Source organism: Embleya sp. NPDC055664 (assembly GCF_053618075.1).
The window spans coordinates 57,672-173,014 of the sequence record NZ_JBSHGZ010000015.1; the positions used below are offsets into that span (position 1 = coordinate 57,672).

Annotated in this window: 94 protein-coding genes and 1 pseudogene (2 of these 95 cut by a window edge); 46 read left to right on the plus strand and 49 right to left on the minus strand. The window is 72.1% G+C overall.

All coding sequences use genetic code 11. The features are described 5' to 3' along the window. Together ACWGR4_RS24055 and ACWGR4_RS24060 are read left to right on the plus strand one after the other, a co-directional pair. On the plus strand, window positions 1–400 hold the final stretch of the coding sequence (locus ACWGR4_RS24055; RefSeq protein WP_452129054.1) for a helix-turn-helix domain-containing protein. Its footprint begins 422 nt before the window's first position; only the last 400 of its 822 coding nucleotides appear in the window; its start codon lies off the left edge, out of view; the stop codon is at window positions 398–400. After that, on the plus strand, window positions 397–594 hold the full coding sequence (locus tag ACWGR4_RS24060) for a DUF397 domain-containing protein (RefSeq protein ID WP_452129055.1): 198 nt from the start codon (window positions 397–399) through the stop codon (window positions 592–594). Before ACWGR4_RS24055 ends, ACWGR4_RS24060 begins: the two co-directional genes overlap by 4 nt. A gap of 75 nt (window positions 595–669) precedes the next feature. Here ACWGR4_RS24060 and ACWGR4_RS24065 read toward each other — a convergent pair whose 3' ends face one another. Further along, entirely contained in the window at window positions 670–999 is a 330-nt protein-coding gene (locus ACWGR4_RS24065; protein ID WP_452129056.1) for a putative quinol monooxygenase, read from the minus strand. Between the two features lie 58 nt (window positions 1,000–1,057). Here ACWGR4_RS24065 and ACWGR4_RS24070 point away from each other — a divergent pair, with 58 nt between their 5' ends. Beyond that, window positions 1,058–1,417, plus strand: coding sequence for a MerR family transcriptional regulator (locus ACWGR4_RS24070; RefSeq protein WP_452129057.1), 360 nt, complete (start codon window positions 1,058–1,060; stop codon window positions 1,415–1,417). 140 nt (window positions 1,418–1,557) lie between these two features. On the opposite strand, the gene ACWGR4_RS24075 is transcribed toward ACWGR4_RS24070, so the two are convergent. The 5 genes and pseudogenes from ACWGR4_RS24075 to ACWGR4_RS24095 all read right to left on the minus strand — a co-directional run bounded on the left by ACWGR4_RS24075 (window position 1,558) and on the right by ACWGR4_RS24095 (window position 6,553). Then, a complete protein-coding gene (locus tag ACWGR4_RS24075; RefSeq protein WP_452129058.1) occupies window positions 1,558–2,112 on the minus strand; it encodes a GNAT family N-acetyltransferase in 555 nt (184 codons plus the stop codon). A gap of 114 nt (window positions 2,113–2,226) precedes the next feature. Continuing rightward, window positions 2,227–2,848, minus strand: a pseudogene (locus ACWGR4_RS24080) (SDR family oxidoreductase). A 95-nt stretch (window positions 2,849–2,943) separates the two neighbouring features. Next, a complete protein-coding gene (locus ACWGR4_RS24085) occupies window positions 2,944–3,942 on the minus strand; it encodes a TolB family protein (RefSeq protein ID WP_452129059.1) in 999 nt (332 codons plus the stop codon). Then, window positions 3,939–5,258, minus strand: coding sequence for an MFS transporter (locus tag ACWGR4_RS24090; RefSeq protein WP_452129060.1), 1,320 nt, complete (start codon window positions 5,256–5,258; stop codon window positions 3,939–3,941). The genes ACWGR4_RS24085 and ACWGR4_RS24090 overlap by 4 nt, the downstream gene beginning before the upstream one ends. Window positions 5,259–5,395: 137 nt before the next feature. After that, window positions 5,396–6,553, minus strand: coding sequence for an alkaline phosphatase family protein (locus ACWGR4_RS24095; RefSeq protein ID WP_452129061.1), 1,158 nt, complete (start codon window positions 6,551–6,553; stop codon window positions 5,396–5,398). A gap of 391 nt (window positions 6,554–6,944) precedes the next feature. On the opposite strand from ACWGR4_RS24095, the gene ACWGR4_RS24100 reads away from it, so the two are divergent. Both ACWGR4_RS24100 and ACWGR4_RS24105 read left to right on the plus strand, forming a co-directional pair. Continuing rightward, a complete protein-coding gene (locus tag ACWGR4_RS24100) occupies window positions 6,945–8,156 on the plus strand; it encodes a putative Ig domain-containing protein (RefSeq protein ID WP_452129062.1) in 1,212 nt (403 codons plus the stop codon). A 326-nt stretch (window positions 8,157–8,482) separates the two neighbouring features. Beyond that, window positions 8,483–9,367 carry a LysR family transcriptional regulator gene (locus ACWGR4_RS24105; protein WP_379995717.1) on the plus strand — a complete coding sequence of 295 codons (885 nt, stop codon included), beginning with the start codon at window positions 8,483–8,485 and terminating at the stop codon, window positions 9,365–9,367. An 18-nt stretch (window positions 9,368–9,385) separates the two neighbouring features. On the opposite strand, the gene ACWGR4_RS24110 is transcribed toward ACWGR4_RS24105, so the two are convergent. Genes ACWGR4_RS24110 through ACWGR4_RS24140 form a run of 7 tightly spaced genes read right to left on the minus strand, consistent with a single transcriptional unit; the run spans window position 9,386 to window position 25,972 of the window. Further along, entirely contained in the window at window positions 9,386–10,285 is a 900-nt protein-coding gene (locus ACWGR4_RS24110) for a hypothetical protein (RefSeq protein ID WP_452131757.1), read from the minus strand. Then, window positions 10,282–12,177: a class I SAM-dependent methyltransferase gene (locus ACWGR4_RS24115; RefSeq protein WP_452131758.1), complete on the minus strand. Its 1,896-nt coding sequence runs from the start codon at window positions 12,175–12,177 to the stop codon at window positions 10,282–10,284. Before ACWGR4_RS24115 ends, ACWGR4_RS24110 begins: the two co-directional genes overlap by 4 nt. After that, window positions 12,171–13,334, minus strand: coding sequence for a glycosyltransferase (locus tag ACWGR4_RS24120; RefSeq protein WP_452131759.1), 1,164 nt, complete (start codon window positions 13,332–13,334; stop codon window positions 12,171–12,173). The genes ACWGR4_RS24115 and ACWGR4_RS24120 overlap by 7 nt, the downstream gene beginning before the upstream one ends. After that, window positions 13,331–14,176, minus strand: a complete 846-nt coding sequence (locus ACWGR4_RS24125; protein ID WP_452131760.1) for an alpha/beta fold hydrolase — start codon at window positions 14,174–14,176, stop codon at window positions 13,331–13,333. Before ACWGR4_RS24125 ends, ACWGR4_RS24120 begins: the two co-directional genes overlap by 4 nt. Further along, window positions 14,173–14,487, minus strand: a complete 315-nt coding sequence (locus ACWGR4_RS24130) for an acyl carrier protein (protein WP_452131761.1) — start codon at window positions 14,485–14,487, stop codon at window positions 14,173–14,175. The genes ACWGR4_RS24125 and ACWGR4_RS24130 overlap by 4 nt, the downstream gene beginning before the upstream one ends. Next, window positions 14,484–19,004 (minus strand): beta-ketoacyl synthase N-terminal-like domain-containing protein, encoded by a 4,521-nt coding sequence (locus tag ACWGR4_RS24135; RefSeq protein WP_452131762.1) that lies wholly within the window; start codon window positions 19,002–19,004, stop codon window positions 14,484–14,486. The genes ACWGR4_RS24130 and ACWGR4_RS24135 overlap by 4 nt, the downstream gene beginning before the upstream one ends. Beyond that, window positions 19,001–25,972: an SDR family NAD(P)-dependent oxidoreductase gene (locus ACWGR4_RS24140; RefSeq protein WP_452131763.1), complete on the minus strand. Its 6,972-nt coding sequence runs from the start codon at window positions 25,970–25,972 to the stop codon at window positions 19,001–19,003. Before ACWGR4_RS24140 ends, ACWGR4_RS24135 begins: the two co-directional genes overlap by 4 nt. 519 nt (window positions 25,973–26,491) lie before the next feature. Here ACWGR4_RS24140 and ACWGR4_RS24145 point away from each other — a divergent pair. Beyond that, a complete protein-coding gene (locus tag ACWGR4_RS24145) occupies window positions 26,492–27,451 on the plus strand; it encodes a LysR family transcriptional regulator (RefSeq protein ID WP_452131764.1) in 960 nt (319 codons plus the stop codon). On the opposite strand, the gene ACWGR4_RS24150 is transcribed toward ACWGR4_RS24145, so the two are convergent. Then, window positions 27,402–29,189 (minus strand): glycoside hydrolase family 35 protein, encoded by a 1,788-nt coding sequence (locus ACWGR4_RS24150; protein ID WP_452131765.1) that lies wholly within the window; start codon window positions 29,187–29,189, stop codon window positions 27,402–27,404. The two genes, ACWGR4_RS24145 and ACWGR4_RS24150, sit on opposite strands and share 50 nt — an antisense overlap. Before the next feature lie 332 nt (window positions 29,190–29,521). Between ACWGR4_RS24150 and ACWGR4_RS24155 the strand changes: the two genes are divergently transcribed. The 4 genes from ACWGR4_RS24155 (at window position 29,522) to ACWGR4_RS24170 (ending at window position 33,683) form a co-directional block, all read left to right on the plus strand. Further along, window positions 29,522–30,886: an ABC transporter substrate-binding protein gene (locus ACWGR4_RS24155; protein ID WP_452131766.1), complete on the plus strand. Its 1,365-nt coding sequence runs from the start codon at window positions 29,522–29,524 to the stop codon at window positions 30,884–30,886. 154 nt (window positions 30,887–31,040) lie between these two features. Further along, window positions 31,041–31,907, plus strand: a complete 867-nt coding sequence (locus ACWGR4_RS24160; protein WP_379997270.1) for a carbohydrate ABC transporter permease — start codon at window positions 31,041–31,043, stop codon at window positions 31,905–31,907. Beyond that, entirely contained in the window at window positions 31,904–32,818 is a 915-nt protein-coding gene (locus tag ACWGR4_RS24165) for a carbohydrate ABC transporter permease (protein ID WP_379995738.1), read from the plus strand. Before ACWGR4_RS24160 ends, ACWGR4_RS24165 begins: the two co-directional genes overlap by 4 nt. A gap of 46 nt (window positions 32,819–32,864) precedes the next feature. Beyond that, window positions 32,865–33,683, plus strand: coding sequence for an AraC family transcriptional regulator (locus ACWGR4_RS24170; protein ID WP_379995740.1), 819 nt, complete (start codon window positions 32,865–32,867; stop codon window positions 33,681–33,683). A 21-nt stretch (window positions 33,684–33,704) separates the two neighbouring features. On the opposite strand, the gene ACWGR4_RS24175 is transcribed toward ACWGR4_RS24170, so the two are convergent. Further along, window positions 33,705–34,934 (minus strand): hypothetical protein, encoded by a 1,230-nt coding sequence (locus tag ACWGR4_RS24175; RefSeq protein ID WP_452131767.1) that lies wholly within the window; start codon window positions 34,932–34,934, stop codon window positions 33,705–33,707. A 239-nt stretch (window positions 34,935–35,173) separates the two neighbouring features. On the opposite strand from ACWGR4_RS24175, the gene ACWGR4_RS24180 reads away from it, so the two are divergent. Continuing rightward, a complete protein-coding gene (locus ACWGR4_RS24180) occupies window positions 35,174–35,674 on the plus strand; it encodes a DUF7144 family membrane protein (RefSeq protein WP_452131768.1) in 501 nt (166 codons plus the stop codon). A gap of 119 nt (window positions 35,675–35,793) precedes the next feature. Here the strand turns inward: ACWGR4_RS24180 and ACWGR4_RS24185 are convergent, their stop codons facing one another. Continuing rightward, window positions 35,794–37,794, minus strand: coding sequence for a protein kinase domain-containing protein (locus ACWGR4_RS24185; RefSeq protein ID WP_452131771.1), 2,001 nt, complete (start codon window positions 37,792–37,794; stop codon window positions 35,794–35,796). A 204-nt stretch (window positions 37,795–37,998) separates the two neighbouring features. On the opposite strand from ACWGR4_RS24185, the gene ACWGR4_RS24190 reads away from it, so the two are divergent. Beyond that, window positions 37,999–38,739, plus strand: a complete 741-nt coding sequence (locus ACWGR4_RS24190) for a rhomboid-like protein (RefSeq protein ID WP_452131769.1) — start codon at window positions 37,999–38,001, stop codon at window positions 38,737–38,739. A 37-nt stretch (window positions 38,740–38,776) separates the two neighbouring features. Here ACWGR4_RS24190 and ACWGR4_RS24195 read toward each other — a convergent pair whose 3' ends face one another. Continuing rightward, window positions 38,777–39,256: a hypothetical protein gene (locus tag ACWGR4_RS24195; protein ID WP_379995748.1), complete on the minus strand. Its 480-nt coding sequence runs from the start codon at window positions 39,254–39,256 to the stop codon at window positions 38,777–38,779. A gap of 320 nt (window positions 39,257–39,576) precedes the next feature. Here ACWGR4_RS24195 and ACWGR4_RS24200 point away from each other — a divergent pair, with 320 nt between their 5' ends. The 3 genes from ACWGR4_RS24200 to ACWGR4_RS24210 all read left to right on the plus strand — a co-directional run bounded on the left by ACWGR4_RS24200 (window position 39,577) and on the right by ACWGR4_RS24210 (window position 43,188). Beyond that, window positions 39,577–39,780 (plus strand): cold-shock protein, encoded by a 204-nt coding sequence (locus ACWGR4_RS24200; RefSeq protein ID WP_020554660.1) that lies wholly within the window; start codon window positions 39,577–39,579, stop codon window positions 39,778–39,780. 385 nt (window positions 39,781–40,165) lie between these two features. Then, on the plus strand, window positions 40,166–41,734 hold the full coding sequence (locus ACWGR4_RS24205; RefSeq protein WP_452131770.1) for a DEAD/DEAH box helicase: 1,569 nt from the start codon (window positions 40,166–40,168) through the stop codon (window positions 41,732–41,734). A gap of 215 nt (window positions 41,735–41,949) precedes the next feature. Continuing rightward, on the plus strand, window positions 41,950–43,188 hold the full coding sequence (locus tag ACWGR4_RS24210) for a L,D-transpeptidase (RefSeq protein ID WP_379995752.1): 1,239 nt from the start codon (window positions 41,950–41,952) through the stop codon (window positions 43,186–43,188). Between the two features lie 124 nt (window positions 43,189–43,312). Here the strand turns inward: ACWGR4_RS24210 and ACWGR4_RS24215 are convergent, their stop codons facing one another. Beyond that, window positions 43,313–44,110, minus strand: a complete 798-nt coding sequence (locus ACWGR4_RS24215) for a hypothetical protein (RefSeq protein ID WP_379995754.1) — start codon at window positions 44,108–44,110, stop codon at window positions 43,313–43,315. Beyond that, a complete protein-coding gene (locus tag ACWGR4_RS24220; RefSeq protein ID WP_379995756.1) occupies window positions 44,107–44,649 on the minus strand; it encodes an RNA polymerase sigma factor in 543 nt (180 codons plus the stop codon). The genes ACWGR4_RS24215 and ACWGR4_RS24220 overlap by 4 nt, the downstream gene beginning before the upstream one ends. Window positions 44,650–44,881: 232 nt before the next feature. Between ACWGR4_RS24220 and ACWGR4_RS24225 the strand changes: the two genes are divergently transcribed. From ACWGR4_RS24225 to ACWGR4_RS24240, 4 genes are all read left to right on the plus strand, one after another. Beyond that, the gene (locus ACWGR4_RS24225; protein ID WP_452133916.1) at window positions 44,882–46,384 is read left to right on the plus strand and encodes a serine/threonine-protein kinase; all 1,503 of its coding nucleotides are present in this window, start codon (window positions 44,882–44,884) and stop codon (window positions 46,382–46,384) included. Between the two features lie 156 nt (window positions 46,385–46,540). After that, window positions 46,541–46,996 (plus strand): tellurite resistance TerB family protein, encoded by a 456-nt coding sequence (locus ACWGR4_RS24230; RefSeq protein ID WP_379995760.1) that lies wholly within the window; start codon window positions 46,541–46,543, stop codon window positions 46,994–46,996. Between the two features lie 197 nt (window positions 46,997–47,193). Beyond that, window positions 47,194–47,784 (plus strand): hypothetical protein, encoded by a 591-nt coding sequence (locus ACWGR4_RS24235; protein ID WP_452133917.1) that lies wholly within the window; start codon window positions 47,194–47,196, stop codon window positions 47,782–47,784. After that, window positions 47,781–48,974: a PrsW family intramembrane metalloprotease gene (locus tag ACWGR4_RS24240; RefSeq protein WP_379995765.1), complete on the plus strand. Its 1,194-nt coding sequence runs from the start codon at window positions 47,781–47,783 to the stop codon at window positions 48,972–48,974. The genes ACWGR4_RS24235 and ACWGR4_RS24240 overlap by 4 nt, the downstream gene beginning before the upstream one ends. A 247-nt stretch (window positions 48,975–49,221) precedes the next feature. Here the strand turns inward: ACWGR4_RS24240 and trxA are convergent, their stop codons facing one another. Then, window positions 49,222–49,590, minus strand: coding sequence for a thioredoxin (gene trxA, locus ACWGR4_RS24245; RefSeq protein WP_268812471.1), 369 nt, complete (start codon window positions 49,588–49,590; stop codon window positions 49,222–49,224). 288 nt (window positions 49,591–49,878) lie between these two features. Between trxA and ACWGR4_RS24250 the strand changes: the two genes are divergently transcribed. Continuing rightward, entirely contained in the window at window positions 49,879–50,139 is a 261-nt protein-coding gene (locus tag ACWGR4_RS24250; protein ID WP_078975104.1) for a hypothetical protein, read from the plus strand. Window positions 50,140–50,233: 94 nt separating this feature from the next. Here ACWGR4_RS24250 and ACWGR4_RS24255 read toward each other — a convergent pair whose 3' ends face one another. From ACWGR4_RS24255 to ACWGR4_RS24265, 3 genes are all read right to left on the minus strand, one after another. After that, a complete protein-coding gene (locus ACWGR4_RS24255) occupies window positions 50,234–51,073 on the minus strand; it encodes a DMT family transporter (protein WP_452133430.1) in 840 nt (279 codons plus the stop codon). 69 nt (window positions 51,074–51,142) lie between these two features. Then, the gene (locus ACWGR4_RS24260) at window positions 51,143–51,955 is read right to left on the minus strand and encodes a serine hydrolase domain-containing protein (RefSeq protein ID WP_452133431.1); all 813 of its coding nucleotides are present in this window, start codon (window positions 51,953–51,955) and stop codon (window positions 51,143–51,145) included. A 116-nt stretch (window positions 51,956–52,071) separates the two neighbouring features. Then, complete coding sequence (locus ACWGR4_RS24265; RefSeq protein ID WP_380041563.1) at window positions 52,072–52,377, minus strand: GNAT family N-acetyltransferase; 306 nt, start codon at window positions 52,375–52,377, stop codon at window positions 52,072–52,074. A 222-nt stretch (window positions 52,378–52,599) separates the two neighbouring features. Here ACWGR4_RS24265 and ACWGR4_RS24270 point away from each other — a divergent pair, with 222 nt between their 5' ends. The 3 genes from ACWGR4_RS24270 (at window position 52,600) to ACWGR4_RS24280 (ending at window position 54,683) form a co-directional block, all read left to right on the plus strand. Further along, window positions 52,600–53,421, plus strand: a complete 822-nt coding sequence (locus ACWGR4_RS24270; protein ID WP_379995773.1) for an SDR family NAD(P)-dependent oxidoreductase — start codon at window positions 52,600–52,602, stop codon at window positions 53,419–53,421. A 263-nt stretch (window positions 53,422–53,684) separates the two neighbouring features. Next, window positions 53,685–54,323 carry a restriction endonuclease gene (locus ACWGR4_RS24275; protein ID WP_379995775.1) on the plus strand — a complete coding sequence of 213 codons (639 nt, stop codon included), beginning with the start codon at window positions 53,685–53,687 and terminating at the stop codon, window positions 54,321–54,323. Window positions 54,324–54,440: 117 nt separating this feature from the next. Next, a complete protein-coding gene (locus ACWGR4_RS24280; RefSeq protein WP_452133432.1) occupies window positions 54,441–54,683 on the plus strand; it encodes a type II toxin-antitoxin system VapB family antitoxin in 243 nt (80 codons plus the stop codon). Window positions 54,684–54,838: 155 nt separating this feature from the next. On the opposite strand, the gene ACWGR4_RS24285 is transcribed toward ACWGR4_RS24280, so the two are convergent. Next, a complete protein-coding gene (locus tag ACWGR4_RS24285) occupies window positions 54,839–55,054 on the minus strand; it encodes an FmdB family zinc ribbon protein (RefSeq protein ID WP_379995777.1) in 216 nt (71 codons plus the stop codon). Window positions 55,055–55,081: 27 nt separating this feature from the next. Between ACWGR4_RS24285 and ACWGR4_RS24290 the strand changes: the two genes are divergently transcribed. After that, complete coding sequence (locus tag ACWGR4_RS24290; RefSeq protein ID WP_452133433.1) at window positions 55,082–55,600, plus strand: ArsR/SmtB family transcription factor; 519 nt, start codon at window positions 55,082–55,084, stop codon at window positions 55,598–55,600. Window positions 55,601–55,615: 15 nt separating this feature from the next. On the opposite strand, the gene ACWGR4_RS24295 is transcribed toward ACWGR4_RS24290, so the two are convergent. Continuing rightward, on the minus strand, window positions 55,616–55,936 hold the full coding sequence (locus ACWGR4_RS24295; protein ID WP_379995783.1) for an antibiotic biosynthesis monooxygenase family protein: 321 nt from the start codon (window positions 55,934–55,936) through the stop codon (window positions 55,616–55,618). Window positions 55,937–56,074: 138 nt separating this feature from the next. On the opposite strand from ACWGR4_RS24295, the gene ACWGR4_RS24300 reads away from it, so the two are divergent. After that, window positions 56,075–56,470 carry a hypothetical protein gene (locus ACWGR4_RS24300; RefSeq protein WP_452133434.1) on the plus strand — a complete coding sequence of 132 codons (396 nt, stop codon included), beginning with the start codon at window positions 56,075–56,077 and terminating at the stop codon, window positions 56,468–56,470. 230 nt (window positions 56,471–56,700) lie between these two features. Then, on the plus strand, window positions 56,701–57,054 hold the full coding sequence (locus ACWGR4_RS24305) for a hypothetical protein (RefSeq protein WP_452133435.1): 354 nt from the start codon (window positions 56,701–56,703) through the stop codon (window positions 57,052–57,054). A gap of 551 nt (window positions 57,055–57,605) precedes the next feature. Here ACWGR4_RS24305 and ACWGR4_RS24310 read toward each other — a convergent pair. Continuing rightward, a complete protein-coding gene (locus ACWGR4_RS24310) occupies window positions 57,606–59,891 on the minus strand; it encodes a collagenase (protein ID WP_452133436.1) in 2,286 nt (761 codons plus the stop codon). Between the two features lie 391 nt (window positions 59,892–60,282). Here ACWGR4_RS24310 and adh point away from each other — a divergent pair, with 391 nt between their 5' ends. Continuing rightward, window positions 60,283–61,800, plus strand: a complete 1,518-nt coding sequence (gene adh / locus ACWGR4_RS24315) for an aldehyde dehydrogenase (RefSeq protein WP_379995789.1) — start codon at window positions 60,283–60,285, stop codon at window positions 61,798–61,800. Window positions 61,801–61,844: 44 nt separating this feature from the next. Then, window positions 61,845–62,249, plus strand: a complete 405-nt coding sequence (locus ACWGR4_RS24320) for a DUF779 domain-containing protein (protein WP_379995791.1) — start codon at window positions 61,845–61,847, stop codon at window positions 62,247–62,249. Window positions 62,250–62,785: 536 nt separating this feature from the next. On the opposite strand, the gene ACWGR4_RS24325 is transcribed toward ACWGR4_RS24320, so the two are convergent. Further along, window positions 62,786–63,991 (minus strand): prenyltransferase/squalene oxidase repeat-containing protein, encoded by a 1,206-nt coding sequence (locus tag ACWGR4_RS24325; protein ID WP_452133437.1) that lies wholly within the window; start codon window positions 63,989–63,991, stop codon window positions 62,786–62,788. Between the two features lie 165 nt (window positions 63,992–64,156). Beyond that, on the minus strand, window positions 64,157–65,299 hold the full coding sequence (locus ACWGR4_RS24330) for an MBL fold metallo-hydrolase (protein WP_379995795.1): 1,143 nt from the start codon (window positions 65,297–65,299) through the stop codon (window positions 64,157–64,159). A 318-nt stretch (window positions 65,300–65,617) separates the two neighbouring features. Here ACWGR4_RS24330 and ACWGR4_RS24335 point away from each other — a divergent pair, with 318 nt between their 5' ends. Then, on the plus strand, window positions 65,618–67,081 hold the full coding sequence (locus ACWGR4_RS24335) for an aldehyde dehydrogenase (RefSeq protein WP_379995797.1): 1,464 nt from the start codon (window positions 65,618–65,620) through the stop codon (window positions 67,079–67,081). 60 nt (window positions 67,082–67,141) lie between these two features. Next, window positions 67,142–67,372, plus strand: a complete 231-nt coding sequence (locus ACWGR4_RS24340) for a ferredoxin (RefSeq protein ID WP_379995799.1) — start codon at window positions 67,142–67,144, stop codon at window positions 67,370–67,372. 54 nt (window positions 67,373–67,426) lie between these two features. On the opposite strand, the gene ACWGR4_RS24345 is transcribed toward ACWGR4_RS24340, so the two are convergent. Then, on the minus strand, window positions 67,427–68,032 hold the full coding sequence (locus ACWGR4_RS24345; RefSeq protein ID WP_379995801.1) for a TetR family transcriptional regulator: 606 nt from the start codon (window positions 68,030–68,032) through the stop codon (window positions 67,427–67,429). Window positions 68,033–68,205: 173 nt separating this feature from the next. Here ACWGR4_RS24345 and ACWGR4_RS24350 point away from each other — a divergent pair, with 173 nt between their 5' ends. The 4 genes from ACWGR4_RS24350 to ACWGR4_RS24365 all read left to right on the plus strand — a co-directional run bounded on the left by ACWGR4_RS24350 (window position 68,206) and on the right by ACWGR4_RS24365 (window position 73,837). Beyond that, on the plus strand, window positions 68,206–69,639 hold the full coding sequence (locus tag ACWGR4_RS24350; protein WP_452133302.1) for a glycosyltransferase family 4 protein: 1,434 nt from the start codon (window positions 68,206–68,208) through the stop codon (window positions 69,637–69,639). Between the two features lie 65 nt (window positions 69,640–69,704). Beyond that, on the plus strand, window positions 69,705–70,487 hold the full coding sequence (locus ACWGR4_RS24355) for a class I SAM-dependent methyltransferase (RefSeq protein WP_379995806.1): 783 nt from the start codon (window positions 69,705–69,707) through the stop codon (window positions 70,485–70,487). Further along, window positions 70,484–71,608, plus strand: a complete 1,125-nt coding sequence (locus ACWGR4_RS24360) for a glucosidase family protein (protein WP_379995808.1) — start codon at window positions 70,484–70,486, stop codon at window positions 71,606–71,608. The genes ACWGR4_RS24355 and ACWGR4_RS24360 overlap by 4 nt, the downstream gene beginning before the upstream one ends. 384 nt (window positions 71,609–71,992) lie before the next feature. After that, a complete protein-coding gene (locus tag ACWGR4_RS24365) occupies window positions 71,993–73,837 on the plus strand; it encodes a serine/threonine protein kinase (RefSeq protein WP_452133301.1) in 1,845 nt (614 codons plus the stop codon). 34 nt (window positions 73,838–73,871) lie between these two features. Here ACWGR4_RS24365 and ACWGR4_RS24370 read toward each other — a convergent pair whose 3' ends face one another. The 7 genes from ACWGR4_RS24370 to ACWGR4_RS24400 form a co-directional block, all read right to left on the minus strand. Beyond that, the gene (locus ACWGR4_RS24370; RefSeq protein WP_452133300.1) at window positions 73,872–74,885 is read right to left on the minus strand and encodes an LLM class F420-dependent oxidoreductase; all 1,014 of its coding nucleotides are present in this window, start codon (window positions 74,883–74,885) and stop codon (window positions 73,872–73,874) included. A 255-nt stretch (window positions 74,886–75,140) separates the two neighbouring features. Continuing rightward, the gene (locus tag ACWGR4_RS24375; RefSeq protein ID WP_395788308.1) at window positions 75,141–76,025 is read right to left on the minus strand and encodes a hypothetical protein; all 885 of its coding nucleotides are present in this window, start codon (window positions 76,023–76,025) and stop codon (window positions 75,141–75,143) included. Between the two features lie 180 nt (window positions 76,026–76,205). Beyond that, complete coding sequence (locus ACWGR4_RS24380; protein WP_452133299.1) at window positions 76,206–77,258, minus strand: hypothetical protein; 1,053 nt, start codon at window positions 77,256–77,258, stop codon at window positions 76,206–76,208. Window positions 77,259–77,384: 126 nt separating this feature from the next. Continuing rightward, window positions 77,385–78,479: a hypothetical protein gene (locus ACWGR4_RS24385; RefSeq protein ID WP_452133298.1), complete on the minus strand. Its 1,095-nt coding sequence runs from the start codon at window positions 78,477–78,479 to the stop codon at window positions 77,385–77,387. A gap of 242 nt (window positions 78,480–78,721) precedes the next feature. Then, window positions 78,722–79,714: an N-acetylmuramoyl-L-alanine amidase gene (locus ACWGR4_RS24390; RefSeq protein ID WP_452133303.1), complete on the minus strand. Its 993-nt coding sequence runs from the start codon at window positions 79,712–79,714 to the stop codon at window positions 78,722–78,724. Window positions 79,715–79,817: 103 nt separating this feature from the next. Then, window positions 79,818–81,137 carry a hypothetical protein gene (locus tag ACWGR4_RS24395; RefSeq protein WP_452133297.1) on the minus strand — a complete coding sequence of 440 codons (1,320 nt, stop codon included), beginning with the start codon at window positions 81,135–81,137 and terminating at the stop codon, window positions 79,818–79,820. A gap of 308 nt (window positions 81,138–81,445) precedes the next feature. Further along, window positions 81,446–82,084 (minus strand): class I SAM-dependent methyltransferase, encoded by a 639-nt coding sequence (locus tag ACWGR4_RS24400; protein WP_452133296.1) that lies wholly within the window; start codon window positions 82,082–82,084, stop codon window positions 81,446–81,448. Window positions 82,085–82,279: 195 nt separating this feature from the next. On the opposite strand from ACWGR4_RS24400, the gene ACWGR4_RS24405 reads away from it, so the two are divergent. Continuing rightward, complete coding sequence (locus ACWGR4_RS24405; protein ID WP_452133295.1) at window positions 82,280–84,484, plus strand: acyl-CoA dehydrogenase; 2,205 nt, start codon at window positions 82,280–82,282, stop codon at window positions 84,482–84,484. Window positions 84,485–84,594: 110 nt separating this feature from the next. Beyond that, a complete protein-coding gene (locus tag ACWGR4_RS24410) occupies window positions 84,595–85,797 on the plus strand; it encodes a lipid-transfer protein (RefSeq protein ID WP_078975061.1) in 1,203 nt (400 codons plus the stop codon). A gap of 73 nt (window positions 85,798–85,870) precedes the next feature. Here ACWGR4_RS24410 and ACWGR4_RS24415 read toward each other — a convergent pair whose 3' ends face one another. Further along, window positions 85,871–87,439, minus strand: a complete 1,569-nt coding sequence (locus ACWGR4_RS24415) for an NYN domain-containing protein (RefSeq protein WP_452134236.1) — start codon at window positions 87,437–87,439, stop codon at window positions 85,871–85,873. Between the two features lie 74 nt (window positions 87,440–87,513). Here ACWGR4_RS24415 and ACWGR4_RS24420 point away from each other — a divergent pair, with 74 nt between their 5' ends. Both ACWGR4_RS24420 and ACWGR4_RS24425 read left to right on the plus strand, forming a co-directional pair. Then, on the plus strand, window positions 87,514–89,205 hold the full coding sequence (locus ACWGR4_RS24420) for a long-chain-fatty-acid--CoA ligase (RefSeq protein ID WP_452132808.1): 1,692 nt from the start codon (window positions 87,514–87,516) through the stop codon (window positions 89,203–89,205). A 1,298-nt stretch (window positions 89,206–90,503) separates the two neighbouring features. Then, on the plus strand, window positions 90,504–91,160 hold the full coding sequence (locus tag ACWGR4_RS24425) for a LysE family translocator (protein WP_452132807.1): 657 nt from the start codon (window positions 90,504–90,506) through the stop codon (window positions 91,158–91,160). 79 nt (window positions 91,161–91,239) lie between these two features. On the opposite strand, the gene merB is transcribed toward ACWGR4_RS24425, so the two are convergent. The 4 genes from merB to ACWGR4_RS24445 form a co-directional block, all read right to left on the minus strand. Then, window positions 91,240–91,890, minus strand: coding sequence for an organomercurial lyase (gene merB, locus ACWGR4_RS24430; RefSeq protein ID WP_379995833.1), 651 nt, complete (start codon window positions 91,888–91,890; stop codon window positions 91,240–91,242). Continuing rightward, complete coding sequence (rarD, locus tag ACWGR4_RS24435; protein WP_452132806.1) at window positions 91,887–92,867, minus strand: EamA family transporter RarD; 981 nt, start codon at window positions 92,865–92,867, stop codon at window positions 91,887–91,889. Before rarD ends, merB begins: the two co-directional genes overlap by 4 nt. A 93-nt stretch (window positions 92,868–92,960) precedes the next feature. Next, complete coding sequence (locus tag ACWGR4_RS24440) at window positions 92,961–93,926, minus strand: SDR family NAD(P)-dependent oxidoreductase (protein ID WP_452132805.1); 966 nt, start codon at window positions 93,924–93,926, stop codon at window positions 92,961–92,963. A 5-nt stretch (window positions 93,927–93,931) separates the two neighbouring features. After that, window positions 93,932–94,189 (minus strand): hypothetical protein, encoded by a 258-nt coding sequence (locus tag ACWGR4_RS24445; protein WP_452132804.1) that lies wholly within the window; start codon window positions 94,187–94,189, stop codon window positions 93,932–93,934. 189 nt (window positions 94,190–94,378) lie between these two features. On the opposite strand from ACWGR4_RS24445, the gene ACWGR4_RS24450 reads away from it, so the two are divergent. The 3 genes from ACWGR4_RS24450 (at window position 94,379) to ACWGR4_RS24460 (ending at window position 96,316) form a co-directional block, all read left to right on the plus strand. Next, window positions 94,379–95,023: a TetR/AcrR family transcriptional regulator gene (locus tag ACWGR4_RS24450; protein ID WP_379995841.1), complete on the plus strand. Its 645-nt coding sequence runs from the start codon at window positions 94,379–94,381 to the stop codon at window positions 95,021–95,023. A 154-nt stretch (window positions 95,024–95,177) separates the two neighbouring features. Then, a complete protein-coding gene (locus tag ACWGR4_RS24455) occupies window positions 95,178–96,212 on the plus strand; it encodes a helix-turn-helix domain-containing protein (RefSeq protein WP_452132803.1) in 1,035 nt (344 codons plus the stop codon). Further along, entirely contained in the window at window positions 96,122–96,316 is a 195-nt protein-coding gene (locus tag ACWGR4_RS24460) for a DUF397 domain-containing protein (protein WP_452132802.1), read from the plus strand. Before ACWGR4_RS24455 ends, ACWGR4_RS24460 begins: the two co-directional genes overlap by 91 nt. On the opposite strand, the gene ACWGR4_RS24465 is transcribed toward ACWGR4_RS24460, so the two are convergent. Continuing rightward, complete coding sequence (locus tag ACWGR4_RS24465; RefSeq protein WP_452132801.1) at window positions 96,306–96,851, minus strand: hypothetical protein; 546 nt, start codon at window positions 96,849–96,851, stop codon at window positions 96,306–96,308. The genes ACWGR4_RS24460 and ACWGR4_RS24465 overlap by 11 nt on opposite strands. A gap of 1,044 nt (window positions 96,852–97,895) precedes the next feature. Here ACWGR4_RS24465 and ACWGR4_RS24470 point away from each other — a divergent pair. Continuing rightward, the gene (locus ACWGR4_RS24470) at window positions 97,896–99,461 is read left to right on the plus strand and encodes an ABC transporter substrate-binding protein (RefSeq protein WP_452132800.1); all 1,566 of its coding nucleotides are present in this window, start codon (window positions 97,896–97,898) and stop codon (window positions 99,459–99,461) included. 139 nt (window positions 99,462–99,600) lie between these two features. Here ACWGR4_RS24470 and ACWGR4_RS24475 read toward each other — a convergent pair whose 3' ends face one another. Next, complete coding sequence (locus ACWGR4_RS24475; RefSeq protein ID WP_379995850.1) at window positions 99,601–100,287, minus strand: PaaI family thioesterase; 687 nt, start codon at window positions 100,285–100,287, stop codon at window positions 99,601–99,603. Window positions 100,288–100,452: 165 nt separating this feature from the next. Between ACWGR4_RS24475 and ACWGR4_RS24480 the strand changes: the two genes are divergently transcribed. Next, window positions 100,453–101,313 carry a MaoC/PaaZ C-terminal domain-containing protein gene (locus tag ACWGR4_RS24480; protein ID WP_379995852.1) on the plus strand — a complete coding sequence of 287 codons (861 nt, stop codon included), beginning with the start codon at window positions 100,453–100,455 and terminating at the stop codon, window positions 101,311–101,313. Window positions 101,314–101,386: 73 nt separating this feature from the next. Here ACWGR4_RS24480 and ACWGR4_RS24485 read toward each other — a convergent pair whose 3' ends face one another. Both ACWGR4_RS24485 and ACWGR4_RS24490 read right to left on the minus strand, forming a co-directional pair. Continuing rightward, window positions 101,387–102,115 (minus strand): hypothetical protein, encoded by a 729-nt coding sequence (locus ACWGR4_RS24485; protein WP_452132799.1) that lies wholly within the window; start codon window positions 102,113–102,115, stop codon window positions 101,387–101,389. Continuing rightward, window positions 102,105–102,647: a sigma-70 family RNA polymerase sigma factor gene (locus ACWGR4_RS24490; RefSeq protein WP_452132798.1), complete on the minus strand. Its 543-nt coding sequence runs from the start codon at window positions 102,645–102,647 to the stop codon at window positions 102,105–102,107. Before ACWGR4_RS24490 ends, ACWGR4_RS24485 begins: the two co-directional genes overlap by 11 nt. A gap of 200 nt (window positions 102,648–102,847) precedes the next feature. Here ACWGR4_RS24490 and ACWGR4_RS24495 point away from each other — a divergent pair, with 200 nt between their 5' ends. The 3 genes from ACWGR4_RS24495 to ACWGR4_RS24505 all read left to right on the plus strand — a co-directional run bounded on the left by ACWGR4_RS24495 (window position 102,848) and on the right by ACWGR4_RS24505 (window position 106,304). After that, window positions 102,848–103,924 carry a Zn-dependent alcohol dehydrogenase gene (locus tag ACWGR4_RS24495; RefSeq protein ID WP_379995859.1) on the plus strand — a complete coding sequence of 359 codons (1,077 nt, stop codon included), beginning with the start codon at window positions 102,848–102,850 and terminating at the stop codon, window positions 103,922–103,924. A 176-nt stretch (window positions 103,925–104,100) separates the two neighbouring features. Next, window positions 104,101–105,030 carry a 3-oxoacyl-ACP reductase gene (locus ACWGR4_RS24500; protein ID WP_078975047.1) on the plus strand — a complete coding sequence of 310 codons (930 nt, stop codon included), beginning with the start codon at window positions 104,101–104,103 and terminating at the stop codon, window positions 105,028–105,030. 119 nt (window positions 105,031–105,149) lie between these two features. Beyond that, complete coding sequence (locus tag ACWGR4_RS24505; protein WP_379995861.1) at window positions 105,150–106,304, plus strand: hypothetical protein; 1,155 nt, start codon at window positions 105,150–105,152, stop codon at window positions 106,302–106,304. A gap of 7 nt (window positions 106,305–106,311) precedes the next feature. Here the strand turns inward: ACWGR4_RS24505 and ACWGR4_RS24510 are convergent, their stop codons facing one another. The 4 genes from ACWGR4_RS24510 to ACWGR4_RS24525 all read right to left on the minus strand — a co-directional run. After that, entirely contained in the window at window positions 106,312–108,426 is a 2,115-nt protein-coding gene (locus ACWGR4_RS24510) for an ATP-binding cassette domain-containing protein (RefSeq protein WP_452132797.1), read from the minus strand. A gap of 3,155 nt (window positions 108,427–111,581) precedes the next feature. Further along, window positions 111,582–113,357: an ABC transporter ATP-binding protein gene (locus tag ACWGR4_RS24515; RefSeq protein WP_452132825.1), complete on the minus strand. Its 1,776-nt coding sequence runs from the start codon at window positions 113,355–113,357 to the stop codon at window positions 111,582–111,584. A 430-nt stretch (window positions 113,358–113,787) separates the two neighbouring features. Further along, window positions 113,788–113,925: a VenA family class IV lanthipeptide gene (locus ACWGR4_RS24520; protein WP_379995868.1), complete on the minus strand. Its 138-nt coding sequence runs from the start codon at window positions 113,923–113,925 to the stop codon at window positions 113,788–113,790. 77 nt (window positions 113,926–114,002) lie between these two features. Then, window positions 114,003–115,343 carry the 3' portion of a prolyl oligopeptidase family serine peptidase gene (locus ACWGR4_RS24525; RefSeq protein ID WP_379997280.1) on the minus strand. The gene runs 477 nt beyond the window's last position, so 1,341 of the gene's 1,818 nt are visible here — the last part of the coding sequence; its start codon lies beyond the right edge, outside the window; the stop codon is at window positions 114,003–114,005.

The window sequence follows — 115,343 nt, forward strand, 5'->3', positions numbered from 1 at the left end:
TCGAATGAGTCGTCAGGCTCGGCTGCGCGGCTCCGACCCGCCCTACGTTTCCGCCGTGCTCGACGAAACAGTCATCAGGCGGGCGGTTGGCGGTCCTGCCGTTCTATGTGCGCAACTCGAAGCCCTGTTGCCCCTCGTGGACACGTCGCGAACGCTCCTGCGGGTTGCTCCGCTTGCCCGAGGTGCACACGCCGCTCTGGGCGCCCCGCTGATCATGCTTGGCTTGTCCGACGGTGGGCAGGTCGCGTATCTCGAAGGGCTCGTCAACGGGCAACTTCTCGAAGACCCGGATACTGTGCGGGCTCGTCGGCGGTCCTACGATCGGGTTAGCGCCGAAGCGCTGACGCCGGGTGAATCGGCAGCCCTGATTACGGCGGTCATCAAGGAGAAGCAGTCATGATCCAAGTTCCCCGTCTCGGCGATGCGGTGTGGCGCAAGTCGAGCCACAGCAACGGGGATGGAGGTGCCTGCGTGGAAGTTGCCCCCGGCTTTGAGGTCGTGCCGGTTCGGGACTCGAAAGACCCGAGCGTTGGTCACCTCGTTGTCGCCCCGGGCTCCTGGTCGGCGTTGGTGTCGACGCTGCGTGGGGTCTGACGCGCGGTCGGCGTGAAGGCACGCAGGCGCTCGACCGGGTTTCCGGTCGAGCGCCTTGCATGTGCGGCGTGTGTCTCAGGCGGGGATCGGTTCCGGCTCGGCGTACGGGCTGAGCATGGTGTCGAAGTAGACCTCCGGGGCCTCCTCCAGGTAGGTCGACAGGTTGTCCAGGAAGGCGCGCAGCGACGGCATCGTGTTGTGTCGGTCCAGGTCTTCCTGGGAGCGCCAGACCTCGTAGAGGAAGAAGCGGCCGTCCTCGTGCTCGTGGAGGTGGTACTGCAGGTTGCCGGGCTCCTGCCGGGTGGGTTCCACCAAAGAGGAGAGGGTGCGCCGGACTTCGTCCGCGTACTCCGGCCGGGGGCGCAGGAATCCGTAAAGGGCCAGGGGGCGAGCTGTGTTCGTCATGACCCCACGCTAAGATCTCACATCGATGTGAGATTCAAGGGGATGTGAGGAGCAGCACATGAAGATCGGTGAGCTAGCCGCCATCACCGGCACCCCGGTCCGACTGCTGCGCTACTACGAGGAGCAAGGCCTCCTGGAGCCCGACCGCCTCGACAGCGGCCACCGCCGCTACGGCGACGGCGCTCCCGCCATAGTCCGACGCATCCGCGCGCTACTGGATGCCGGCCTGCCGACCCGCGTCATCCGCGACCTGCAACCGTGCATTCGCCAAGACGGCACGATCGCCGAATGCACGCTGGAGACCCTCCGACAACACCTCGAAGGTCTGGACAACCGCATCTCCGCACTCTCGGAAACCCGCACCTCCCTGGCCGACCTCATCTCCGCCACCCAGGCCCACGAACGGGTCCTCGCCTAGGACGGCGGCCCAAGCCACATCGCATCGCCGGGCGTCGGGAGCACGCAGGTCCTCTCACACGCGTCGGGGCCGACACCCACTGCCACTCCAGGGCTCCGTCACCGCGCTCCCGGGCCATTCGGCTTGACCCGGTCGGCCATTCAGGCCGGTTCCAATGATGTCGGGATGGCGTCCATCAGGACTTCGTCCACCCGACTGCCGGCCCACAGCGCGCTGCGGCGGCGGTGGCCGATGCGTTGGAATCCCGCCCGTGTGTAGGCCCGGATGGCCGCCACGTTCGGTTCCAAGACCGCGAGGAACACGTTCTCCAAACCGGCTTCCTCGAACGCGAAGTCGAGTACCAGGCGGGTTGCGGGGGCCGCGAGTCCTCGGCCGCGGCCCTCCTCGCCCAGGGTGATGAAGAACTCGGCCGCGGCAACGGGGTGGTCGATGGACAAGGTCGCGGTGCCGATCGGAAGCGGTCCCCCGTGAGGATCCGCGCGAAGGCGGTCGTACACGGTGAAGTGAGCGTTGGGCCCCGCAATCATGACGTCGAGTGCGGCGCGGAGCACTTCACGTTCCTCCGGCGCGAAACGACCGTTACCGCGCATGACCACGGGGTCGTTCGTCCAGCGCAGGTATGTATCCAACAGATCGTGACGCCTGGGTCCGATGGCCAGGGATTCGGTGGCGCGCTCGAACTCGGGGTGGGTCAAGCTGATGGGAATCGCCTCCCGGGATACGCGGAACGGCCGTGCAGGCGGTGGTCTCCGCCCGCTTTTCGACGTAATGCCCGATCTTGGTCCGCTCCATCCACGCGTTCCGGGTGGTCAGCCGAGGCCGCCGTTGGTGTGGAGGGTTTGGGCGGTTGGCCAGCGGGCTTCGGGGCCTGCCAGGAAGGCGATGACGTCGGCGATGTCGGTGGGGAGGCCGAGGCGGCGTAGGGGGGTTTGGGCGGGGACGGCGGCCAGGGCCTCTGGGGAGTTGGCCGCGTTGAGGAGGTCGGTGTCGGTGGCGCCCGGGGCGACCGTGTTGACGGTGATGCCTCGTGGGCCGAGTTCGTGGGCGGCGACCTTGGTGAGTTGTTCCAACGCGCCCTTGCTTGCCGCGTAGCGGATGGTCAGGAAGGGGGCCTTGGTGTTGACGGACAGGACATGGTCGAAGTCCTGTTCGGTCAGCTCGGCGATCGGGGTCGAGGTGGTGCCCGTCGCGGCGTTGTTGACCAGGATGTCCAGGCCGCCCAGGTGCTCGTCGGCCGTGGCCATGAAGGACTCGGCCGCGCCCGGCTCGCCCAGGTCGACCCGTACCGCCCGGGCCCGGCCGCCCGCCGCCTCGACCGCCGCCTCGGCGGCGGCCTCGTCGCGGACGTAGCCGAACACCACCTCCGCGCCGTCCCGGGCCGGCCGCTCCACCACCGCCCCGCCCGATCCCGCGTGAGCCTCCCGTGACCACGGCCTACTTGCCCTTCAGCGCCGACATGACATACCTCCGATGGGTCGGATCGCCGGTTTCGGTCGGAGCTTGCGCCGCCGGCGGGTCTCGGAAACTCAGTCGCGCAGGACGGCCGGGGACAGGGCGTGTGGGATCAGCAGGCTCGGACGGCCCGTTCCGTCGGCGCGCGCGGTCCAGACGTCGCCGCGCAGGTCGCCCGGAAGGCTGTACACGACCCGGGCGTCGTCGAGCCATTCCGCCTGGTCGTCGAGGGTTCGGGTCTCGGCGAGCGGGGTTTCCACGTTGGTGGCCAGGTTCAGTACGAACAGGTGCCACGGGCGGTCGGCGTCCGCGCCCGGGACCCGCTTCTTGTACGCGACGCGCGTGCCGTCGGGGGACAACGACGGGCACTCGGCGTTCTCGCGCACCGTGCGCAGCGTACGGGCGGCCACGTCGCCGCGTGCCAGCCAGGTATGGCCGCCGGTGGCCACCGTCGCGTAGAAGGTGTTGTCGTCGGCCGCGAAGGTCACGCCCCACACGTTGACGTCGGGGGAGCGGACCGTCTCGTCGCCGCGGCGCAGCGTGTACGACTCCAGGTTGTCGTCGAATCGGCCGCCGCGCGTGTCCAGGATCGCGGTCCGGGTGGAGAAGTTCAGGCCGGCGTACGACTCGCCGTTGACGAACGACGTCCACGCGACCAGTCGGCCGCTCGGCGAGACCCGGGCGCGCGAGGGCGTCCCGGCCAGCGCGCGCCGGCTCGTCTCGCGCAGGTTCGTGTCCAGGAGCACCGCGTCGTAGGTGCCGAGCGCCAACCGGGCCGGTTGCAGGCACACCCCCGTGCCGTGCGCGGCGTGGAAGACCAGGCACCCACGCGAGGCCACGGCTCGCTGCTCACCGGGGCGCGCCGCGTCGACCGCCGCGAGGTGGTCCCGGCCGGCGTCGGCGGCGGTGCTGCGGAACACGATCCGGCCCGGACGGTCCAGGCTCAGCGCCGTGTAGTCGCCGTCCCGCCCCGCGCGTGCGTCGCCCGCCGCCCGCAGGGTGTACAGCACGGCGAGGCCGACGAGGAGGGCGGTGACCACGGTGAGCACGGTCAGGCGCGCGGTACGGGTCATCGGGAAGCCCCCTTCGAGTCGGCCGAAGCCCCGGCGCCCGGGGCGAGTGTGCCGGCGGCCAGTAGCGCGACGGCGGCGACCAGCGCGAGGGCCAGCCCGGCGGCGGCGAGCAGCACGGCGGTGTGCGGGCCGTACAGGGTCCACGCCGCGCCGAACCCGGCCGCGCCCAGGGCCCGTCCGCCCGCCTGCCCGGTCTGCACCAACGCCAGCGCCCCGCCGCGCAGTTCCGCCGGTGCGGCCGGTGCGGCAAGCGCCATCAGAACGCCGTCGGTGCCCGCGTAGAACACCCCGAGCAGGGTCGGGATCGCCACGATCGACACCCGGTCGGGCAGCGGCGCGAGCAGCACGAGGTAGCCGCAGAGCAGCGCGACGTGTCCCGCCAGGAAGACCCGGCCGCGCCCGTACCGATCCCCGGCGGTGCCGGCCGGGACCGCGCACAGCAGGAAGACCAGCGCGGTGCCCAGCGGCAACAGCGGGAACAGGTGCGGCGACAGGTCGGTGTGCCGTTGCAGCAGCAGGTACACCATCGCGTCCCCGACGGTCGCCGCGCCGAGCAGCAGCGCGGCCGTACACACCCGGGCGAAGCCCGGCACCCGCAACACCGCCGCCGCGTCCCGCAGTCGCACCGGCGCGCGTCGCACCCCGACCTTCCCGGTACCGGCCGCCGGGTCGCGGACGAACAGGAGCAGTACGAGCAGCCCGAACGCGGCGAAGCAGAAGCTCAGTACGAACACCGCGTCGTACGCGTCGGCCGTCACCCACAACACCGCGAGCGCGACCGGCGGCCCGAACAGCGCCCCCGCCGTGTCCATCGCCCGATGCACCCCGAACGCCCGCCCCTGCGCGGCCGGCGGCGCGGCCATCGAGATCAGCGCGTCGCGCGGCGCGGTTCGCAGTCCCTTGCCGGCCCGATCCGCCGCGAGCACCCCGCCGATCGCCGCGACCCCGCCGGCGGCCGGCAGCAGCAGTTTGCATCCCGCCGAGATCCCGTAGCCGACCGCGGCGACCGTGCGATGTCGGCGGAAGCGGTCCGCGACATGCCCGCCGAGCAGCCGCGATGCCGCGGTGGCGCCGTTGTACAGGCCGTCCAGCATGCCGAACGCCATGGGTGAGAGCCCGAGTCCGAGCACGAGATAGACCGGGAGCACCGCGGTGACCATCTCCGCCGAGACGTCGGTCACCAGCGAGACCACGCCGAGGACGAGCACCACGGGCGCGACCCGCCGTACGCCACGGCGGGTCGGCGCCGGCGCCTGCGCCCTCGGATCACGCGCACCGGACGCGAGGTCGGCGGAACGACTGGACGACAGATACATCCGGGACCTCCGGGCGGCCGGACACGGGCAGGAAGGAAGGAAGTGGCGGGCGCCGAGGGCTGGTTCGAGCCCTCGACACCCACCCGCTCGACGCGTCGAGCGATCGGAATCGGCTCAACGCCGGAACTCGCCCACCATCAGAACCAGTTCACGGTCCAGCGGAACGCGGCGTCGGCTTTCGCCCCGGCGGAATCGGTGGCGCTCACCTCGGCGGCGAACGTCCCCACACCCCACGCCCGACCCGAGATCACACACGTCGACGCGTTCAGGAACAGCCCCGCCGGCAGATTCCTCCCAACGCATGAATACGGCGCCGTCCCACCCGAGACCCGAAGCGCCAGATTCACCTGCTGATTGAACTTCGACGTCTGCGCCCCCGGATCGGCAATCGTCACGGTCGAAGGACCCGGACCATCGTCGCCCCATACCTCGGTGATCGGGGCCGCGGTCGCCGCCTGGCCGGAGCGCCGGGTGCCGTACATGTCCTCGAAGGTGCGCAGCAGGCTGTAGTGGTCCTTGCGGCCCGCATATCGACCCGGCTTGACGTGCGCGCCGTACAGGATGGTCGCGATCCGGTTCTCGCTGCGGAAGTTGTCCTCGTCCCACGTGACCACCAGCAGGCTGTTGTGCGTCTTGGCCCATTCCGCGTAGCCGCTCAGCTTGTTCCGGGTCCAGGTGTCCCCGGTGGAGATCCCGCACGCCGGGTTGAACAGGCGGTCGTGCATGTCGTTGCACAGGTTGGGCACCACGTAGGAGACCGTGGGCAGGGCGGTGTAATCCGTCGGGAACGCGGTCATCGGATACGTGGTGGCCGCGGGTACGTTGGCGAAGGACAACCACGGGTTGTGCTTGCGCGCATACGAACCACTCGTACATGCCCCGGGATCGGCCGCCGACCAGTCCTCGTTGTAACTGCCCCACGTGGCACCGACGTCGATCAGCTGCCGGCCGAGGTTGTCCGCGCTGTACGGCGAGCCCGGCGGCGGGCACTCGTCGCCGGTGACACCCTGGGCGGAACCGGAGAACATCGCCAGGTAGTTGGGCTGACTGGGGTGCGTCTCGCCGTGGAAGTCGGTCAGGGAGGCGCCGCTGGCGGCCAGTTGGTTGAGATACGGCGCCTGCGAACTGCCGATGATCTCCTCCTGGTTGGCGTTCTCGTGCACGACGACCACCACGTGGTCGTAGCGCGGGATCGCGCCGGCGACCGTGCGAGCGGCCGGCACCCGCTCGGACGGACCGGCCGAGGCCGGGGCGGTGACGCCGGCGATCGCACCGAGTACGACCCCGACGGACAATGCGAGAAGGGTGGTGGATCGGGGTTTGCCCCGGGCCGTCGACCGGGACCCGGATCGGAAGTGAGCCATGACCTGGCGCCTCCTTGGCGTGGACGAAGCGGAACCGCAGCGTGGCTTCGGCACCCGGACGAAACAACGCCCGCCGCGCACAGGGGAGTCGGGCCCTGCCCGCCCCACGGGAGCCGGATTCCGCTCGGCACAGGGGGCCTGAACTGGCCGGGAGACACGCCGGTTCGGCCGATCGACGCGGCGGTCTCCGGCCGTATGCCGACCCGGCGCGCATGCATCGATGCCCAAGCGGTGCACCACCGGAGCAGCCATGTCGTTCCGTCATGAATGCATGCCGGACCGGTATTGGACGCGGGTGAGAGCGGCCTCATCTCCTGGAAACATGAACAGATCACGTTCCGCGACCCCACCGGAAACCCGCCCCCCGATCGACACGCCCGCACCGCCCGGTCGCCGCCGGGCCGCCGGACCCCTGCGCATCGCCCGCACCGCCGCCGTCGCCGCGCTCGCCACGGGCCTGGCCACGGCGGTCGGCATCACCCCCGCGCACGCCGCCGACCCACCCCACGTCCAGTGCACCCTCGCCGATGCGCGCATCGGCGAATCCAGCGGCCTGGCGCCCAGTTCCCGACACCCGGGCATCGCCTACACGCTCAACGACAGCGGAAACGCGCCCGACGTGTTCGCGATCGACACGAACACCTGCCGCACCGTCGCGGTGTTGCACGTATCGGGCGCGACCAACACCGACTGGGAGGCGATCTCGGTCGGCACCGACGACGCGGGCAACCCCGCGATCTTCGCGGCCGACATCGGCAACAACTTCGGCACCCGGACCCAGGTGACGCTGTACCGCATCGCCGAGCCCGCGACGCTCGCCGATGACACCGTGCCGGCCACGAGCTTCCCGCTGCGTTTCGCCGACGGCGCGCACGACGCCGAAACCGCGCTGATCGACCCGCGCGACAACCGCCTCTACGTGGCGAGCAAACTCTTCGGCGCGCCCGGTTCGCTCTACCAGGCGCCGCCGCTCCTGCGCAGCGACCAGGTCAACGAACTCACCCGGGTCGGACCGGCCCCGGACATCGCGACCGACGGCGCGTTCGCGCCCGACGGACGCTCGTTCGCGATCCGCAACTACTCCGACATCACCGTGTATTCGGCGCCCGGGCAGCAACTCGCCAAGTTCGCCGCGCCGAGCACGACCCAGGGCGAATCGTTGATGTACGCCCCCGACGGCAAGTCGCTCTACGTCGGCTCCGAAGGCGCGAACAGCCCGCTCTGGGTGGTCCCGTTGCCTCCCGAGGCGATCCCGGGTGGTCCGGGTCCTTCGACCGTGACGATTGCCGATCCGGGGGCGCAGACGTCGAAGTTCAATCAGCAGGTGAATCTGGCGCTTCGGGTCTCGGGTGGGACGGCGCCGTATTCGTGCGTCGGGCGGAATCTGCCGGCGGGGCTGTTCCTGAACGCGTCGACGTGTGTGATCTCGGGTCGGGCGTGGGGTGTGGGGACGTTCGCCGCCGAGGTGAGCGCCACCGATTCCGCCGGGGCGAAAGCCGACGCCGCGTTTCGCTGGACCGTGAACTGGTTCTGATCCACAGTCGTAGTGAACGGATTGCAACGAACCGATTACCCAATCCGTCCACGGCGCACCGGTCGAACCGTGCCGGTCGCAGCGCAACGCGGCACCGCCGGGCGGGCCGGCGCGGTGTTCGGGGCAGCCGCCCCGCGTACCGCGCCGGCCCGCGCGGTCGCTCCGTCATCGATGTCGCGCCCCGTTTCAGTCGCCCCCCGGCACCACGTCTCACCCTGGAGGAACACCATGGTCGACAGGCACCGTGCGGCACACCGGACGCTATTGCGCACCCGGGCACACGAGCGGGTCGAAATCCTGCTCCCGGGCGGAGGCATCGATACCCCGTGACCCTCCAACAGTTGCGCTACCTCATCGCCGTCGCCGAGCACGGCAGTCTGACCGGCGCCGCGCAGGAGTTGTTCGTCGTGCAGCCCGCGCTCTCCCGGTCGTTGCAGAGCCTCGAACGCGAGCTGAACGTCGTCCTGTTCGCCCGGGTGGGCCGGGGTCTCGTGCCCACGGCGGCCGGGGTCCAGGTGATCAACCTCGCGCGCAAGGTGCTGCGCGGCGTGCAGGCGATCAAGGACATCGTGCACGTCGAGGAGCCGACGCACAGCGGTACGGTGCACCTCGCCGCGACCGCCACGCTCGCGATCGAGTGCACGAGCTGCCTGCTGCCCGGACTGGCCAAGCAGTACCCGGAGTTGCACATCGTGGTGGATCGACAGGACAGCCGGGAGGCGCTGTTCGCGTCGCTGCGTTCGGGCGCGACCGACATCGCGATGGTGGACCTGCCCGCGCCCGGCGGCTTCGAGGTGTTGCCGCTGCGCTCGTACGAGGTGGTGCTGGTCTCGCCGAAGCACACCCGGCTGCCGGATCCGGTCTCCTGGACGGACCTGGAGGAGTTGCCGATGATCCTGCCGTCCCGGCGCAGCGCGCGACGGGCCGACTTCGAGATGTTGTTCGCCACCGCCGGGGTGCGGCCGACGGTGGCGATGGAGACCGACGACCGGGGGGCCTGGATCCCGTGCGTGGTGGCCGGGCACGGCTCGGTGCTGTGGTACGCCGACCTGGCCCAGCCGTTCGCGTCGAGTGTGGCCGTGCGGTCGATGAGCCCGAGGCTGATCCGGACGGTCGGCATGGTGCGCGGGCGCGGTCCGATCAGCCGCGAGGTGCGCACACTGCTCGACTACTCCCGGCGCCAGGGGGTCCAGGAGATCGAGTACGTGTGAACCCCCGCCCGGGTCGGCCTACGCGACCCGGGCACAGGGGGATCCGAGCGCGGCGCTGAGGACGCGCGGGGCCGGCTCGCCGGCGCGGGTGTAGGTGTGCACCAGCGCCCGGCGGACGGCCGCGAGCGCGGCGCCGGGCACCACCGCGATCGTGGGCCCGTCCGCGCCCGGCAGCGGGCGGGCCTCGATCGCGCCGGCGGCCAGGGCGTTGCGGGCGGGCTCGGCGGTCGACCCGGCGATCTGCCGCGTGGTCGGCCCGCTCGCGGCGGCACCCGCCCGCCGCGGCACCGCCAGGACGAAGCGCAGGCCGAGCCCATCGGGGTCGAACGGCGCGTGGTTCGGCGCGCCGCTGTCCTCCCCGAACACCATCACGTGGCCGAGCCTGGCGAACAACGCCACCGCGCCCAACGGCGGATCGCTGAGCCGGATGCGGGACCGACGGGCGTCGCCCGGCTCCGGGTCGTGGAACGCCGCCTCGATCAGCGCCGCCGTACAGGCCAGCGGCACGGCCGCGGACAGCCCGGTGCACTCCGGCAGGTCGGTGTGTACCAGCAGATCGAGCCCGCCCGCGCCGGTGGTGCCCGCGAGCACCGGGCGGGCCCACTCCGGGACCGGGCCGATGTCGCCCCTCGGGTCCACCTCCACTCCCTCGTCCGGCCGGTCGATCGAGCCGAGCCGCAACCTCCCGTCGGCGCGCGGCGCGGCGGCGACCACCACCCGCCAGGACAGCGCCACGGCGGAGCCCGCCCCGGCTCGCGAGCCGGTCCGGCGCAGCACGTATGGCGCGGACCAGACCCCGGCCGGCGGTCGGCCGAACGCCTGCGTGAAGGCGAACGGCACCAGGCGCAACACGGGCGCCGCACCGCGAGTGGTGGGCAGCGCCGCCGCCGTCGGCGGGCCGCTGTGCGGGCCGGTCATCCCGGATCCTTTCGGGCGAGGAGACGGTAGGCGTTGCTCATGCCGTGTTCGCCCGCTACGCGGGCGAGCAGCGCGCCGACGGCATCGAGGAGTACGGCCACGACGAAGCACGGCACGGACAGCGTGACCAGCGCGGCGCGGCGGGCCCGGCGCAGCGGGGTCGGGCCGCCGGGGACCCACGGCATCGCCGGGTTGGGCCCGAGCGCGGTGAGGGCCTGGGAGACCGCACCGGTGAAGTCGTTGCCCTGGTGTGCCCGGCCGTGTTCGCGCGCGAGCACGGTGAACCCCCGTGCGTGGAGGGCGGCTTCGAGGTTGCGCCAGGGCATCAGGTGCTGGTGCTGGGGCTGGAACAGCGGCAACCACAGGCCGCGCAACAACTGCCCGTACCGGCACTGCGGGTCGGGCAGTTCGATCAGCAATCGGCCGCCCGGCACCAGGACCTTGGCGGCGGCGTCGAGTTCGGCCAGCGGATCGCGGGTGTGCTCCAGGTAGTGGTGCATGCCGACCGCGTCGTAGCCGCCTGCCAAGTCGTCGGCCAGATCGGGGAATTGGCCCCGATACCCGGTCCGGATCCAGCCGCGCCGCGCGGCCTCGGCGACCCCGTCGCCCATGTCGAGGCCGTCGAAGACGGTGTTGGGGAGCACAGTGCGGCCGACCACACACATGTGCCCGTGGCCGGTGCCCACGTCCAGCCAGGCGCGCGGTCCGGAATCCTCCGGCGTGTGTCGGCGCAGCAGTTCGGCACGGGCGCGGTAGGTCCGGGACATGGTGCCGAACAGTGCCTCGGCGCCCGCGCCGCCGAGGCCGTCGTAGAAGTCGCGGTAGTAGTAGTCGAGCCCGGCGAGGGACAGGCGCGGGTTCTGGAAGACGTGCGTGCAGTCCCGGCACCGTTCGAGGGTGAAGCGGCCCGGTTTGCCCTGGAGGTGGTCGCGCACCCTGCGGTGCACGGCGAGGCGGTCCGAGCCGCACCACGGACAGGTGTCGCGCCGGTCCTCGAAGAAGGCACCGAGGCCGTCGGCGACGCTGCGTTCGTACGCCGGGCGCAGCGCCGCCGGATCCGGCGCCGGCCGCTGGGCCGCAGCGGTCGGGCGGGGCCCGGTGACCGCGCGGAGCCAGCGCGGCACGGCCAGGAACGGACGCAGTGCCCCGGCCCGGCCCAGGTCGCGCGGTCGCACCGGCGAGCGGCCGGCGACCACGGCGAAGGGCTGCGACCACATGGCCAGGAAGACCACCGCACCCCAGAACGGGCTGGTCACACACGCACCGGCGTACGCGGCGGCCTCACCCAGGTTGCCGATCAGGGTCGGCCACACCGGCACCCCGTTCGCCCGCAGCCGACGTTTGCGCAGCCTGGGGTCGGGCCGCATCGCGACCAGTCCGGGCGCGACCGCGTGCCCGGTGCCGAGCGCGGCGAACGGCTTGAGCCGCACCGTGAGTTCGACCAGGGCGGGGCCGTCGGGGTCGACCAGGTCGTCGGCCGGCACGGCGGCCCGGCGCAGCACGTCCTCGTGCACGAGCAGCGCGTGGCCCGCGCCCCGGCCGCGGGCGAGCGGGTCGCGGTGGATTCGGTCCGGGTCCAACCGGGCGAGCAGGGTGAGCAGTTCGTCGCTGGGCAGGTCGCCGGGAACCAGATCGAGCAGGAGCAGGTCGTGCCGCTCGGCGTGGGCGACCGCCGCGCGGATGGTGGCCTCGTCCGGGTGGACACCGGTCGCGGATACGCAGATCCAGGGGCCGGTCTGCCAGCCCTCCGTCGATACGGTGGCAAGTATGGGCAATCCGGGTAGTATCGGCAATGCGTGCAGCCGCCGGCGCAGCGTGCGCGTGCCACCCGCCAGGCCGAGCCCGATCAGCAGGGCGAGCCACGGAAACGGTCCGTCCAGGGGATTCAGCACAGCTTCTCCAGACGTTCGGCGGCGGCGTCGGCGCCGCCGGCCGCGGCGAACGAGGCACGGATCCGGGCGGCGCCCGCACGCAGTTCGGGGCGGTCCAGCGCGTCGGTGACGGCCGCGCGCAACTCGGGTACGTGCGCGCGTCCGAAGCGCACCCGGACCCCGGCGCCGGCCGCCACCACCTGGCGCGCCACGATCGGCTGGTCGTCCCGGATCGGGGCGAGCACCAGCGGCAGGCCGAACGCCAGCGCCTCGCATACGGTGTTGTGGCCGCCGTGCGTGACCACCGCGTCCAGGTACGGGAGCAGGGCCAGTTGCGGGACGAACTCGCGGACCAGGACATGCTCGGCGGGCGCCCCGGCCAGCCGCTCCGGTGCGGCCAGGATCAGCTGGAGCCGATCGGCGAGCGGCCGGGTGGCGGCCACCACGGCCGGATAGAACCGGTCGCCGGCATCGCGATTGAGCGTGCCGAGCGAGACCAGGACGTGCCGGCGATCCGGATCGAGCCGGTCCCACGGGAAGTCCACCATCGCCGGCCGGCGGCCGAACGCGGGGCCCACGTAGCAGTGGTGCGCCGGGACCGGATCGGTCAGGCCGACCAGTTCCGGCGTGGAGAAGACCAGAACCAGCCGGGGCGAGAAGCGCGGATCGCAGTCGCCGGGTACCCCGGCCGCCACAGCCGCCTCGGCGATCCGGGTCCGCACCCAGTCGTCGATCTTCGGAAAGCCCACCAGCGGCCGGGTGAACTCGGCCGAAGTGGTCGCCGAAGTGGCCCATGGGACCCCGGCTTTCACAGCGGCGAAGGCGCCGGCGAAGGCCTGCTGGTCGGCCACGACCACATCCGGCCGGTAGCCGGCCACGGCCGCCGCGACGCCGGGCAGCATGGTGTGCGCGAGCGGGACCAGGGTCTCCTCGACCAGGAAGCGCAACGCGCCCACCCCACGCAGCCGTTGCCACCTCGCGTGCAGTCGGGCGTACCCGCCGGGGGCGCCGGGGGAGTCGGCAGTGGCGAACAACCGGGCGCCCAGCGGCAGCAGGTCCAGGATCTCCGGCGGCCCGCACCACACCGCCTCGTGCCCGCGCTCGGCGAGTGCGGCGGCGACCGCGACGGTGGGATTGACGTGGCCGGCGAACGGCGGCACCACGAACATGACTCTCATCGGCCGGCCCCGGGCCGCACCGACACCGGCTCGTGCCGGGGCAACCAGTCGAGCAGCGCGGCCAGTACGGGCGCGGTGGCCTCACGCAGCACGGTGTGCGCGACGCCGGGCAGCACGGTGAGCGTGCAGTGCGGGAGCAGTTCGGCCAACCGGTGTGCGGGCGGCGCCAGTTCGGACAACTCGCCGTACAGCGCAAGCACCGGGCAGGCCACCTCTGCGAGTTCGGCCTCGGTCGGGGCGCACAGGAGGGTGACGTCCTCGATCAGGGTCGTGCCGTTCAGGAGCGCGTCGGCGCCGGCTCGCAGTCGGGCCGCCTTGCGTGCGGGCCCCACGGGCAACCGTTCCGGGCCGGGATGCGCCGCCAGGCCGAGCGCGGCCAGGTTGAGTGTGTTGGCCATCTCCTCGACCCAGCCGCCGGCGTACGGTTCGGTGCCGGCCGGGACGTCCAGGCACTGACCCTCGATCAGCACCAGGCTCGCCACCAAGTCGGGCCTGGACCGGGCGACATGCAGCGCGATCAGGCCGCCGAAGCTGTTGCCGACCAGGTGTACCGGGGTCGGTACGTCGCACGCGTCGAGCAGCGCGGCCAGATCGGCGACCGCGCTGTCCGGGTCGTATCCGCTGCGGGGCCGCTCGGTGCGGCCGTGTCCGCGCTGGTCGTAGAGCACGACCTCGGCGCCCGCGCGGGCGACCGGCGCGGCGAGCGTGTAGTAGAAGCTGGAGAGGTTGTCCAACACCAGACCGTGCAGGAAGACCACCGGCGTGCGCAGTGCGGGCCGGTCGGCGGGTGGGGACAACCGCTGGACGTGGAAGCGCAGGCCGTTCGCGTGCACCTCGCTCATCGACCGGCACCACGGACGGTCTCGGCGCGGGTACAGGCCGCGATGTGCTCGACCAGGCGGCCGACCGTCATCGCCATGATCTCCTCGATCTCCAGGTCGGCGAGGAAGGCGATGAAGTCGACCCGGTCGCCGTAGCGCTCCTGGAGCCGGCCGGCCAGCGCGACGAACTCGATGCTCTCCAGGGCCAGATCGTCGTCGAAGCCGCTGTCCGGGGTGATCTCGGCGGCGATCAGCAATTCCTCGCCGACGATCTCGGCGAGCATCCCGGCCACCTCGGCCAGGATCCGGTCGGCGTGCGGGTCCGCGCTCATCGGGTGCTCCCATGTGAGGTGGTGGGGATTCCTGGTTGCCGGGCGCTCGTCCACGCGACCACGTAGTGGTCGATCCGGGTGCCGTCCGAGTCGGTGATGTCCCGGATGTGGACGCGGAGTTCGGCGCCGTCGGCTGCCGCGGGGCGGACGGACAACTCGGTCTCGTGCGAGCCGACGGGCCGGGCCGCGGTCACCACGTGCGGTGGGTGATCGGTGCCGGCCGCCCGGTCGGCCGCCTCCCTGGCACAGCGAAAGCGCAGCGCCCACAGCCCGCGCGGCTCGCTGTCGGATCCCACGAGCGAGGCCGGCACGTCGTGTGTGTCGGGTGCCGGGGGTGGGCCTTCCGGATCGAGGCGGCCGACGGCGATGCCCAGCGGTGCCGGGCCCGCGACGGCCACCCCCAGGCGGTGGTCGTGCGCGATGGCGACGTGCAGCGGGGTCGGGGCGGGGGCGTCGGGCTCGGCGACCACGTGCGCGAGCGGGCGGCCGGGGTCGGCGGTGTCGATCCGGACCTGGGCCGGGTACAGCGGGCCGTGCCCGTGCGCCCACAGGTGGTGCCGGGCCGCGTCCTTGGCCGCGACCCGCCGGAGCAGCCACCCTTGGCGGTCCCGAGGTGCCTGGGCGGCGAACTCGGCCCGCTCGGCGGTGTCCAGATAGCGGCGGGTCACCAGGTCCTGCGCGGCGGGGTCGGGCCACCGGGTGCGCAGCAGACACCAACCCTCCGGCTGCGGCTCGGCGATGCCGGTGGTGTGCGGGGTGAACTTCATCGGCCACACCCGCTCGTCGGCGGCGAACCGGCGATAGACCCAGTCGCGCACCCGGATCCGTACCGCGCCCGTGCCCGGGTCGACCAACTCGACGTCACCGCGCACCGTGGTGGGCCCGATCTCCCGGATCCGGGCGGTGGCCAACAGCCGGGCGCCCGGCTCGGGTTCAGGTCCGTACCCGTCGATTGCCGCGACCGACATCGGGAACACCAGGCGGTCCGTGGTCAGCCGCAACTGCATCCAGTGGCCGAGCAGTTGCCCGGCCGCGTCGAGGAGCGCCCCGGGTGCGGGCAGCGCACGCAGGATGCCCCGGATGCCGTCCGCGGCGACGGTCAACACCTGCTCGACCCCGGCGAATCCGGGTCCGTGGAACATCCAACGGTCCCCGTACAGATCCGGCGCGCGCACCGGCGCCGGGCCCTCGCCGGTCAGCGGTGTGCGGTCGGGGCCCGGCCCGGGGCGGACGGCGGTCTCGTCGGTGAGCAGCACCTCGGCGGACATGTACCGGCCGAACGCGATCCGGATCCGGTCCGGGTCCACGGTGGTGCGGACCAGTTCGGTGTCGGTCGGCGGAGCCACCGGCAACCAGCGCAGGGAACGTACGGCCCGATACCCGACGACCACCCGACCCGGCCCGGCCGCGCTCAGCGCCTCGTCGCCGGCCAGCCGGATCAGCGTGGTCATCGGCACCACCGGGAACCGGTCCGCCGGGTCCGGCCACCACTCGGGCTGCTCGTAGACGCAGTGGTCGCGGACGTAGGGGTGGTCGACGAGCGAGAAACGGTACGCCCGGCGCGAGTCGGTGTCGCTGTCGCTGCCGGGCGGCGGCGCGGGCAACCCGGGCGCCTCGGCTTCGCCGGCCGTTCCCGCTGCCATGGCCGCCGCCACCGTGCGCTCGGCCTCGGCGAGCGTCGCGTGGAACGCCGCCAGCACCGGATGCGTGGAGATGGCGGGCGGGCGAGACGTACCGGTCAACCGCAGCGACCCGGCGGCCGGCCCCAACGCGACCACGGGGGAACCGAGATCGAGCCGGACGATCGGTCCGGCGGGCGGTCGTGCGGCGGCGCGGTCGATGCCGGGCCCGGACTCCGGCTCGGTCGCGGGCAGGCCCGTTCGTACCGGCCCCCGCGGATCGATCGCCGCGCCCTCCACCCACAGCGCCGCCACCGCTCGGCAAAAGCCCGCCAGGCCCGGGCGCAGCGTGGAGTGGGCGGCCACGGCCAGCGCGTCGCGGCCGCGCAGGGTGTCGTGTACGAAGCCGACCAGGCTGCCCGCGCCGGGCTGGACGAACACCCGTACTCCGCCCGCGTACAGCTCCTCGATCAACTCCCGGAACCGCACCGGTTCGAGAAGGTGACGCACGGTCAGCTCGCGAACCGCGGCGGCATCCGCCGGATACGGCGCGATGGAGGTCGCCGACCACACCGGCAGGCGCGGGGTACACAGCGGCAGTTGCTCGAACGCGTCGGCCACCTGCCCGAGGTAGGGCGCCCACATCGGGGTGTGGAAGCCGGACCGGAACGGCAGTTCGCCGCCCATCACGCCCTCCCGACGCAGCCGACCCAACACCTCGGTGACGGCCGCGGCCGGACCACAAATCACGCTCTGGTTCGGGCAGTTGTCGTGCGAGACCACCACCGGCTCGGTGCCCACGTGCCGTTCGGCCACCGCGACGCCGCAGCCCACCGCCGCGTAAACCAGGTCCGGGACGTCCAGCGAGTCGGGGCGCAGCGACGCGAGGAAGCCGTCCACCGCCGTGCGCGGGTACATCCCGGCGACCACCATCGCGGTCCACTCGCCCATGCTGTGCCCGGCCAGCAGATCCGGTACCAGACCCGCCCGTTCCAGCTCGGCGGCCAGGAACCGGCCTGCGGTCAGCGCGTCCACCGCCCGGCCGACCAGGTCTTCGGCGCCGGTGGTCTCGGGCCGGGGCCGGCCGTATGCATCGGCCAAGTCGTCCAGGCGCGGCGATATCTCCGGCTCCAGACCGGGAAACAGGAACGCGACCCGCCCCGGATCGGCCGCGTGCGGCCCGAGCAGCGGACGCGGGGTGAACCAGATCTCGGCCCGGCCGCGCCACGGCACCCCGCGCTCCACGGCACGCGCGGCCAGCGCGAGCCGCTTCGGCGTCGGATCGGCGACCGCGAGCCGACAGGGGCCGGCGAAGCCGGTCGAGCCGGTCGAACCGCTCGGGTCCGCCCGATCGGCGAGCAGCCGGAGCAACTCGGGCACCGAATCGGCGGCCAGCGTGAGCACATCGGGCAACTCGCCCGCGCCCACCGACCGCCCGCCTCGGGTCGGCAGTGCCACCGCCCGCCCCGCCGGCGGCTGTTCCAGCACCGCGTGCGCATTCACCCCGCCGAAGCCGAACGCGTCGACCGCCGCCAGCCGTCCGCCCGCCGGGTTGACCGGCCACGCCTCGGCCCGACCCTGCGGGCGCATCCGGGTGCCGGCGAAGCCCGGATGCGGGTCGTCGACATGCAGGGTCGGCGGCAACGTGCGGTGATGCAGGGCGAGTGCCGCCTTGAGCAGACCGGCCATCCCCGACGCCTGCATCGTGTGTCCGATGTTGGACTTGATCGTGCCGAGCGCGACATCCGCCGGCCCGTTTCCCACGCGCGGCCCGAACACCTTGCCCAGTGTGACGAGTTCCGCCTCGTCCCCGACGGGGGTCCCGGTCCCGTGCGCCTCGACCAGACCGAGCAGGCCCGGTTCCGTCGGATCCAACCCGGCGGCCCGCCACGCCTGCTCCAGCGCCCGGACCTGCCCTTCCACCAGCGGACTCAGCAGACTCGCGGCCCGGCCGTCACTCGACACGCCGACGCCGCGCACCACCGCGTACACCCGGTCGCCGTCGCGTTCGGCGTCGGCGAAACGCTTGAGCAACACCGCGCCGGTGCCCTCGGCGATCAGCGTGCCGTCCGCCGCCCGGTCGAACGGCCTGATGTGCTCGCTCGCGCTGAGCGCCCGCAACTGGGTGAACACACTCCACAGCGTGGCGATGTGGCAGTGGTGCGCGGCGCCCGCGATCACCGCGTCGCAACGCCCGGACCGCAACTCGGCGGCGGCCTGGTCCAGGGCGAGCAGCGAGGTCGCGCAGGCCGCGTCCAGCGTGTAGGCGGGCCCGCCCAGGTCGAGCCGGTTGGCGATCCGGGACGCCGTGAAACTCGGCACCAGGCCGATCGAGGCCTCGGGTTGCTCGGGGCCGAGCGACGCCTGGAACGCCTCTCGGATCGCGGCCACTCGGTCCCGATCCAGCTCCGGTGCCAACTCGCCGAGGAGGGAGGCAAGTTGATGCGCCGTGCGCACCCGCTGATCGAGCCGGGCGGTGGCCACGCCCATATAGCCGCCACGACCGAAGACCACGCCGATCCGGGACCGGTCCGGCAGTCGAGCCTCGCCACCCGCGTCGGCGATCGCCTCGGCGGCGGCCCGCAGCGCGAGCAACTGGTCCGGTTCGGCGCCGGCGACCACGGCGGGCATGATGCCGAAGCGCACCGGATCGAAGGTGGCCAGGTCGTCCACGAAACCGCCGCGCCGGCAGTAGAACCGGTCGCCGCGAGCGGGCTCGCCGGCCGTGCCCGGCGCGTAGTGCAGCGCCGGATCCCACCGATGCGGCGGCACGTCGGTGATCGCGTCCACCCCCGACTCGATCATCCGCCACAGCGCGTCGGGCCCGGCCGCGCCCGGGAAGATCGCACCGATCCCGACGATCGCCGCATCGTCCGGACGCGGGCCGCGCACGCTCATCCGGCCACCGACCCGTCGGCCGGCAGGCAGACGTACACGGCCTGCGGGTCCGTACCGGCGGCCAGTTCGTCCAGCAGCGCCCGCACACCGTGTTCCGGATCGATCAACGGCACGCCGCGCCGGGCGTATTCGCGGGCCAACTCCGCCGTCACCATGCCGCCGCCGGTCGCCGCCCACGGACCCCAGTCGATGGTCACCACCCGCCGAGCCACCGGCGCGAGGGTGTCGTCGGACCCGGCCGACCAGTGCCACGCGAGGGTGGCCAGGGCGTCGTTGGCCGCCGCGTAGTCGGTCTGGCCCCGATTGCCGTACACCCCGGCCACGCTGCCGAACATGGCCAGGAACGCCGGCGGCGCCAGGGTCGGGCGCAGTGTGCGCAGCGCCGCGACCAGGGCCCGGGCCCCGGCCACCTTCGTGGCGAACACCCGCCGGCACGACTCCGCGCTCTTGTCCGCGAGGAGCCGATCGGCCAGTACACCGGCGCCGTGCACGATGCCGTCCAGCCGGCCGTGCCGCTCGGCGATGCCGGTCAGGATCCGGCGGACCGCGTCGGCGTCGGTGACGTCGGCCGCGTGCAGCCGTACCGAGGCGGCGTGCTCGGCCGCCTCGGCCAGCGTCGCCCGCACCTCGCGGCGGTGCAGGATCCGGGTCGACTCGGCCTCGATCAGGGCCGGTTCGCGCATCCCGCCCGCGATCAACGCGGCCCGCAGCGCGGGCGCGTCCGGCGCGGCGGCGAGCGCTGCCGGCTCCGGCTCGTCGTCGAGGCCGGTGCGGCCGAGGAGTTCGATGTGGCACCCGGTGGCCCGGGCCAGGCCGATCGCCGCCCGGGCGGTGATGCCCCGCGCGCCGCCGGTCAGCAGCACTACCGAGGCCGGGCCGATGCGCTCGCGCAGCAGGGCGTCCCGGTCGGCGGGCGGCAGGTCCGGGAGCGGCGCCGGCCGCGGGTGCAGGGTCACCCGGTGTTCGCCGGCCAGGCCGCGCAGGACCGGCGCGCCGGGCTCGGGCCGATCGGGGGTGCGGCCCAGTTCGACCAGGAGCCGATGGGCGAGCCGGGCGGGTTCGGTCTTGGCATCCAGGTCCAGCACCCGGACCACCCGATCGGGATACTCCAGCGCGGCGGCCCGGGCGAACCCGGCCAACCCCGCCCCCGGCACCGGATCCGGCCCGGCGGCCTCCGGACCCCGGCCGAACCGACCGCCGCCGGCGGTGACCAGGAACACCTGCCGTACGCCGGCCACGAGCGCGTCCCGCAACAGCGCGAAGGCGTCCGGGAACACCGGGTCGGGACCGTCGGCGAGCGCGCCGAGGTGTACGAGCGTGTCCACCTCCGCCCAGCCCGGATCCGTACCCGCCTCGACCCGATCCCGAGCCCGCGACTCCACCACGACCCCGTGCGCGGCCAGTACATCGGCCAACGCCCAGGCGATGCCGCCCCCGTCCTCGACCAGCACCACGCGCCGGCCACGCAACTGCCCGCCGGCGAGCGGGCCTTCCGGGTCGCCAGGCGCCACCGCGGGCGGCTCCTCGACCGGCACACACTCCACGACATGCCGGGTGGGCCGGCCGGCGAGGGGAGCGGCAGGCTCGTCCACCGTCGGCTCGATCGGCACCGCCCGTTCGTTCCCGGCGGACCCCGCCTCCAGCACCCCGGCCACGATCGCGTCGATCGTCTTGACCCTGGCCAGCCGCTCGATCACCTCCGCGTCGACCGGCTCGGCGTCGACCACGCCCACGCCCGTGCCGCCGGCAAGGCGCAACCGCAGCGCCAGTTCGCCGATGATCTCGGTGCGTTTGATCGAGTCGACGGACAGGTCCGCTTCCAGGTCCAGGGCCGGATCGAGCATGTCCTTCGGGTAGCCGGTCCGGGTTCCCACGATGTCGAGGACCACGTCCAACACCTGCGCGCGGGTGAGCGGCCCGGTCGGTGCGGTCGGTGCGGCCGGTGTAGCCGGTTCCACCCGGACCGGAGCCGGCTCCACCCGCACGGGAGTCGGCTCCGGTCCGAGCCCGATCGGCGGCGACTCGGGAACCCCGCCCGGTACGCCCAGGTAGCCGAGCAGCACCTCACGCTGTGCGGCGACCGCGGCCCGCGCGCCGGCCAGGTATTCGAGCAGCACCGCGTCCCGCGCCGAGTGCTCCGGCACACCCGGCTCGGCCACCGGCCCGGTGGGCAGCGCCACCGGGGTCGCCGGGCGCAGCCCACCCGCCACCGGCCGGCCGTCGGCGGTCCGCACCAGATGGCCGTCCACCGTCCAGGCCGGTCGCGGGCCGGGCTCGACGTCCTGCGGCCGCACCCGCCCGGCCAGCCCGCCCGCGACCCGCACCGGCACGCCGGCGACGGCGAGTTCGGCGAGCGCGGTGAGCAGTCGGCGCAGCCCGTCCTCACCGGGGACGTCGCACGCCACCGCGGTGTGCGGCCGGTCGCCGAGGATGGCGCCGACCATGCCGGTCAGCGCCCGACCCGGTCCGGCCTCGACGAAGATCCGCACCCCCGCCGCGTACATCGCCTCGATCTGCTCGGCGAACCGCACCGGCTCGGCCACCTGACGGGCCATCAGCGCACGGATCTCGTCGGGCGCGTCCGGGTAGCGCGCCGCGGTGCCGTTGGACCACACCGGGATTCTGGGCGCACGAACGTCCAAGTCCGCGACGGCGACCGCGAGGGTGTCGGCCGCCGCCGCGACCACGGGACTGTGGAACGCGCACGCCACCGGCAGCCGCCGGGCCGACAGGCCCGCCTCGGCCAGCGCGGTGATCGCCGAGGTCAGGGCCGCCTCCGGGCCGGACACCACGGTCTGGGTCGGCGTATTGCGGTTCGCGAGCACCACGCCGTCGAGCCCGGCCAGCACCTCGGCCACCCGGTCCGCGCCGGCCGTGACCGCCGCCATCGCGCCGGGTTCCGCGCCGGCGGCGGCCAGCACCGCCGCCGCGCGCACCTCGCCGAGCCGGCCCAGGTCCCCGGTGGCCAGTACGCCCGCCGACCACAACGCGGCCACCTCGCCGTAGCTGTGCCCCGCGACCTGGTCCGGCCACACCCCGAACCGGTCGAGCAGCCGGGTCAGCGCGACCGCCGCCACCCCGAGCGCGGGCTGCGCCCGGCGGGTATCGGTGAGCCGCGCCGCCTGAGCGGCCCGCTCCTCCGCATCGAACGCCGCCGCCGGAAACATGGCCCGCACACACTCGGGATCGATGTCCCGCAGCCCGTCGCACAGTTCGGAAAACCGAGCAAACAGATCGGCGAGCATCCCCGGCCGCTGACTCCCCTGCCCGGGATACAAAAACGCCACCTGCCCACTTGCCTCGGCGCCCGCTTCGGTGGCGAGCCCGGTCTCCACCCCGACCTCCGCGTCCTTCCGGTGGAAGATCTCGCCTGCGGCATCGACCGCCCCCGCCCGGGCCAGAGTCAGCTTCACCCGCAGATCCGCGTGATCAGCCGCAACGAAAGCGATCTGCACCGGGATCTCGGCGTCCGACCCGGGCTCGACAACTTCGTCCGCGATCGCCGCCAACCCCCGCAACGGCAGGTCCTGGCCCGCATCCAGCCGCGCCGCCAGCCGATCGAGCGCCGCGTGCGCCGCCGCCCGGTCCGCGCCGCGAAAGCAGAACAGCTCGACCGGCCACGCAGCATCCGCACCGCCCGGCCCGCCCACCCCGGACGGCTCCGAACCCGCCAGCACGGCGTGGAAGTTGGTGCCCCCGAAGCCGAACGCGCTCACCCCGGCGATGCGCTCGCCCACCGGCGCCGTCCACGGGCGGGCCCGGTTGTCGAACACGAACGGCCCCGCGTCCGGCGGTCGGCGCAGATGCAGCGTCGGCGGATGCACCCCGAAGTGCACCGCGAGCGCCGCCTTGGCCAGCCCGGCCAGCCCCGCCGCACACTTCGTGTGGCCGATCTGCGACTTCACCGAGCCCACCGCGCAGGCGCCGGGAGCGGCGCCATGCGCGGTGAACACCTCGGTGAGGGTGTCCAGTTCGGCCCGGTCGCCGACCACCGTCCCGGTGCCGTGCGCCTCGACCAGGCCGACCCGCGCCGGCGACACGCCCGCCGCCCGGTAGGCGCGTTCCAGCGCCCGTCGCTGACCCTCGGGGCGCGGCGCGGTCAACCCGAGCGAACGCCCGTCGCTGGACCCGCCGACACCCTTGACCACCGCGTAGATCCGGTCGCCGTCCCGTTCGGCGTCCGCAAGCCGCTTGAGCAGCACGCACACCGCGCCCTCGCCCAGCGCGATCCCGTCCGCGTCCGCGTCGAAGGTCGCGCACCGCCCGGTCGGCGACAACGCCCGCACCGAGGAGAACATCAGGTAGTCGTTGATCCCGTTGTGGGTGTCCACCCCACCGCACAGGACCAGATCGCTGGACCCGGTGTTCAGTTCCTTGCAGGCCAGGTCGAGCGCGGCCAACGAGGCCGCGCACGCGGCGTCCACGGTGAAGTTGACCCCGCCCAGATCGAGCCGGTTGGCGATCCGGCCGGCGATCACGTTGGCCAGCACACCGGGAAAGGAGTCCTCGGTGGGGGAGGGCAGTTGCCGGTCCAGATCGGCCGGCAGCGCGCCGAAGTACCCCGGGAACAACGCCCGGAAGCCGTACGCGCCCGCCAGGTCGGTGCCCGCCTCGGCACCGAAGATCACCGAGGTCCGTTCCCGGGCGAAGGCCCGCCCGGGGCCGTAGCCGGCGTCGGCGAGCGCCCCCGACGCCACGTGCAGCGCCAGCAGTTGGGCCGGTTCGATCGCGGCGAGCGAGGCGGGCGGGATGCCGTAGCCGGTCGCGTCGAAGCCGATCGCAGGTACGAACCCGCCCCACTTGGACGGCGTCCGCCCGGCCGGCACCGCCCCCGGCGCCGCACCGCGGACCGAACCGCGCGCGGTCGCGCCCGGTTCGGTGCTCGGCGCGAAGTACCGCGCGGTGTCCCAGCGTTCGCGCGGCACCTCGGTCACCGCGTCCACGCCGGCCAGGATGTTGCGCCAGTAGCTCGCCAGGTCCGGCGCGCCGGGAAGCACACAGGCCATGCCCACGATCGCCACGTCCTGCGGCCGGGGTGGGGCCGGTCGGTCCGCCCCGCCCATCTCGCGCAGCCGGCGGGCCAGCCACGCGGTCGACCCGGTGGTGACCTCGCGATGCAGTGCGGCCACGTCGGTCGGCGCGGACCGCAACACCGCGGCCTGACCCAGCATGAACATGCCTTCCCGGCGCTGCGCGTCCGGGTCCACCGCGACCAGCCTGTCCGCCTCCCGGCGCAGCCCCTTGCCGGCGATCCGCAACCGGCCCAGGTTCAGCTGCTCCAACTCGGCCCACACCTCGCGGGCCGGGACCCCGCGCGACTCCAGATCGCGCCGGCGGGCCTCGAACGCGGCCACGAACGGCGTGTGGGCACAGCGCGTGGCATGCCCGGGCGCGGTCTGGACCAGCGCGGTCGCCGCACACTCGACCGCCGCAGCCTGGAACCCTGGCACGATCGCCCCGCCCGCCACCGCCTCGCGGGTGAACAGGTACGCGGTGCCCATCAGCACGCCGACCGAGGCCCCGCGCTCGACCAGCGGCGCCGTCGCCGCGGCCACCATCGCCGCCGAGCGCGCGTCGTGGATCCCGCCCGCGAACAGCAGGTCCAACCCGGCTGCGCCGCCGTGCCGTTCGGCGAACGCGAGCAGCGTGTCCACCTGCGCCTCCCACAGCGGGAAGCTGGCGCGCGGCCCGACGTGCCCGCCGCATTCGGTGCCCTCGAAGACGAATCGCCGGGCCCCCTCGCGCAGGAACTGGCCCAGCAGCCCGGGGGAGGGCGCGTGCAGGTAGGTGCGGATCCCGGCGGCCTCCAACGGCGCGGCCCGATCCGGCCGACCACCCGCGATCAGCGCATACGGCGGATGGGCGGCGAGCACCGCGGCCACCTGTTCCTCGCGCAACTCCGGCGGCGCGAAGCCCAGCAGGCCCGCGCCCCACGGCAGATCACCGAGCAGCGCGCCGGTCTCCGCGAGCAGCGCGCGCACCTCGGGGCCGCGCAGCAGGGACAGCGCCAGAAAGGGCAACCCGCCCGCCCGGGCCACCTCGTGGGCGAAGGCGGCCCGGTCGCTCACCCGCGTCATCGGCCCCTGTACCGGCCGAAGCCGCGCACCGTGCCGGGCGGCCGAGACCACGTGGTCCACGATCGCCTCGCGCACCGCGCACACCACCCGACCGGCGGTGCCGTACCGATCCGCGAGCCGGGCGGCCGACCCGCCGTCCTGCCCGACCGGCAACAACTCGCGATGCAGTCCGCCCGCGCCCAGCGCGAGGCCGAGATCGCCGGCCACCGCCGCGACGAGGCGGTCGATCGGCAGATCCGGCCGGCGATACACCCGATGCCCCCGGATCACGACCGTCTCGCTGCCGTCCATCGCCCGGACCGCCGCCGCCACATCGGCCGGCAGCGTGCTCTCCGCGACCAGGGCCAGCTGGGTGTCGAGCAGCACCCCGGCGGCGCCGCCCGCGACCGCCGCGGCGGCGGTGTGCGGCCCGATCCCGCCGGCCGCCCAGACCGGCACCGTCACCCGTGCGTCCGCGAGCAACTGCTGCAGCAGCACGAACGTGGTCAACTCACCGCATCGGCCGCCGCTTTCCGCGCCTCGCGCGATCACCCCCGCCGCGCCGGCGGCCACCGCCGCGTGCGCCTGCTCGGCGCATGTGACCTCGACCAGGACCCGCCGTCCGGGACCGGCGTCGGCGATCGACCACGGCGCGTCGGGCGCGAGCATCACCGTGTCCACCTGCTCGGGCAGCTCCCGCGGCCCGAGCGGACAACCCACCGGCACCCGCACGCCGAAGCCCGCGAGCACGCCCGCCCGGGACAACCCGGCCAGCGCCGGCCCGCGTTCCCGGCCGAGGTCGAGCACCGCGAGCGCGCCGGCCCGATGTGCGGCGATCACGAGTGGGGCGTCGGGGCGCCCCAGGGGGCTCACCGCGAGAACCTGATCGCGACGCGGGGACGTCGACGTCATGGGCAAGTGCCTCCATCCGGGAAACCTGCGAGGAACCGGTCGGTGCGGGCGGCAGGGGCGCGAACGTACGGTCAGGCATGGCGAATTGCCCCGGCGACGCCCGAGTCGGGTCGTCCGTGGCAGTGGGTGAACGTGCATGTCGTGGTGGAAAGACCGTGCAACCGCGAAAAGCGGTACGGAATCGAAAAATCGGCCGCAGTCGAACCACCGCGCCGTATCGTCGGTTTCGGACATCCAGGAGTCAACGACGAACCGGCCGTCGCCCCTCCGTTCGCGAACGCCCCCACGAACGCCCGTCGAACCCCGCCGCACCCGGGCGATACCCGGCCGACACGCGGCGCCCCGGCCCACCGGATCGACCGCGATCCGGGTTCCGGAACGGCGACGACTCTTGCCCGCACGGCATGCACCCATGCCCTACCGATCCGGTAGCGGCACCCCGACGGCTCGGCGACGTATGCGAATTGCCCGTTTCGAACCCCTGCCGGTGCGGGCGGCGTGACCGTTATGGTGCGGCGCGTGACCCTCCAGCAGCTGCGCTACCTCGTCGCCGTCGCGAACTTCGGCACCATGACCGCGGCCGCGGAAGCCCTCTACGTCGCCCAGTCGGCGCTGTCGCGCGCCCTGAAGGCGCTCGAACACGAGCTGGGCGCCGAGCTGTTCGTGCGCGAGGGGCGCACGGTGGGCCTGACCGCCGAGGGCTCCAGAGTGGTCCGGCTCGCCCGCACGGTGCTCGACACGGTCGCCGCGATCGAGGACATCGGCCGACCGGTCGGCACGGCGTCCGAGCCGACCCTGACCGTGGCCACCACGTCCACCCTCGCGATCGGCCATGTCGCCCGCCTGGTCGCGGCGTTCGCCGCCGAGCACCCCGAGGCGCCGATCGAGGTGACCCGGCACGACGGGCGCGAGGCGGTGCTCGCGGCGGTCCGCGCGGGTACCGCCGCGATCGGGGTGGCCGACACACCCGGAGCCGGCGATCTGCGCACCTACCGGCTCGCCGAGACCGAGGTGGTGCTGGTGTCGCCGCCGGACACCCGACTGCCCGACCCGGTGCCGTGGAGCGCGCTGCACGGCCTGCCGATGGTGCTGCCCGAGCGCGGCAGCGAGCGGCGCTCGCAGTTCGAGGCGATGTTCGCCGAGATGGGCGTGCGTCCGCTCGCCCGCTGCGAGCACAACGACCGGGTCAACTGGGTCGCGGGCGTACTCAACGGCGAGGGCTCGCTGCTGTGGTACCGGGACGTGGCCGCGGACGTCTTCGGCGACGCGGCCTCGATCCGCTCGCTCGACCCGCCGCTGTGGCGCGGCATCATGCTCGTCTGTCGCGAGGACTCCCGGGAGCGCTCGGCCCGGCTGTTCGTCGACCTGGCCCGCCGCGGCGGGGTCGGCGAACCGGACGCGGACCGCGTCGCCCCCGGGGACCGTCCGGCTACAGGACCGGCGCCGCCGCGGGCTCGCCCAGGTCGGGAGTGTCCGTGAACGTCACGTGCGCCCCGCCGGGACCGTGCAGCTCCAGCACGGTCACCGTGTTCTCTCCCTCCCGCAACACCGGCGCCGGGACATAGAGCGTGCGCTGCGGCCCCGCCGACCAGTAGCGGCCGAGCAGGAATCCGTTGATCCACACCAGGCCCTTGGTCCAGCCGTCGAGCCGGACGAACGTGTCGCCGACCGTCGCCACGTCGAACGTGCCGCTACGCACCACCGGCACACCCGCCGGGATCGGCCCCGAGGTGTCCGGCAGTATCGGCCCCTCGGGCGCGTCCAGCGGCAGCGGATACATCTGCCAGCCGAACAGGCGCTGGCGCTCCCATCGCACGCCCTCGGTGATGCCCTTGCGGTCGTGCAGGCCCGGCCCGTAGTTGACTCGACCGCAGTTCTCCACCAGCAGGTCGAGCCGCGCGCCGCCGGCGGGTACGGACAACTCGCACGAGGCGGTGCCGCCCTCGCTGCGATCGAGCACCGCGACCGGCACCCCGTCGAGGAACACCTGGGCCCGGTCGGCCAGTCCGTCCACGAACAGCGGCGCACTCTCGCGCGGGCCGCCGACCCAGGTGCGGTACAGCGTGAACCCGTACGCCTGGTCCAACTCCTCCATGGTCAGCGTGTTCGGCGAGTACACCGGCGCGGACAGGTCCTCGACGTGCGCGAGCAGCGGCGCGGCCGACGGCAGCGCCACCTCGCCGAGCTTCACGCGCGCCGGCGGCGCCGGCGGCGGCTCGTCGGGCAGCGGCGCGTAGCGGCCGATCACCTCGCGGAACGCCCAATACTTCTCGGTGAGCTCGCCCGCCTCGCCGATCGGCGCGTCGTAGTCGTAGCTGGTGATCGTCGGCTGATAGGCGCCGTCGACATCGTTGGCGCCGTTCATCAGCCCGAAGTTGGTGCCTCCGTGCGCCATGTACAGGTTCACCGACCCGCCGGCCGCGAGCATGTCGTCCAGCACGCCCGCCGCGTCCGCCGCGTCCCGCACGTGGTGCGGGTCGCGCCAGTGGTCGAACCAGCCGTTCCAGAACTCCATGCACACCGGCGGCCCGTCCGGCGACCAGCGGCGCAGCGTCGCGAACGCCTCCTTGGCGCGCGAGCCGAAGTTCGCCGTCGGCAACACCCCGGCCACCGTGCCGCCCTGGAGCATCGGCTCGGTGGGCCCGTCGGAGGTGAACAGGAGGCCGCTCGCGCCGCGCCGGCGCATCCCGTCGACCAGGTGCCGCAGATAGGCCACATCGTTGCCGTAGCTGCCGTACTCGTTCTCCACCTGGAGGGCGATCACCGGCCCGCCGTGCTCCGCGAGCAGCGGTTCGACCAGCGGCATCACCGCGTCCAGCCAGCGGTCCACCGCGGCCAGATACGGCGGGTGGGAGCAGCGCAGCCGCATCCCCGGGTCCTTGAGCAGCCAGGCGGGCAGGCCGCCGAACTCCCACTCGGCGCAGATGTACGGGCCGGGCCGCACGATCGCCTTCAGCCCCTGGCGCTCGGCCGCGCGCAGGAACGCGACCAGGTCCTTGCCGCCGGTGAAGTCGAAGTTCCCCGGGGTCGGCTCGTGCAGGTTCCAGGCGACGTACGTCTCGACCGTGTTCAGGCCCAGGCTGCGCAGCCGGGCCAGCCGGTCGTCCCACTGCGCGGGGTGGACGCGGAAGTAGTGCAGGGCACCGGCGAGCAAACGAAACGGCCTGCCGTCGAGGGTGAAGCCGTCTCGACTCGGGACGAGGCTGGGGGTGGTCAAGACGCTCCTCGGTGCAGATGCGGTGCGGTGGGTCCGGATCATCGTGCACGAGGCACGCGGCGCGGACATGCACTCTTCTCGACGGCGTCGTGGACTTTTCCGGACCCGTCTACCCATGCCTCCGGTGCTCCGACCTGGATGGATACTCTCTGGTTCACCCACCTTGCCATTCGGTGACCACACACTTGGACTTTTCTTGTGGATCACCTCGACAAAAGCACGATCCGCGCGGCAACCCGTTGACGCCTTCTCGGGCAGGGCACATGATCGGCGGCCAGACAGCCTCCACCGGCTCTCCCCACCACTCCATTCCCCGAAGGGACGGCCACCCCATGTGGGCCAGCACCCGCCCGCGCAGAGGCCGCCAGACGGCCCGCCGCGCAGCCGTCGCGGTCACCCTCGCGGCACTCACCGCGCTCACCGCCTGCGGTTCGGACTCCGGCGACAAGAAGGACGGCGCCGACCAGGCGGCCCAGGGCGACAAGGCGTCCGGCGGCACCGCACAGCTCGACTTCTGGGGCTGGAACCCGGCCTATGAAAAGGCCGTGAGCGCGTTCAACGCGTCCCACCCCGACATCAAGGTCAGCTACAACAAGGTCGAGCCCGGCTCCAAGGGCGGCTACGCCAAGATGCTCGCCGCGGTGAAGGCGAACAACGCGCCGTGCCTGGCCCAGATGGGCTACGAGACGCTGCCCAGCTTCCTGGTCGAGGGCGCGCTCCAGGACGTGGACAAGGAGGCCGCGGCGATCAAGGCCAAGTACTCCGCCGGCGCCTGGTCGCAGATGGGCGTCGCGGGCAAGACCTACGGCATCCCGGTGGACACCGGCCCGGTCGCGATGTTCTACCGCACCGACGTGTTCGCCAAGCACAACCTGGCCCCGCCCAAGACCTGGGACGAGTTCGCCCGGCAGGCCGACACGGTGCACACGGCCGACCCGTCGGTGGCCTACTCGGCGTTCGGCGGCAACGACCCGTGGTGGTACGCGGGCATGGCCTGGCAGAACGGCGGCAGCTGGTTCAAGCCCGAGGGCGAGACCTGGAAGGTCTCGATGACCGAACCGGGCACGCAAAAGGTCACCCAGTACTGGCAGCAGCTGCTCGACAAGAAGGCCGTCTCCTCGGACCCGACCTTCACCCCCGACTGGTACAAGCGGTTCGGCGACGGCAGCGTCGCCAGTTACGTCGGTCCGGTCTGGTTCACCGCGCTCCTGGAGGAGAACGCCAAGGACGCGGCGGGCAAGTGGGCCGTCGCGCCGATGCCGCAGTGGGACGCCGGCGGCAAGACCACCGGCAACATCGGCGGCTCCGGCACCGCCGTGCTCAAGGGCTGCAAGAACACCAAGGCCGCGATCGCCTTCGCCGACTGGATGAGCAGCGACCCCGCAAGCCTGACCACGCTGGTCAAGGACGCGGGCATCTACCCGGCCGCGACCGCCGGGGCGACGCTGGACGCGATGCAGCAGCCGTCCGCCTACTTCGGCAACGCGAAGATCTACGACATCTTCAAGGACTCCGCCGCGCAGGCCCCGACCGGCTGGCAGTGGGGTCCCACGATGACCCAGGTCTCCGCCGACCTGACCGACCGGGTCGGCAAAGCCGGCGCCGGCAACGGCAGGCTCGCCGACGCGCTCACCGGCGTACAGGGCACCACGATCAAGGCCATCCAGGACAAGGGCCTGAAGGCCGCCGCGGGCTGACCCGGCGACACCACCCCGACGCCGGGGGCCGTCCGCACCGTGCCCCGCCGCCGGCCCCACCCGCCCGCATCCACACCCACCCGTCCCATCCACCGGGAGCCCGCCCTTGAGCGCACCGATCCCGCGGCGCAAGCGCCGGCGGTCCGCGCCCCTGATGTTCCTCGCCCCGTTCGGCGTGCTGTTCGCCGCGATGTACGCCGTCCCCGTCGGCTACGCGATCGTGGAGAGCCTGCACAAGATGCGGCGCTCCGGCCTGGGGCTGACCCCGCCCAAGCGGGTGTACGCGGGGTTCGAGAACTACACCAAGGCGCTGCACGACGACGCGCTGTGGCACGGCGTGGGCCGGGTGCTGCTGTTCGGCGTGATCCAGGTGCCGGTGATGCTCGGCCTCGCCCTGGTGCTCGCACTGCTCCTCGACGCCAAGTCGGCCCGCCTGAAGGGCTTCTTCCGCACCGCCTACTTCCTGCCCTACGCCATCCCCGGCGTGGTCGCCACCATCCTGTGGGCGTTCCTGTACATGCCGCGCTCCAGCCCCGTGGTGAGCATGCTGGACGCGGTCGGCCTGCCGTCCGACTTCCTCGGCGAGGACGCGGTCCTGTGGTCGATCGCCAACGTGGTCACCTGGACCTGGACCGGCTACAACATGCTGGTCATCTACTCCGCGCTCCAGGCCATCCCGCAGGAGCTGTACGAGGCCGCCGAGCTGGACGGGTGCGGCCCGTGGCGCACCGCGTGGCGGATCAAGGTGCCGCTGGTCGCCCCGGCGATCGCGCTGACCACCGTGTTCTCCGTGATCGGCACGCTCCAGCTCTACACCGAACCGCGCGTGTTGCGCCCGCTGACCTCGTCGCTGGACGCCGACTACACGCCGATCATGTCCGCCTACCACAAGGCTGTCGAGAACAACGACTACGGCCAGGGCGCCGCGGTCTCGGTGCTGCTCGCGCTGGGCACGTGCGTGCTGTCCTTCGCCGTGCTCAAGATCTCCGCCCGGCTCACGAACGGCAGGTCCTCGCTGTGACGACACTGACCGACAAGCCCGCGAGCCCGGTCCGCGCACCCGTCGCGCACCCCGCGCCCAAGCCGGCCAAGGGCCGCACCGCGCCGATGCGTTCGCAGGTGCTGACCACCTCGTTCCTGTTCCTGGTGGCGACCTACTTTCTGATGCCGGTGTGGTGGCTGCTGGTCTCCTCGACCAAGTCCTCCAGCGACCTGTTTCGCGGCAACGGCTTCTGGTTCGCCGACTGGAACCTGGGCGCCAATCTGCGGCAACTGTTCAGCGAGGACGGCGGCATCTTCCTGCGCTGGGTGTTCAACTCGGTGCTGTACGCGGTCGGCGGTGGCATCGTGGCCACCTTCCTGGCCGCGATGGCCGGCTACGCGTTGGCCAAGTACCGCTTCCGCGGCCGAGGCACGATCTTCTCGGTGATCCTGGGCGCGGTGCTGATCCCCACCCCGATGCTGGCGCTGCCGATCTACCTGATGTTGTCCAAGGTGCATCTGGTCGACACGATCTGGGCGGTGCTGCTGCCCGCCGCGGTCAGCCCGTTCGGCGTCTTCCTGGCCAAGACCTACGCCGAGGCGTCGGTGCCGGACGAGCTGATCGAGGCCGCCCGGCTCGACGGCGCGAGCGAGTTCCGGATCTTCTACACCATCGGGCTGCGGATCATGTCGCCCGCGCTGGTGACCATCTTCCTGTTCCAACTGGTCGCCGTCTGGAACAACTTCTTCCTGCCGCTGATCACGCTCAACAACCAGCACCTGTGGCCGGTCACGCTGGGCCTGAACGCGTGGAACAGCGACCTCACCCAGCCGCACGCCAACCTCGTCGTGGTCGGTGCGCTGGTGTCGGTGATCCCGCTGGTCGCCGCGTTCTGGTCGCTCCAGCGGTTCTGGCGCACCGACCTGGTCGCGGGCGGGGTCAAGGCGTGAGGAACCGCTTCGCGACGGGCGCCGGCCGCCGTACGATCGGCGCACCATGATCTTCGCGCGCTACCTCACGCCCGCCAAAGAGCACCAGCGGCTCGGCCTGGTGTGCCTGGGCGTCGGCTGGCAGCAGGTCACCGCGATGCAGTTCGAGGGTCGGGTGCTCGGCTGCTACCAACTCACCCTGATCACCGGGGGATCGGGCTGGTTCCGCTCGGGCAACCGGCACGCGCCGCGGATCCCCGTCCAGGCGCCCGCGGCGTTCCTGCTCTTCCCCGGCGAGTACCACTCCTACAGCCCGGACCCGACGGGCTGGCGCGAGCACTGGGTGCTGTTCGAGGGGCCGACCGCGGCGGCGTACGAGGACCTGGGGTTCCTGGACCGGGCCGAGCCGGTGATGTCGCTCGGCGGGGTACGGCCGCTGCGCCAAGGCTTCGACCGGCTGCTGACCGCGGTGGAGCCGGGCGCGCCGAACCGCGAGGTGGTCACCTCGGCGATCGTGCACCAGTTGATCATCGACCTGAAGACGATCCGGGTCGACGAGGACGGCTCGCGGGTGGTCCGCTACTTCGACGAGCACGCCACCGAGCCGCTGACCGTCGGCGAGCACGCCCGGCGGCTGGGCCTGGACGAGGCGGGCCTGCGCAGCGAGATGCAGCGGGCGACCGGCACCACGCCGAAGGAGTACATCGTGCGGACCCGGCTGTCCCGGGCCAAACGCCTGCTGCTCGCCACCGACCAGTCCATCCACGAGGTGGCCCGCAACGTCGGCTACGACGACCCGGCCTACTTCGCCCGACTGTTCTCCCGGCGTGTGCACCAGTCCCCGTCCGAGTTCCGACGCACCGGGCAGACGTCGGGTCAGCCCTGAGCCGCATCGGCCCGCGGTGACTCACCGCGCGGTCTCGACCTCCCGGCGTGTCCCGGCTGCCGCGACCGCTTCCAGCACCGCCACCACCGCGACGACCACCACCACGATCAGCAGCACCGACCACACCGTCGGCTCGTTCCACACGCACAGCCAGATCCCGCCGAGCAGGCCGGTCACCGCGTACACCGGCCCCCGATGCGCGGCCACGAACGCGCCCACCGACCCGGTGCCGAAACCGTGCCGGGCCAACGCCGCGCCCGCCCGATCCGGCGCGACCACGAAGGCACGCCGGATCGTGCCCGCCGGCCGGGCCGGTCCGGCCACAAACGCCGCGATCGCGAGCGCCACGGCGGCCACGCCCAGCGTGCGGGTGGTCCGGCGCAGGAAGCTCACCAGCGCGTCGTAGACCGCCGCCGCCGCGTCCCGGGAGACCTCCGGCGGCAGGTCGTCCAGGTAGGTCCGACGGGCCACCGCGAGCATGATGCCCAGCGCGAGCAGGGTCAGCGCGGTGCCCACGCCCGCCCACAGCAGCGCGGGCCGGCGGCGCGGCGCGAGGCACACGCCCAGGACGAACAGCACCACGACCACGATCGGCAGCCAGGTGCCCGCGGTGTCCAGGAAGCGGAACGCGTCCTGCCCGGTGCGCAACCCCTCGCGGTGCACCAGCACGTAGCGGCGGTCGGTGTCGGGGATGTTCGAGGCGACCGCGAAACCCCGACCCACCAGGCCCTGCCGCACCTGATCGATCATCGGCCCCAGGTCGAGCACCACCTCGCCGTTTGTGGTGCTCACGGTGCCGCTGTCCTTGCCTTCCAGCGCGTCCAGCGCGGATGCGTGCGCGATCCGGAGCGCGTCCCGCCAGATCACGGTGAACGCGTCGCTCGCCACGAACGCCTGCGCGGCCTGGTCGGCCACGCCCGCCAGCAGACTCTGCAGCGAGCCGGACACCGGCCCGGAGCCGTTGTTCGGCCCCAGACCGAGCGCCTCGCGCAGCGAATCGGTCAGTCCGCCCACGTCGACCGCCTGCACGGCCGCCGTGGCCAGTCGGGCGGAGACCGCGTCCTGTACCGCGGTGTTCCCGGACAGCGGGGCCAGCGCGGCGACGAAGCGGTCGGTGTCGGCCACCTCGTCCCGCGCCCAGGCGGCGGTCACCGCCACCGGGGTGAGCAGACAGGCGAGGACCACCAGGAGGCAGGCCAGGGTGAAGCGCACCGGATGCCCGGTCCGGACCTGCTCGGCTGACCTCGACATCGCCGGCGTCCTCTCCTCGTTCACGGCCCGCGTTCGTCCCGTGCGGGTTCCATGAAATCCGGAGATCTACTCGGATTGGACAAAAGGTGCAAATTATGTCTTGGCGTGTCAAAGTTCGAGAGGGTCGACTCGTCGGGTCGCCGTCTGCGCGACGGCGGGCAAGCGGGCGGCGCCGCATGGAAATCGAGTGAAAATCAGGCACATCCGCCCGGCCGTCCGGCCGGGGTTGGGAGTAGGCCATGAACAGCACAACCCGCAGGACGAGCGCCTGGTCCGGCTGGGTGGCATTCGCCGCCTGCACGTTGCTCGTCCTGGGTGTCCTCAACCTCTTCCAGGGGTTCACGGCCCTGTTCTCCGACGGGTACTTCGTCACCCGCTCCGGTGATCTGCTGGTCTGGAACTACAACACCTGGGGCGTCATCCTGCTGATCTTCGGCGGGCTGCAACTGCTCATCGGTGGTGGGCTGCTCACCGGCAAGACCTGGGCCAGGGTGGCCGGCTCGCTGCTGGTGATGGTGAACATCATCGCCGAGATCGGCTTCCTGGCCGCGCACCCCGTCTGGTCCACCATCGTGGTGGCGCTCGACCTGGTGGTCCTGTTCGCGCTGACCGTGCGCTGGGACGCGGCGCAGGGATATCGCGACGAGAGCATCGCCGAGTGGCAGGCCCGGGACGAGGAGGCATACCGGACCGGGACCGGCGCGCACCGCCGCTCCGACCGCGACGAGACCATGCCGTAACGGCGCGTCACACCCGTCTCGTCACCCGTTCGCCACGTACGACGGCCCCCGGCGGGGCGTCGTGCGTGGCGTTCGTGCGTGGTGCTCGGCGCGGTGCTTGTGCGGTCGGGGCGGGGGGGCTACGAGCGAAGCCACATCGCTTCCCGGCCGCGGCCCAGGGTGTCGAGGAAGCGGGCCAGTTGGCCGGCCGCCGCCGGGTGGCCCTCGGCCAGGGCGCGGCGGTACATCTCCTCCGCCTCGCGGACGCGGCCCCGGCGCTCGTACAGGCCGGCGTAGCCGATCGAGGCGTCGCGGTGGCCCTCGGTGAGGGCGCGCCGGTACAGCTTGTCGGCCTCCTTCATCCGGCCCTTCGCGGCCAGCAGGCCGGCGAGGTTGACCGTCGCGTCGGGGTGGCCCTGCGCGTAGGTGTGCCGGAACCACTGCTCGGCTTCGTCGAGCCGACCGGTGTTGGCGAGAAGCAGGCCCAGATTGTGTCCGGCGTCGTCGTGGCCCCCTGCGGCGGCGTGCCGGAACAGGTGTTCGGCCTCCGGCGCGCGCCCGAGGCGGAGCAGCAGCCGGCCGAGGTTGTTCGCCGCGTCCGGATGGCCCTGGACGAGGGCGCGGCGGTACAGCTCTTCGGCCTCGGCATGCCGATCGTGCGTGGCGAGCAGGTCGGCGAGGTCGTTGGCGGCCTCCGGGTGGTTGCGGGCCAGTGCCTCCCGGTACAGCGCCTCGGCCTCGGCATCCCGGCCGGTGTCGGCCAGGTGGTAGGCGAGCTGCACGGCGGCGTCCGGGTCGCCGGCCGCGACCGCCCGCCGCAACCCGGCCTCGTCGTCGTCGGCGGGCGCGGAAGGGGCGGGGACGGCGAAGCCCGAGGCGGCGGGCGATCCCGGCGGGAAGCTCGGCGGCGCCGGGGGGAGCGGCGGCGGGGTGGGCCGGCGCGAGGGGTCGACCGGAGCGGCCGGGGTGAGGACGCGAGCACCACCCGCCTCGGCGGGGACGGGCGGCGCCTCGGCCGTGGTGGGCGCCACGTCGGCCGGGGCCGGTGGGGTCTCGGCCTCGGTCGGCGGTGCCTCGGACGACGTGGCCGGTGTCTTGGTCAGGGTCAGCGGTGCCTCGGTCGGCGAGGCCGGCGCCTCCGGCGAGGCGGGCGGCACCTCGGCGGCCGTGGGCGGGACCTCGGCGGAGGTCGCCGGCACTTCCGCCGGGGCGGCCGGCGCGTCGGCCGTGGTGGGCGGCACGTCGGTCGGATTCGGCAGGGGGCCGATCGGGGTCGGCGCCACCTCGGTCGGGACGGGTGGTGCCTCGGTGGAGGCTCGCGAGTCGGTTCGTGACGGCGTCGGGTCGGTCAGGCGGTGGGCCACCTCGGCGGCGGTCGGCGGGCGCTGTGCCGGGTCCTTGGCGAGCAGGTCCAGGACCAGGCGACTCACGTGCGGCGGGACGTCGGGGCGGCGCCGGTCCACCGCCTCCGGGGTGCGTCGGAGTTGGGCGTACACCGTGGCCGCGATGTCCCCGGTGCCGAACGGCGGTGTCCCGGTGAGCAGTTCGTACAGTACGCAGCCGAGTGCGTAGAGGTCCGCGGCCGGTTCGGCGGGGCGACCGCGCAGCCGTTCGGGCGCTGTGTAGGCGAGCGTGCCGATCAGGGCGGTGCCGGTCGCGGCGACCGCCCCGAGCCGGTCGGCCAGGCCGACGTCGAGGACGCGGATATCGCCGTCGGCGGTCAGGAACAGGTCGGCCGGCTTGAGGTCGCCGTGCACCACGCCGGCCCGGTGCGCGTGGTCGAGCGCGGCGCAGATCCGCGCCGTCCAGTGCAACACCTCGGACACGGCGGGCAGTTCGGGCAGCGCCTCGCGCAGCACCGTACGCAGGTCGCGGCCGGTGAGCAGTTCGGTGACCAGGAACGGCGTGCCGTCGTCGGTCAGGCCGACGTCGGACACCGCGACCAGGTCGGGGTGTTCGAGCGGCGCGGCGGCCCGCGTGCGCTCCACGAACCGGGTCGCGACCGCCTCGTCCGGCGGCCCGTGCAGCAGCTTGACCGCGACCTCGCGGTCCTCGACCGAGTCCCGCGCGGCCCATACCCGCCCGAGCCCCCCACGACCACGCTGTTCCACCAACTCGTACCGGTCCGCCACCCGACCCATCGCAGTCACGCCATCTCCCTCGTCCCGGCACCGTCGAGGGCGATCCTGCCGCACCCGGCGGGGGGTGTGTCGAGTCGCCGTCACCCGCTCGAACCCCGCGCGCCGGCCGCCCCGATCCCGGGGTCGGGACACGGCGGCCCCGGCCGGTGATGCAGCATGGTGGTTCGCGCCGCGTCCCCGCGCCGGCCCAAGGAGAAACGCACCGTGACCCGGAACCTCGCGAACCGGCTGCGCGACGTCGCCCGATACCCGCGACGCAGCCCCGCGACCTTCGTCGTGCTGATCCTGCTCGCGATCAACGGGATCGTGGTCGGCGGCCTGATGTCCGAGCCGGCCGCGGATCGGCTCCTGGCGGACATCAGCACCAACCTCGACAACCTGGACCACCATCCGTTTCGCGCGATGGCGGGCAGCCTGCTGGTGGCGGACGTGCACGGCACCCTGTTCGGCAACGTGACCACGATCGGGTTCGGCATCGGGGTGTGCATGGCGGTGCTGGAGCGCCGGATCGGCACGGTGCGCGCGGTCGGCGTCACGCTCCTGGGCCACGTGGGCGCGACGCTGCTCACCGCGGTCGTGCTGATCGCGGCGATCCACGCGGGCACATATCCCGAGGACACCCGGTACACGCTCGACTACGGGGTGAGCTACGCCTCGATGGCGGCCATAGCGGCGGTCACCCCGCTGCTGGCCAAGCCGCTGCGGCCACTGTGGGCGCTCGGCTGCCTGCTGTACCCGTTCTCGTCCGTGCAGTGGTACGGCGACCTGCCGGACTTCACCACGATCGGGCACGTCTCGGCCGCGCTGATCGGCCTCGGTGCCGGATTCCTGTTCACGGGCCGATGGCGGCCGGGCTCGGGCCGGCCACTGTCGAGGACCGCGCTCGTGCCGACGGCCCCGGACCCGCTCCCGGAGGTCGCCGGGAACGGGCGGGCCGAGCCGTAGGACGAGGCGCGCGGCCTCGTCCGGGACGCAGTGCGGGTCAGCGCTCGATCGGCGGCACGCGCCACTCGATCTGTACGCGGTCCTCCAGCGGCAACTCCTCCGGGCCGAGCGCGACATGGTCGATCACGTAGCGGAAGAGCAGGACGACGGCGTCGGATTCCATCTCCGGCAGGGTCTGCCGGGTGGCCCCGAGGACGTCGAGCAGGAGTACCGGGTCGGACTCCAACTCCTCGATCTCCTCGGCCAGTTCGGCGTCGATCTCGTCCGCCGCGACGAGCGCTGCGATGGAGTGGGCGAGGAAGGCCGGCTCGGATTCGAGGCGCAGCAGCACCTGCTCGGTGACGAACGCGTCGAGCAGGTCGGCGTCGATGTCGATGCCGCCGCCGGCGCAGCCACAACCGTCGCCGCAGCCGCCGGGCGCGCTGATGTCCTCGAGGGTGAGGGGAGTGCCGGTGGGGGAGAGGGAGATCGGCTGGACCGAGTCGTCGGACGCGGGGATGCCGGAGGAGGAGGACACGCGAACCCTTCGGGGCTGGGGGACTGGCGGGGAGCGTCCATGGTCGCACCCGGCGCCGACCGGCGGACCGGTGCGCGTGGCGGTGGGCGGGAGCCGACCGGGCGGTTCGGACAAGATCGAGACGATCCCGCCGGCCCGGTGGTCCGACGTGCTAACGTTAATTGCTGCTGTGGTTCCCATGGAATTTTCTGTGCGCCTGCTGGTTGTAGCCAACAGGTGCACTTTTGTTTTTCCGGTGTCCAACTCCGGGCGGGGTAATCAGCAACGATTCGGGTCTCGCAGGGTGCGGGATCCCGGTACTGCCCCGAAGGGGAAGATACGTGGCTACTGGCACCGTGAAGTGGTTCAACGGCGAAAAGGGCTTCGGCTTCATCGAGCAGGACGGTGGCGGCCCCGACGTCTTCGCCCACTACTCGAACATCAACGCTCAGGGTTTCCGTGAGCTGCAGGAAGGCCAGAAGGTCTCCTTCGACGTCACGCAGGGCCAGAAGGGCCCGCAGGCGGAGAACATCAACATCGTCTGATTTCGCTCATGGGCGTGGCCTCGGTCACGCAGCGAGGGCCCGCGCCGCACGGTGCGGGCCCTTCCCGTGGCAGCCGGCCGTCCCGGTCGGCGACTCCCGGAATCGATCCGGGGGAGCCACGGCGCACCACCCAGGCGGATGCCCGGCATCCGCCGTTCAGGACCCTGCCCGACGCGACCTCGTCGCGCGGCCTCGCACGGTCCGGCACATCGGCCGCCGCTCTTCGGCAGGCGCCCGACCGTTGCGCAACATCTCGACGCGAGTGACCCGAGTCACCACGTCGGTTCTTCAGTTCAGGTACTCCGGCTCGTTCTTGCGACTCCTTGTGCGGCTTCCCGCCGCGCGGAGACGTCCTCGATACGCGCCGCATCGAGGAAGGTTCTCCATGAATCGCACCCCCCGTTCCAGCTCCAACGATCGTTACGGCCGCAGCGGCGGCGGCTCCGGCTCCGGCCGGGGCGGCTACGGCGGCGGTGGCGGTCGAGGCCGCGGCGGCGCCCCGTCGGGCAACCGGCGCAAGCCGATGACCGCGGCGCCCGTCGCCGAGTTCGCGCTGCCGGTCAGCACCACCCCGTCGCTGCCCGCGGTCGCCGCGTTCGCCGAGCTGGACATGCCCAAGCAGCTGCTCGCCGCGCTCACCCGCAACGGCGTCACCGAGCCGTTCCCGATCCAGGCGGCCACCCTGCCCAACGCGCTGGTCGGCCGGGACGTGCTCGGCCGCGGCCGGACCGGCTCGGGCAAGACGCTCGCGTTCGGTCTCGCGATGCTGGCCCGGATCGCCGGTCGCCGCGCCGAGAGCAAGCAGCCGCTCGCGCTGGTCCTGGTGCCCACCCGCGAGCTGGCCCAGCAGGTCACCGACGCGCTGATGCCGTACGCCACCTCGGTGCAGCTGCGGATGACCACGGTCGTCGGCGGCATGTCGCTGGGTCGCCAGGCCAGTTCGCTCCGCAACGGCGCCGAGGTCGTGGTGGCCACCCCGGGCCGGCTCAAGGACCTGATCGACCGCGGCGACGCGCGTCTGGACGCGGTCGGCATCACGGTGCTCGACGAGGCCGACCAGATGGCCGACATGGGCTTCATGCCGCAGGTCACCGCGCTGCTCGACCAGGTGCAGCCGGACGGGCAGCGGATGTTGTTCTCGGCCACCCTCGACCGCAACGTCGACCGGCTGGTCAAGCGTTTCCTCTCCGACCCGGTCGTGCACTCGGTCGACCCGTCGCAGGGCGCGGTCACCACGATGGAGCACCACGTGCTGCACGTGAGCGAGGCCGACAAGCACACCGCCGCGACGCACATCGCCGCCCGCGAGGGCCGGGTGATCATGTTCATGGACACCAAGCACGCGGTCGACCGGCTCACCCGGCAGATGTTGCAGAGCGGCGTGCGCGCCGCGGCGCTGCACGGCGGCAAGTCGCAGCCGCAGCGCACCCGCACCCTGGAGCAGTTCAAGAGCGGGCACGTCACCGCGCTGATCGCGACCAACGTCGCGGCGCGCGGGATCCACGTGGACGGCCTGGACCTGGTGGTCAACATCGACCCGCCGACCGACCACAAGGACTACCTGCACCGCGGTGGCCGTACCGCACGCGCCGGCGAGTCGGGCAGCGTCGTGACGCTGGTCACGCCGAACCAGCGCCGCGAGATGGCCCGGCTGATGATGATCGCCGGCATCGAGGCCGAGACCATCCAGGTGCGCTCGGGCGACGAGGAACTCACCCGCGTCACCGGCGCGCAGGTGCCCTCCGGCGTCCCGGTCGTAATCTCCTCGCCGGCCCCCGAGTCGCCGCGCCGCGGTGGCGCCGGCGGCGGTCGTGGTCGCGGCCGTCGGCCCGGCCAGGGCGGCGGCAGCGGCACCGGACGGCGTCCGTCGGCCGCCGCGTCCGGCGCGACCTCGGGCCGCTCCGGCGGCTCGAACGGCGCCCCGGCCCAGCGCCGGCGCACCGCCGTCGCGTAGTCCGCGTCGCGCGGCGTTCGACCGCCGCGCGACCGGTGCATCAACTCCGAAGCCGCGTCCGGGATTTGTCCCGGGCGCGGCTTTCGTGCCGTGCCGGGGCGAGCGGTTGCGTCCGGATCATGTCGAAACCGTCACACCGCGTGGGGGAACGGGGAATTGATCCGCATTGTTAGTGTTGAACGATCCCCGGTCGTCCACCCCTCGTGAGGTCGCACGTGCGTAAGCCCCTGATATCCGGCTCCCGCAAGGGAATTCGTGTTCTCGCGCTGCCGCTCGTCGCGGCCGCGGTGGTGCTCACGGGATGCGGCTCGGGAGGGGCCGACAAGGCGGCGAAGTCGGACGCGGCACAGGCGAAGCCGGGTGACGCGGACAATGAGGCGAAGGACACACCGGCGCGGGTGACGGTGGATCCGGCCGACGGCACCCAGGGGGTCCTGCCGGGCAAGCCGGTCACCGTGACGGCCGACTCCGGGACGCTGACCTCGGTGCGGGTCGTGGACGCGCAGAACCGGGCGATCGAGGGCACGATCGGGGCCGACGGCCGCACCTGGACCTCCACCACGCGCACCGTGCCGGGCGCGGCCTACACGGTGACCGCGACCACGAAGGGCAAGAAGGGCGCGGAGAACTCGGCCACCACGAAGTTCGGCACGCTCAAGGCCGACACGGTCAACAAGGTCACCCTGCGGCCGGCCAACGGCGGCACCTTCGGCGTCGGACAGCCGGTGTCGGTGATGTTCGACTACGCGGTCAAGGACAAGGCCGAGGTCGAGCGCAACCTCAAGGTCACCACGACGCCGAACGTCGAGGGCTCGTGGGGCTGGACCAAGGACATCTCCGGCAAGGACCGGGTCGACTGGCGTCCGCGCGAGTTCTGGCCCAGCGGTACGAAGGTCACCCTGAACGCGAACCTGGGCGGTGTGGCCAGCGGCCCCGGCACCTACTTCGCGCGCGACTACGAGAGCACCTTCACCGTCGGCACCAACCGGGTCGTCGAGGTGGACGTCCCGAAGAAGCGGCTGACCATCATGGAGGACGGCGTCGCGGTCAAGACGATCAAGGTGTCGGCCGGTTCCAGTGAGTTCCCCACGCGTGGCGGCACGCACGTGATCCTGAACAAGAACGCCAAGGAGACGCTCGACTCCACCACGGTCGGCCTGGGTGACAGCTACAACCTCCCGGACGTGCCGTGGGTGGTGCACTTCACCTCCTCCGGCACCTTCTTCCACTCGGCCGCGTGGAACACCGCCAACATCGGCGTCGCCAACACCAGCCACGGCTGCGTCGGGATGACCGTCCCGGACGCCGAGTGGTTCTTCAACCGGGTCGACGTCGGCGACCCGGTCGTGGTCAAGGGCTCGACCAACACCGAGACCACCGAGCCCGGCAACGGCTTCGGCAACTGGCAGATGAGCTACGACCAGTGGAAGGCCAAGAGCGCGCTCGCGGGCTGACCCGCACGCTCGCGGGTCGGCCCCCTTCGCACCGGCGGGCCGACCCGCTCTCGCGGGCCGGCCGTCGGCCCCGGATCGGCTCGACCGACTCCGGGGCGCTCGACCGGCTCTCCGGGCCCTTTCGCTACTTCGGCGGGACGGAGTCGGTCAGGATCGCCTTGTCCATCAGGGCCGGACCGACCTCGGCGGTCAGCGGGTAGGCGGGGTCGGTCGCGGTCATCTCGGTGGCGATCCAGCCCAGCACGTGACCGCGCCGGGTGAGCACCACCGAACCCTGTCGGCCGTCGCCCGACCAGGACCACACCTCGGTGTCGGGCCCGCCGCCCGGCACCCGGGTCAGGCACCCGGCCGCGACGGTCTGCCACGAGGCGTAGATCCGCCGGGCCTCGGCGTCGATCGCCTGCTGCGTCAGCCCTGTGGCATAGGTGCTGGTGACGAAGGTCTTCACATGGCTGCCGGCCGCGGTACCGCGTTGGTCCAGTACGCCTCCCCCGGATGCCTCCAGAGGCGTCGCCGCGCACGGCCCGAACAGCTCGACCGGAAATGAGGGGTAGGGCGGCGCATGCACCCCGTCGCCCTCCACGGTCCAGTCCACGCCCCGCACGGTGGGCAGGTAGGACCGGTCGCGCAGGCCGATGCGTTCGATCCCGTCGGGTGGCGGCGTCGGGGTGAGGTGATTCCCGGGGCTGCTCGCAGCCGGTTCGCTGCGTACCGCGGTGTCGTCGTGCGGCCGGATCGCCCAGAACGCGCCCGCGACCACACACGCGGTCAGCGCGCCCGCCCCCGCGACGCGGATCCGGGTCCGGCGACGCGCACCCCGGGCCCGGACCCGCTCCGGGGCGGCCGGGCCGGCCGCGGCTTCGCCTCGTTCGGCCAGCTCGCGCAATCGATCGATCAGAACGTCATCGTGCGGATCATTCATGCCCTTGCCGTCTCTTTCCTCGTCGATTCCGCGGGAGTCGTCTCGCCCAGATGGCGGTGCAGGTCTTCGCGCGCGCGGCTCAGCCGGGTGCGCAACGCGGCCTCACTGATCCCGAGTTCGGCCGCCGCCTCGGCGCCGGTGAGATCGCACAGATGAAACAGCACGATCGCCTCGCGCCGACCGGTGGACAGTTTGCGCAGCGCCGCGACCAGCGCCACGTGGTCCGAGGAGACGGCCGGCGCGGGCGTCGGTCCGCCGTGTCGGAAGTGCGCCCGCATCCGATTGCGCGCCCGTCGCCAATTCCCCACCGCGATCCGACGGGCGACCACGCGGACCCATCCGGTGGGATCCCCGGCGGCGGTGAGTGTGGCCCAGCGTCCCCAGGCCCGCGAGTACGCCTCCTGTACGGCGTCCTCGCTGTCCGCGAGATTGCCGGTCAGCGCGTAGATCACACCGATCATGCGCTGCGAGGTGGCCAGGTAGAACGCGTCGAACTCGGCTTGTCGCGTGGCCTTCGCCGCGTCGTTCGTGGTCGACATGCCCCGGGGTACCTCCGTTCTCGTCGCGTCGCGTGCTTCGTCCGTTCGGTACATGCACGCCCGGCCGGGGCCGGCTGTTACAGGCGCGACCGGGATTTCTCGCGAGGGGGCGGCGTGCTCGGGACAACGGTGAAATTCGGGTGATCGTATTGTTCGGGGGGTGATGAAGTCGGGCGATCGCCCGGCCCGACGGGGGTGTGGTGTGCGGGGGTTGGCGCAGGACGATCCGGTCGTGATCGGGGGGTACCGCCTGCTGCGGCACCTCGGGTCGGGCGGGATGGGTCGGGTGTACCTGGGGCGGACCGGGCGGGGGAGCCTGGTCGCGGTGAAGGTGGTGCGGCCGGAGTTGGCCGATGACCCGGAGTTCCGGGTGCGGTTCAGGCGCGAGGTGGACGCGGGCCGCCGGGTGGCCGGGCCGTGGACCGCGACCGTGCTGGACGCGGACGCCGAGGCGGCGCGGCCGTGGCTGGTCACCCGGTTCATCGCCGGGCCGTCGCTGCACGAGGCGATTCGGTCGGCCGGGCCGCTGCCCGAGGAGGCGGTGCGGGCACTGGGCGCGGGGTTGGCCGCGGCGCTGGTGAGCGTGCACGACGCCGGGCTCGTGCACCGCGACCTCAAGCCGTCCAACGTACTGCTCACCCTCGACGGCCCCCGCGTGATCGACTTCGGCATCGCCCGGGCCGCGGACGCCACCGCGCTGACCACGACGGGCGTATCCGTCGGCTCGCCCGCGTTCATGTCGCCGGAGCAGGCCAACGGCCTCGACGTCGGGCCCGCGGGGGACGTGTTCTCGCTCGGCTCGGTGCTGGTGCACGCGGCGACCGGGGTCGGACCGTTCGGCGAGGGCAACGATCAGGCGCACATGTACCGGGTGATCGGGCACGAGCCGAACCTGTCCCGGGTGCCGTACTCGATGCACCTGGTGATCGAGGCGTGCCTGCAGAAGGATCCCGCCGTGCGGCCGACGGCGGATCAGATCGTGACCGCGCTCGCGCCGGAGGGCGATCCGCGGCGGTTGTTCGTGCCCGGGTGGTTGCCGGGGCCGGTGGTCGAGTCGACCGCCCGGCGGGCCGTGGAGTTGCTGGAGATCGAGACCGAACCGGCGGCGGACGATGCTGCGCCGACCCGGGTGGTCGGCGCCGAACCGACCCGGGTGGCCGGCGCGGAGGAGACCCGGCTCGAGCCGGAGCCGACGGAGGTCGCCGCCGGGGCGGGGCGTGGGGGGAAGCGGCGCGGGATGTGGTGGAAGTACCCGCTGATCCTCCTGCTCGGCGCGGCGCTGACGGCGGGTGGGTTGTACGCGACGGTGGGGTTCGGGAAGAACAAGGACCGGGACAAGCCGGCCGCGAAATCCGGGCCGACCGGGCCCGCCGCGCCGGGGCCGGCGGAACTGCCGATCGAGTTCGCGCACAAGTGGGAGGGCCTGCTCCCGGCGAGCCTGGATCCGAGCCTGCCGGTGAAGGTCGCGGTCGTGCTGAGCCGGGGCCGGGTGGGTGACCTGGTGGGCCGGATCACCTACGAGGGCACGTTCGGGCGGGTGTTGTGCGAGGCGCCGGCGAGCCTGAAGGAGTACAGCAGGAACCGGATCGTGCTGGGCGGCGGCGTTCGCCCGGACACCTCCGGCTTCTGCGTCCGCAACGACATGCTCCTGTCGATCGTCGCCGACGGCACCATCGAGTTCGACCAGACCGACCTGCACAACCGCAAGTTCGTCGCGACGCTGCGCGGGGTGTGAGCGGGCCGGGTCGTCGACCGGTGTGGCGCCGCCCCGTTTGGCGGCCTGCCCCAGCAGAATGGATTCTGCGGGTGCCCGGACAACGGGTATCTTCTACGAGTCTGTAGATTGAAGGCTCGAAATCTACGCGTATGTACGCGAGGCAGGGGGATCCCCATGGCGCTGTGGGACAAGTTCAAGCAGTCCGCCCAGACGATGCAGGGGCAGCTGGAAGCGAAGAAGAACGAGCTGAAGAGCGGCGGATTCCGGGACGCGAGCATGGCGATCTGTGCCCTGGTCGCCGCGGCCGACGGCTCCATCGACCCGGCCGAGCGGCAGCGGGTGAGCGCACTGATCACGAGCAACGACGTGCTGCGCAACTTCGCCGCGAGCGACCTGGAACAGCGCTTCGAGACCTATCTGGCCAAGCTCACCGCCGACTTCGAGCTGGGCAAGGTGTCCGTGCTCCAGGACATCGCCAAGGTGAAGAAGAAGCCGACCGAGGCGCGCGCGGTGATCCAGATCGGCATCGTGATCGGCGGCGCCGACGGCCACTTCGACAAGACCGAGCAGGCGGTCGTGCGCGACGCGTGCTTCGCCCTCGACCTGGCCCCCGTCGAGTTCGGCCTCTGACCCGAAGCTTGGGCCCTGTCCGGCGGATCTCGGCGGGTCCGCGCCGCCCGGCACCGCACCTCGCCGCACCGGACGACGCGGCCCGATCCACCAAGATCCGCCGGACAGGGCCTGGGCCAACCCTTTCGAGCGATCGATTCCGCCCGACGGCCGATGTTCGTCGGGCGGAATCGTGCCGTTCGGCGGACGTTGGAGACATGACCGACGCCCGCATCCTCCCCGGGCCGCGGCGGGCTCGCTGGTGGGGCCCGCTCGCGGTCGCCGCCGTGTTGGTGCTGCTCACCGGCGGGTGGCCGCTGATCGACTCGTGGATCTCGGGCGACAAGCGGGTCCGGGCGGGCACGGTGTTCCGGGTCGGACCGGACGACGACCACCGCGCGTGGTTCCGGGTCGGCGCCGGCTGGATCCTCGACCGGGCGGCCACCGCCCCCTCGCGATTGTTCGTGTTGCGGCACGGCGACGTGGACCTGTCGGTCGCGTACATCTCGCTGCCCCGGACCGAGAACGCCGACGCGCTGTGGACGGGGCTGCGCGACACGCTCCGGGTCGGCGATCGGCATGCCCGACTCGGCGTGCCGGGACCGCTGGTCGCCCACGCCGGGGCCCGGGGCATGGTCGGCGCCGTGGCCCGGGACGGCGACACCGGGCAGGCGGTGATCTATCCCGGCCCCGAGGACGCCTTCGCCATCCGGCTGATCGCGCTCGCGCCGGCGGCGACCGCCGATCCGCAGTGGGCACAGGTGGCGGACGTGTTGCGCTCGTTGACGTTCACCGAGGAGGCCGCGTGAGGGGTGGCGTGGTCCGGCCGGCCGGCGAGCCCTCGGCTCCGGTCGCCGTGGGGGTGGCACTCCTGGGGTGCCTGTTCGGACTCGGCGTCCTCGTGCACGAATGCCGGGACATGGTACGGGTCTTCCCGGCCGCGGCGGCCCTCGCGGGCTTTCTGCTCCTGCTCACCCTCGGCGTCGGTTACCTGCTGCCCCGCCGGATCCGACCGGTCGTCGAGCCGCCGCACGCCGGCTCGATCGTGTGCGTCGTGTGGGGGATGACCGCCGCGGCCGGGTGCGCGATCCTGGCCAACACCGGATTGGGCGACATCTGGGCGAAGACCCGGGGCGTCGACTTCGCGGACACGTGGGGGGCCGCGGTGACCGCGCCGTTCAACGAGGAGACGCTCAAGCTGTGCGGCCTGCTGATACTCGCGCTGATCGGGTCCGGGGTGATCCGCGCGCCGATCGACGGCTGGGTATACGGGGCGCTGGTCGGCCTCGGCTTCCAGGTGGTGGAGAACCTCCTGTACGCGCTGAACACCATCCTGCTCGACGGCGCGACCGACCCGGGCGCCTCGGTGAACGCGTCCTTCGCGGTGCGGGTGGGGATCACCGGGTGGGGTTCGCACTGGGCGATGAGCGCGGTCGCGGGTACCGGGGTCGGCTACCTGGTCGCGCGCGACGGTCGGCCGCTCGCCCGGAGGGTGTCGGTCGCGCTCGGCTGCTGGGTGTTGGCGATGGCGATGCACGGGTTCTTCAACGCGCCGCTGCCGCCCGGGTGGCGGGGGGTGCTTGCCCGGGTCGGGGTCGACTTCGTGGTCGCGATGCTGGTGTACCGGTCGGCGCGGCGGCACTATCTGGCCAGGTTTCGCGAGGTGGCCGCCGAGGAGGCCGCGACCGGGGCGATCCGACCCGTGGAGGCCGAGTTGTTGCCGCGGCGGTACAGCCGTCGGCAGGTGCGGGGCGGCCCGCGGCCGCGGCCGGTCCGGGTGCTGATCGGCGAGATCGAGGAGGCCCAACTGGCCCTTGTGGCGGGGCGGATCCCGCGTGCGGACCCGAGCGAGCCGGTCCGCTCCGAGCGGTTGCGGGAGGAGATCGCGACGCTGCGGGCGCACCTGCGGGCGCGGCCGGTCGCGGGGCCCGGGTGGCCGACGGCGTCGCCGGGTGGGTCTTCGGCCCCGGGTGGGGCGACCGCGCCGGGTGGGGCGTGAACGCGCGGAAGCCCGTCGGCTGTGATCCGACGGGCTTCCGTGTCGCCTGCTCCAGGTAACCGGAGTTACCGAACCGAGAGGGGCCCATCCACTTCTCGTGGATCCTGATTGCGCGGTGCGCGGCCCTACTTCGACCGCTTCTCCGCGTCCATCCGTGCGGGCCCCTCTCGTTCCTTCAAGTAGACCTCTGCCGCGCCGAAGGTGCAAACGGCATGGATCGGGATGAATGGCCCGATCCAGCGGACGGTCAGCCCGCGGCGATCTTGCGCTTGACCTCGTCCATGTCCAACCCCTGCGCCTGCTTGATCAGATCGACCAGCGCGGCCTCGGGCAGGGCGCCCGGCTGCGAGAAGACCACGACGCCGTCGCGGACGAGCATCACGGTCGGGATCGACTGGATCGAGAACGCCTGCGCGAGATCGGTCTCCGCCTCGGTGTCCACCTTCGCGAAGACGACGTCGGGCGTGGCCTCCGAAACCTTCTCGAAGGTCGGCGCGAACGATCGGCAGGGCCCGCACCAGGCCGCCCAGAAGTCCAGGACGGTCAGGCCGTCGCCGGATACGACCTCTTCGAAGTTCTCCTTGGTCAGTGCGACCGTGGCCATGCGTCCTCCCAAACGTTCGTGCCCCGTGCTGCGTGTACGTGCCTGTCAACAGGCGCGGGGTCGCGGGCATTCCTGGGCTCGTCCCGGGGACCCGACCACTCTCGGGCGCGCGGCATCCACCGGGCGTGTTCCGCCGGTACCTACCCCGGTCGACCGGGGGCACACGCCGGGGCCGGCGGGCCGGACGATTCCGGGTCTTCGTGCTGCATACGCCCCGTGACCCCAGCAGTCACACCGGCACCATAGGCTTGTTCGAACCGGCGCAGACCGCCGGTTCACGTGCAGCCGAGGAGTCCCGCCATGCGCTACACCCGCCGCAGCGTCGTCAATCTCGCCCCGGCCGAACCCGGGTGGGACGTCGAGGTGACCAGGTCCGGTGAAGAGCCCGTCCTGTGCCCCGTCATCGGCTGGGCCATCGTCGTGCAAGACACCAGCGCCGAGGGGCTTACCGAGACCGCGATCGAGCCCGCGTTCGTCTACGACGGCGCGGTGTACACCCCCGCCGAACTGGCGCACTCGATCGGTGAGCTGGACTACCAGATCATCGAACCGGAGGAGTGAGCGGACCGGTCGGGGCGTCCCGGTGGGTGACGTTCGGATCATGTGCTCTCGGAAAGTCGGCTCCCGTCGCGACGGCGACGGGAGCCGACCGCGTTTACCCGGGTCGGTCGGGCTCCCCCTCGGCGAAGCGGGACAGGGCGATCGCGCCCGCGACGGCGCATACGAAACCGGTCAGCGCGAGCGGGCCGTAGGGGCCGGGGCGGCTGTGGTCGCCGAGGAAGACGATGCCGACGCCCGCCGGGAGTACGGTCTCGCCGACCACGAGCGCGGCGGCGACCGAGGTGACCGCGCCGCCCTGCAACGCGATCGTGTACAGCAGGAAGGTCAGCGCGGCGCCGATGACCAGCGCGTAGACGGTCGGGGAGGCGAGCAGGTCCGGGAAGGACAGGTCGGTCAGCACCCTGGTGGCCAGCGCGATCAGGCCGAAGCCGAGTCCGGAGAGCAGGCCGAGCAGGCGTGAGCGCCACGGTTCGGCGAGCCGGGCGGCGGCCCATCCGGCCAGGCCGAGCGCCGCGACGCAGGCGAGCAGCGACCAGTGGAAGGCGGCGTGGGTGTGGGCCGGGCCCTCGTGCCCCGCGGAGACGCCGAGCAGCGCCAGGCCCGCGCAGACGGCGGCGACCGCGCCCCACTCCGGGCCGCGCAGCCGGGCGCCCAGGATCGGTACGGCCAGCACCGCGGTGACCGCGAGGTTGGCCGACTGGGCGGCCTCGACGGCGAAGATCGGCAACTCGCGCAGCGCGACGAACTGGCAGGCGTACCCGGCCAGATCGAGGCCGGTGCCGAGCACGAACGGCCACTGGCGCAGGGCCCGGGTCAACACCCGGGGATCGAGTCCGGACGCGCCAGCGGTCCGCCGCGCGCCCAGGGCCTGCAGTACGGTTCCGACGCCGTAGCAGAGGGCGGCGGCGAGCGCCGCGAGCACGGAGAACACCACGGGTCGACGGTATGCGCCGCGCGGGCCGGTGCGGCGCAGGACGAGCCGGGTGAAGGGGTGCGCTTCGGCTCAGCGCAGCTCGGCGACCACCGCGTCGTTCAGGATCGGCCAGACCTCGGCGGCCCAGGGGCCGAACTCGCGGTCGGTCAGGCAGACGCAGGCCGCTCCCAGCTCCGGGTCCACCCACAGGAAGGTGCCGCACGCGCCGAAGTGGCCGTATGTGGCGGGCGAGTTGGTGGTTCCGGTCCAGTGTGGCGACTTGGTGCCGCGGATCTCGAAGCCGAGGCCCCAGTCGTTGGGCCGCCGGGTGCCGTAGCCCGGCAGTACGCCGTCCAGGCCGGGGAAGGCCACGGTGGTGGCCGCGCGTACGGTCTCCGGCGCGAGCAGGCGCGGGGCGAGCAGTTCGGCCGCGAACCGGGTCAGGTCGCGCACGGTGGACACGCCGCCGGCGGCCGGGGAGTCGCCGATCGTGGTCTCGGTCATGCCCAGGGGCGCGAAGACCGCCTGCCGCACGTACTCCCCGAACGGGATGTCGCACGCCTTCTCGATGGTGGCGCCGAGCAGGTTGAAGCCGGTGTTCGAGTAGATGCGCTTGCGGCCGGGGCCGGCGAGCACCCGGTCCTCGTCGAAGGCCAGGCCCGACGTGTGCGCCTGGAGGTGGCGGATCGTGGATCCGGGCGGCCCGGCCGGGTCGTCCGGCTCGATCGCCCCCTCCTCGATCGCGGCGAGCGCGGCGTACGCGGTGAGCAACTTGGTCACCGAGGCGAGCCGGAACGGCTCGTCCACCGGGCCGTGCTCGCTCTTGACCACTCCATCGCGGGTGACCACGGCCGCGGCGGCCTTCCCGACGGGCCAGGTGTCGATCATGCGCAGGCTGTTCACGGGAGTCGAGCCTACGGCGAGGCCCTGCGTACGCCCAACCGAGGGAGGGGGTCGCGCGACGGGGTGGGCGGTTCGGGTGGGTACGGGACCGGGACCGGGCCCGTCGGGGCGTGGCGTCAGTCGGTGACCTTGCTCGGCGGGGCGTCGTAGACGAGGTCGAAGTAGTCCGGGTGCTTGCCGATCCACGCCTTGACGAACGGGCACAGCGGCAGCACCTTGTGCTCGCCGGCGCGGACCAGGTCGAGCGCGCCGCGGACGAGGGTGCCGCCCACGCCCTTGCCCTCGAAGCTCGGGTCCACCTCGGTGTGGGTGAACACGATCAGGGTGTCGGTGGTCATGTACTCGGCGAAGCCTGCCAGGGCGCCGTCGACCCGGGCCTCGAAGCGGTGCTGCGCGGGGACGTCCTCGACCTTGATGTCCATGTGATCCCTTCGTCGTGGTGCGTGCCGACGGGGTCGGGCGCACCGGTTGCGTTCGTTGCCCCCATCCTGCCTGGTCTCGATCCCCCGGGCTCGATCGGTGGGGCCGGAGTCGGGGGTGTGGCGAAGATCGTCCGGGTCGGGTTCGGCGTTGACCTCGTGGCCGACCTGGGGGAGCATGCGCAGATCTGACGCATCGTCATATCCGCCGAGGAGGCACCACCCATGCTCGACCCCGAACCCCTCGCCGGCCAGGTCGCGATCGTCACCGGAGGCGGCGCGGGCATCGGCGGCGGGGTCTCCCGGCTGCTGGCCCGCGCGGGCGCGCTCGTGGTGCTCAACGACATCGACGCGGACTGGGCCGAGCAGGCGCGTATCGACATCGAGGCGGCCGGCGGGCGGGTGGAGGTGGTCCTGGGCGACATCCGGGAGCCGGCGACGGTGCAGCGGCTGCGCGACGCGGCGCTCGCGGCGGGCGGCGCGGACGTCCTGGTGAACAACGTGGGCGACTACCGGCCCTCGACCACCTTCCTGCGCAGTACGGAGGAGGAGTGGCGGGCGCTGCACGCGATCAACTTCGAACACGTGCTGCGGGTCACGCACGCGGTGTTGCCGTCGATGGTCGAGCGGGGCCGGGGGAGCATCGTGAACGTGTCGACGGTCGAGGCGCTGCGCGGCATCCCGGGGTGTCCGGTCTACTCCGCGTACAACGCCGCGATCATCGCGTTCACCAAGTCGCTCGCGGTCGACGTGGCGCGCAAGGGGGTTCGGGTCAACGCGATCGCCCCGGACATGGCGAACACGCCGCAGACGACATACGAGGCCAAATTGCGCGATCGCGACCCGGCGTTGATCGGTTCGTGGGTCCCGTTGGCGCGATTCGGCGAACCCGATGACTACGCGAAGGTTGTGCTCTTCCTGGCCAGTGCCGCATCGTCGTATGTGACGGGTCATCTGATCCCGGTGGACGGCGGTACCACGGCGGCCAGTGGGTGGTACGGCAGGGCCGACGGTCGTGGTTGGACCAACCTGCCGGACGGCGCGTGAGGGCACCTTCGTAGGGTGTCCCGTTGTCGTGCGGTCGCGGTCCGGTCGGATGGTTCGGGTGTGGTCCGCGTCTCGTCCGGTTGTGGCGGGAGTCGGGAACCGGGTGACGGGTCCCGATCGTCGGGATGGCGACAGGACGACGACGGTGCGGCCGAAGGTCGGTCGGGCCGCTCGGATCAGGGCAGTTCGGCTCGAAACGAGTTCGGGACAACGTGAACGACACGGGTACGACCGGCCGATGCGTCACCGGGGGGACGACGGACATGGCACGTACGACGGTGAGGGCCTACCTCAATCTGGCCATCCTGGTTGCCGGGCTCGAACTCCTCGCCATCGGTGTCTGGTTCGTCCTCGAAGGTGTTCGGGTGAACCAGTCCGACAGCATGATGGTGGTGTACATCTGCGCCGCGGCGGGGCTGGCCTCGGTGATCTGGCTGGCGGGATACCGGCCCAGGGCCGACGAGCCGATCGAGTATCGCGACGACCGCGCGCTGCGCGACGCGCAGGCGCGCCTGGACCGGATGGACCCGGCCCGGCTCGCGGAGCACGTGGCCGAACTGTGCGAGCGCGACGGCCTGGCCGAGGTGGAGACGGTGCGGGTGGTCGAGGACGCGTACGCGGTGGACGTCCACGCCAGGCGCGGCGACGGGACACCGGCGGTGCTGCGCTGTCGCAGCGCGGACGGCCCGGGCCCGGTGGCGGGCGGCGTGGTCCAGGACTTCGTCTCCGCCCTCGACGCCGCCGCGGAACGCCCCGGCCCGCTCCTGCTGGCCACCACGGCCGGCTGCTTCTCCGCCAAGGCCGAAGCCCTGGCCGCCGGCGCCGGCATCACCCTCCTCGACCGCTCGGCCCTGGCCCACTGGGAATGCGACAAGGAAACCCCGAAGCCTTTGGCCGCGTAGCCGTTCGAGCCTCGCGCCGAAGTGGGCCCTGTCCGGCTCGGCCGGGCTGAAACGACATCGATTCCTTCGCGTGGACGTATCGTTTCGAGTCCTGGGTGCCGCTGAAGGGAACGCCGCATGGCCGGAATCGTCATCGACCTCGACGACGAAATGGTTGCCGAGGCCATGCGCGTATACGGCACCAAATCGAAAGCCGAGGCCGTGCGCCTCGCCGTGGAGGACGCCGTCAAGCGTCACCTGCGTCAGGAGTTTTTCGACGCCATGGACGCCGGCGAACTCGACTTCGGCGAGGTCGTGGCGAGCACCGGGCCGCGCAACCCGGACGGTTCTCTCAAGCGCCCGGGTGGCCAGACCGCCTGAGACCGGACCGCCGGCCGATCGTCCACTACGACGAGACTTCGACGTGATCGCCGACCGCACCGGTCGACCCGCGCAGTCGGTCGTCCCACCGGGAGCGCCGACCGTTGAGCACCAGGACCCGTCGGTCGTGGGTTCCGGGCGTCGATCGGATCGGGTCAGGCGCAGCAGCCGCCGCCACAGCAGCCCCCGCCTCCGCCGCCTCCGGTGGGGCGGGGGGCGGAGGCGGCACCGGTTACCGCGACCGTGGAGAGCAGCTTCGTGGTGTCGGCGTGGCCGGCCGGGCACGTGGCCGGGTCGTTGGAGGCGGCCATCGGGCGGTTGACCTCGAAGGTCACGTCGCAGGCGCGGCAGCGGTAGTCGTAGCGTGGCATGGGGCAAGGTTAGTACCGGGTCAGGCGATGTTCGCCGTGCTCCCAGCGTTTCCCGATCGGACCGGCATCGCACGCTCCACCGCAACCTCACACCTGAACCTGCTCGTCGACGGCGGACTCCTCGTCGAGGAGCGGCACGGACGCCACCGCTACCTGCGGGTGGCCGACCATCGGGTGATCGAACTGATCGAGAGCCTGGCCGCGTTGGCCCCGCAACAGCCGGCCCGACCACGATCGTTGTCCGCTTCGAGCCGTCGGCAGGCCCTCGCGCGTGCCCGGCTGTGCTACGACCACCTGGCCGGATCCGTCGCCGAACTCGGGATCACCGTCCCGCCGCCCGGCTCGCGCCGACCGCCGGTGCGGGCGTGCCTGGACTGGACCGAGCGCCGCCCCCACCTGGGCGGAGCCGTGGGCGCCGCGCTGTGCGCCCACGCACTCGCCGTCGGCTGGGTCACCCGAATCGGCACGACCCGCACGCTTGCCGTGACCCCGGCAGGCCGCCAAGCGCTCGACGACCACTTGGACGTGCAGGCGGTCACCCTCTGACCAACCCCGGACGGGTCAGCCCTTCGGCCCGGTGCTCTGGATCACCTCGAAGGACCACAGAGCCGAATCGGTCGAAGCCGGCTTGGGCCGCTCGGCGCCGTCGCCACCACCATGCGCGGCCCGCATGGTCCCGGCCATCCACGCCTGAAAGTCCTCCTCGCTGCGCCAGCGGGTGTACACGAGGTATTTGTCGGTCCCCTCGACCGGCCGCAACAACTCGAACCACTCGAACCCGTCCTGCGAGTCCACCATCCCGGCACGCGACGCAAACCGTTGCTCCAGGGTCTCCCGCATCTCGGCGGGCACAGTCAACGCATTGATCTTCACCACAGACATCCCCCCAGTCTGCCCGACCCCCAGGCCCGGCCCGACTCCCTCCCGGCCCGACGCCCTCCCGGTCCGGCCTCACCGAGGATCCACCGGTCCCGGACCCGATCGATCGGGCGGCTCGCTCTGCGGGTGATCCGACGGCCTGTGGTCGATCAAGCGGCCGACGGTGACAAGGCCAAGGAGGAAGCCGACAAGCGCATGGAGCGGTGGATCGGTGCCGGGGTCGACGGGATCTCGGCGGGTGGCACATTCGCCGCTGCTGCGAAGCTCGTCCGGAATCCGGAACTTGCCCCGGTCGTCGCCATCGCCACGGTCGGTCTGAATGGGATCGTCGGGGAGTTCTTTCAGGCGAACCCGGCAGATGCGAGTGATCGCGCCAGGGAAGAGGTGCATGACGTGTTCGTCCGGGGGCGGGTCCAGGTGGAGGACATGATGCGGTCCTGGATGGAAGAGAATCCGTTGTACCGAGGTGCGAATCTGGGTGGTGAGGCCGAACGTGGTTACTCGACCATCATGCCTGCTGAAATCACCATTCGATGAAAGCACTTCGGTGGCGCCGGCGCGGAGTTGTTGTGAGCGTCGGGGTGGTTTTGGCCGGGTTGGTTGGTGGGTTGGTCGTGTTCGGGGTCGGGCGGGGTGATTCGGGTCGGTCCGAGAGTTATTGCTGGGGGTTGTTGGCTGTCGATGAGTTCGGTGCGTTGATGCCGCCGGGGGAGTACAGGTATCGCGGGGACAGGCTTGACTATCCGGCTGCGCGTGGGGATTCGTGCGTGGTCGATACCGAGGTCGCGGGTCGGCCGCAGCTTGCGTTTCGGTTCGAACTCGACCGGGATTATGGGCATGCAGGGCAGTTCTACGGCATCGAGGAGCAACTTTCGGTCTCGACGCCGTTGGGGAACGGTCTGATCGGGATGGCGTCGGATCTTCAGGGGTGGATGCAGATTCCTCCGTGCACTCCCGGCGGGGAGAGCTGGTACGCCTGGCTGCGGGCTCAGGATGTTCGGATCACCGAGGAGAGCCTCGGCCGTGATCGGTTCATGACTCCCGGGCGGGCCGGCAATCGTGAGCGCATCGCCTCGACGATGGTGCGCTTGACCAACTCCGTTCGGCGTCGGGCTGGTTGAGGGTCGCCGGAGTTGCCTGCGCCGGTCGGGCGGGCTGAGGTCGCACCGCGCCCCCTGTCGGCGGGTGCGACGTTGTGTGGGGTGCCGCTCGTCGGGGTGGATCTCGGTGCGCATCCGACCTGGGTGGAGACCTGGTCGGGGCGGGATCCGCTGTGGGAGGACTGTGTCGTTTCGGATCGGGACGGGCGGGACGGCATGCCCGTGCTCCGGTTGGAGGTGCGCCGTGGTGCGTTCGCCGATCTGGAGGATCGGCTGGGGCGGGGGTCACAGGCTCCGGGGAAGATTGTTGCCACTTCTGCGGGCAAAGGGTCGGGCGTGGGTTACGCGGCGACGTGTACGACGGGGACGGTCGACTACGTGCCGACCGTTCGTGGCGGGGTCGAACTACCGCCTTCGGAAAACTTGTTGCGGGCGGTGTTGGCCGGCAACGCGGCGCGTGACGGTTGTGCGCCCGTGGGTTGAGGGTCGCCGGCGGCGGGAGGCTCCGACCGCGGGACGGCCCCCGGCGCGGGGTGGGCAGCGCTCGGGGGCCGTCGTTCGGGGGTGGGTGGTCAGGGGCGGAGGGGGCCTTCGCAGGTGTAGGTGGAGGTGGCTGCTTGGGCGTTGGGCCAGGGGGTCGGTTCGGTGAAGTGGCAGTTCATGTCGGCCAGGTTGTTCAGGGCGGCTGCCGCCCGGGTCAGGATGAAGTAGTCGATCGTGGCGGCCATGGCGGTGTGCATCTCGCCGGGGGCGGTGGAGGCGATGTTGGCGGTGATTGCGCCCTTGCAGGTGAAGCGGGGGTGGGCGTCGTAGAAGGCGTCGCACGAGGTCGGGTTGTTGGATGTGGACCGGTGGAAGACCTGGCGGATGTATTCCGGGCCCGTTGCGGCGAGTTGGGCCGTGGGGGTGTACCTCGCCACCGGGACGGTCAAGGTGTCGACGCCGGCTGTCTGTTGGTCCAGGTAGGTGTCGAACTCGGCCTGGTAGGTCGGGGCGCTCATGCGGTCGAGGAAGGCGTCGAAGCCCGCCACGTCGTTGGTGCGCAAGTGGGTGTACATCTCGGTGAGTTGATCCGGGTGGTCGCGTCCGAGCATGGAGAAGAACGAGCCGGCGTAGGCGTAGTAGCGGAAGAAGTAGCCGGCGTCGTCGTACTTGAAGTGCAGCGTGTCGCGGACCGACGGGCGGCTGCCGTATTGCTGCACGTCGGAGATGATCTTCGTGACCAGTGACTTGCGCAGCTTCACGCCCTGGTCACGGGTCGAACCCGCCATGTATTCGGCCATTCCCTCGTCGAACGCGGTGGTTCGGTTGTCCGCGTACCACGGGCCCTGGCCGAACGAACCCGGTACCGCGTAGCGGCCGTTGAGGTAGTGCGTGTATTCGTGCCGGAACAGCTCCTCCAACTGCAGCTTGGAGTCCCTCGGCACGACCCGCTGGTAGGTGTAGAAGGTGGCGCCGTCCTCGATGTACAGGCCGCCGTTGTTGGTGGCGTAGCCGTACAGGAACGGCTGGTAGGTGTGGTAGTCGGCCATGCTCGCGTAGAGCCGGACGGTCAGCTTGTGGTTCGGGTCGCCGGCCAGCGGTTGGTCGGTGCCGAGGGTGCGGAAGAACTGCTCCTTGACCTGCTTGGAGGCGTAGTAGAGCTGCTCGACCGTGGTCCGGTCGAGTGAGGTGTGCACCTCGATGTCGCCCATGTCGTAGGTGTACGTGTTCGGGAAGACCTGCGCCTCGACGTCGGCCCGACACACCCCCGCCGCGTGGCAACCGCCGTACGTCTCCAGCCAGTGCGCGACCTCGCTCCACGGCACCGAGAAGCGGCCGTACCAGCCCTCGGTGTCGGCGAGCAGGGTGCCCAGGCCCGTCACGGTCTCCGCCGTGAGGCTCGGGATACGGCCGAGCCGGCCGTACTCGAACACGGCGTTGCGCAGCAGCCCGGCACTGGTCGGCACGTTCAGGTGTCGGTAGCCGACGAACGCCTTCAGCCCGGCGCGGTAGCCCGGGTCGGCCGCGACGGCGGCCTGGTAGCCCGCGTCGCCGTTGGCGATGCCGTGGTACGCGAAGTTCTGCGCGGCCAGCGCCGCTTCCCTGCGGGTGGGGCTCTGCCACGCGTCGGTGCTGCCGTCCATGTCGCGTAGGACCCGGGCGGCCAGCGGCAGTTGGTGTTCGCGGACGCCGTCGACGTCGATGCTGATCAGGATCTCGCGCAGCAGCGCGCCCGAGGTGGGCGTGACGTCGAACGCGTGCGTCGCGGTGCGGAAGGCGTCGGCCGCCGAGCTGATCGCGGCCACCGTCGCGGGGCCGCGCAGGTCGATCGCGGGGTTGTCCCAGTCGAGGTAGAGCGCGGCGTGCGTGAAGTACCACAGTTCGTACAGGTGCGAGGCGTTGCCGCCGTCGTAGGCCGGGGCGAGCGCGGTGATCCGGGCCAGTACCGCCTGGAGGTGAGCCGGCGTCAACACCCGGCCCAGCTCCGGGGTGTAGGTCCACAGGAAGCCGCGCAGACAGTCGGGCCCGACGTCGGCGCGGGTCAGGAAGTCGGCCAGCGCCTGCGGGGACAACGCGGCGAACTCGGCGAGCGTACAGCCGGGCACCGGCGCGGCATCGGTCCGAAGCCGCGGTCCGAGCGGGAGGTCGGTCGCCGCCGGACCCCGGCCGGTGGGCGCGCCGTTGCCGCCGTCGAGCGGACCCGGGCCCCGGTCGGGGCCGAGGGCGAGCGGCGAACCGACCCGGTCGACCTCGTCGCCCGGGTCGGCCGCCGCCTGCGTGTTCACGTGCCCGACCCGGGAGTTCGTGTTCGGGGAGGGGCCGGCCGAGGCCGTCGGCGTGATTGCGATCGGCAACACACCGACGACCAGCGCCAAGAGGGGAACGCTTGTGGCAAACCACGTTCTACGGCGTGCGTGAGTGCTCATGTACGGCCCTTCGGGCGCAGGTGGGCCACGATCGGCGGCCCACATCGAGAACACGACGTCGAGTACAATGGCACATGTCACAGGTGACATCCAGATATAGCATCCGGTGATTGTGGCCAACTTGCTTTCTGGTGGCGCGAGTTGCCGGTGGGCTCCACGAAGTCCCGTGCATGCCGCTGCCCGGCACCGATGACAACGCGGCTTTTCTTCCCGGATCCGGTGACCATCGGCGGCCGAGCGACTACCGTCGGCCGCAGGCGGCCCGGCCCGCTTTCCGAGACCGGTGGGGTCGCCGACGGTCCGTCATGCCCACTGCACGGCAAGGGAAGCGGAGGCTCGCGTGGTCTACAGTCAGCCCGGCCAACCGGACAGCATCGTCACGTTCGAACCGCGATACGACAACTACATCGGCGGCAAATGGGTGCCGCCCGTGCAGGGTCGGTACATGGACGACATCACCCCCGTGACCGGTCAGCCGTTCTGCGAGGTGGCCCGCTCCACCGCCGAGGACGTCGAACTGGCCCTGGACGCCGCACATGCCGCGGCCGACGCCTGGGGTCGGACCAGCGTCACCGAACGCTCGCTGCTCCTGCTCAAGATCGCCGACCGCATCGAGCAGAACCTCGAACGCCTCGCGGTCACCGAGACGTGGGAGAACGGCAAGCCGGTCCGCGAGACGCTGGCCGCGGATCTCCCGCTGGCCGTCGACCACTTCCGTTACTTCGCAGGTGTGATCCGGGCCCAGGAGGGGTCCATCTCGCAGATCGACGAGGACACCGTCGCGTACCACTTCCACGAACCGCTCGGCGTGGTCGCGCAGATCATTCCGTGGAACTTTCCCATTTTGATGGCCACGTGGAAGCTCGCCCCCGCGCTGGCGGCGGGCAACTGCGTCGTGCTCAAGCCGGCCGAGCAGACGCCGGTGAGCATCCTGGTCCTGATCGAGCTGATCGCCGACCTGCTGCCGCCCGGCGTGGTCAACGTGATCAACGGCTTCGGCTTCGAGGCGGGAAAGCCGCTGGCGAGCAGCAGCCGGGTGGCCAAGGTCGCGTTCACCGGCGAGACCACCACCGGGCGACTGATCCTGCAGTACGCCTCGCAGAACATCATCCCCGTGACGGTCGAACTCGGCGGCAAGAGTCCGAACATCTTCTTCGCCGACGTGGCGGACGAGGACGACGACTTCTTCGACAAGGCCGTCGAGGGCTTCGTGATGTTCGCGCTGAACCAGGGCGAGGTCTGTACGTGTCCGTCCCGGGCGCTGATCCACGAGTCGATCTACGACCGGTTCATGGAACGGGCGTTGGCGCGCACCCGGGCGATCGTCCAGGGCAATCCGCTCGATCCGGCGACGATGGTCGGTGCGCAGGCTTCCAACGATCAGTTGGAGAAGATCCTGTCGTATCTGGATATCGGTCGGCAGGAGGGCGCCGAGGTTTTGATCGGTGGTGCGCGCACGACGGTCGAGGGTTTCGAGGACGGGTACTACGTCGAGCCGACGATCTTCAAGGGCACCAACGACATGCGGATCTTCCAGGAGGAGATCTTCGGTCCGGTGGTGTCGGTGACCACGTTCCGGGACGACGCCGAGGCGTTGCGGATCGCCAACGACACGCTGTACGGCCTGGGTGCGGGGGTGTGGACGCGGGATGCGACGCGGGCCTATCGGTTCGGGCGGGAGATCAAGGCCGGGCGGGTGTGGACCAACTGCTATCACGCCTATCCGGCGCATGCGGCATTTGGCGGGTACAAGGCCTCGGGGCTGGGGCGGGAGACGCATCGGATGATGCTGGGGCACTACCAGAACACCAAGAATCTGCTGGTGAGTTACTCGGCGAAGAAGCTCGGGTTCTTCTGAGTCGCGACGGCGGTCGTGGCGGTCGCGTCGGAGGAGGTGCGCTGATGTCGGACGCGGAGGGCGGGGCGGTCGAGCGGGTTGCGATCACGCGGGGCGCGGCCGAGTTGGTGGGGGAACTGGCGGCGGAGCATGGGCCGTTGTTGTTTCACCAGTCCGGTGGGTGTTGTGACGGGTCTTCGCCGATGTGTTACCCGCGGGGGGAGTTCCTGGTCGGTGATGCGGACGTGTTGCTCGGATGGGTCGCCGGTCAGCCGTTTTACATGTCGGCGGCGCAGTTCGAGTATTGGCGGCACACCCATCTGACCGTGGACGTGGTTCGCGGGCGCGGCGGCGGGTTCTCGGTCGAGGCGCCCACGGGGTGGCGGTTCCTGATTCGGTCTCGGGTCTTCAGTGACGAGGAGGCGCGGGCCGCGGAAGCGGAGGTGGTGTTGCCGGGCCTTCGGCATTGAGGGGTGTTGTCGCCGAGGCGGCCTCGAACGCGCGGGTCGGGTGGGCTGGGTTGCCTGGCCTTCGGCCGAGGCGGCCTCAAGCGCGGGTCGGGCTACTTGGCCTCAAGCGCCGGCCGGGCTGAATGGCTTGGTCGGGTTGCTTGGGCCCGACCGCTTGAGTGCCCCTGGCCGGGCGGCTTGGCTCCCGGTTGGGTCGAAGTGGCCCTGGCCGGGCGGAGGGGCCACTCGGTTGGGTTGAGTGGCCGGGTCGGGCCGTTTGGGTCCCAGCCGGCTTGAGTGGTTCTGGCCGGATTGCTTGCGTTCCAGCTGGGTTGAGTGGCCCGGGTCGGGTGGAGGGATGCCCGGTTGGGTTGAGTGGCGCGGTTGGGTACTTGGGGTCCCGGCCGGGCTGAGTGGTCCTGGCCGGGCTGCTGGGTTTCAGCTGGGTTGAGTGGTCCTGGCTGGGTGGAGGGGTGCCCGGTTGGGGTCCGCTGGGCTGGGTGGCTCGGGTGGGTTGCTTGGGTCCTGGGTGGCGCTTCGGTCGGGGTGGGGCCTGGTCAGGGTTCTCGGCGGGTTCGGCGCATGCCGATGATTAGTGTGGCGGCCAGGAGGACTGCGATTATTGCGGCGAGGGTGTCGCGGAGGGTGTGGTCTTCCGGGCCGTCGATCAGGTTGCTTTGGTTGGCCATGTCGGCGGTGGGGGTTGGAGCCGGGCCGGTGTCTCGGAGGAGGCTTGGCAGGTCCAGGCCGCCGAACGTGGTTACCGTGCGGCCCGTGGAGACGGCCGCCAGGATCAGGGAGGCCAGGCGGACCGGGTCGTTGCCGGCCATCGTCTTGGCGCCCGCCGCGAGCCAGTCGGCCGCCGCGCCCGCCTCTGCGGGATGGCCCGTCGCGGCCAGGGCCTGGACGGCCGTCGTGGTGGCCGCGAAGTCGGTGGGGCCGCCGAGGTGGTTGCCGCCGGCCTTGAGCTTGGCGGCCAGCCACGCGGCGCCGGCCTGTGCGGCGGCCTGCCGGTTCGGTGCGGCCCCGGGGCAGGTCAGCGGCGTGATCGCGAACGACGGGGCGGCCACGGCCGGCTGGGTGCCGTAGCCCAGGGCCAGCACGGCGCGCGCGGTCACCAGCGGGTCGACCGGGGCACCCGGCGCACCGGCGAACGCCCCCCGGTCCGCGGCAGGCGCGTCGCACCGCAGCTGGGCCGCCCCGAGCGCGTCCGTCGGGGTGCGCCCCTGCGGCGTACGGAACAGTTCCGGCGACGTGCCGGCCGTGACGATCGCGCTGGTCGCGGCGGCCGTCGCGGTCACGTCACCGACCGCGTTCGGCCCGGGCACACTCGCGAACGAGCCGTCGGCGAGCTGCTTCGACCGCAGCCAGTCCACCCCTCGCGCCACCCGAGTGTCGTACGTCCGCAGCGCCCGCAACGCCTCGATCGCGGTCGCGGTCGCCACGGTGTCCTCCCGCGCGCCATCGCACGGCGCGCCCGGATCGGCCCGATACGCGGTGAACCCGCCGTCGGCGCACTGCTGCCCGAGCAGCCACTCGACCGCGGTCGGCGCCGGCTGCGTGTCGGTCGAGGCCAGCGCCATGATCGCCAACGACTGCCGGTACACGCCGTCCGTGCTCGGGTCGGTCTTCCCGTACAGCGCGGTCGGCACCGGCGTCGGCGTGTCGGCCGACGCCACGCCCTCCGTCCAAGCCGAGCACAACAGCGCCGTCGTGAGCACGGAGGCCGCCGCGGCGCGCCTGCGGCGTCGGGGGGAGGGCATGCATGGCCTTTCGTGAACGCCGATCGGAGCGAAGCGGATCCGATCGGATCGGATCGCGGTTCGGACCGCGGCACCGACCGCGGACCGGACCCGCCGACAGGCCCTTCGACAGGGCCGCCGCAAGTCCCGGCCAACCCTACCCGGGCGCCCCCTCGACCCCGGGAGTCACAGGGCCGTATACCGCACCGGGTCGCCCTGCGCCTCTGCCGCGGCGCGGCCCCGCTTGACCAGGTGGCGCAGGTGCGCGGCGGCCTCACTGAGCGCCAACTGCCGGTTCTGCGCGCCCAATCGCGCCCACGGGCGGTTCCAGTCCATGCCCTCGGCGATCTGCCACAGGGTCAGCGAGCGCTCGCGCAGCCGCGCGTGCAGTGCCGCGAGCCGTACCTCGTGCAACCGGGCCACCTCGGCCGCCCGGCCCGCCGCGTCGGTGAAGACGTGCTCGTGGGCGGGCAGTACGCCGGTGATCGGCAGCCGCGCGACACGTGTCAGCGAGGCGAGGAAGTCGCCGAGCGGATCGGCCTCCTCGGCGTCGTCGTAGAGCCCGATGTGCGGGGTGATCGACGGCAGCAGGTGATCGCCCGAGAGCAGCCGCCCGTCGCCGTCCTCCAGGTGCAGGCAGACATGGCCGGGAGTGTGGCCGGGCGTCCACACGGTACGCACCGCCCGACCGGGCGCGGGCGCGAGTTCGCCGTGCACCAACTCCCGGTCGGGCACCGCGTAGCGCAGGCGCGGCCGGGCGCCGTCGTTCGCGCTCCGGGTCCGCAACGCGGTCAGCGCGTCGATGGCCTCCTGCGGCGCGCCCGCGAGGGTCAGCACCTCCAGGTGGTGTCGCAACCAGGCCGCGCGCGGGGCGGCGTTGATCTGCTCGACCTGTTGTGCGTCGGCCGCGTGCAGCGCGATCCACGCGCCGGAGACCTCACGCACCTTTTCCGACAACCCGTGGTGGTCCGGGTGGGCGTGGGTGACCAGGACGCCGTGCACGTCCTCGATCGAGGTGCCGACCTCGACCAGGCCGTCGACGAGGGCGCGGTAGGAGACCGGGTCGTCCCAGCCCGCGTCGACCAGGACCGGCCCGGCGTCGGTTTCGAGCACGTAGACGAGCGTGCAGCCGAGCGGATTGTTCGGGATCGGAACCGGAACGGTCCACACACCGTTGCCCAGATCGGCGACGGTGGGCGCATCGGCCCGGGCAGCCGACTCGACGGTGGGCACATCGGCGCCGGCGGCGGGCGACAAGGCTCCCACCGCCGACCCGTCGGCATCGGCATCCGGCACGGGAGGAATGGGGCGATCGGACGCGGTGGTCATGGGCGGCCTCCTTCTCGACGGTTCTCGAAGCGGCGCCCAACGGCCGCCGGATGCGTATCCGGCTCCGATGATCACCATAGAACACGTTCTCTCATACACCACCGGGCCACTGATTTGAGGGGTCGTCAGATCGAGATCCGGCACGTACGATCCTTACCTGTCAGCCAGTGAGACTCCAGTCTCATTCGAGCCGTGAATCCGTTGTTCCCTCATCGGCGAACTGGTATCTGTTCTAGTCGGAGTTCTGCTCAACGTCCGCAAGCCCCACCCGCAAGCCCCTGTACCGCGCGCAGCGTGTGCGCACCGAGGAGGACCGTGATGACGGATATCGTGGAGCACAGCCAACTGGTCATCGGCGGACAGCTGGTCGACCCGCTGGGCACGGACACGATCGAGGTCGTCTCGCCGCACACCGAAGAGGTCATCGCGCGCGTTCCCCACGCGTCGACCGCCGACGTGGACGCCGCGGTCGCCGCCGCGCGCAAGGCGTTCGAAGAGGGCCCGTGGCCGCGGATGTCCCTGGACGAGCGCATCACCATCCTGGAGAAGATCCGCGACGGCTTCATGACGCGGTCGCAGGAACTCGCCGAGGTGGTCGCCTCGCAGAACGGCTCGCCGGTCGGCTGGGGCCTGTTCGCACAGGCCATCGGCGCCGGGATGATCTACGACACGGTCGCCAAGATCGCCCGCGAGTACCGGTGGGAGGAGAAGCGCACCGGTCTGCTCAACCCGCTGCTCGTGCGCCGCGAGCCGGTCGGCGTGGTGGCTGCCGTGGTGCCGTGGAACGTCCCGCAGTTCGTCACCGCCGCCAAGCTCGCGCCGGCCATCGCGTCCGGCTGTACGGTCGTGCTCAAGCCGTCGCCCGAGACGCCGCTCGACTCGTACATCCTGGCCGAGATCTGCCGGGACGCGGGGCTGCCCGACGGCGTGCTGAGCATCGTCGCCGCGGACCGCGAGGTCAGCGAGTACCTGGTCGGCCACCCCGGCATCGACAAGGTCGCGTTCACCGGCTCGGTCGGCGCGGGCAAGCGGATCATGGAGGTCGCCGCGCGCAACCTCACCCGGGTCACCCTGGAACTGGGCGGCAAGTCGGCGGCGATCATCCTGCCCGACGCCGACCTGGAGCACACCGCGACCACGCTGCTGCCGAACTCGTACATGAACAACGGCCAGGCGTGCGTGGCGCAGACCCGGATCCTGGCCCCGCGTGCCCGCTACGACGAGATCGCCGAGCGCTTCGCCGCGTGGGTCGGCGAACTCAAGGTCGGCGACCCGATGGCGGCCGACACCCAGGTCGGCCCGCTGGTGGCCAAGCGCCAGCAGCAGCGCTCGTTCGACTACATCCGCATCGGCCAGGAGGAGGGCGCCAAGATCCTCGCCGGCGGCGGTCGTCCCGAGGCGCAGGAGAAGGGCTGGTACGTCGAGCCCACCCTGTTCGGCGACGTGGACAACTCGATGCGGATCGCCCAGGAGGAGATCTTCGGCCCGGTCGTGGCGCTGATCGCCTACGACGACGAGGAGCAGGCGATCGCCCTCGCGAACGATTCGGACTTCGGCCTGTCGGGCAGCGTCTGGACGACGGACATCGAGAAGGGGATCGACGTGGCCCGGCGGATCCGGACCGGTACGTACTCGGTGAACACGTTCGGCCTGGACTTCTTCGGCCCGTTCGGCGGCTACAAGAACTCGGGCATCGGCCGCGAGTTCGGCATCGAGGGGCTCGACGCGTACACCGAGGCCAAGTCCATCGCGCTGCCCGCGGGTTACGACGCGCAGATCTGACCGTCGCGGCCGCGGGCCGCGCGCGGGCGGACGCAGGAGCCGAGCGAAAGAGGAGTACTGATGGGTGATCGCTGGCGGGTCGAGGTCGACCGGAGCGTATGCATCGGGTCGGGCATGTGCATCGGCAGCGCGCCGAACGACTTCAAGCTGGACGCGGGTCGGCAGTCGCACCCGACGGCGGGGGAGACGGACGCCTCGGACGCGATCCTGGAGGCGGCCGAGAGCTGCCCGGTCGAGGCCATCTCGATCGTGGACGCGGCCTCCGGCGCGACCGTGTTCCCACCGGACTAGCGCGAGTGCTCCGGTCGGGCCGATGGCGGGCCCGGCCGGAGCACTCGCGGGGTCTCAGTCCTCCGGGATCAGTCGGCAGACGGTTTCGATGTCGGTGCGGACCTGGGCAATCGAGGCGCGGCCGTTGAGCCAGGCGATCAGGGACGAGTGCCACGTGTGGGTGATCACCCGGATCACCGCCAACTCCTCCGTCGTCGGCTCGCTCGGCGGCTCGTCGCCGCTGATCGCCTCCAGGATCATCGAGGTGGTCTCCCGACTGACCGTGTCCACCTCGGCGCCGACCGATCGGTCGGCGAACTGGAGCGCCCGCATCATCGCCTCGGTCAGGTGCGGCTCGCGCTGCATCCCCTTGAACGCCCGGAGCAGGGTGTCCACCACCCGCTCACGCGCGCCGACGCTCTTCGGCGGGCGGCGGCGCAGCTGGCTGTGCAGCTGATCCAGCTGGTCGTACATGGTGGCCACCAGCAGATGCACCTTGGACGGGAAGTAGCGGTACAGCGTGCCGAGCGCCACCTCGGACAGCTCCGCGACCTCGCGCATCTGTACCGATTCGTAACCGCCTCGGGCGGCCAGTTGGGTGGTCGCGCGCAGGATGCGGCGGCGGCGTGCCTCCTGGCGCTCGGTCAGCGGCGCCCGGTCGGCCTTCGTATACGTCGTCATGTCAGCCTCTCGATGCGCGGCGGTCCGCCGGGCGGTGTGTTACGGGTCACGCGGTGCACGTCGCAGTGGGTACCCGGCGGTATCTTGGCTGCTCTCCGACGGGCACATACTGAAACCTGTTCTAGATTACGCGACTACTATGCTCCGACGAGGGCAGCGATAGGGGGCCATTCGTGACACGGGAGACCGCATCCGCTGTGAACGCCCAGGTGGGCCCGGCGCGGACCTCCCCGGAGCGACCCCTGCGAATCGCCCTGCTGGCGTATCGGGGCGACCCGTACTGCGGCGGACAGGGAGTTTACGTCCGCCACCTTTCCCGCGAACTCACCAGGCTCGGACACGAGGTCGAGGTGATCTCCGGCCCGCCGTACGCGGTCGTGGACGAGGGCGTGAAGCTGACCACGCTGCCCAGCCTGGATTTGTATCGCGAACCGGATCCGTTCCGGATGCCCAAGCTGCGCGAGTATCGCGATTGGATCGACGTGCTCGAGGTCGGCGGCATGTTGACCGCGGGCTTTCCCGAGCCGCTGACCTTCTCGCTGCGCGCGTGGCGCCACCTTGCGGCCCGGCGCGGCGAGTTCGACGTGGTGCACGACAACCAGACGCTGGGCTACGGGCAACTCGCGCTGCCGCGGCTCGGGTTCCCGCTGGTCACCACGATCCACCACCCGATCACGGTGGACCGCGCGCTGGAGATCGGCGAGGCCACGACGCTGCGGCGCAAGGCCACGCTGCACCGCTGGTACGGGTTCACCACCATGCAGAAGCGGGTCTCCGCGCGGCTGACCGAGGTGGTCACCGTCTCCGGCTCGTCCAAGGCCGAGATCGTCGACCACCTGGGCGTCTCGCCCAGTCGGGTCACCGTGGTGCCGGTGGGCGCCGACACCGACCGGTTCGCGCCGGATCCGGCGGTGGCCAAGGTGCCCGGACGGATCGTGACCACGGCGAGCGCGGATGTGCCGCTCAAGGGCCTGATCCACCTGGTCGAGGCGCTGGCCAAGCTGCGCGCCGAGCACGACCGGGTCGAACTCGTGGTGGTCGGCCGACCCAAGGGCGACGGTCCCGTGTTGCGCGCGATCGAGCGGCTCGGGCTGGGCTCGGCCATCCGCTTCGTGTCCGAACTCACCGACGACGAGCTGGTCGACCTGATCCGCAGCGCCGAGATCGCCTGCGTGCCGTCGCTCTACGAGGGCTTCTCGCTGCCCGCCGCCGAGGCGATGGCGTGCGGGACGGCGCTGGTGGCGAGTACGGGCGGGGCGATCCCGGAGGTCGCGGGGCCGGACGGGGTGACCTGCCTGGCGGTGCCGCCGGGCGACCCGGAGGCACTGCGCGCGGCCCTGGGCCGACTGCTCGACGACCCCGAACTGCGGGCCCGGCTGGCCGAGGCGGGCCGCGCCCGGGTGCTCGAACGGTTCACGTGGCGCAATACGGCGGTGCGTACCGTGGAGCGGTATCGGGCCGCGCTCGCGGCCGGTCCGATCGCGCCGAGCACGGCCGGTGCGGGGCGACGCGGGTTGACCGAGAGAGCGAGCGACGTGCTGCGCGGCCGGTCGCCGTTCGGGCGGGTGTCGTCCGCGAAGCCCGCCGTCGGATCCCGAAACAGCTGACCACAGCCCATCCTCGCCGGGCGCCCCCGCAACCGGTTCGCGCACTACGAGACGGAGTCGCCGACTTGCTCACCGTGGATTTCTCCCGCTTTCCGCTGGCCCCCGGGGATCGGGTCCTGGACATGGGTTGTGGCGGTGGCCGGCACGCCTTCGAGGCATACCGGCGCGGCGCCGACGTGGTCGCGCTGGATCGGAACGCGAAGGACATCGCCGAGGTCGACGCGATGTTCGCCTCGATGCGGGCGGCCGGCGAGGTCCCGGCCGGGGCGCGCGCCGAGGCGATGGTCGGTGACGCGCTCGCGCTGCCCTTCCCGGACGCGAGCTTCGACCGGGTGATCATCTCCGAGGTGCTGGAGCACATCCCGGACGACAAGGGTGTGCTGGGCGAGCTGTTCCGGGTGCTCAAGCCGGGTGGGCTGGCCGCGATGACGGTGCCGCGCTACGGGCCGGAGAAGATCTGCTGGGCGTTGTCCGACGCGTATCACGAGGTCGAGGGCGGGCACATCCGCATCTACAAGGGCGACGAGTTCGCGGCCCGGATCCGCGAGTCGGGACTGCGGCCGTACGGAACGCACCACACGCACGCGCTGCACTCGCCGTACTGGTGGATCAAGTGCGCGGTCGGCGTGGACAACGACAAGGCGCTTCCGGTCCGCGCGTGGCACAAGCTCCTGGTGTGGGACATCATGAAGCGCCCGCTGGCCACGCGGCTCGCGGAGAAGGCGCTGGACCCGCTGATCGGGAAGAGCCTGGTGGTCTACGCGACCAAGCCGCGGCCGACGGGCGAGACGGACACCGAAGCGGGGGCCGCCGGTCCCGACGGGACGCTCGACGGGGCGGGCGCATGAGCCTCGCCCGCCCCGGATCCGAGCCGGCGCTCGAACTGCTGGCCCTGGAAGGCGTGCTGACCGTCGATCAGGTTGCCGCGACGATCGACGGCATCGCCGCGGTACAGCGGCCCGACGGGTCGATCCCGTGGTTCGTCGGCGGACACCTCGACCCGTGGGACCACACCGAGGCCGCGATGGCGCTCGACGTGGCCGGCCGGCACGACGAGGCCGAGCGTGCCTATCGCTGGCTGGCGAGCCGCCAGGAGCCGGACGGCTCGTGGTACGCGGCGTACGTGGACGGCGAGGTGACCGACCGCAACAAGGAGGCCAACTTCACCGCCTACCTCGCGGTCGGCCTGTGGCACCACCATCTGCTCACCGGGGACGAGGAGTTCCTGGTCCGGATGTGGCCGAAGCTGCGTGCGGCGATGGGCTTCATCCTCGAACTCCAGGCCCCCGGCGGCGAGATCCGCTGGAAGCGGGACGAACACGGCGTGCCGGTGCCGGACGCGCTGCTCACCGGGTCGGCGAGCATGTACCAGGCGCTGCGCTGCGCGCTGGCCATCGCGGAACACCTGGGCGAGCCGCAGCCCGACTGGGAGTTGGCGGCCGGTCGACTGGGCCACGCGGTGCTCTCGCACCCGGAGCGGTTCCTGGACAAGAGCCGCTACTCGATGGACTGGTACTACCCGATCCTGGGCACCGCGCTGCGCGGGCCGGCCGCGGACGAGCGGATCAAGGACGGGTGGGACACCTTCGTGGTGCCGGACCTGGGCGTGCGGTGCGTCTCCGACCGGCCGTGGGTGACCGGCGCGGAGAGTTGCGAACTGGCCATCGCGCTGTGGGCTTTGGGCGAGAGCGACCGGGCGGTGGAGATCGTCTCGTGGATCCAGCGACTGCGCCACGAGGACGGCCTGTACTGGACCGGCTACGTCTTCGAGGACGACGCGATCTGGCCGGTGGAGCGCACGGCGTGGACGGCGGGCGCGATGATCCTGGCCACGGCGGCACTCGGCGGCGAACCGGCGACGACGGCGGTCTTCGGCGGCGCCCCCACGGCCTTCGAGGGCGACGGCCTACCGGTGGGGTTGGACCCGGCGCAGGTGCGGTGCGGGTCGGATGTCTGCGTGAGGGGCTGAGGGGCGGGCGGGTCGAGGGGCCGGGGGCGCGGGCGGGCGGGCAAGGCGCCGTCCCGGCGGCTCCGGCGCTCCGCTTTGTTCACTCGCCGACTCCGGCGTCCCGCCCGGCTCGTCTTGCGGCTCCGGTGCTCCGCTTTGCTCGCTCCGCGACTTTGGCCCGTTGCCCCGCTCACCCTGCGGCTTCGGCGCCCCGCCCTGTTCCCCGACCCTGGCGTCCCGCCCCGCTCACCTCGCGACTCCGGTGCCCCGCCCCGCTCGGTCCGCCCCCGCCTGGTGTGATTCGGGGCCTGCCGTTTGTCCGCCGTGTGGTCGTGGTCTTGGGGGTGGGGGTGCGGCAATAGGGTTTGAGCAGGGGGGCTGGGTTGTTCGGGTGACGAGGTGGGTATGGCGGCTGGGTTGGAGCCTGGGGATCGAATAGGGCCCTACACGGTGGTGGGGCTGCTGGGGGTCGGTAGTCCCGGCTGGGTGTATCTGGCGCGGACCGGAGCCGGGCGGCCGATGGCCGTGCGGATGTTGTACGGCGAGCAGCAGGGGATCAAGCGCGCGCAGAAGGTGCGCGGGCCCGGTGTGATCGAGGTGATCGGCAGCGGCGGGGCGGCCCACAATCCGTGGGTGGCCTCGGTGTACGTGCCGGCGCCGTCGCTCGCCGACCTGGTGATCTCGTGTGGGCCGCTGACGCCCGACGCGGTGCGTTGGCTCGCGGCCGGGATCGCCGAGGGGCTGGTGACGATCCATCAGGCGTCGCTGGTCCACGGTGACCTGCGGCCCGCGCAGATCGTGGTGGCCGCCGACGGGCCGAGGGTGACCGGATTCGGGATCACGGGCGCGGGCCCGGACGCCCCGCTCGCCGCGCCCGGCTACCTCGCGCCCGAACAGGCGCGCGGTGAGGAGCCGGTGGCGGCCTCCGACATCTACGGGCTCGGCGCGCTGCTGTGTTTCGCGGCGACCGGACATCCTCCGCACTCCGGTGTGGGGGAGGCGGCGATTCGGCGGAGCGTGGCGACCGGTGAGCCCGATCTGGCCGATGTGCCGGCCGAGGTCGCCGACCTGATCCGGTCCTGCCTGGTGCGTGATCCGGAGGCCCGGCCCACGGCGCGGGAGTTGCTGGAGGGGGTCGCCGGGGCGGTGACGGCTCGGGAGGGGGCCTACGGGGCCGCCTCGTGGCTCCCGGGCGCCGCCCTGGAGTTGATCGACGCGTACCACCGCCGCGGCCGCCTGGTCGGCGACCCGCCGACCGTGCCCCTCGCGGACCGCCTCGGGCCGGCCGAGCCGGTCGACAAGGACGAGCCGGACGAGCCGGTCGAGCCCGTCGACTCGGCCGCGGCCGACGCCGGGTCGAACCCGGACCCGGCGGAACCGCGACGTTCGGACGAGGCCGGATCGGACCCGAAAGCCGCCGCGTCGACCCCGGCGAAGCCGGCCGAACCCACGCCCACGCCCACGCCCGCACCCGCACCCGCCCGCGACGGCACCGGCGCCCCCGAGACGACCGAGACGATGCAACTCGCCAAGATCGTCCAGGCGATGGTGCCGCGGATCGACGACAGCGACGATCGGCAGGACCCCTACGACCTGCCCGAGCCGGCCGAGGTGCACGAGGGTGGCGGGGCCAGTTGGGTACTGGTGGCCGCGCTCGTGGTGATCGCGCTGGTGGGCGGGCTGCTGGCCGGAGTCGCCTACGAGCGGGGGCGCGAGGATCGGGAGCGCGGGGCGATGGGCCCCGCCGGGGTGCCGACCGCCGGCGCCTCCGGCGATCCGATCGCGGCCTTCGTGGCCTCGGTACAGGTCGGCGCCTGCGTGGACTTCGCCGGCGACGGATCGCCGACCTGGCGGCCCGCCGGACCGCGCACGCTGCCCTGTGAGGATCCGGCGGCTCGGCAGCGGGTGCTGGCCCGCACCGCGGCCGCCGGCGGCACGGCGGACTGCATGAGCACCGACGGGCGCAGCCGGTGGCCGATCGTGCCCGGGCAGCCCGCGCTGTGCCTGGAGCGGATCTTCCGACCCGGCGAGTGTGTGCCGGCGGAGGTGCGCGACGGGCGACAGTGGGCCTTCCTGGCCGCGCTCGTACCGTGCCAGGGCGCCTTCCAACGCGACGGCCAGGGCCGGTTGCGCATCGACGAGATCCATCCGATGCCCTCGTCCACCGGCCCCACCTGCCCCGCCCGGTCCCCGGTCTACTATCCGCTGCCCTCCCGGGGACAGGAACTGTGCATGTCGACGGTGACCTAGACCGGGGACGCCGACCGGCCCGCGCGGCCTCGGGTCAGGACACGAGGTCGGCCAGCAGGCGCAGGGCCGCCGGGTCGCGCGTGGTGACGATCATGTCGGTGACGTGCGGGTCGGCGGCCCACGCGGCGAAACGCTCGCGGATCCGGGCCGCCGGGCCGACGAGCGCGATCTCGTCGACGAAGGCGCTCGGTACCGCGGCGATCGCCTCGTCGCGCCTGCCGGCCGCGAACAACTCCTGGATCCGGTCCGCCTCCTCGGCATAGCCGAACCGGCGCATCAGGTCCGCGTGGAAGTTCTTGTTCTTCGCGCCCATCCCGCCGACGTAGAAGCCCATCGCCGCCTTGATCGGGAACATCGCCTGCTCGACGTCGTCGCCGAGCGCCACCTGCACCATCGGCGCGATCCGAAAGCCCGCCGGCTTGTCCCGCAGCGCGTCCGCGTACACCTCGGGACGGGTCGGCGCCCAGTGCAGCGGCAGCCAGCCGTCCGCGATCTGCGTGGTCAGATGCACGTTCTTCGGCCCCTCGGCGCCGAGGAAGATCGGCAGGTCCGCGCGCAGCGGGTGGGTGATCGACTTGAGCGGCTTGCCGAGCCCGCTGCCGTCCTCGCCCGCGTACGGGTGCTGCGCGTAGCGGCCCTCGGCCACCACCGGCCCCTCGCGGCGCAACACCTGGCGGATCACGTCCACGTACTCGCGGGTGAAGGTCAGCGGGCTCTTGGGGAACGGCCGCCCGTACCAGCCCTCGACCACCTGCGGGCCGGAGAGCCCGAGGCCGAGGATCATCCGCCCGCCGGACAGGTGGTCCAGGGTCAACGCGTGCATTGCGGTCGCGGTGGGGGTGCGGGCGGTCATCTGGGTGACGGCGGTACCCAGGCCGATCCGCGAGGTGTTGGCCGCGATCCAGGTCAGCGGGGTGAACACGTCCGAGCCCCACGACTCGGCGGTCCAGACCGAGTCGAAGCCGAGGCGTTCGGCCTCGCGCGCCGTCTCGACGAAGTCGGCGGACGGGCCTCGGCCCCAGTATCCGAACGTCAGACCCAGCCTCATGGCGGTACCTCCATGTTTGCCCACGGTTGCCCGAAGTCGTACGGAACCGCGCGGCGCGGCGTGCCGCGGCGCGGTGAATCGCCTCCGCAGACTAGAACACGTTTTACTTTGCGGGGAGGCCGCCTCCCCCGGGCGACCCGGACAGGGCCTAGCCGCCCCCGGACAGGCGAAAGGGCGCCGTCCGAAGTGGACGACGCCCCTGCCTGTACCTGTTCGCGGGGTCTCGGTATTACCGGTTCCTCGGGAGCACCGGTGTCACGAGCGCTGGATGCCCATCGTGTTCTGGAGCACGCCGCGCACGTTGTCGACCTCGACGAGCAGGCCGTTCGGGTGCTCGGCCACCGCCAGGTACCAGACGCCCGTGTTCAGCACGCCCTTCTCCTGGTTGGTGTGCTCGTCCAGCATCGGGCGCGAGTCCGGCACCGAGAACCAGAAGGGCTGGAACGGCGCACCGCCCGGGGCGGGCTGCTGCCCACCGCCGGGGCCCTGCGGGCCCGGGGCGCCGAAGCCGCCCTGCGGTCCCTGGGGACCCTGCGGCGCCGGGCCGCCGAAGCCGCCCTGCTGCGGGGCGCCGCCGTACGGCTGCTGACCCTGGGGGCCCTGCGGGCCGCCGTAGGGCGCGCCGCCGAACTGCTGCTGACCCTGCGGGGCGCCGTACTGGCCGGGCTGACCCGCACCCGCGCCCGGACCACCCGCGCCGAGCAGCGGCGCCTGGAGGGCCGGCACCACGCTGGTGGCGATCAGGGCGCCGCTGAGCACGAGGACCAGCAACACGATGAGGATGCCGCCGGCCTTCATCTCCAGGCCGTCGGAGGCACGGCCGATCGACCACAGGGCGTTGATCGGCGAGACCACCGCGAGCGGCAGGGCCCACTGACGAGCGGTCAGGCCGAGGATCTGCTTGTCCCGCAGCTGCGGAAGCAGCCCGCCGAGGATGAACAGCGCACCCGCGATGATCGGGGTCAGCACGCACGCGAAGATGACCGGTGCCATGGTGCCCGACCAGGCGCTCCAAGAGCCGTCGAAGCCCCGGGGAACCTCGCCCTTGACACCGATGTAGTCGAAGAACGAGAAAATGAAGATGAGCACGGCGGCGACCCCGATGACCGCGTCGCCACGCGAGAGCTTTCTGACGTCCACTGAATACTCCTCCCGAGGGGGATGGGCGCCGACAGCGTACGGGGGCGACCCAAGTCGTGCCACCGACATCGCCCCCGCGCGTCCTCGGTGCATTGGTCCGGGGACACTGTGCCAGACGGGGGAACGATCTGTGCCCCGACCCCATACGACACACCGTATGGGGGCATTTTCCGCGGATGTCTATTCGCCGCGCTGAATACCCGTCAGGTCGGTCAACACGCCCTGAACGCCGTCGATATCGATGACGATGCCGCCGTCGCGCACGCCCACCGCGAGGTACCAGACCCCGGGGTGCAGCGTGGCCGGCGCGTCGCCGGAGACGTCGAGCGGCCGCAGCGTGCGCGGTTCGGGCACGGCCAGCCAGTACTGTTCGAACGTGCCCGGATCGCCGGAATCCGCCGCCGAGTCCCGGGCGTCCCCGCCCGTGGCGGCCGGCACCCGGTCGGCGCCGATCGCCGGATTCGCCGCCGAATCGTCCGACTTGAGCAGCAGCACCGGAGGTTGCACCGCGGGCGGCTGCATCGCCGGGGGCTGCATCGGCGGGGTCTGCGGCGGGGGAGTGTTGCCCGACGGGCCGTACACGGGCGGCGCGACCGGAGGCGGCACCGGGAAGCCGCCGGTTCCGGGCGGACCGGGCGGATAGCCGCCGGGCGCGCCGGGGAAGCCGCCGCCGGGGTAGCCGGGCCAGCCGGCCTCGCGCGGGCGCACCAGCGGCACGTTCAGCCCGCCGATCCGGTCCACGGTGAGCAGCAACAGGGCCTGCAACACGGCGAACCCGGCCAGCCCCCACGCGCCATAGCCGTGCGCGGCGTCCACGGTCGCCTGCGAGTCGCCGCCGGCGCGAGCGATCCGCTGCGCGGTGCGGGCCAGCTTGTCGTAGCCGCCGTCCGCGCCCAGCACGGCCCACACCGCGCTCCACGCCGACGCCACGCCGAGCACGACGCCCCACTGCCGCAGGGCGACCCCGGCGAACTGGATCTCGGTCGGCGGCGAGCCGGGACGGAAGGTGTACCGGCCGATCAGCAGCAACACCAGCGAGATCGAGGACAACAGCACGACGGCGGGCGCGAGCGGTGTGAAGTCGCCGATCCACGCCGAGTAGTGGGTGGTGCCCTCGGTGAGGTCTCTGCCCTTGGCGGTCACCGTGTACCAGGGGAGAAACGAGAAGACCAGAACTCCGATCGCCGCCACCGCGACGATCAGATCACCTCGGGTGACGCCTTTGCGTGGCATCGTGCTCCTCCCTGACGGGGCTTTCGTACTGCGTGGACATGCGCGTGTCGCGACGGACCGCGGCCGTCGCGCCGCGGCCCGGTGCCGGTACGGTCGCCCGCACCGGCACCGGGGCCTGACATACCGTCATTCTCCGCGTTGGATTCCGGAGACGTCGCTCAGGACCCCGCGAACGCCGTCGACCTCGACCAGGACGCCGCCCGGGTGGGGGGCGACGGCGAGGTACCACTGCCCGGTCCGCAGGGTGGCCACCGGCTCCTTGGACAGGCCCTCGGTGGGGGCCAGCGTGCGGGCCTCGGGCACGGCGAACCAGAACTGGGCGAACTCCGGCGGCTGCGCGCCGGTCTCGGCGGCGGCCGGCTGTGCGCCGGTGCCGGACTCGACGGCGCCCGGAGCGGCGGGTGCGCCCGGCGCGGTGGTGCCGGGCGCGGCCTCGGGAACGGCGGCGGTCGACCCGGAGGGGGTCGGCGGCGGCATGTGCGCGGGGACGCCGGCCATCGGCGCGGCGGCGGTGCCCACCCCCGTCGCCGGGTAGCCGGGCGGCGCGGGATAGCCACCGGTGGCGTTCGGCAGCGGGTAGCCCGTGTTCGGGTCGATCGCCATCGGCAGGCCGGTGTTCGGGTCCAGCGGGACCGGGTAGCCGCCGGTGGCGTTCGGCGGGTAGCCCCACGGTTGTTGCGGGACCGGGCTGAACAGCGGTGACGCCAGGCTGGGGATGCGGTCGCCGATGATCAGGAACAACGCCGCGACCAGTCCGGCCACCATCATCAGCCAGGCGAAGACGGTGGGTCCGGAATCGACCGTAAAGCGGGACGGGGCCGAGCCCTCGACGAGGTCGCCGATCATGCCGCCCGCCCCGAACGGGGCGAAGAAACCGCTGATCGCGCCGGAGACGCCGAACGCGATCGCCCACTGGCGCGGGGCCAGACCCAGGGCCGGCTTGTCCGGCTGCGCGGTGAAACGGCCGATGACCATGAGCAGCACGGCCAGCAGCGGCACCAGGACGACGGCCGGCATCAGCGGGTAGAAGTCGACCGTCCAGGCGTTCCAACTCTTGGACTCGCTGCGGCCGCCGCCGAGCAGGTCTCCGTCGTCGCTGATGTTGCTGCTGCCGTGGGAGGTGGCGCTGACTTCGTAGTATTTGAAGAACGAGAAGATGAAGATCAGGACGATCGCGAGAATGACGATCGCATCGCCCCTCGTGATCCCTTTCCGGTTCAACGTTGCTCCTTTGGCGATACGGAGGGGGACGTGACGCCGGCGGCGCGGGGTGCGCCGGGCGACGTGCGGTGTGTGGGCGGCTCGCGCCGGGCCCGATCGTGCGGCTCGCGGTGGTCCGTGGCCCGACCGGGAACCGTCCGGCGGTGCCCGGCACGCGTGGACGTCGCGAACCGGGGAGCGTCACCGTCGCGCACGCGCGTCGGGACGATCGCAACGACCCTAGGGGACAGGGGACTCGTGGCTCACGTCCCCTTCAACAGATAGGCCGTGATCCCGGTCGCGATCCCGGACGCGGCGCGCTCACGCCAGTTCGGGTCGGTGAACTGCGCGGCGTCCGACGCATTGCGCATGTTGCCGCATTCGATGAACACCTTGGGTCGGGTGGACAGGTTGAGTCCGCCGAGATCGGTACGGGTGACCAGCCCGTCGTCGGTGCCCAGGTAGGTGGCCGGGGAGGTGCCGGTGGCCGCCCGAAACGCCTTGGCGAGCAGGCCGCCGAGATCGCGCGAGGGCGCCAGGATCGGCGTGGTGTCCACGTTCTTGTCCTTGACCGCGGCGGGCAGGATGACGTGGAAGCCACGCCCGCCGGCCGGGCCGCCGTCGGCGTGGATGGACACCACCGCGTCCGCCTTGGCCGTGTTGCCCCGCGCCGCGCGCTCGTCGACGCACGGCCCCCACGCCTCGGTCTCCCACGTGTACACCACCGTGGCGCCCTGGGCCTCCAGCAAGCGCTTCGCGCGGTGTGCCACGTCGAGGGTGAACTCGGCCTCGGTGTAACCCTGGTTGGTCTCGGTGCCGGTGGTGTCGCACTCCTTGGTCAGCCCGCCCGCGTACACCTGCTTGTTGATCTCGCGGGAATGGCCGCCGTTGCCCGGATTGTGGCCGGGGTCGAGCACCACCACCCGCCCCGACAGCGGGAGTCCGCCGCCGGCGCGGGGTGGGGGCGGGACGGCCGCGGTCGCGGGGGGCTGCGCCGGGGCCGCAGGCGGTGGTTCGCCGGTCGAGGTGGTCGCGTTCGGGGCGGGCGCGCCGTCGGCCGGCGCGGCGTGGGGCGTACTCGGCGGGTCGCCGGCCGCGGTCGCCGACCGCGTGTGGGCGGCCTCGGTGCGCGCCGCGTCGTGCCCGCTGGGCCAGGCCACCGCGATGGTGCCGGCGCCGGCGGCGGCCAGCGCCAGGGCGGCCACGGTCAGGGTGATCCGCCGCCGGCGGCGCAGGCGCTCGTGTGCCGCCTCGATCCGGGCCTCCTGCGTGGGTGCGTGGCCGAACGGGTCGGCGGCGGCCGGGGGATGGCGGTAGCGGGGAGCGGGGTCGTCGGGACGGCCGCGATCGTCGCGGCGGTCAGAGGTCAAGTTCACTCCTGGACGTGAGGCCGTAGCGCGAGGCGACGGCGTTCCAGGTCGTCACGAACGACTTCTTCGCGGTGGACGCCTCGGAACTGATCGTGGCGCCCTCGTCGTAGAGCGCCCGGGTGCCCGGACAGCCCGAGTCGGCCGCGGACTGCGCCCACGCGGCGAACGATCGGTCGGCGCGCGCGGAGGCGGTCCACGCGGTGCGCAACGTCGGTGCGGCGGACTGGAGTTCGGGGGCGGCGTCGAAGCGCATCGCGTCCAACTGGGTGACCAGCTGGTCACGTTGCGCGGCGGCGTCGAGCAGCGCGGAGCGGGACGCGGCCAGCGACGAGCAGGAGCCGATGTTGTTCACCGCGTCGATCACCGACTGCCGGGACGAACCGCTGCGGGAGAGCAGGGTGTCCAACGCGGCGGCCTGCGCGCGGCCGTCCGGCGAGGGGCTCGCGGGCGGCGGGGTGGTGATCGTGGTCTGTTGGGCCGGCGGCGGGGTCGACGGGGCACCGGGCTGAGCGCCCGCCGCGTCGCCGGAGGGGGAGGTCGAGCCGGCGGTGGATTCCACGCTCGGTGAGCCGTGGGCGGCCGGCTTCTTGTCGTCCTCCGCCCACGGCTTCAGGGCGACCAGGGTGCCGACGGCGGCGATCAGGACGACCGCGGCCACGATGAACAGGAGGGTGCGCTCGAACGAGGGGCCGGGCGGGGTGGGCGAGAGCGGGCCGGGGGCCGGCGGGGTGGCGCCGCGGTACCAGTCCGGGGCGACGGGGACGTCGCGGGCCGGCGGCACACCGTGGTCGGGCCGGTCGCCCGGGATGCCGTGGACGGGGGTGTGCCCGGCGTCCTGGCGGTACCAGTCCGCGGTCGGCGCCGACGGGTTCGGGGACATCGGCGGAGGCGGCACGGGCACCGGTGGCGGGGTGACGGCGGGCGGCTGGGGGGACACCCGGGGCGGGGTGGACACCGGGGGCGGGGTGGAAACCGGCCACCCCGGGGGTGGCGGCCCGGCGGGCATGCCGCGGGCCGCCACCGGGTTGTCGACGGTGTCCTGCTCGTCGGGCGACGCGGGTGGTGCGGGTGGTACGGGCGGTGGCATGTCGGGCCGCGCCGGCGGCGTGACGGCCGGCAGGTGGGCGGTGGGCTCGTGATGCGGACGCGGCGGCGCGCCCGGGTTCACGGCGGTCGGCCCGGCGGTGATCCGGCGGCGCACCCAGCCGCCCACGCCGCCGTTGGCCGTCCGATCCCAGACCGTCTCGAACCGCTCGCCGTCCGCCGCGGGTTCGCCGGGCCCGTCGTCGTGCTGATGCTGATCGGACATGACCATCCCCCCGCGTCCTTCCGGATGGGCATTGTCCCAGCAAACGGGACCCGCGCGGGACCGGATCGGATTGCTTTCGGGAATCGAATCAGGCTCGAATCGATCTTGACGCCGAACGACGGGGCGTCGACCGCACGGATCGCGGTCCGCATCGCCGTCGCTTCGCCGCCGGGCCGACCGGGGACCGGCGGCGGGCGGGCAGGGGTACGGCTCGCCGGACCGCCTTCGGTTGCCCCAGGTCGTTTCGACGGGAGCGCCCCCGCTTCGCCCGCGGCTCGTTTCCCGCGACCGCCCATGAGCCGCTCCGGTCAGATCCCGGCCGCCACGCGGCGCAGCACCCGCAGTGAGCCCCGGCCCGGGAGTTCCTCGAACGCGCCGGAGGCGAGTGCGCGTCGGTAGACCCGGTACGGTGCCTGGCCGCCGTCGGCCGGGTCCGGGAACACGTCGTGGATCAGCAGCAGTCCGCCGACTGCGACGTGCGGCGCCCAGCCCTCGTAGTCGCCCTGCGCGTGCTCGTCGGTGTGCCCGCCGTCGATGAACACCAGGCCCACCGGGGTGTTCCACAGCGGGGCGATCGTCCGGCTGTGTCCGACCAGGGCCACCACATACGGTTCGAGCCCGCTGCGATACAGCGTGCGGCGGAACGTCGGCAGCGTGTCCATCACGCCCAGTTCGGCGTCGACCAGATTCGGGTCGTGGTACTCCCACCCGGGCTGCTGCTCCTCGGAGCCGCGGTGGTGGTCGAGCGTGACCACCACCGTGCCCGCGTCGCGCGCGACCGCGGCGAGCAGGATCGTCGACCGCCCGCAGTACGTGCCCAGTTCGACCAGCGGGCCGACCCGGGCCGCCAGGACCGCCGCGGCGTACAGCGCGTCGCCCTCGTCGGCCGGCATGAATCCGGTGGCCGCCTCGAACGCGGCCCGCACGGCGGGGTCGATGGTGCTCATGTCGGGATCTCCTGAGTCGGACCACGCGGGCCGGGTCGGTACACCGCCGGGCCGCCGTCGGCCGGCCGGACCCCATGCTGCCGCAGCCGCCCCCGCGCCACCGTGTCGGGGGCCACATCGGGGTCCCCAACAATTGAAACGGGTTCTACTATCGCAAGTACTGGACCCAGTCACGGAAGTCATGGAAGGCGCGATATGGCCATCGGCATCACGGAGGAGCACCGCTCCCTGGCGGAATCGGTACGCGGATGGGTGCAACGTGTTGCACCCATCCAGGAGGTGCGCCGGGTGCTGGAGGCGGACGTTGAGGAGCGTCCCGGACACTGGCCGGCCCTCGCCGAGCAGGGCCTGCTCGGGATGCATGTCGCCGAGGAGTTCGGCGGCGCCGGCTACGGCCTGGTCGAGACCGCGGTGGCCCTCGAACAGGCCGGCCTCGGCATGCTCCCCGGCCCGTTCCTGCCCACCGTCCTGGCCTCGGCGCTGCTGCAGGCCGACGGCGGCGACGCGGCGAAGGAGCTGCTGCCCGGCCTGGTCGACGGCACGCTGATCGGCGCGGTCGCGACCGGGCCCGGCACCGTGACGGCCGCCGAGGAGGCGGGTGGGCTGCGGGTGAGCGGGGTGGCCACGCCGATCCTGGGCGGTGCGCTCGCCGACGTGCTGGTGCTGGCGGCCCGCCGAGCCGACGGCGCGGTGGTGTACGTCGCGGTGGACGCGCCGGACGTCGACGTCCGGGCGCTCAAGAGCGTGGACCCGACCCGGCGCAGCGCCGAGGTGACGGTGGACACCGTGGTCCCGGCCACGCGGGTGCTGGCCGCGGTGAACGAGGCCTTGGCCCGCGACCTGGCGGCCGTACTGATGTCCGCCGAGGCCTGCGGCGTGGCCGCGTGGGCGCTCGACACGGCGACCGAGTACGCCAAGGTGCGCGAGCAGTTCGGCCGCCCCATCGGGCAGTTCCAGGCGATCAAGCACCTGTGCGCGGACATGCTGGTTCGGGTCGAACAGTCGCGCGCGGTCACGTGGGACGCGGCGCGCGCGTTCGACGCGGGCTCGGACGCGCCGACCCGGTCGCTGACCGCCGCGATCGCCGCCACGTATGCGATCGAGGCGGCCTTCACCACGACCAAGGACTGCGTACAGATCCTCGGCGGCATCGGCTTCACCTGGGAGCACGACGCGCACATCTACCTGCGCCGGGGGCTGACCCTGCGCCAGTACGCGGGGCCCGCCGCGCAGTGGCGGCTGCGGGTGACCGAGCTGGCGAGCGCCGGTGCGCGCCGGGACCTGGTCCTGGACCTGCCCGAGGAGGCGGAGCGGCTGCGCGACACCGCGCGGGCGATCCTGGCCAAGGTGGCCGGCGAGTCCGGGGCCGAACAGCGCGCGCGGCTCGCCCCGTTGGGCTACGCGGCGCCGTACCTGCCCAAGCCGTACGGCATCGGGGCCGGCCCGGTCGAGCAGTTGGTGATCCAGCAGGAGATGAAGGCGCTCGGCGTGCGGCTGCCGGACATCACCATGGGCAACTGGGTGATCCCGTCGCTGATCGCCTACGGGACGCAGGCCCAGCAGGAGCGGTTCGCGCCGCCGACGCTGCGCGGCGAGATCCAGTGGTGCCAGCTGTTCTCCGAGCCCGGCGCGGGCTCCGACCTGGCCGCGATCTCCACGCGCGCGACCCGGACCGAGGGCGGCTGGCTGATCAACGGCCAGAAGGTGTGGACCTCGCGGGCCCGCGAGTCGCAGTGGGGCATCCTGCTCGCGCGCACCTCGCCGGACAAGCCCAAGCACGAGGGCCTGACGTACTTCATCGTGGACATGGCCTCGGCGGGCCTGGACATCCGTCCGCTCAAGGAGATCAGCGGCCTGGCGATGTTCAACGAGATCTTCCTCGAAGACCTCTTCGTACCGGACGAGATGGTCGTCGGCGAGGTCGACGGCGGCTGGCAGGTGGCCCGCAACACGCTCGGCAACGAGCGGGTGCACATGGGCGCGGGCAGCTCGTTCGGCGCGGGCATCGCGAATCTGGTCGCGGCGGTGAACGGCCCGGCGGGCGAGTTCGTGGACGGCGGCTTCCGGGAGCGCCTGGGCGCGCTGGTGGCCGAGGCGTCCTCGCTGGCGCTGATCGAACTGCGCACCACGCTGGCCCGGCTGTCCGGCCTGGAGCCGGGCGCGGGCGCGTCGGTACGCAAGCTCGTCGGCACCCCGCACCAGCAGCGCGAGTCCGAGCTGAGCCTCGAACTGCTCGGCCCGCTGGGCGCGGTGGACGAGGGGGACGGCCAGAAGGCGGCGTTCGGATTTTTGATGAGCCGCTGCCTGACCATCGCGGGTGGCACCACGCAGGTCCAGCTCAACGTGGTCGGCGAGCGCATCCTCGGGCTGCCCAGGGATCCGCAGCCGAGCGAGAAGTAGTTCCTGCCGTTCGCCGGGCCGTTCCGGGTTCCGATCTCTCTTCCGGTTTCGCTCCTCTTCCCTTCTCTTTCCCTTCCCGATCCTGATCCGTTTCCGTAGGAGTTGGCGACATGGCACAAAAGGCGTTCATCGTCGGCGTCGGCATGACCAAATTCGAGAAGCCGGAGAGCCGCGACTGGCAGTACTGGGACATGGTCAAGGAGGCCGGTGGCAAGGCGCTCGCGGACGCGGGCGTCGGCTACGACAAGGTGGAGCAGGCCCCGGTCGGCTACTGCTTCCAGGCGTCCACCGCCGGTCAGCGCGCGGTGTACGAGCTGGGCCTGAGCGGCATCCCGGTCTACAACGTGAACAACAACTGCGCGACCGGCTCCAGCGCGCTGATGATGGCCCGTCAGTTCGTCGCCGGCGGGCTGAACGACTGTGTGCTCGCGATCGGCTTCGAGAAGATGAAGCGCGGTTCGCTCGGCGGGGGCGGCGAGGGCGACTTCTCCACGTCGCCGGTGGCCCGGCACTACAAGATCATGGGTGACGCGCACGGGTTCTCGATGACCGCGCCGCCGACCGCGCAGATCTTCGGCAACGCGGCGCGCGAGCACATGGCCCGCTACGGCACCACCGCCGAGCAGATCGCGCACGTGGGGGTCAAGAACCACCGGCACTCGGTGAACAACCCGTACGCGCAGTTCCAGGTCGAGTACTCGCTCGACGAGGTGCTGGCCGCCAAGGAGATCCACTCGCCGCTCACCCGGCTGCAGTGTTCGCCCACCTCCGACGGCGCCGCCGCGGCGGTCGTGGTCAGCGAGCGCTTCGTGCGCGAACACGGCCTGGAGGAGCAGGCGATCGAGATCCTGGCCCAGTCGATGACCACCGACACCGAGGAGAGCTTCGCCTCGAACAGCTGCATCGACGTGGTCGGCAAGCCGATGTCGGCGGCGGCCGGGCGGCAGGTCTTCGAGCAGTCCGGCCTGGGGATCGAGGATGTCGACGTAATCGAGCTGCACGACTGCTTCTCGATCAACGAGATCCTCACCTACGAGGCGCTGGGCATGTGCGGTGAGGGCGAGGGCGGCAAGCTGGTCGCCGAGGGCGCCACCACGTACGGCGGGCGCTGGGTGGTCAACCCCTCGGGCGGACTGATCTCCAAGGGCCACCCGCTGGGCGCCACCGGGCTGGCCCAGGCCGCCGAGATCAGCTGGCAGCTGCGCGGTCTGGCGGACGCGCGCCAGGTCGCCGACGCCAAGGTCGGGCTCACCCACAACATCGGGCTCGGCGGCGCCGCGGTGGTCGGGTTGTACCGGCGCGGGCAGTTCTGACGCGGGCGGCCCCGGTGCGGGCCGCCTTTTCGGTCCGGCGGGTGCGCCCTCGGGGTCGCACCCGCCGGACCGGCTACGCGCTGTCGGTGCCCGGGACGGTGGAGAGGTCGGCGGTGGCCGGGTTGCCGGCCGCGTGGTCGGCCCCCGCGTGATGCGCGGTCGCGTGGTTCGCGGTCGCGTGGTTCGTGGTCGGGGTGCCGAGCAGCCATTCGGCCAGGAGGGCGCGCTCGGTGTCGTTGAGGTAGAGGCGGGCGTTGGCGCACAGCGTCTCGACGTTGCGCAGGAAGGCGACGGCGAGGTCGTCGGCGGAGGCGACCGGGTGTGCGGTGGAGGACCAGTAGCCGGAGTAGACCAGGCCCGTGGTGACGAACGCGATCGCCTTGCGGGCGATGGTCTGCATCCGCTCGGCACAGCGGTCGCGGACCGCGCCCGAGGTCTGGTTGCCCTGGAAGCCGTTCTCGCTGACCTCGGCGTGCAACTCGGCGAAGAGCACGTGGTATTCCTCCGGGGACAGCCGCGGCGCGCCGGTGACCGTTGCCACCCGGTCGATCAGGTCGCGGACCGGCTCGCGCAGGTGGTCCATCCGACCCTGGCCGTTGGGACGAGCCGAGGGCGGCTGATGTCGGGTGCGGTCGTAGATGTACCCGGGTGGGACCCGACTGATCGACAACTTCTCGTCGGTGCCCTGCTCCAGCATCAGTTCGAGCAGCGAGGAGAAGGTGGCCGCGCCGCCCCAGCGGGTGCGGGTGACCTGCTCGCGACCGACCTGTTGCAGCACCGAGTGGGCGAGGGTGGCGAGCACGATCGGCTCCTCGGAGCCGTCGAGTTGCTCGCGTACGTGCGCCATCACCTGCTCGCGCACCCCCTCGTCGGCCGGCGCCACGTCGATCTCGTCGCGCAGCGCCCGCTCGATGAACTCCTGGTCGCTGATCACCACGTCGCCCGCGGCGACATACGCCTGGGCGGCCGGACCGCTGGCGATCACCATCGTGCGCCGGTCGTGGCTGCGCAGCCGCAGCAGGACCGGAGTGAAGTCCGCGTCGGCGCTCATGATGATCACCTCGTCGAACCTGGTCGAGTGCTGGAGCGTGTCGAGTACGTCCATCACCATGTGGATGTCGGCACTGTTCTTGCCCCGGCCCGTCAGCGGCGGGCAGTCGATCACGCGAAAGGCCGACCGCGTGAAGAACGCCCGGTAACGGTCGTGCATCACCGGGTTGAGATAGCAGTTGCGGACGAGCAACGATCGGCGCAGGCCGCGCTCGGTCGCCTCGTTCTCCAACCACTCCAACCACTGGGACGGTTTGCGGGCGAAAATCTCCGCGGACGCGCGGTCCGTCTCCCGCAGTCCGCTGTAAATATTGTCAAAGTCAAGGAAAAGTGCGCTGCGAATTCTGCCTGGTATGCCCGAATCCATACTCATGTCCATGCCTGCCTCCCCCGATGCGTACGGCTTCAATCTGTCCGACGCGTCACGTGCGGGCAAGCGAGGCCACATTCGGTGCGGTTCCGGTCCGGTATCGATCTTGGCCGTCTTCCGATCCGCGCGCACGCGGGTTAGGTTGCGCCAAGCAGAAGCTTGATCGTGCCATGTAGGTGCGTCGGTCGGTTTGTCCACCCGTGTATCCATCCACCCATTCATCCGTCCGCCTATCTGTCCGTCCGTCTGTCCGTCTGTCCGTTCGTTTTGTCTGTCTGTCCGTCAGGAGTCCTGTCGTGTCTGGACGTTGGAGCACCACACTGGACGCACTGCTACGCGAGCGGGCCGGGGATCACAGCGCCGGTCTGCGCGACGAGGACCGGGCGTGGACCTGGGCCGAGGTGGTCGCGGAATCCGCGAGTCGAGCCGCCCTGCTGCGGGCGCTGCGGGTCGAGGGTCGACCGTGGCACATCGGGGTGATGCTGGAGAACGTGCCCGAGTTTCCGCTGCTGCTCGGCGCCGCGGCGCTGTCCGGCGCGGTGATCGTGGGGCTCAACCCGACTCGGGTCGGGACCGAGTTGGCGCGCGACATCGACCACACCGACTGCTCGCTCGTCCTGACCGACGCGGCGCATCTGGAGCAGCTGCGCACCGCCGCGCCGGACTTCCCGGCGGACCGGCTGCTGTGCGTGGACGATCCGGCCTGGGCGCGGGCGCTGGAGCCGTACGCGGGGGTCGAGCCGCCGGTCGAGCGGCCGGGGGTCGAGGACACGTTCATGTTGATCCTGACGTCCGGGACGACCGGGCACCCCAAGGCGGTGATCTGCTCGCAGGGCAAGATCGCCGGGCAGGGGGCGAGCGTGGTGGCCATGGAGCGGTTGGACGGGACGGACGTGGCCTACTGCGCGATGCCGCTGTTCCACTCCAACGCGGTGGTCACGTGCTGGGCGCCGGCGCTGGCGGCCGGGGCGGAACTGGTGCTGCGGCGGCGGTTCTCCGCGTCGGGATTCCTGCCGGACGTGCGGCGGTTCGGGGTCACCTACGCCAACTACGTGGGCAAGCCGCTGTCGTACATCCTGGCCACGCCCGAGCGCCCCGACGACGCGGACAACCCGCTGACGCGCGTGTTCGGCAACGAGGGCGGGCCGCAGGACGTCCAGCGCTTCGCCCGACGCTTCGGCTGCACGGTGCGGGACGGGTTCGGCTCGACCGAGGGCGGGTTGTCGTTCAGCCCGGTCCCGGACATGCCGCCGGGCGCGCTGGGCCGGCCGAACGGCGACATCCGGATCCTGAACCCGGACACGCGCGAGCAATGCCCGCCGGCCACCTTCGACGCGGCGGGCCGGATGACCAACACCGAGGCGGCGGTCGGCGAACTGGTCAACGTCGGCGGCGCGGGCACCTTCGAGGGCTATTACAACAACGCGGCGGCGACCGCGCAGCGCATGCGCGACGGCTGGTACTGGAGCGGCGACCTCGCCTACCGCACCGAGGACGGCCTGGTCTTCTTCGCCGGCCGCACGGGGGAGTGGCTGCGCGTCGGCGGGGAGAACTTCGGCGCGGCACCGGTCGCCCGAATCCTGTCCCGGCACCCGGACGTGGCGGTGGCGACGGTGTACGGCGTCCCCGACGAGGCGGCGGGCGACCAGGCGATGGCGGCCCTGGTCCTGCGCGAGGGCGCCACCTTCGACCCGGCCGCCTTCGCGGACTGGCTGGCGGCCCAGCCGGACCTGTCCCGCGCCTGGCACCCGCGCTACATCCGGATCGCCGACGTACTCCCACAAACCAGCACGAACAAGATCCTCACCAGAGTTCTGACCCGCCAAGCCTGGCACACGGCCCCCGACCCCATCTGGTGGCGCGACCCCAGAGGGGACCCAGCCACCCCATACCGCCCCTTCACCGAATCCGACCGCAAAACCCTGGAATCAGCCTTCACCGCCCGAGGCCGCACCCACATCCTGTCCCTGATATCCAGAGAGGCCTGACACCCCCGCCCTCCACCCAACCCGAGGCCCACAGACGTCCGGCGCATGGCCGAGGCGGGTAGCGCAGTGGTCCGCCCCCGGCGCGCGGGACTCCAATTGCCCGAAGCTCCCGTCGAGATGGCCGTGTTGCTCACCGAAAACCGGCCGGCAGCGGCGGGAGGGAGGGGACTCGGGTCGAATCCGCCGGGGAGGAGTTGGGGTTCGAAACCGGATCTCGGCGGGGTGGTTGTGGGCTTCGAGCTTCGGTGACCTGCGGTTTTGCGGGATCGGCGCGGAAAGTTGAGCGCCGAGTGCCGGTTTCGTGTGCTCCAGCCCCCTCAACGCCGGCGTGAAGACCAAAACCGGATCCCGATGCACCCCAAACAGCCCCCGCCTGCACCGACCTGCGGTTTTCTCTCACTCCGAGGCAACCGCACCCCACACGATCCGAGTTCGTGAACCTTCGTCGCCCACATACCCACCGGACCCCGAAGCGCCCCGACCCATTCAGGAAGGCCACCCGCCAGACTCGACCCGACCGCCCACCCTCCCCGCCGCTGCCGGCCGGGTTTTGCCAGGCAATGCACCCGGCTCGTCAGGACCCCGGAGTCTCGGAGCCCCGAACGCCGGCGGCGGCCCACCACCGACCCGGACAAGCCCCGCACCGGCCACCCGCAACCAACAGCGCAACGGCCGTCGAGAACACCTGACCCACCCGGGAAGGCCCCTCGGGGAGCCCGACTCGACCACCCTCCCTGCCCGCCGCTGCTGGTCGGTTTTCGCCGAGCGATGCGCCCGCCTCGCCGGAAGCCCGGAGTCTTGGAGCCCCGCACGCCGGCGGCGGCCCAACCACCGACTCAGGCCAGCCCCGGACCAGCCCACGCAACCAACAGCGCAAAGCGCGCCGAGAACGCTCGACCCCCCTTGGGAAGGCGCCTCAGAGGACCCGACCCGACCACCCTCCCCGCCCCTGCTGCAGGCCGGTTTTCGCTGAGCAAGATGCCCCTCTCGTTGGGAGCCGCCGTCTCGGAGCCCCGCGCGCCGGCGGCGGCTCACCACCGACTCTGATCAGCCTCGCACCGGCCACCCGCAACCCGAGGCGTGACGCCCGCTGGGAACGCCCGGCCCGCTTGGGGAGGTTCCTCGGCGGACTCGACCCAACCGTCCGCCTGCCCGCCTTCGGCTCAGATCAGCCCCGCACCGGCGCCCCGCGACCGGAAGTGCAACGCGTGCCAGGACCAGCCTGGCCCACTTGGGAAGCCTCGTCGGCGAACCCGATCCGACTATGCGTCAGCTTCCGGCGCCGGCAGCATGACTTCATGGATGCTCTCTCGCACCTTGCTTCGTTTGCCCTGGTTGCGGGGCTGTTGACGGTTGTGCCGGGGCCGGATACCGCGATTGTGTTGCGGGCGGCGCTGGTTCGGGGGAATCGGCACGGGTTCGCGACCGCGCTTGGCATAGGGTCCGGGACGTTGGTTTGGGGTGCGGCTGCGGCGGCCGGTGTTTCTGCGGTGCTGACCACATCTCAGGTTGCGTATACGAGTCTGCGCGTCGTCGGTGCCTGCTACCTGCTTTGGCTTGCTTACGGATTGCTGCGGGCTGCGTGGGCGAATCGCTATACCGAGGTCGACGTCGACGTCGAGGCCACCTCGGCGGTCGGTGGCAAGGCCGCCCCCGGGTTGTGGTCGGCGTGGGGGCGCGGCGTGCTCACGTCGTTGACCAATCCGAAGGTCGGCGTTTTCTATATGGCGATGATCCCGCAGTTCATTCCCTCCGGTGCCCCGCATCTGGCCTTCGGGATACTGCTCGCCCTCGTCCACGACATCGAGGGCATGGTGTGGTTCGCGGCGATCATCCTCGGCGCGAACAGCCTGCGCGCGAGGCTGCGCCGGCCGCGTTTTCGGCGTGCGCTCGATGCGTCGACCGGTACGGTCATCGCCGGCTTCGGCGTCACGCTCGCGGTGGCCGACAACTGACCATCGGCCGTACCCCGGCTGCTCGCCGGCCCTCGGGTTTTCGGCCTCGGCCGCGAGGGTGGTCCGGTGTGCGTAGGTGTCACAGGCCCCAGAACCGGCCCTGGAGGCCCACCGAGGTGAAGTATGTGGCTGCCGACGCCGGGTCTCGGCGTTCGTAGCCTCGGTGCATGCGGCCCTCGTACCAGTGTTCGGCCAGGCGCCACAGCTTGGTGAGGTCGAGGACGTAGCCCCGGGTCTGGCCGGTGCGGGCGAGCCAGTGATCCACGCAGCCCTCGTCGCAGAACAGCCGCTGGTTGCCACACGCGTGCACCACGTCGTCCCACAACATCGTGATCGGGACTAGGAAGTGCGCCACCTCGTCGCCCTTCGGCGGCTCGTCGATGCCCACGTTCCAGGCCAGTGCCCCCTCGCACCCCGGACATCGGGTCGCGACCAGCACCTCCTCGCCCACCAGGTGCGGCACGGCGAAGGAATCCCATGCGCAGCCGCCCCACCACAGCGTGTGCCGCCCCATCACCGAGAAGCCCAACGGCACCGCGCTGAACGGATGCGCCATCACGATCGCGTCGTCGCGCAGCACGATGTGCCGCTGTTCGTGCAGGGCCCGCAACCCCGCACGCACGGTCGGCTCCGACACGCCCAGCGTCGCCGCCAATTCCGCGTCGGAGGGCGCCCGCCCGGTGTCGGCGAAGCCCCGATAGACGGCCAGCCGCAACTGTTCGACGCTCACGAGGCCGCCTCCCGCTCCGGTGCGGCCGAGACCGGCAGATCCCGGGGCTCGACGGCGGCCGGGGCCTCGGCCGCCCGCGCGGTGGGCAGAACGGCGACCCGCTCGCGCCTGGACTGGCGGATCGCATCGAACGTGAGCACCACGAGTGCGATCCACACCAGACCGAACCCCGCCCACCGGGCCGCCGGCATGGGCTCGTGGTTGACCGCCACGCCGATCCCGAACTGGATGATCGGAGCCAGGTATTGCAGCATGCCGATCGAACTGAGCGGCACCGAGTTGGCCGCCACCGCGAAGCACAGCAGCGGGATCACGGTGATCACGCCCGCGCCCATCAGCATCAGCGCCTGCGGTGCCCCTTCGTGCCCGTACGTGCCCTCGCCGGTCCAGGCCAACCAGGTCAGGTAGCCGAGCGCGGGCAGGAACATCACCGCCGTCTCGACCGCGAGCGAGTGGGTCGCGGGGAGTTTCATCCGCTTCTTGACGTAGCCGTAGGTGGCGAACGACGCGGCCAACGTGAGCGCGATCCACGGGACCCGGCCGTAGGCCACGATCAGGACCACCACCGCGGCGACCCCCAGCGCCACCGCGGCCCACTGAATCCTGCGCAGGCGCTCGCCGAGGACCACGACACCGATGCCGATCAGTACCAGCGGCGTGATGAAGTAGCCCAGCGAGGTCTCCACGACCTGGTCGTGGTTGACGCCGTAGATGTACGTGCCCCAGTTGATCGAGATCATCACGGCAGCCACGGTCACGGTGATCAGCTTGCCCGGGGTGCGGGCCAACTCGCGGATCCACGACCACTGCCGGAGCACCGCGAGCAGGACCAGCATGCACAGCAGCGACCAGGCCATCCGGTGGGCCAGGATCTCGACCGGGCCCGCAGGCTTCAGATGTGGCCAGAAGAGGGGGAACAGGCCCCACATGACGTAGGCCGCCATGCCCAACAGCAAACCGCGACGTTCTGCACCCATGGTGCCGACCGTACTGGCCGAGTGGCCTGCCGTCAGGAGCCAATTCCGAAGAGGTGGACCAGCAGCCGCCGCGCAGGCGGCCGATCCGAGACATCAGTCGCCCTCGCGACTCAGCTCCTCCCACCGGGCCACCTCCTCCCGGCGGGCCCGGTCGAGCTCGGCGATCATGTCGTAGGCCGCGCCGCCCAGGATGATCCGACGCGGCGGCTCGGGCATATCGACGATGCGCAGCAACAGGGCGGCCGCCTTCGCCGGGTCGGCATCCTTCGACTCCCCCCACATTTCCGCCAGTTCGGCGCGCAGCGGCGCGTACACCTCGTTCTCGGTCGTCATGGTCAGGCCCTGGGTGAACAACGTGGTTTCGTAGCCACCGGGTTGGACCAGGGTTACCTTCACGCCGAAGCCCGCCGCCTCCATGGCCAGCGCACCGGACATGTTGTCGAGGGCGCCCTTGCTCGCGCTGTAGAGACCGGTGGCGGCGAAGCCCACGGCCGAGCCCATCGAGCTGATCTGCACGATGTGGCCCGAGCCCTGGTCGCGGAGATGGGGGAGTACGGCCTGGCCGACCCACAGGGCGCCGAAGAAGTTGACGTCGAAGTGGGCCCGGACCTGGGCCTCCGTCACCTCCTCGACCATGCCGATCAGGCTGGCCCCCGCGTTGTTGACGACGATGTCGATTCGCCCGAAGGCCGCCACGGCTCGCGCCACGCCGCGGAACACCGCGTCGCGGTCGGTGACGTCGAGGGTCAGAAGCCGCAAGCGATCCTCGTGCGCGGCGACCAGGTCGGCCAGCGGAGTGACATCCCGCGCGGCCCCGACGACCCGGTCACCGGCGACCAGCGCTGCCTCGGCGAAGGCACGGCCCAGGCCACGAGAGGCACCGGTGATGAACCAGACGCGGGGGTCTCGGGGGACGGCGGCGGTGGTTGCTTGGGTGGCTGTGGCTGTGGCTGTGGCGGCAGTAGGCGCGGTGGTGGTCATGTGCGTGCTCTCTTCCAGGTGGCTGGGGTCGGTGGGGTCGGCCTGGGCGGGCGGTGTGGATGTTGTGGTTGTCGTCATCGGGTTCACCTGGGTCGGTAGCCGGACGAGGTCGCCGCGCGACGACCGGACTGAGGGGGCTGGGGGACGCCGACGCGCCGAGCGCGCCGAAGCTGCGGCCGAGGCGGCACGATCGGCCGGGCGGCCTCGGTGGGACTCGCCGCGACCTCGGTGGTGAGTCTTGGAGCCGGGGCACCCGTGGTCCGCATGTCGAGGACCGAGAACGCGTCGGTGACCTGGTGGGCGAAGGGTGCGACGGAGAGGGAGAGCCGGGTGCGGAACATGGGTGACAACTCCTTGATTCGCGAGACGAGACGTTGCGTCTCGCTTTCTTTCGTTGAAGCATGCATCTTCGGTGCTGGAATGTCAAGACGAGACGTATCGTCTCGCTCGGACTTCGTGAAGCATGTGCGAATCGACAGGCTTTTGTCAAGACGAGACGTATCGTCTCGTTCATGCGGTACAGTGGGTGCATGACCATCGACGACAGCAGTGACCGCAGCGCGGAGGGTGCGCGTGCCGAGGGTGGATCCGCCGGCAGGCCGAATCCGTCCCGACGCAGCGAACAGTCCCGTCGGGCGATCCTGACCGCCGCCCGCGAACTCGTCTCCGAACTGGGCTTCGCCAAGCTCTCCATCGAGGCGATCGCCGCGCGGGCGGGCGTCGGCAAGCAGACCATCTACCGCTGGTGGGGCTCGAAGGGGGAGGTCGTCTTCGAGGCATTCCTTGCCCTGAGCGACCCGGGGGAGGGCATCGTGCTGCCCGACTCGGGGGATCTCGAGACGGACCTCAAATACCTGATGCGCGAGACCGTCGCGGAGTTCGCCGACCCCGCCTTCGAAGGCCCGATCCGCGCCCTCAACGCCGAGATCATCAACGATCCCAAGCTGGCCAGGCTTTACCACGAAAAGATGGCCGCCCCCGTGGACGAGGCCAAGAAGGAGCGCCTACGCAGCGCCCAACGCGCCGGCCAACTCGCTCCCGACCTGGATCTCGACCTGGCTCTGGAACTCCTCTATGCCCCCCTGTACCAACGCTGGCTACTCCGCAGCGGCCCCCTGACCCCCGAATACGCCGACAGCCTGGTGGACTTGACCCTCAAGGGCCTCCGGCCTTGACGGGTCGAGGTGGTCGGCCGACTTTCGGGGGGCGCCGTCGAGTTGCCATCGCCACCCGAGCGCCACCATTCGCCACCGGTGAACAATCATGAATCGGCCAAATGCGTCGATCGAGGTCGTTAGCGTGTGTATCGGTGACCATCCTGGGGGTGTCGTGAAACGTTCGATCGAGCCGGGCAACCCGGCGTTCGTTGCCGCGCGGCACCAACGCGGATGGCATTCGCAGCAGCGGTTGGCTGACGCGTTCGAATGCATGGCGGCTGAATGCGGGCTCCGGATCGGCGTCAGTGTGCGTCAGGTTCGGCGTTGGGAGAGTGCGGAGCCTCCTTGGCCGTCGAGTGACTACCAGACAGTCCTGGAGGCGCTGTTCGGGTTGCCACTCACCATGCTCGGTTTCGCGCCGCCGGTCGGCTCGCGGCGGTTCGAGGAGGAGATCGCAAGTGCTCAAGTCATCGACATCATCGAGGGCTTGCACGAAGGCGAGCAGTCCGGATGGTGGCGCACCGACCCGAGTGAGGGTTCCGGCGCCCGCATCGATCGACTCGTTCAAGCGGAGCAGCGGGCAGTCGTCACCCGCGCCTACGAATCCAGCTTGATCCCTGGGCCTCTCCAAATCTACGAATATGCGGTCGCAGCGATCCGCGCCTACCTGCCTGCGCTTCCCGAGGACGAGGTGATTCGGCGGGCACGAAAGCGCACCGGGCGACTCGCCAACCTCCAAGCGCTCCCCGACGGATCGCGCATGCTGTTGTTCCTGATCGACGAACCCGTCTTGCATCGGCCCCTTGGTGACGACGCGGTGCTGCGTGCCCAACTTGCCCACTTGCTCATCACGGTGTCCACCTTGCCTCATGTGCAACTTCAAGTGCTGCCCCTTAACGCCGGCGGACACCCTGGCATGGCGGGGCCGTTCACGCTGTTCGACTTCGGAGACAGGCGAGTCGTGTATACGGAGGCTCTGACAGGGGCTTCGTGGACTTCACGGCCGGCCTGTATCGCCGCGTATTCGTTCGCTTACGATCGACTTCAGGCAGCAGCGCTTGGTGCGGACGACTCGATGCAACTCGTTGCGCAGAGGCTCGCGGAACTGGAGACGGCATGGAAGCTCGCGGGGGATGGACGACCAGCAGCTACAGCGGGGGAGAGAACTGCGTCGAGGTCGCGGTTCTGGGAGCCGTTGTCGGGGTGAGGGACAGCAAGGTCGTCGACTCCCCGGTGCTCGCCGTGCACCCGGCGGCGTGGGCCGGTCTTGTGGAGCGCGCCGGTGCGCGCGTCGTGACGGCTATCCGCTGACCTGCACGCACTGGTTCCCGGTCGTGGGCGCATGCATGGCGCCGAGCGCCGTGAGCGTCCAGTAGTGCTTGCCCTCGGCGTCCTGGGTGGAGGCCGGCGCGATCCTCATGACGTACGCCTTGATCTCCTCGGGCTTTTCCCGGCAACGGGTCAAGAGGAAGTTGAACGCCCCCCGGTAGGAATCGAGGTCCGGACGCTGGGGCGCGCCCGCGTCGGCGTCGCGCATTGCCGTCACCCAGGTGGTGACCGTGGCGTAGGGCGCACCCGGTGCCTGCGTGGTGGGCGCCGCCGAGCGGGTCTGCGGCAACGGCGGCGCGTCGGTCACGAGGACGCCGCCACCCGGCAGCGTCGGCGGGCGGGACTGCGCCGTGGGAGACGAGGTCGCGCCCGGCGCCCCACCGCCTGATGAGCCGGTGGACGACACCGCGGTACTTCGGGCGGCGGACGAGCCATCGGAGTCGCCCGAGCCGCATCCGGCCACGAGCAGGGCCACCGCCAGCACGGGCCACGCCGTACCACGCTTCGATATGTGCATCGGCACAACGTAGTGGCGCCGTGCCGGTCCCGTTCGGGTTCGGCCTTGTTCGTCGAATCGGTATTCGTCGTTGCGACTCGGCATTGTGCCTTGTGGGCGTTGCCGCTCCGGCGTCGCGCCCCCCTGTGTCGGCGTTTGGTGCCGCGCTCTCCCCGACTTCCGTCCGCGGTGCGGATCTCGGTTGACCTTCGAGCTCGCGGTCCGGCCGCCGACCTGCTTCATGGCGTCGGCGCGGCACGGGTCGCAAGGGGTGCCGATGTGGATCGCGTTGCCGCCGTCGCGTCAGGCGTCCGGGGCCGCCCCGACCGGTGTCCGGGCCGTCCCGCTGGGTGCCCCGGTCGTTCCGCCCGTGCTCGGACCATCCCGCCCCGCGCCCGGGCCGTTCCGACTGGTGTTCCGCCCGTGTGGCGAGCCATCGCGTCCCGCGCCCGGGGTCGCCCTGCCCGTGTGGCGAGCCACCGCGCCCGCGCCCGGGCCGTCCTGCCTGTGTGGCGAGCGTCCCGCCTGTGCCCGGGGTGTTCCGCCCGTGCGGCGAGCCCCGCGCCCGCGCCCGTGTTCGTCGCGCGCCGCCGCTGTGCGGCGCGTTGTTTTCGAGGGCTCAGGGCCGGGGCGATGTGGGTGCCTGTCCTGGGTTGCCGGTGGTGATGGTTGGGTGGGCTTCGGCGATCGAGCGCCAGGAAGTCGAGTGCCGACTTTGGGGATTGGGCCGCGTCCGGGATCCGGGTGGGGTATTCGTCGAGGGCTGGGCAGGCCGACGGTCCGGAAGGCGTTCAATCGCGGGTCTTGTCCGGTCCGTGGCCTGGGTGGATTGTGCTCCGGGCCCAGGGTCCATGATTGCTGACGGAGCGTCACATCGGGTGGTGGAAATTGGGGATTGGGGGTGCGGTACCGTCACGGACGGTGCCGAATTGTTATTTGACGGCCCGTCAGATTTCTCCTTACCGTGGCCGTACATCCACGTCTGGATCAAGGAAAACGACGCCACCCCGCTCCCGGGACGGCGTGCCTTGTGCTTCCCGAACGCAGGAGCGTCCCGTGCGAACCGTGAACTCCACACCCTTCTCAACCCGCCTGCTGCGCCGATCCGGCGTGGTTGCGGGACTCGTCGGCCTGACGCTCGGCGCCACCGCCTGCGGCGGCGACGACGACGCCGGCAGCGGAGCCTCCGGCTCGATGACGGTGCTCATCACCCAGGAGGCCAAGGGCATCGACCCGGTCATGACCACGGTGTCCTCCCTGACCGGCGGCAACCAGGCCGCGGCCGTGTTCGACATGCTCTTCTGGATCAACCCCAAGACCGGCAAGGCCGAACCGCAGATCGCGGAGAGCGCGACCGCCGCCGAGGGCAACTCGGTGTGGACGATCAAGCTCAAGCCGAACGTGAAGTTCTCCGACGGCACCGCCTTGGATGCCGAGGCGGTCAAGTTCAACTGGGAGCGGCACGCCGATCCCGCGAACCGGTCGGTACAGTTCACCGCCGTCAAGGGGATGAAGTTCGAGGCGGTCGACGGGCTGACCGTCAAGGTCACGCTGCCCGCGCCGAACGCCCACTTCGACCTCGTCGTGGCGCACAACCTCGCGTTCATCGGATCGCCCACGGCGATCCGCTCCGACCCGAAGTTGTTCGCGCAAAAGCCGGTCGGCGCGGGCCCGTTCAAGCTCAAGACGTGGATGCGCGACTCGCAGCTCACGCTGGAGCGCAACAACTCGTACTGGGGCCAGGGCAAGCCCGCGCTCAAGGAATTGATCTTCAAGCCGGTGATGGACCAGAAGCAGCGGCTGGCCGCGCTGTCCTCGGGCCAGGCCCAGCTGATGACCACCGCGCACTTCCCGTCCACCGAACAGGCCCGCAAGGACGGCATGACGGTCACGCTCGACCCCAAGAGCGGCGGCTTCATGACCATGTTCGACACGTCCAAGCCGCCGTTCAACGACCCGCGCGCCCGCCGTGCGTTCGCGTTGATCATGAACCCGGACGACCGCAACCAGACGATCCAGGGCTCGCCGGGCCAGACCCTCAAGGGCCTGTTCCAGCCCGCGTCGCCGTTCGCGAACCAGGAGGCCGTGTACGCGACCAACAACCGGGTCGAGGCGCAGAAGCTGCTCGACGAACTGGCCGCCGAGGGCAAGTCGTTGAACTTCACGTACACCACCAACAGCAGCGCCAGCGCGCGACTGACCGCCGAGTACTGGCTCACCCAGATCGGCAACATGAAGAACATCACGATGAAGACCGAATTCCTCGAGGGAGCGGCCTACATCCAAAAGGTGATGATCAACAACGACTTCCAGGCCTCGGAGTTCGTGATCACCTTCGACGAACCGGAGCCGGTGCTCTACAACTTCACCCACTCGAAGGGTCCGGAGAACCGCACCAAGTGGAACAACCCCGCGGTGGACAAGGCGCTCGACGACGCCCGCAACAGTGACGACCCGGCGGTGCGCAAGGCCGCGTACCAGACGGTGCAGGCCGAGATCGTCAAGGATGTCCCGTTCTTCGCCTACGAGAAGTCCTTCGCCGCGGCGGTCCAGGGGAAGAGCGCCAAGATCGACGGCCTGTCGCTGTTCGAGGACGGCCTGATCCTGTTCGACCGGATCGCGCTCAAGTAGCCCCGCCCACGGCGACCGGGCGCGCGGGCGACCGGGCCGACGGCGGGATCAGGATCGGATGAGCGGGGCGTCGGGGGCGTACGAGGTGTACGCCCCCGACGTCGTCTCGCGTGATCGGCCCGCCCCGCCTCGCCCCGCCTCAGGCCCGCGCCGCCCGGATGAACAACGCCTCCGCGTCCGCCACCAGTTCGCCCCCGGCGTACGAGCGCGCGGTGACCCACGCCTTGCGGCCCTCGACCCGGGTGACGCCCGCCTCGTAGTCGATCCGCGTATACAGCGGCGTCGCCCGCCGCATCCGCACGGTCAGCGACACGGTCATCCCGAGCGCCCCCGCGCCGGACTGGGCGCAGCCCATCACCTCGTCGAACGCCGCCGCCACGATGCCGCCGTGCACCCGCCCGTTGGGGCCCTCGAACGCGGCGCCGAACGTCGCGTGCGCGCGCACCAGCGGACCGTCGCCGGTGATCGACATCGGCGGGGCGATCGGGTTCGCGGCGCCGATGAACGGGCTGCGCTCGTGCAGGGCCAGGTCGCGCGAGGTCGGTGTGCGCTCGCCCACACGGGTCAATGCGGCGATGCGATCCGCCAAATCTGATACATCGTCAGCTACGCTTTCGAGCATGGCCTCGGCGTCGTGCGGGTCGACCGTCTTCACCGCCTCGATCAGGCGGCGGGTCGCCTCGGCCAGGCGGTGTCGGGCCGCGCGGCCCGCGCTGTCGGGGTCCGGGCGCGGCGTCCAGGTCAGGCGCAATTCGCGCAGTACGTCGGCCGGTACGGGCGGCGGCTCGGCGGCGGCGTCCGCGGCTTCGGGGGCGGCGGCGGTCATGACGGCTCCCGGGGTGACGTGATCCCGGCCGCAGCCGGGCGAATGGCCGATCATTGCATGTAAAAAGAACGAGTTCTAGTTTTGGGCGGGTGGCGCGGCCCGGGGGCGGCGCCACGGCAGTCCCGAGTCACCGGTCACCATCACAGCCACACCAGAGGAGACACCATGCCGATCGACGCCGCGAAGGCCACCGGAGCAGAGCCCCGCACGGGTGAGATCGCCTGGTCGAACAAGGACGTGATCCTCTACCACCTGGGCCTGGGCGCGGGCACGCCCGCCACCGGCGCGGACGAGTTGCGCTACACGTACGAGAAGAACCTGCACGTGCTGCCCACGTTCGCGACCGTGGCCGGCACCAAGGTGGGCGGCAGCCTCTCCTCGCTGCCCGGCATCGACATCAACCTGCGCGCGGTGCTGCACGGCGGCCAGGAGATCGTGGTGCACAATCCGCTGCCGGCCAAGGCCAAGGGCGTCAAGGCGACCAGCCGGGTGGCCGACGTGTTCGACAAGGGCAAGGCCGCGGTGATCGTGCTCGAATCGTCGGCCGAACTCGAGGACGGCACCAAGCTGTACGACTCCCGCGCCGAGATCTTCGTCCGGGGCGAGGGCGGCTTCGGCGGCGAGCGCGGGCCGGCGACGAAGATCGACGTACCGGAGCGCCCGGCCGACCACACGATCGATGTGGCCACCAGCGCCGACCAGGCGCTCCTGTACCGCCTGTCCGGCGACTGGAACCCGCTGCACGCGGACCCGGACTTCGCCAAGGCGGCCGGCTTCGACACCCCGATCCTGCACGGCCTGTGCTCGTACGGGCTGACCCTGAAGGCCGTCGTGGACAACGTCCTGGGCGGCGACGTCTCGCGGGTCAAGCGCTACCGCACCAAGTTCGCCGGCATCTTCTTCCCCGGCGAGACGATGCGGGTGCGGGTCTGGGAGGAGGACGGCAAGCTGCTGATCAACACCTGCGCCGTCGAGCGCGACGAGGCGATCGTGCTGTCCGACACGGTGGTGGAGTACAGCGCCTGACGGCGCGCCACGGGCACGAGGCGGATCGCCTCCGCCTCGTGCCCGTGCCCGACCCGCTGTCGTCCGGGCGGGGTCAGCGCCCCCCGAGTCCGGTCTCGGCGATCAGCAGCGGACTGTCCGGTGCCGGCTGCCCGGGCTCGCCGTAGGCGGTGCTCACGACGGCGATCCGGTATGGCGCCGGGTCCGCGCGGATCGCGGACCAGGTCGTCGTGCCGCACAGCGTCGCCGGCAAGCCCTCGGTGATTTGCAGTGCTCGTCCCGGCATATTCGTGATCGGGCCGAAGGACTTCGTGGAGAACGCGCGCATCGGCGATTCGGGTGGCGACGGGACGAAGGGCCCACCCACAATGATTCCGTCGCGCAGGATCAGCGCGCGCCCGTCGACGTGGGCCGGCCCGAGATTCGGTGGCGACGCGCTTCGGATCTCGTACGCGACCTGCGGCGCCGTTCGCTGGGGCGGATTCTCCTCCACCGATACGATCCGCAGCGAAGTTCCCGGCAGCGCCGACACCGGCCGCACCGGTAGCGGTTTCCCGCATTCGAAGTTCAGTGGTCCGCGCACGATGTCCGGCGGCGCCGAGGCCGCCGGGCGTTCGTTTCCGCTCGTCCCACCACCCACCGCCACCGTCGTCCCCACCACCGCGCAAACCGTCAGGGTCGCCGCCGTCGTGATCGCGGCGCGCCGCCGCCGCACCCTGCGTCGACCCGCCCGCGCCAGGTCGTCCGCGCGCAACTCCAACGGGCCGGCGCCGGCGGCGAACTCGTGCAGGGCGTCGGTGATGCGTGCTTCCTCAGGCTCCATGACCCACCTTCTCCACTGTCGTGTCAAGCTCGCGGAGCAGGTCCGCGAGTGTCCTCCTGGCGTCGTGCAGATGGCGCTTGACCGTGCCCTCGCCGCACCCCAACTCCTCGGCGATTTGGGTTACCGAGCGGTCGTCGTAGTAGCGAAGGACCACGCACGCGCGTTGCCGCGGGGACAGGCCGAGGAGCGCGTCGCGAACGGTGAGCCGCACCGCGGCGTTGGAACCCTCGTCCCCGGTGGGCTCCGTCGGCATCACGAACAGCGGTCGGACCCGCAACCAGCGGGTGCGCCGGCGTGTGCCGTCCATCACCAGGTTCAGGATCGCCTTGCGGACGTAGGACTCCAGATGCTCCACCGACCGGGCCCGTCGGGTGCCCAGTGCCCGCACCAGCGCCTCCTGGACGAGGTCCTCCGCGAGCGACGCGTCGCCGCACAGCAGGTACGCGTAGCCCTTGAGTACCGTCCCGCGTGCGGCCAACAGCCGGGCCAACGCCGTACCGTCGGCGTCGCCGTCCTTCGACGTGCCTGCCATCCGAGCCCCCATTCGTTCCGCCCCCCGACCGCCATGTGATGTGACGTACAGGGGTGAGGTTTCGTTGGGGGAGCTGCATGCCTTTCGTCCCGCAGCGGGGGCGGATACCTTGACCGTGTCATTGGTCTTGAGTCAAAACAGGAACACGTTATAGTTCTTGACCGAGCCAAGTATTGGTGCAGGAAAGACGAGGAGCCCCCATGCGCGCAGCGGTTCTGCACGAGACCGGCCAGGACAAGCTCGACGTTCGCGACGACGTCGAGGCGGTGGGCATGGGCCCGGGGCGCGTGCGGGTCAAGCTGCACGCGACCGGCGTGTGCCACTCGGACCTGTCCGCGATGACCGGGGTCCTGCCCCAGCCCGCGCCGTTCGTACCCGGCCACGAGGGCGCCGGCGAGGTGGTCGAGGTCGGCGACGGCGTGAGCAGCGTCGCGGTCGGCGACCGCGTCATCATCTGCTGGGCGCCGCCGTGTGGCGCCTGCAACTACTGCCGCGGCGGCCAGTCCAACCTGTGCCTGGCCGGGTTCATGAACGCCGGCAACCAGAACTTCACCTTCGGCGGCACCCCGTCGTACGGCTTCACCGGCACCGGCACCTTCGCCGAGGAGGTCGTCGTCGCCGCGCCGTGCGCGGTCAAGGTCGCCGACGACGTGCCCTACGAGATCGCGGCGCTGATCGGCTGCGGTGTCACCACCGGCGTCGGCGCGGTGTTCAACAGCGCGCGCATCCAGCCGGGCGCGTCCTGCGCGGTGATCGGCGCCGGCGGCGTGGGCATCGCGGTGATCCAGGGGCTTCGCGCGGCCGGCGCCGCCGACATCGTGGCGATCGACCCGGCCGAGTCCAAGCACGTGTGGGCGAAGAAGTTCGGCGCCACGCACGCGATCACCCCGGACCAGGCCGCGGACGCCAAGCGCGACCTGACCGCCGGCCAGGGCTTCGACTACGTCTTCGAGGTGGTCGGCAAGTCGTTCACCGCCCGCAGCGCGTACGAGCTCACCCGCCGCGGCGGCGACGTGATCATCGTCGGCGCGGGCGCGATGGACGACAACGTCTCGTTCAACATGTTCGAGCTGTTCTTCGACCAGAAGCGCATCATCGGCAGCATCTACGGCGGCGGCGACATCGTCTCCGAGTACGAGCGGATCACCAAGTTGTGGCGCGCCGGCCGGCTCGACCTGGAGGCGATGATCACCCACCGCCTCACCCTCGCCGACATCAACGACGCGTTCGACCTGATGAAGAGCGGCGAGTCGATCCGCACCATCGTCACCCTCTGACGAAGCGCACCGAAAGCACTCGGCAGCACCCCGCAGCACCCACAAGCCCACACCAAGCGGCGCCGTAATCCGCAACCCGCCCACCCGAGACACCGGGTGGGCGGGTGGGCAGACCAATGCCCGAGCCAACCCACACGCGACCGCAGCAAAGCCACCGACCCCACGGGAGAATCCGCATGACCACGTCGCTGGATGGCAAGGTCGCCGTAGTCACCGGCGCCGGTCGTGGCCTCGGCCGCGCCGAAGCCCTCGAACTCGCGAAGCAGGGCGCGGCCGTCGTGATCAACGACTTCGCCCCCGAAGGCAGCCCCAACCCCGCCGACGACGTCGTCGCCGAGATCGTCGCGGCCGGCGGCAAGGCGGCCGCGCACCGCGGCGACGTCTCCGACTTCGACGCGGCCGGCAAGCTGATACAGCTCGCGATCGACACCTTCGGCTCGATCGACATCGTGGTCAACAACGCGGGCATCCTGCGCGACCGGATGATCTTCTCGATGACGGAGCAGGAGTGGGACTCGGTCCTGGCGGTGCACGCCAAGGGCCACTTCAACACCACCCACCACGCCTCGAAGTACTGGCGGGAGAAGTCCAAGGCGACCGGCGGCGCGGTGTACGCGCGGGTGATCAACACCGCGTCCGAGGCGTGGCTGGCCGGTTCGGCCGGGCAGCCGAACTACGCCGCCGCCAAGTCGGCGATCGTCGGCCTGACCATGTCCACCGCCAACGCGCTGGTCAAGTACGGCGTACGGGCCAACGTGATCTGCCCGCGCGCGCGGACGAGCATGACCACGCACGTGTTCGGGGAGAGCGCGGGCGCGCTGGCCGAGGGCGAGCTGGACCCGCTGGCGCCCGAGCACGTCGCGCCGCTGGTCGCGTACCTGGCCAGCCCGGCCGCCGAACAGGTCACCGGGCAGGCGTTCGTGGTGCACGGCGGCTTCGTCGCGGTGATCGAACGCCCCACCCTCCAGGCCAAGTTCGACTCCAAGCAGGCCACCTTCACGCCGGAGGAGCTGGACCAGGTGCTCTCCGCGCACTACGCCGACCGCAAGCTCGGCGCCGGCTACACCGCGGACGACCTGCTGTTCCTCAAGCGCGACCCGCGCTGACTCCGAAGCGCGGGGCCGGAGGTGGCGCGATCACCTCCGGCCCCGCCTTTCGCCCGCACCGTTGACACGTGTCGTGCCGCGAGGGTCGCCTCTCGGGCCGCACCGAGAAGGGGTTCCCCGTGCTGACCTCCGCCGACGACTTCCCGATCCACCAGACGCCCGAGCCGGTGGCCACACCCGCCACCTCGGACCGCAACGCCTACGACCGCTACTGGTTCAACGGCTACGACCGCGACGGCGGGTTCTACTTCGCCGCCTCGCACGGCCTGTACCCGAACCGGTTCGTCGCCGACGCGCACTTCACGATCGGGATCGACGGTGTCCAGCACAGCCTGCACGCGTCCCGGCGGGCGCCGCTGGACCGATTCGACCTCACCGTCGGACCGATCGGCATCGAGGTACGCACACCGCTGAAGGTGCTGCGCCTGTACGTCGAGCCGAACGAACACGGCCTCGGCTGTGATCTGACGTTCACCGCCCGCGCCGCGGCGATCGAGGAGGAGCGCACCACCACCCGCAACGGCCACCACGTGATCATGGACTCGACCAGGCTGACCCAGCTCGGCGTCTGGTCGGGCACCATCACGCTGCCCGGCGGCCGGGTCCTCGAGATCGACCCGGCGACCACGCTCGGCACCCGCGACCGCTCGTGGGGCGTACGCCCGGTCGGCGAGCGCGAGGAGGGCGCGCCCAAGCCGTTCAACCCGATGTTGTGGTTGTGGACGCCGATCCACTGGGCCGACGAGGTCAGCCTGTGGGCCTCGTTCGAGCGCGCGGACGGGCGGATGTACCACGTGGACGGCAAGCGGGTGGCGGCCACGCCGCTGGGCGCGGCCCCGGACCCGGCCGCCGTACCGCTGCCCGAGGACGAGCCCGCGTTCGCCAAGCTGACGCCGCATCGGCACGCGCTCACATGGGTTCCGGGCACGCGGCGGATCGAGGGCGGCGAGTTCCACATGACGGACGAGAACGGGGAGCCGTTCGCATACCGGATCGAGCCGATCGGCGCGCGCGGACTGCTCGCCGGGCTCGGCTATCTGCACCCGGAGTGGGGGCACGGCGTCTGGCAGGGCGAGCTGAAGGTCGGCTACGAGAGCTGGGAGCTGGACAAGGTGGACCCGCTCCGGTTCGACCGCCAGCACCAGCAGCAGGTGATTCGGGTGACCGAACTGACCGGCGCGGGCCGGGTCGGGGTCGGTGTGGTGGAGCAGTTGTTCTTCGGGCCGCATGTGCCGTACGGCTTCAAGGAGATCCTCGACGGGTACGCGGGCTGACCCTGGGTCAGGTCCGGCGCGGTGCGCCCTCCGCGATCCTGGTCGGCTTCTCGAACCAGCCGCCGGCGTCGGCGGGTCGGTGCTCCCACGCGCCGACCAGGTCGCGGTACAGCGGTGCGCGGGCAAGCAGTTCGTGGTGGGTGCCCGGGATCGGCCGGTTGCCGTCCATGAGCAGGACGCGGTCCGCGCGGCGGGCCGAGTCGATCCGGTGCGCGATCACCACCAGGGCGCCCGCGCGCGTCGCGAACGCGGCCTCGGCCAGCGCCTCGGCGGGCGGATCCAGGTGGCAGGTGGCCTCGTCGAGGATGACGAAGCGGGCGGGGGAGAGGTACGTCCGCGCCAGCGCGATCAGTTGGCGCTCGCCTGCCGACAATGTGCCAGGGTCGGCGAGGTGGGCCTCGTAGCCGCCGAGCCGGGCGACCAGTTCGGCGGCACCGACCAGACGCACCGCGCGGTCCAGGTCGGCCCGGGAGACGTCGGGGTCGAGGTAGCTCAGGTTCTCGTGGACGGAGCCGGCGAAGACGTACGCCTCCTGCGGGACCACCGCGATCGTATTCCGAAGCGTGGCCTCCGGATGCGCGGCAAGGGGGCGGCCGGCCAGTGACACGGTGCCCTGATCGGGCGTCAGCAGGCCGGCGAGCAGCGCCGCGAGGGTGGATTTGCCGATCCCGCTGGGGCCGACGACGGCCAGGTGCGAACCGGCGTCGAGGGTCATCGACAGGTCGCGGACCACCGGTTCGGCGAAGGGGCCGTAGGCGAAGGTGACGCGGTCGAGGACGAGGGGGCCGGGGGCGGTGGCGGGTGACGGGATCCGGGTGGGGCCTGTCGTGTTCGGGGCCGCCGCGCCGGGAGTCGCCGGGTCCGGAGCCGCCGGATCCGGGGCCGCCGCGCCTGCCTGGGCCAACCGCCCTGCGACCACGAGGAGTTCCAGCAACCAGCCGCCCACGGTCGCGGTCGCGGCGCGTACGGCGGGCTCCAGGTGCTGGGCCAGATAGAGCGCGGCGCCCGCCACCTCGCCGGTACTGAGCATGCCCTCGCGGACCAGCCACGGGGCCGCGATCAGCACGGCCAACAGCGGGAGTTGGCCGCCCAGGGCGACCACGAGCAGGCGTACGGACGAGGCGCGCGCGAGCAGCCTGGTCGCGCGCGCCTGGGCGTCGGCGGCGGCGCCGATCTCGGCGGCCACCCGCTCCTGGGCACCGCAGGCCACCACGTCCCGGAGCCCGGCCACGGTGTGGGCGGTGCGGATCGCGATGCGCTCGTCGGCGAGTACGAGTTTGCGCCGTCGCCTGGCCAGTGGGGGCAGCAGGCGGACGAACAACCAGGTCGCGAGGGCGAGCGGGATCAGCACGAGCGGGAGCAACACGGGGGCGAGGAGGGCGAGTCCGAGCAGGGCGGCGACGATGGTCACGCCGAGCTGGCGCAGCGTGCGCAGCAGCGAGGCGGTCAGATTGCGGCAACTCTCCACCTGCTCGGTGAGCCGGGCCACCGCCGCGTCGGCGCCGCGGCCCGCGTCCGGCCGTCCCGACGTCGCGTCGAGCACCGCCGAGGTCACCACCCGCCGGACCAGGGTGTCCCGGAAGGGCTCCACCACGTCCGCCAGATGCGGGAACATCGCGTAGGTGGCGGCGGCCCGGATCAGCATCGCCAACGCGAGTACGCCCAGGAGTACGAACCCCACGCCGAGCCGCCCGACCAGGAACCCACGATCGAGCGCGGCGGCCAGCAGCGCCCCCGACAACAACGCCGGCACCCCCTCGGCCGCCGACCACCCCAGGACCCGCCCCAACGCCGCCCGCCGCTCCCGCAACGCCTGCATCAACAACCCCCGCCCGGCGCGCAGTCCGCCGCCGTAGGGGCCGGCGCTGTGTCGCCTTCGGCGCTCGGGGGCGGTCGTGCCTGGGGGCGGTGTCGGCGCCGCCTCTTCGGCGCGGGCGGCCGGCGGCTCATCGGTGTCGGGCCGTGCCGCGAGCGGCGTGGCGGAGTCGGGCGTTACCGCGTGGGGCGTCGCCGTGTCGCCGATCGCTTCGCTCGGATCATGTTGTGATGCCGGATCGGGGCCCTGGGTCCGGCTCGGCCGGTCGCCGCCGGGCTCGGCCGGCCGGCCGTCGTTGCCCGCCATGTCGTCGCCCGCCGTGTCGTCGGGCCCGACATCGGCGGGGTCGGCCGACGCGGGGTCGTTGGGGGTGGATGGGCGCCAAGGTTCGTGCGGGCGGTTCAGGCGGTTCGGTCGGTGCGGTGCGGGGAGGGCGAGCGGCTGCGCGGCCCCCTCGTCGCGAACGCCGTTCGACGGATCGAGAGCGCCGGCCGCTGCGGACCGGGGCGCTGCGAGGGGGGCGTCCGGTGGCGGGGAGGAAGGAGCCGAGCCGTCGTCGGGCGGTGCGGCGGGTCGATCTTCGGGAAGTGCGTTGCGCGCAAGCGCGTTTCGGATGCCGCGCACCGATTGTTTGCGCGGCTTGCGGCGTCGGCCGCCGCTTCGTCGGGTGGGTGTCGGGCGGCCGCCGTCTTCGGCGCGGGCCGGATCCGGGGCCGGGGCCGGGGCAGGGCCCACGCGCCGATGCCGACGGGGTTTGCGCGCGGAGGCATCGGGCGGGAGCGGCGGCTGCGCCGAGCCGGTCGCCGGCTCGTCTCCCGGGGAGGCGACTTGACGGTCGGTCGGGTGCGGGTGGTTGGGGTCCAGGCCCGACTCGACCTCACCACCAGCGGGGTCGGCCTCGACCAAGTCCGCAGGTTGCGGCCCCCCGCCCGGTACGTCGCCCGCCGGCTTCGACCCCCGAACCCGCCAACGCCGTCCCGGACGAACCTCCTCCGGGCGGGTTTCCGAACCGATCGTGTGGCCCGGAAGCCCCACCTCCGCCCGCTGCCGCCGCCCGTCCGCTCCACCCATGCCCAGGATCCGCCGCTGCCTTTCGGCCGCGTCTCCCGAACCGACCGCCGGAGCTACCGCCGACACCGGCTCGCCGCCGGCACCCAACTCCAACGTGCCCGGCACCTGTTGCCCCTTGCCACTCCAAGCACGCCGCCGGCGGTCTCCACCGGCTTCCCGCGCCGCGTCACCGCGCGTGGGCTCCGCACCCGAGGCCGAAGCGGCCGCCACAGCTTCCGCCGAACCCCCCTGCGGCCCCGTGCGCGAGATGCGTCGACGGCGGCCCGTAGGCGTCCCTACCGTGTCCCCTCGGGTGGGATCCCCGCCCGGGTCCGGGGCGGATGCGGAGCCTTCCTCGCCTGCGGCCGGTTCCCGGTGCGGGTCGGCGCGCGGCCTGTGCCACCTGCGGCCCGGGTCGGGCGTTCCCGCCGTGTCGCCTCGGGTGGGGTCCACGCCCGGATCCGAGATGGGTGCCGGACCTTCCTCCGCTGCTGCTGCCGCCGGCTCTTGGCACGGGCTCGTGCGCGGCCTGTGCCACCTGCGGCCCGGGCCGGGTGTTCCTGCCCTGTCCCCTCGGGTGGAATCCCCGCCCGGGTCCGGGGCGGATGCGGGGCCTTCCTCGCCCGCGGCCGGTTCCCGGTGCCGGCGTGCGTCGGGTGTTCCTGCCGTGTTGCCTTGTGTGGGGGGCGCATCCAAGTTCGAGGCGGGCGCTGGGACTTCCTCCGCAGCCACCGATTCCCGCCGCCGGCCCGTGCCCAGGATCCGTCGGCGGCGTCCCGCGTCGGGTCGTTGCGCCGGGCCGGCCGGCGTGGGCTGCGCTTCGGAGGCCGAGCCGTCCTCGTGGCGCGGCTCCGGTACCGCTGCCGCCGGTCGGGCGTCGGCCTGCGGGCGGCCGGGCGGGTCTTCCGGGTCGGTACGCGTGGAGGCCGCCGGCGTCGGGTCGAGTGTCGAGTCGTCCGTGGCCGACTCCCGGGCCGGGCTCGGGCCCGGGAGTCGGCCGCTGTGCAGGAGCCGGCGCCGAGCCTGTCTGTTCGGTGGGTTCTGTACGTCGGCCCACGTGGGGGCGGGGCTCGATTCCGAGGTGGCCGGAGCGTTGTCGGCGCCCGGCTTCGGTACCGCCGCCTCACGTCGTCGGCCGGTGCGCAGGATCCGCCACCCGCCTCCGTTTGCCGGCGTTGGCGGTGTCTCGTCCGGCCCGGGCCCCTCGTCGGTGTCCCGACGCGGCGCCGCTGCGCGGTGTGGGCGGCCGGGGCGGGGCGCTCGTCGGCGGCCCGGACGGTCGGGTGATCCGTCCGGGTCTACCGGGATCGGGGTCTGGGCGACCTCCGGCGCGGTGCCCGACCACACCACCAGGCGGCGGGCGGATCGGGTCTCCATGGCCCGAGGCGGCTCGCGGTCGCCGTCGTCGGAAGCGGTGGCGCGCTCGGCCGGCTCGGCGGGAAGGCCGCCCAGGTCCCAGACCGGGATCACCACCCGTCGGCGGCGGCCCGTCGGCCCGTCGTGATCGTCGTCCGTCATCCGGCCTCCCCCTTCGGACCCGGCCGGTTCGCCGGATTCCGTCCTGTCGTCGGCGGCACTCGCCGTCGGGCGCGGGGCGCTCGCGCGTGGTTCGACCATCCGCGTCGCGTGCACGGACACCGCCGAACACCAGGCCCACTCACCACTTCGCCCCCCGACCCAACCCTCACCCCAAGGCCCGATCGCGTCCCGGGGCCGGGACCCGCCGGCGGTCGGCTCGGGGGCGTCGGCCTCGGACCCGGTCGTGATGTCGACCTCGACCCGGTCGCCCGTCCGGGACTCGACTCCGACCTCGGGCCCGGCCCAAGACCCCGACGAGGCCCGCGTCCCTGTCTCGTCCCAGGTCCCGATCGCCTCTCGAGGTGGAGACCCGCCGGCGGTCGCCACGGGGGCATCGACCTCGCGCCCGATCGCGGAGTAGGAGCCGGCCCGGTCACCTGTCCGGGTCTCCTCCCAGGATCTGATCGGTGCCCAAGACGGGGGCCCGTGCCCGCCAGTGGTCGCCACCGGGCCACCGGCCTCGGGCCCGGTCGTGATGTCGGCCCCGCCCCGGTCACCCGTCCCGGATCCGACCTCGACCTCGGGCCGGGCCCATGGCCCCGGCGCGGTCTCCGTACGGGTCTCCTCCCAGGAGCTGATCGCGGCGCGTGACGGGGATCCGTGCCCGCCGGCGGTCGCCACGGGGCCATCGGCCTCGGGCCCGGTCGTGACGTCGGCCCCGCCCCGGTCACCCGCCCCGGATCCGACCGCGACCCCGACCCCGACCCCGATCCCGGGCCCGGCCCAAGACCCCGGCGCGGCCTCCGGCCATGTCTCGCGCTCGGCGCCGGCTCGGGTGTCGGCCTTCGTCTCCGCCTTGGGCTCGGCCTCGACCCCATCCCCCGTTGCCCCCGTCACGTCCGCTCCTCCCTCGTGAATACCGCGCGGTATGCCGGGTCGTTCCACAGTTCCGTGTGTGGGCCGAGGGCCTTGATGCGGCCGGATTCGAGCCAGGCCACGAAGTCGGCGTCGGCCGCTGCCGTGGCGCGGTGGGCGACGACGATTCGGGTGCGGTCGGCCAGGCCCGTGCGGAAAGCCTCGTGGATGTGGTGTTCGGTGACCGTGTCCAGGCCACTGGTCGCGTCGTCCAGCACCAGGACCCGCGCGTCCTGGACCAACGCACGTGCCAGGCCGAGCCGTTGCACCTCGCCGCCGGACAGCGCCAAGCCGTCGGTCCGGGTCGCGTAGCCGGCCGGCAGTCGGCGGACGAAGTCGTCCGCGTAGGCCATCCGGGCCGCCCCGGTCACCGCCTCCGGATCCGCCCCGGGTCGGCCGTACGCCAGCGCCTCCGCCAGATCGGCGCCCACCAGGACCGGGCGCGGAAACGCGTACGCGACCCCCCGTCGCAACTCGCCGCGCGCCAACCGGGTCACCGGCAGCCCGTCGAGCAGCACCTCGCCCTCGTCCGGTTCGCACAGCCGCCCCGCCAGCGCCGCCAGCGTCGACTTGCCCGACCCGGACGCCCCCACCAGCGCCACACACGCCCCCGCCGGCACCGTCAGATCGATCCCGTCGAGCACCACCCGACCCCCGCCCGAGCCGACCTCCGGCACCCGCACCCGGATTCCCCGGAAGACCAGTTCGCCGCCCCCCGGCGGCAGAGTGCGCGCGGTGCCGTACCCGGCGGCCTCGACCGCCAGCAACTCGGCCGCCCGTACCCGCCCCGCGCGGGCATGGGCCACCCCGACCAGCGCCTCCACCTGCTCCAGGAACCCCAGACCGAGCGCCGCGTATCCGGCCGCCGCGACCAACTGCCCCGGCGGAATCCGCCCCTCGGCGAGCAACCACCCCGCCGTCGCGAGGACCGTCAGCTCGACCATCGGCGCGAGCAGCAACACCTGGGCGACGGCGCTGCGTTGGGCCCGCCACAGGCCGTGCCCGGCGGCCGAGAGCTCCGGCAGCGGGGCCAGGATCCGGGCGATCTCCCGATCACGCGTGCCGCACGCGCGGATCGTCCGCGCCCCCGCGAGCGCGTCGGTCAACCGGCCGGCCAACCCGCCCTGTACCGCCTGGTAGCGAGTGAACAGGTCGGTCGCGCGGGCCATGAACACCCGCACCACGAGCAGCCCCGGCAGCAGTCCGCCGAGGAAGCCGACCGCGAGCCACGGATCGATCAGGGCCAGCGCGACGATGCCGCCGAGCGAGGTGACCAGCGCGCCGAGCGTGCCGAGCAGCGACGGGACGAGCCCGGCCGCGTCGGGCGCGGCGCCGACCAGCCGCGAGGTGACGTCGCCGGCGGGAAAAGGATTCCGCGACCCGGTGCCCAGATCGGTGACGTGCACGGCCAGTCTGCGGCGCAGGCGCGCGGTGAGTTCGGCGGCCAGCCCCGGACCGGCGATCTCCGCGAGCAGCCCGGCCGGCAGGCCGAGGACCAGGACGGCGATCAGCCGTACGATCGGCCCCGAGGCGAAGTCGCCGCGCACCACCGCGTCCACCGAGCCGGCCACCGCCGCCGGCAACAACAGCGCGGCGATCGATCCGGCCGGGACGGCGAGCGCGAGGGTCACCGTCGCCCCGGGCGCCACCCGCAGCGCTCCGCGCACCCCGGTGCCGGTGCGATCCGTCGGCGCCGGCATCGGTGCCGGCGCACCCGCCGGGAGCGCCGGCGCGGCTATCGGGACGTCGACCACGGCGTGCCTCCTCGGATGCGCGGACCGTCGAGCGCAGCGGACCGGCGCGGCAGCCGTGCCCCCGCTCTCGCCGACGCCGCCGCGAGGGAAAAACGCGCGCGAGCGGCGTGCCCCCTGGGCGTCGGTCGCCCGGATTGCGATGCTGATCTGGGCCCGGTGACCGGGAGCTCCTGATTCCGGCAGGAACTCCCGGTCCCGGGTTCGTACTTGTCGAACAACCTGCCGACCCGACCGATGCGCCGACCGATCGGGAACACCGGACGGGCAGTCCACCCGCCCGCCGAACGATCACGCTGTCGATCGAACCCGAGCGTCGACCGGTCTCACGAGCGCGACCGATCGTGCCCGCGGATCGAGTCCGGGTGCCGAGTCCGGCTGCCGAACCCGTGTCCGAATCCGTGTACCGAATCCGCGTCCCGGACGCGGTGCGCTAGTTGATCGTGAAGAGCAGGCAGGTGATCAGCAGACAGGTGAACTGACACCCGTTGCCGCCGTGCCCACCCAGCTCGACCGACTCGGTCTCGGGAAGCTGCTGCAGCGCGGCGAGGTCGGTCTCGATGTGCTCCATGGTGAATCTCCTTCGGGCCGTGCCGCCGCCGCGAGCGGTTGCCCGCGACGGGTGGTGCGGGGCGACTCCCCCCGTCGTCACACTCGGCCGGTTTGCAGGAAACCGGTGAGGTGGGCGTGGAGTTCGGGTGCCCCATCCCCGGCCAGGGCCTCGTGGCCGAGACCGGGAAGCTCCAGATAACGAAAGTCGGCGCCCTCGACCCGGCCGTGCGCCAGCAGCGTGTGGCGCAGCGCCCTGGACTGGCCGACCGGGATGGTGTCGTCCCGGCCGCCGTGGACGAACAGCAGCGGTACGGCGATGCGTTCGCACACCGCGAGCACGTCGCGCGGACCCTGGTCGTCGACGTACTCGGTGTCGCCGCCGAGCCGGGTCATCAGCGCGCGGATCGGCAGCGACGCCTCGGCGATCAGCCGCGGCCCGGACAGGAACGGCGCGACCGCGAGGCAGCGCGACCACGCACCCGGCGCGAACGACGCGGCGAGCAGCGCGAGGTAGGCCCCGTAGCTGACCCCGAACAGGGCGGCCGGCGCGCGGCCGAAGGCGGCCCGCTCGGCGGCCAGGGTGCGGCCGATCGCGGTGACGTCGGCCAGGTCCGGGCCGCCCCACGCGCCGTGCAACTCGCGAGCGAAGCGGGCGCCGTATCCGGTACTGCCGCGCTGGTTCGGCGCCACCACCGCGATGCCCGCCGCCGCGAGCCGTTGCAGCAGCGGATCGAACTCGAACCGCCACGCCGCCGCCGGACCGCCGTGCAGGGCGAGCAGGACGTGCTCGGCGCACCGCCAGTCGGGGCCGCCGTAGACGATCGACTCGACCGGACCGGCCCCGCCGACCAGCAGTTCCAGATGGGCCGGTCGCCACTGCGGCCGGTCCGCGTCGTCGAAGCCGACGAACGGGCCCGGTTCGCCGTCCTGGCGCCACGACCCCGGCCGGGACGGGTCGAGCCGAGCCAGACAACTGGGCCGATCCGGCGCGGAGAACGGGATGCGCAACCCCTGTTCGGTCCACCGGCCGACCGCGCCCAGGCACCCGTCCGGCGTGGTCGCCTCGACCAGTTCGCCATCCTCCGGGGTCCACACGGCCAGCCGCGAGATCGCCCCCCGGTCGAGCTGGACCGCCACCCGGCGGCCGTCCGGCGCGATCGCGATCGGGCGTACCTGCGCGTCGGGCACGTGTACGACCTCGGGAAACCGCACCCGGCCCGGCGCCTGCGTGCGCTCGGCGGGCAGCCGGATCCAGCCGAGCCGGTCCGAACCCGGCGCGTCGCTGGCGATCACCAGCAGGCCGCCGACCGGATCGGCGAGCAGGAGCCGGTCGTTGCTCTCGTCGGTCAGCTCCAGGAACGGGCGTACGGTCGCCGTCTCCAGGTCGAGCGCGACGGTCTTGACCCGGCCGCCGCGCACCTCGTCCAAGGCGAGCCG

Bases quoted from the DNA above. Each gene is read 5' to 3' on its own strand.
- ACWGR4_RS24060 (WP_452129055.1), top strand. From the start codon at position 397: ATGATCCAAGTTCCCCGTCTCGGCGATGCGGTGTGGCGCAAGTCGAGC.
- ACWGR4_RS24065 (WP_452129056.1), bottom strand. From the start codon at position 999: ATGACGAACACAGCTCGCCCCCTGGCCCTTTACGGATTCCTGCGCCCC.
- ACWGR4_RS24070 (WP_452129057.1), top strand. From the start codon at position 1,058: ATGAAGATCGGTGAGCTAGCCGCCATCACCGGCACCCCGGTCCGACTG.
- ACWGR4_RS24085 (WP_452129059.1), bottom strand. From the start codon at position 3,942: ATGACCCGTACCGCGCGCCTGACCGTGCTCACCGTGGTCACCGCCCTC.
- ACWGR4_RS24090 (WP_452129060.1), bottom strand. From the start codon at position 5,258: ATGTATCTGTCGTCCAGTCGTTCCGCCGACCTCGCGTCCGGTGCGCGT.
- ACWGR4_RS24100 (WP_452129062.1), top strand. From the start codon at position 6,945: ATGAACAGATCACGTTCCGCGACCCCACCGGAAACCCGCCCCCCGATC.
- ACWGR4_RS24110 (WP_452131757.1), bottom strand. From the start codon at position 10,285: ATGACCGGCCCGCACAGCGGCCCGCCGACGGCGGCGGCGCTGCCCACC.
- ACWGR4_RS24120 (WP_452131759.1), bottom strand. From the start codon at position 13,334: ATGAGAGTCATGTTCGTGGTGCCGCCGTTCGCCGGCCACGTCAATCCC.
- ACWGR4_RS24125 (WP_452131760.1), bottom strand. From the start codon at position 14,176: ATGAGCGAGGTGCACGCGAACGGCCTGCGCTTCCACGTCCAGCGGTTG.
- ACWGR4_RS24130 (WP_452131761.1), bottom strand. From the start codon at position 14,487: ATGAGCGCGGACCCGCACGCCGACCGGATCCTGGCCGAGGTGGCCGGG.
- ACWGR4_RS24135 (WP_452131762.1), bottom strand. From the start codon at position 19,004: ATGAGCGTGCGCGGCCCGCGTCCGGACGATGCGGCGATCGTCGGGATC.
- ACWGR4_RS24140 (WP_452131763.1), bottom strand. From the start codon at position 25,972: ATGACGTCGACGTCCCCGCGTCGCGATCAGGTTCTCGCGGTGAGCCCC.
- ACWGR4_RS24155 (WP_452131766.1), top strand. From the start codon at position 29,522: ATGTGGGCCAGCACCCGCCCGCGCAGAGGCCGCCAGACGGCCCGCCGC.
- ACWGR4_RS24160 (WP_379997270.1), top strand. From the start codon at position 31,041: ATGTTCCTCGCCCCGTTCGGCGTGCTGTTCGCCGCGATGTACGCCGTC.
- ACWGR4_RS24170 (WP_379995740.1), top strand. From the start codon at position 32,865: ATGATCTTCGCGCGCTACCTCACGCCCGCCAAAGAGCACCAGCGGCTC.
- ACWGR4_RS24175 (WP_452131767.1), bottom strand. From the start codon at position 34,934: ATGTCGAGGTCAGCCGAGCAGGTCCGGACCGGGCATCCGGTGCGCTTC.
- ACWGR4_RS24180 (WP_452131768.1), top strand. From the start codon at position 35,174: ATGAACAGCACAACCCGCAGGACGAGCGCCTGGTCCGGCTGGGTGGCA.
- ACWGR4_RS24185 (WP_452131771.1), bottom strand. From the start codon at position 37,794: ATGGGTCGGGTGGCGGACCGGTACGAGTTGGTGGAACAGCGTGGTCGT.
- ACWGR4_RS24205 (WP_452131770.1), top strand. From the start codon at position 40,166: ATGAATCGCACCCCCCGTTCCAGCTCCAACGATCGTTACGGCCGCAGC.
- ACWGR4_RS24215 (WP_379995754.1), bottom strand. From the start codon at position 44,110: ATGAATGATCCGCACGATGACGTTCTGATCGATCGATTGCGCGAGCTG.
- ACWGR4_RS24220 (WP_379995756.1), bottom strand. From the start codon at position 44,649: ATGTCGACCACGAACGACGCGGCGAAGGCCACGCGACAAGCCGAGTTC.
- ACWGR4_RS24230 (WP_379995760.1), top strand. From the start codon at position 46,541: ATGGCGCTGTGGGACAAGTTCAAGCAGTCCGCCCAGACGATGCAGGGG.
- ACWGR4_RS24235 (WP_452133917.1), top strand. From the start codon at position 47,194: ATGACCGACGCCCGCATCCTCCCCGGGCCGCGGCGGGCTCGCTGGTGG.
- ACWGR4_RS24250 (WP_078975104.1), top strand. From the start codon at position 49,879: ATGCGCTACACCCGCCGCAGCGTCGTCAATCTCGCCCCGGCCGAACCC.
- ACWGR4_RS24265 (WP_380041563.1), bottom strand. From the start codon at position 52,377: ATGGACATCAAGGTCGAGGACGTCCCCGCGCAGCACCGCTTCGAGGCC.
- ACWGR4_RS24270 (WP_379995773.1), top strand. From the start codon at position 52,600: ATGCTCGACCCCGAACCCCTCGCCGGCCAGGTCGCGATCGTCACCGGA.
- ACWGR4_RS24275 (WP_379995775.1), top strand. From the start codon at position 53,685: ATGGCACGTACGACGGTGAGGGCCTACCTCAATCTGGCCATCCTGGTT.
- ACWGR4_RS24280 (WP_452133432.1), top strand. From the start codon at position 54,441: ATGGCCGGAATCGTCATCGACCTCGACGACGAAATGGTTGCCGAGGCC.
- ACWGR4_RS24285 (WP_379995777.1), bottom strand. From the start codon at position 55,054: ATGCCACGCTACGACTACCGCTGCCGCGCCTGCGACGTGACCTTCGAG.
- ACWGR4_RS24290 (WP_452133433.1), top strand. From the start codon at position 55,082: ATGTTCGCCGTGCTCCCAGCGTTTCCCGATCGGACCGGCATCGCACGC.
- ACWGR4_RS24295 (WP_379995783.1), bottom strand. From the start codon at position 55,936: ATGTCTGTGGTGAAGATCAATGCGTTGACTGTGCCCGCCGAGATGCGG.
- ACWGR4_RS24320 (WP_379995791.1), top strand. From the start codon at position 61,845: ATGTCGGACGCGGAGGGCGGGGCGGTCGAGCGGGTTGCGATCACGCGG.
- ACWGR4_RS24325 (WP_452133437.1), bottom strand. From the start codon at position 63,991: ATGCCCTCCCCCCGACGCCGCAGGCGCGCCGCGGCGGCCTCCGTGCTC.
- ACWGR4_RS24330 (WP_379995795.1), bottom strand. From the start codon at position 65,299: ATGACCACCGCGTCCGATCGCCCCATTCCTCCCGTGCCGGATGCCGAT.
- ACWGR4_RS24335 (WP_379995797.1), top strand. From the start codon at position 65,618: ATGACGGATATCGTGGAGCACAGCCAACTGGTCATCGGCGGACAGCTG.
- ACWGR4_RS24340 (WP_379995799.1), top strand. From the start codon at position 67,142: ATGGGTGATCGCTGGCGGGTCGAGGTCGACCGGAGCGTATGCATCGGG.
- ACWGR4_RS24345 (WP_379995801.1), bottom strand. From the start codon at position 68,032: ATGACGACGTATACGAAGGCCGACCGGGCGCCGCTGACCGAGCGCCAG.
- ACWGR4_RS24360 (WP_379995808.1), top strand. From the start codon at position 70,484: ATGAGCCTCGCCCGCCCCGGATCCGAGCCGGCGCTCGAACTGCTGGCC.
- ACWGR4_RS24365 (WP_452133301.1), top strand. From the start codon at position 71,993: ATGGCGGCTGGGTTGGAGCCTGGGGATCGAATAGGGCCCTACACGGTG.
- ACWGR4_RS24370 (WP_452133300.1), bottom strand. From the start codon at position 74,885: ATGAGGCTGGGTCTGACGTTCGGATACTGGGGCCGAGGCCCGTCCGCC.
- ACWGR4_RS24380 (WP_452133299.1), bottom strand. From the start codon at position 77,258: ATGCCACGCAAAGGCGTCACCCGAGGTGATCTGATCGTCGCGGTGGCG.
- ACWGR4_RS24395 (WP_452133297.1), bottom strand. From the start codon at position 81,137: ATGTCCGATCAGCATCAGCACGACGACGGGCCCGGCGAACCCGCGGCG.
- ACWGR4_RS24400 (WP_452133296.1), bottom strand. From the start codon at position 82,084: ATGAGCACCATCGACCCCGCCGTGCGGGCCGCGTTCGAGGCGGCCACC.
- ACWGR4_RS24405 (WP_452133295.1), top strand. From the start codon at position 82,280: ATGGCCATCGGCATCACGGAGGAGCACCGCTCCCTGGCGGAATCGGTA.
- ACWGR4_RS24410 (WP_078975061.1), top strand. From the start codon at position 84,595: ATGGCACAAAAGGCGTTCATCGTCGGCGTCGGCATGACCAAATTCGAG.
- ACWGR4_RS24415 (WP_452134236.1), bottom strand. From the start codon at position 87,439: ATGAATGGGTGGATGGATACACGGGTGGACAAACCGACCGACGCACCT.
- ACWGR4_RS24425 (WP_452132807.1), top strand. From the start codon at position 90,504: ATGGATGCTCTCTCGCACCTTGCTTCGTTTGCCCTGGTTGCGGGGCTG.
- rarD (WP_452132806.1), bottom strand. From the start codon at position 92,867: ATGGGTGCAGAACGTCGCGGTTTGCTGTTGGGCATGGCGGCCTACGTC.
- ACWGR4_RS24440 (WP_452132805.1), bottom strand. From the start codon at position 93,926: ATGACGACAACCACAACATCCACACCGCCCGCCCAGGCCGACCCCACC.
- ACWGR4_RS24445 (WP_452132804.1), bottom strand. From the start codon at position 94,189: ATGTTCCGCACCCGGCTCTCCCTCTCCGTCGCACCCTTCGCCCACCAG.
- ACWGR4_RS24450 (WP_379995841.1), top strand. From the start codon at position 94,379: ATGACCATCGACGACAGCAGTGACCGCAGCGCGGAGGGTGCGCGTGCC.
- ACWGR4_RS24460 (WP_452132802.1), top strand. From the start codon at position 96,122: ATGGAAGCTCGCGGGGGATGGACGACCAGCAGCTACAGCGGGGGAGAG.
- ACWGR4_RS24465 (WP_452132801.1), bottom strand. From the start codon at position 96,851: ATGCACATATCGAAGCGTGGTACGGCGTGGCCCGTGCTGGCGGTGGCC.
- ACWGR4_RS24475 (WP_379995850.1), bottom strand. From the start codon at position 100,287: ATGACCGCCGCCGCCCCCGAAGCCGCGGACGCCGCCGCCGAGCCGCCG.
- ACWGR4_RS24480 (WP_379995852.1), top strand. From the start codon at position 100,453: ATGCCGATCGACGCCGCGAAGGCCACCGGAGCAGAGCCCCGCACGGGT.
- ACWGR4_RS24485 (WP_452132799.1), bottom strand. From the start codon at position 102,115: ATGGAGCCTGAGGAAGCACGCATCACCGACGCCCTGCACGAGTTCGCC.
- ACWGR4_RS24490 (WP_452132798.1), bottom strand. From the start codon at position 102,647: ATGGCAGGCACGTCGAAGGACGGCGACGCCGACGGTACGGCGTTGGCC.
- ACWGR4_RS24495 (WP_379995859.1), top strand. From the start codon at position 102,848: ATGCGCGCAGCGGTTCTGCACGAGACCGGCCAGGACAAGCTCGACGTT.
- ACWGR4_RS24500 (WP_078975047.1), top strand. From the start codon at position 104,101: ATGACCACGTCGCTGGATGGCAAGGTCGCCGTAGTCACCGGCGCCGGT.
- ACWGR4_RS24510 (WP_452132797.1), bottom strand. From the start codon at position 108,426: ATGGCGGGCAACGACGGCCGGCCGGCCGAGCCCGGCGGCGACCGGCCG.
- ACWGR4_RS24520 (WP_379995868.1), bottom strand. From the start codon at position 113,925: ATGGAGCACATCGAGACCGACCTCGCCGCGCTGCAGCAGCTTCCCGAG.